The sequence below is a fragment of the Brevibacillus sp. SKDU10 genome (assembly GCF_001645205.1).
GTDB lineage: Bacteria > Bacillota > Bacilli > Brevibacillales > Brevibacillaceae > Brevibacillus_B > Brevibacillus_B halotolerans.
The window spans coordinates 1-81,965 of the sequence record NZ_LSSO01000147.1; the positions used below are offsets into that span (position 1 = coordinate 1).

Genomic DNA, 81,965 nt, shown 5'->3' on the forward strand with positions numbered 1-81,965 from the left:
TTTAAGGGGTGCACTTCAAAAAGCGGGGTGGCTTTATATTTTTGACAATAAGAGAGGAATTTAATTGATAGCTTTCAAATCATTATGAAGAATAACTTTCTTTATAGTAATTTACATTAATATACAAATAAGCTACTCTAAGTGTGCGAAGAGACTACTGCAACTTATGATGGTTTGTGATGTATATTCTAAGCGCTAGAAAGCACTACTAATAATGGCTGGTGACGTTTAGAAAAACTTCTATGTAAGCTAAATAACTTTTTTGAAAAGGGAGGTATTTTGAACGAATGAAAATAAAGCATTATTGGATGCTCCTATCTGTAGTGTTAATGTTAAATTTGATGCTTACAGCTTGCTCAAATGAAGGGTATTTACATGTTACATATAAACAAGATGATATTTTGGTTATTCAGGGTGAAAAATTTTCCAAAAGTGAACATACTTTACTACATAATAGCCCTGTTGAATCCGCTTCTTTTAGTGCTGCAACGGGGTTTGTTCCAGATGAAAGATGGAAAAGTCAAATAAAGGTACAAGATGAAAAATATACGTTTCTTGATATACATTCATCTAATGTAATAACAGGTACATTTATTCTTGATCAATTAGAAAGATATAACGGTGGAAATCTTGGCTTAGTGCGATTTTTTGTCTCAAATGGAATGGATACTCAAATAACGAAAGAGATAATTGCTAAACAAGAATTATTTTTACCTGAAAATTATGACACACAAAATATTTCTTTACTCCCTACGTTATCCTGGATGGGGGATAAGTTCGCTGAACCGAAATACATGAATAGGAATAATAAGCTATACACTACAAAGAAAGTGAAAGGGTTACAAGTAAAGCCATTACCATATGATACAAAGCTCGATATTATTTGGGCAGATGAATTTGGGAATACTAGCCTACTTGCAAAAGATGTTCCTGTAACTAAAAATCAAGCTACCTCCATTAATATAGAAGATCAGATATTATCTGACATCTATAAAAACGAACAACGTCAATTTTTATTTGTTTTTGCTAACAGGAATGAAGAAATCTTGGCTGATGCGCTTGCCCTTGATCAATTAAAAAAACCTTATATGACTACCTTTCAAGGGATCATTGAGATATATCCAATTATAGAGAAAAATTAGCCTACTAGGTGGAAAGACCATAATTTCCCTTCTGAGATGAAAAGGAAATTTTGAAACATCCTTTGAAACATCCAATGAAGCTTAATGGAAGTTGTTAGAGGAAATGGAGCCTGAGTACAGTTAAAAGAATCATAAAGCAATGTCCCAACAGCGCAATAAGGCTATGCTGGGACATGCTTGCAGCTCGGTTTTCTCTACCTTTCATAAGGAAAGATTTTATGGCTTGTTAACAAAAATAGGAGTAAGAAATAAAAAAATGCCGGTAATCCATTCTAGGATACCGGCTGGCTGGTTTTATGGACGCCGATTCAGGCTAAGCTCAAATCATCTCATTCATTTCCAAACTCGGTCATACCAGCCAAAGCACCCATGTCCTTACTTATCAGTAACCGCATATTTTTTGCCGTCAATTGTAATGGTATAATTTGTAGGACCGCTGATAGGCACGTAATAGACGATGCTCACATCTATGCTTTGTCCAGGCGCTACTGATTTCCAAGTAGGAATGGTGACTGCCACACGGTGAAAATCACCCTTTAATCCACCGACGTTTGGCCCTGTATGACCAGCAGAGACTAGTTTTACACTATCCCCGCCATAGCTGCTAAATTGGGCTGAAGTAGAAGTAGGAACATCGAACTCAATGACGGAGCCGCCTGTAATAGTTAGATTACTGTTATTGGTTATTTTTAGCGTAGGATTGATTGGATAATTTTGATCTCCTAGTTGAAATCCAGTGACTTCTATTTTTAGGGCTAGTTTATCGGCTGGTAGCGGGGTTTTACTATTTGAAGCCTCATATGGGGGTGCGGCTAAAAATTTATTATGCATCAATTTGGTTAAAGTAGAACCCATGTAGTATTCTCCTTTACCGTCATTGCGATCCTTGTACCAGTCGTAGTCACCTGCCAGTTCCCAGATCATAATGCCGCCAATTCCATTTTTTATAACATAATCTGCTTTGACGCCGATAGATTGTTCATCCTCAGTAGATAGAAAAACTTTCTTCTCAGCATTCCAAAGCCATGGGGCAACAAGAGTAGAATCATAGTTACGCTTATAGGTACCAGTCAACACTGGATTTACAATCCCATGATCCTTCAAATAGGAGCCAGCAATGCCTTTTTCGAGATTCTTGGCATGCCACATTGGATTTGAGCCTGCCCCTTCCTCTTTTCCATTCTCATCTTTATCATGCCAGATGTTATCAATTCCTGTGGCGCCATCCCCGCAAGCGGTTAGTCCAGTTGGGCAATTTTTACCTACAGCTTTTCCCCATAGCCCATCTGTTCCTCCCACAACATTTTGAAAGCCACGAGTATAATAGGGAACACCGATGTTGATTCGTCCTGCCTGCATCATCCCACGCATGTAATGGTAAGCCCAATCTGTATTGAGGTAGCCAATGCCGCCATATTGAGGTGTGTTATAAATGTTATACTTAATTAACTCTCCATCCTTGCCATCATCAAATAATGCAGCATTAGGACCAACGAATTCATTCCAAGCCCCGTGAAGATCATAGGACATCACATTCACATAGTCGAGATACTTCAAAGCTTGGAAAGACTCCATTCCACGCAACAAATAAGCAGAAGAAGGTGAGGCTACAGTTAGCATGTAATATTTACCGTCCTCAGCAGATGCCTGATCCAGCTTGACTCGCAAGGTTTTTAACAAGGCGTTATAGCCTGCCATTAGTCCTTTTAAGCGAGGTGTGGAGAATTGCCAATCTAATGGATTACCGGCTTGGTTCATTGTAGTTGGGTATTCGTAGTCGATGTCTATTCCTTCAAAATTATATTTGCGTAAAAAATCAATAGCAGAGGTAGCGAATGTGTCAATTGCCGCTTGATTGACGGAGCCATCTGCATTAGTCGTCATCGTGTAAAAGCCTCCAGAAGCAATTCGCTTTCCATTCTCATCAATATATCCTCCTGATTCAGCCCATCCGCCAACGGAAATAAGGGTTTTTACACCAGGATTTTTTTTCTTCCACTGTGTCAGCAAATTGAAGTGTCCTTTATATGGCAGGGATGGGTCCATAGCGGCATCGGGATACTCTGGCCAAGTTAAGCCTAGCGCTGGATTGGTTGGATCAGTGGGAGAACCAACAGATACGCGGTTATTACTGTCAACATGTGCAAAGGCGTAGTTGATATGTGTTAGGTTTTTCCACGGAATATCGGTGACTAAATATTTGGATTGTCCATTTTTCCCCGTTCTCCAGCTTGTAAAGTAGCCAATTATGCGTCGTTTAGAATCATTGGCTAGCTTTTCTCGTCCATCCTGGTCATATGCTTGGCAATAAGGTACGTTTTTTACGCCAGAATCATATAGACCTGCTGGACGGCAAGGGGTGGCTGGCTCAGGTGGTAAAGTGTCTGTATCTGTAGTGACTTTTAACGGTTGACTAGCCTCAGACTCCAAGCCTTGATTGTCTTTTGCTTTTACTGTAAATGTGTAAGTGGTATTGGGTGTCAGATTGGTGATCGTAGCATTGGTTTGTGTAACCGCTTGCAAATTATCGTTATAATAAACCGTATAGCCTATCACTTGCTTATCATCGGTAGAAGCAGCCCATGTGAGAGAGACACTTGTAGAGGTTTTTGCTGTTACAGCTAGATTGGTAGGTACGGTAGGAGGAGTATTAGAAGGATCAGGTGGATTAGTGGGATTAGTAGAGCAGACGCCAAGATCCTGCCACACATCACTGGCACCTGGCTCTTCACCCTGTGTCCACCATTTTGCTTTCCATTCATGACCTTTGTAGGAAGCTTGTTGTCCACTGGTGTAAATTGTTTTACTATCCCAGACAGCAGAGCAGATCGGCGAAGCAGAGACGCTGGCAGGTAGAATAGTGGGGAAAATACTTGCAAAAAGAACGAAGGCTAACAACAAGAAACTGAATTTTCTGACTGGATGAGCAGTAGGAATGCGTTGATACATCTTTCTCATCTCCTTACTTTCATTTTTTACTTAGGTCAGTTCATATCATTGTTGTTATATTAGATTGGTTCGTTTAAATATACAATAGTCTGAAATAAATGAAAAGTATAATTTCGTGAAATGAAACAGTTTGCAAAAAGAAGGGAGGAAAGACCTGGGTATAGTTTCGTGCAATGATTTGTACAATCTCAGTCTAATTCTTGCACAAATGTATAACGAACATTTGGACTAAAACTTTCAACAGCTAGGCGATATAATAAAGCCATAAAGTGATTGATATAATTATAAAATATGTATAGAAAGCGCTAACATTAATTTTGTTAGTTAGGTGCAAAAATAGTTCCAATAAGGATGAAGCACTGGAACATGGGGAAGGAGGTTAAAGGATCACCATGCTACGTGAACTATTAACCAGAGACCGCATTCAGGTTATTGAGGAGGTTCCTACTTGGGAGGAAGCAATACGCCTAGCTGCTCAGCCGTTACTAGATGATGGGAGCATTCGAGACTCCTATATTCAGGCTATGATCCATAATGTGAAGGAGCTGGGGCCATATATAGTGATTGCGCCAGACATTGCTATTCCTCATTCACGTCCTGAGAACGGCGTCAACAGAGTAGGCATGAGCTTTCTGAAATGTCATAAACCGGTCTCCTTTTCAGAAAAAGCAGAGCATCGGGTAAGATTGCTCTTTGTGCTAGCAGCTACGGATAATGACTCCCATTTAGGTGCACTATCTCAATTGACAGAAGTATTATCTGATCCGAATTCTTTACAAATCCTGTTAACAACAGATTCTATTGAAGAGATTCTTCAGCTTATTCAGGTTAAAAACAATCAGTAAATATAACAATGACATTTGAGGAGGAATGATGTATGAAAAAGATTTTGGTTGTATGTGGAAACGGTCTAGGAAGTAGCTTCATTGTGGAAATGAACGTGAAAAAAATCTTAGGAGAGCTAGGCGTTGAAGCGGAGGTATCCCATACCGACTTGGCTTCTAGTAAAACAGAGAGAGCTGATCTATATCTAGGCTCTAAAGATATCGTGGGTAATCTTGAAGATGGTTCACGTGTTGTCGAAGGGCTAACAAACATTCTGGATCAGAACGAAATTCGTGAAGTCCTGAAAAAACACTTCTAAAGCTAGAAGTGTTTGGATTCCTCTTTATGGCACCATGAAAAAGAAAAGTGGAGGGATTGTCCATGCTAGACTTTCTGATGAATGATATTTTAGGAACACCTGCAATCTTGGTCGGACTCTTCGCTTTATTCGGCTTGTTGCTCCAAAAGAAAAATATGGCTGATATCATTGCAGGCACTTTGAAAACCACTATGGGTTTTATTATTCTAGGTGGTGGAGCTAGTATTTTAATTGGCTCTTTGGATGCTTTTAGCAAAATATTCACAGAAGCCTTTCATATTAACGGAGTTATTCCCAATAACGAGGCGATTGTAGCCATTGCCCAACAAACATTTGGGAAAGAAACAGCGATGATCATGTTCTTTGGTATGGTAGCAAATATTTTGTTTGCCCGCTTCACTCCGTTTAAATATATTTTCTTAACGGGGCATCATACGCTGTTCATGGCTTGTCTGTTATCCGCAGTATTATCCACAGGTGGTTTTACAGGTGTACCGTTAGTTATTATTGGATCCGTTTTATTGGGAGCTTTAATGGTTTTATCTCCAGCGATGACACAACCATATACGCGTAAAGTAACTGGTTCGGACGATTTCGCCATGGGTCATTTCGGATCATTTGGATATCTAACAGCGGGCTTTATTGGGGCAAAGCTTGGCAATAAAGCAAAATCCACCGAGGATATTAAAGTTCCAAAGTCTCTTGGCTTCCTGCGTGATACTTCGATTTCTATCTCTTTGACGATGGCGCTCTTGTATTTGATTATTGCACCATTTGCTGGGCAAAGCTTTATCGAGACCCAGCTATCTAATGGTCAAAACTTCATTGTATATTCCTTTATTCAAGCGATCACTTTTGCAGCCGGTGTGTATATCGTGCTTGCTGGTGTACGTATGCTGATTGCAGAAATTATTCCTGCTTTTAAAGGAATTGCAGATAAAATTGTACCAAATGCAAAACCAGCTCTCGATTGCCCAACTATTTTCCCATTTGCACCAAACGCTGTGATTATTGGTTTCTTAGCTAGTTTTGTGGCAGGCTTAATCGCCATGTTTATCCTGCCGGTAATTGGGCTCAAGGTTATTGTACCTGGTGTTGTTGGTCACTTCTTCACAGGTGCTGCAGCCGGTGTTTATGGAAATGCTACAGGTGGACGACGAGGTGCAATCATCGGTGCTTTTGTAAATGGACTATTGATTTCTCTCTTGCCAGCCCTATTGTTACCTGTACTAGGTGGGCTAGGTTTTGAGGGTTCTACGTTCGGCGACGCTGACTTTGGAATTGTAGGGATTGTTCTTGGAAAAATGATTACCTTGTTTCAATAGATAAAATAGTAAACAAATTAGGGCAGGCTAGTTTCGCTTTAGGTGAAACTAGCCTTTTTCATAAGGGAAAGCTCAAAATCCTACATACAACATGTATATTTGAGCAAAGGAAGGTATTTTTTGGATGTATTTTGCAAAGTATGAGTAAAATACGGGCATAAAATAAAGAGTGCAAGGAAGAGAAATCGCTTTATTCACGGATGACTAAAGCGATTTTTTTGATCAAAAAAACCGAGTTTCTTCCTATTATAATAGATAACTGTGCAAAGGCTATAAAATGGCCCTGCAAATTGTGCAAAACCATTGTTCTTTTTGCAAATGAAAAATAGAAGTCATCATGAGTTTGTGCAAGAAAAAAGTAGCTGTCAAGAAATGGACGAGATTTGTAAGAGCTTACCGTTGATTTGTAGAAGAATTATGTATATAATCAAAAACAATCACAAACAATTAAAAACGATCGAATATTAATCACAAACGATCATTTGTGTGATTTTTATTAAAGGAGCGACAATAGAATGTTAACTCCAGAACGTCATCAGCTCATTTTGGCTTTACTCAAAGAAAAAGAAGTGGTTACTGTTCATGAACTGGTAAATACCACGAATGCATCTGAATCCACAATTCGTCGGGATTTAAGCGAATTAGAGGAAAAGCGTTATTTAAAGCGCGTTCATGGTGGAGCATCCATCTTACATCGCAAACTTGAAGAACCGACTGTGCTAGAAAAGGTAAAGAAAAGTGAACAAGAAAAAGTAGCGATTGCCGCTTATGCTGCTTCTCTCATCAAGGATAAGGATTCCATTTATTTAGATGCAGGCACGACAACAGAACAGATGATTCACCACATCACAGCTAAACAAATCGTAATTGTTACGAACGGTCTTAATATTGCCCTGACTGCCCGCCAATACGATTGCAAGGTTATTCTAATCGGCGGAGAGCTAAAAGCAGGTACGATGGCCGTGATTGGTAGAGGGGCTGCCACTGGAATGGGGCAATATCGCTTTGATAAATGCTTCCTTGGTATGAATGCCTTTGATCTGACACATGGCTTTACTACTCCTGATCCAGAGGAGGCCTATATTAAGCAATTGGCGCTTTCTTATTCAGATGAGAAGTATGTGCTATGTGATTCACAAAAGTATGGAGAGGTGACGTTTGCTAAAGTAGCGGATATCAGTGAAGCGATGATCATTACAGATGATCGCATAAATCCGACAGAAGCAGAGAAAGTAAGAAAACTAACAAGATGCAAAGTGGTGAAATTATGATTTATACGGTAAGTCTTAATCCTTCGATAGACTATCACATCTGGTTGCCAAGCTTGCAAGTAGGAAGAATTACCGGAGCAACAAAAGAAATCAAGATGGCTGGAGGCAAAGGAATTAATGTCTCCAAGGTATTAAAGAATTTAGGAAAAGAATCGGTGGCCCTCGGATTTATTGGTGGATTTACAGGTGAATTTATTGCTCAGGAGATGGAAGCGCTTGATATATCCACTTCGTTTATCAAAGTAGAGGGAGATTCACGAATTAACGTCAAGATGAAAGCGGAGACAGAAACAGATATCAGTGGTGTTTCCCCAGAGATTCCAGAAGCAGCGTTTGCGCAATTGATGGACCAAATCCAGAGTTTGCACAAAGATGATTATTTAGTGCTAGCAGGTAGCGTGCCTAAAAGCCTAAAAAGTGACACCTACGAAATAATGATGGGCGTTCTTGCAAAGAAAGGTTTGCAAATTGCACTAGATGCTAGCGGAGATGCTTTAAAAAGCGGTATAACCAAAAAACCATTTTTTATTAAACCCAACCATCATGAGCTAGGCGAATTGTTTGGAGTAACCATCGCCACACCAACGGAAGCCTATCAGCATGCTAAACGCATAATCGATCAGGGAGTCGAGAATGTCATTGTTTCATTGGCTGGCAAAGGAGCAGTCTTTGTAAACCAAGAAGGCGCTTACGTTGCCGAATTTCCTGAGAGTAAGCCAGTCAATTCGATTGGAGCAGGGGATTCGGTGGTTGCAGGCTTTTTATACGCTAAAAGCGAGCAGATGCAAGAGGCAGAAGCTTTTCAATTTGCGATTGCTTGTGGTACTGCAACAGCTTTGTCCGAAGGTTTTTGTACACCAACGACTATCGCGAAATACTTGCCAACCATCCAAGTGGCAAAAATATAGAACCAGGGGGACAAGAAATGCGTATCTTAGACATGCTGCGAGCAGATACTATTGTTATGCAACTATCTGCAACCTCCAAGGCAGAGGTCATTCAAGAATTGATTGACCAATTGGATCAAGCAGATTGCCTGAACGATAAAGATGGAATGAGAGAAGCAATCTTAGCACGTGAGGCCCATGCTTCAACAGGAATTGGTGAAGGAATTGCCATTCCACATGCCAAAACTGAGGCGGTAAAAAAACCAAGTATTGCGTTTGGCTACTCCCGTGAAGGAATAGATTACGATGCATTGGACGGACAAAAATCGCACTTATTTTTTATGATTGCAGCTACTGCCGATGCTAACCAGGCGCACTTAGAAACCTTGGCACATCTGTCTGAAATGCTCATGGACGAGTCCTTCCGAAATGAATTGACTCAGGCTACGAGCAAGGAAGATTTATTAAAAATGATTGCGAGAAAAGAAAAGGAAAGTCATAATGTAGAGGAGCCCTCTGTTTTACCAGGTGAAACAGGACGAGTAAAAGTTGTCGCTGTGACAGCTTGTCCAACAGGAATCGCTCATACTTATATGGCAGCCGATGCCTTGAAAAAGAAGGCAGAAGAAATGGGCATAGCCATCCGGGTAGAGACAAACGGTTCCGGTGGTGCAAAGAATAAATTGACATCTGAAGAGATTGAACAGGCAGATGCGGTAATCGTTGCTGCTGACAAACAGGTCGAAATGGACAGGTTTAAGGGCAAGGTAGTGATTGAGGTGCCGGTAGCTGATGGAATTCGTAAGGCAGAGGACTTGATTACACGAGCAGTAAATCAAGATGGCCCCGTCTACCAAGGTAGCACGTCAACGTCTTCCGCAGATTCCTCTGAAGATAAGTCAGGCAGATCAGGTTTTTACAAGCATTTAATGAGCGGTGTATCCAACATGCTGCCATTGGTGGTTGGTGGAGGTATCATCATCGCTATTAGCTTTATGTTTGGGATAAATGCAGCCAATCCGGATGATCCCACTTTTAACCCGATTGCCAAGCTGTTGAGTGACATCGGTGGTGGTTCCGCTTTCAAACTGATGATCCCTGTATTAGCGGGTTATATTGCCATGAGTATTGCTGATCGGCCAGGTTTAGCTCCTGGTTTAGTTGGTGGATGGCTAGCCGCGGAAACAGGCTCCGGATTTTTAGGTGGATTAATTGCTGGTTTCCTTGCCGGCTATTTGGTGGTAGGATTGAAAAAAGCGTTCTCTGGTTTACCACAGTCTCTTGAAGGTATTAAACCAACTCTGTTGTACCCGTTGTTTGGTATCTTGCTTACAGGTCTAGTGATGCTTGGTGTTATTTCACAACCGGTTGCAGCGCTTAATAACTGGTTAACTGATTGGTTAAGTAATATGGGACAAGGGAATGCTGTCATTCTTGGTATTGTAGTTGGTGCTATGATGGCTGTTGATATGGGCGGTCCTGTGAATAAAGCGGCATTTACATTCGGTATTGCTATGATTGCAGCAGGAAACTATGGCCCGCACGCAGCAATTATGGCGGCCGGCATGACACCCCCGCTAGGAATTGCATTGGCAACGACTTTGTTCAAAAAGAAATTTACTGCACAGGAAAGAGAAGCAGGTAAAACCGCATATATTTTAGGAGCTTCCTTCATCACGGAGGGTGCAATTCCGTTTGCAGCAGCAGACCCAACACGCATAATTCCAGCAACAGTTCTGGGCTCCGCTGTAGCAGGTGGCTTGTCGATGTTCTTTGGATGTACACTACCAGCTCCTCATGGGGGAATGTTTGTTCTTCCAGTTGTAGGTAATGTTGGAATGTATATTGTGTCAATTTTGGTAGGGACATTGATTACTGCCTTGATGATCAATATACTAAAAAAAGAAGTTCATGAATAACTAAATTAACGAGAAAAAGGAGAAATATTCCATGTTAACAAAAACTTGCGTAATTCAAAACCCTGCTGGCTTGCATGCTCGTCCGGCAACAATGTTCGTACAAAAAGCAACTTCTTTCTCTTGCGATGTAAATTTAATTAAAGGCACTAAAAAAATTAACGGCAAAAGCATCATGGGTGTTATGACACTTGCAGCGAAAAAAGGCGACGAAATCGTACTTGAAGTAAGTGGCGAAAACGAAGCTCAAGCTCTAGAAGAATTGGGCGCGATCCTAGAAAGTGCAAAAGAATAGTTAGGAGATGATCCGTCTTGCTTTGTAAAGGTATTGCAGCAGCCCAAGGGATCGCTCTTGGTCGAGCTTTGGTAAAGGTAGAAGAAACCCTCTCTTATACACGTAAAACACTTGCAGCGGATCAAGTGCCTGCTGAAGTGGCGCGTTTGAAAGAGGCTTTGAATAAAACCAACTCCCAATTAGAAGCGATTAAACAAAAAGCGCTTCGAGACATTGGGGAAGCAGAAGCAAAAATCTTCGAGGCTCACCAACTGTTCCTGGAAGATCCAGAATTCGTTGGAGCAATGGAAGGTAACATCGAGAATGATAAAGTGAACGCTGAAGCAGCTTTAGAAGATGTTCGCGACATGTTTGTTGGCATGTTTGAGAGTATGGACAACGAGTATATGCGCGAGCGAGCAGCAGACCTACGTGATGTAAGTCAACGAATTCTAAAGAACTTGCTAGGTGTGGAAGACACTTTGGTTGGTGACTCCAAAGAACCAGTAATTCTGGTTGTTCATGACCTGACACCATCCGATACCGCACAACTTGATAAGAGTAAAGTGAAAGCGTTTGTAACCAATATTGGTGGTCGGACTTCTCACTCTGCGATTATGGCACGCACGATGGAAATCCCTGCGATTACCGGTCTTAACGATATCACTGAGAAAGTTCAAACCGGCGATATGTTGATTGTTGACGGTGAGACAGGTGATGTGTACGTAAACCCTGAACAAGAGCTCATTGCTGCGTACCAGAAAAAATTAGAAGAGTACGAAGCACAAAAAGCCGCTTGGGCACAATTAATTAATGAGCCATCTGTATCTAAAGACGGTCATCATGTTGAATTAGTTGCGAACATCGGAAATCCTCATGACGCTGAAGTAGCTGATAAAGCGGGCGCTGAAGGTATTGGTTTGTTCCGTACAGAATTCTTGTACATGGGCCGTGATAACTTCCCGACTGAGGAAGAACAATTTGAATCATATAAAGCCGTAGCACTTACGATGGACAACAACCGTCCTGTAGTTATTCGTACGTTGGATATCGGTGGAGATAAAGAGCTTCCATACTTGCAATTGCCACATGAAATGAATCCGTTCCTAGGCTACCGTGCGATCCGCATTTGCTTAGATCAAGTGGACTTGTTTAAAACGCAATTGCGTGCCCTTTTACGAGCAAGCGCATTTGGTAACATCAAAATTATGTATCCAATGATCGCTACGTTAAAAGAGCTGCGTCAAGCAAACGCAATCTTAGAAGAAGTGAAAGCAGAGCTTCGCGATAAAGGTATTGCCTTTAACGAGGAGATAGAAGTGGGAATGATGATTGAAATTCCTGCAGCGGCTGTCATTGCTGATCAATTGGCAAAAGAAGCTGACTTCTTCAGTATTGGTACAAATGATTTAATTCAATACACCATGGCATGCGACCGTATGAACCAACAAATTTCTTATCTGTATGATCCGTATAACCCTGCGGTATTACGTTTGATTAAAAACGTGATTGATGCGGCTCATAAAGAAGGCAAGTGGGCTGGTATGTGCGGAGAGATGGCAGGGGAAGAATATGCATTGCCAATCCTTCTTGGCTTTGGACTTGATGAATTTAGCATGAGCGCACCTACTGTATTGCGTGCACGTCATATGCTAAAACAACTAAGCTATGCAGAACTTCAAGCAGTAGCTGAGCATGTACTTAGCCTAGAAAGCGGCGAAGAAATTCGTAACTATATCAAGGTTAATGTATTGGACAAGTTATAAGGTAAGCATGAAGCAGGCTGTTGAGATAACTCTCAATGGCCTGGTTTTTTTTATATCAAATAGGATATTTTAACTTTTGTAGAGATTTTACAGGAAAAATGCAAAATCTCCCTTTTTTCTCTTGTGTTGATAATGATAATCGTTTACATTTATAGGTGAGCACTATCAATTTTTATTAAAAAATCTAAATATCTACTTTTTTGGTAAAAAAAGCGTAGCAAGCAAAAGGAGTTGCAATATGAAGCATGTTAAAGATATTGCCGAACACGCAGCTATGCAAAGCTTTCTGAACTGCTATCTCCGGGAAACAGGAAACGGTAGATGGGTGACGACAAATGGAGAAAAATATCTTCATGTGCCGTTGGTGTCTCAGAAAATGGATTTATACGTCAAGGCCAGCTATCAATCTCCGACAGGAAGGCATCAATTTGACTATCCAGCCTTTTATCAAAGTAGAGAAGAGGCTCCAGTAGTTGAAGCTGATTATGTCACGATGACCGTATTATTGGTTAAGGAATTGTCGTTACAGCATGGAACGAAGGCAGTACCAGACGAACTGGTATTGCGAGTGATTCAGAGCTGCCAAAATATGGAGAGATACTTAGCGGCTCGCTATGACGACAGAGAAGAGCTATATGGCTTTGAAATGGATTTCATTACGGCTGAGCAAGCTTTACTCTTTGGACACCTTTTCCATCCTACACCAAAGAGTCGGCAAGGCATTCCTGATACAAAGCAGGCTGTTTTTTCGCCAGAACAAAAAGGAGCTTTTCCTCTACATTATTTTGCAGCCCATCACTCTTTAGTCTTAGAAGGATCAGGACTTAAGCAGTCTGCTACTGAGATTATCAAATCAGAGCTGGGGCAGGAAGTGCTAGAGCAAGATGGGATTAGGCAATATGCAAAAAATGAAGATTACTCACTTATCCCTCTGCATCCTCTACAGGCGGAATGGATGCTGGATCAGCACTCCGTTCAAAAGTACATCAAGTGTGGGCTGTTGCATAATCTAGGCCCTCTAGGTGAATGTTATCAAGCTACTTCTTCATTGCGAACGGTTTACCATCCGGATAAGAGCTTTATGATAAAGCTTTCTATCCCTGTTAAGGTGACTAATTCCTTACGTGTTAACAAACGATCAGAGCTAGAAAGCGGTGTAGAAGCAAAAAAGGTACTGGATATGTTTGAAGAGGATATGAGCAAACAATTTCCGGGGTTTGCTTTTATACACGATCCAGCTTATATCACACTCAAGCTAGATGAGCAGGATGAATCAGGGTTTGAGGTTATCCTGCGTCATAATTCCTTCCAGGGTAGTGCGGCTGAAAATGCTACTGTGCTCGCTGCTCTCATTCAAGACCCATTACCGGGACAAAAGAGTAGGCTAGCTGTTATTATTTTACAGCTTGCAAAACAGGAGGGACGGACGACTTCAGAGGTAAGTCTTGAGTGGTTCCGACGTTATCTCGAGATTTCACTCAAGCCAATGGTATGGCTTTATCTGAAGTGGGGAATTGGCTTAGAAGCTCATCAGCAGAATAGTATCGTCAAGCTTCAAGACGGGTATCCTAGTCAATTTTACTATAGGGATAATCAAGGATATTATTACTGTCAGTCAATGAAGGAATTGTTATCACGAAATTTTCCCAATCTTGGTGAAACGAGCAAGAATGTAACCGAAGACAGCTTAGTGGACGAGCGTTTGCGTTATTATTTGATTTTTAATCATATGTTTGGGCTTATTAACGGCTTTGGGTCTGCGGGATTAATAGATGAACAGCAGTTATTAGACGAGATGCGTAGTGTGTTACAAGAATTTTTGCCATTAAATCGAGAACCATCTCAATTTTTACATAGTCTGCTGACATCTGAAAAGCTTGCTTGCAAGGCGAATTTACTTACTCGTTTTCATGATGTAGATGAACTAGAAAGTGAAGAGAGCAATTCTGCTATTTTTGTTAAGATCGATAATCCGCTTGCAAAAGCAAGAGAGTCTCAGATAGAGCTTGAAGCTGTAAACCAACTGGCACTACGTTAACAAAATGAAAAATGACTTGTTGATAATGGAGGCTTTGGTCATGCAAGTAACTGACTGCGATGTGAACATTGGACAAGCCATTCGCTCCGAACAACACATGAAGGTGCGAAGAAGAGTGTTTCGTCAATGCATCGAATCTATGATCTATGAAGGAATTTTAACTCCTGAAACACAGCTAGAAGAGACATTTACACCTATCACTATCTCAGGATGGGATGAACACGACCAACCAGTAGCTTACCGATGCTGGGCGCGACGGACTTTTACATTTGGAATGATTCGGCTTTTACCATCTAAACCGCTGATGCGCGTTGTGGGTAAGACAGAGCAGGAGGCAGAGTCGATTACGCGTTTTTTAATGGATATATTCCGTAAAAGAGACGTGAATGAGCAAAAGCTAGCCTCGTTTGCTCAGGAGTTGGAGCAAACCCTGCTGAAAGATACATTAGCTCAGTACAGTCGATCAGAACGAAAAGTGTGGTTAAGAGGAAAAAGCTACGATGAACTGGAAGGGGACTTGATGGACGGTCACCCCTATCATCCTAGCTACAAATCCCGGCTAGGATTCGATTACCTTGACCATTATGCATATGGACCAGAGTTTAAACAAGAAGTGCAGCTATTATGGATAGGCATACATAAACAGTATGCCCATGTAAAAATAGATGAGGATATGGAGACTCAGCAGTTTTTTTTAGATGAATTAGGAGCAGAGAAGAGAGAAGCTTTTCGTTCGGTTTTCATTCAACAAGGATGCGACCCTGAGGAGTATGATATGGTACCAGTGCATCCATGGCAGTGGCGCAAACATATCGTTCCTGCTTTCCAGGCTGATTTGCATGCCAAAAGAATTGTGGAGCTGGGGTTCTCCAACGATCGCTATCGGCCTCAGCAATCAATTCGAACTTTTACCAACAGCAGCAATCCAATTAAACCTTATGTGAAGCTGGCGATAAATGTAGTCAACACGTCCGCAGCTCGTCACTTAACCCCTCATTCACTTGCTAGTGCACCGCTCATTTCTCGTTGGTTAAAGGGAATGCGAGATTCCGATCCATATTTAAAAGAAGAGATGAAGCTAGTTATGCTTGGGGAATTTGCGACTGTTTGCTATGATCCACCCCCTCCAGCCGATTTGGTTGAAATGGTGACATTTGGTGTGATCGGTTGCATGTGGAGAGAAAGTTTACATCAATACTTGGAACCTGATGAAGAAGCTATTCCCTTTAATGCTTTATCTGCCAAAGAGTTAGATGGAGTCCCGTTTATTGATCCGTGGATTCGAGAGCATGGTATAGAGAATTGGCTGAGACAATTGGTTGAAAAAAGTGTGCTTCCAGTCGTTCATTTGCTAATCAAGCATGGGATTGCACTGGAATCTCACGCTCAGAACATGATACTGATCCATCGAAACGGGGTTCCAGTTCGAGTTGCATTAAAGGATTTTCATGAGGACTTGATTTACTGCAAGCCATATCTAAACGACCCGGAAGCATGTCCGGATTTTGCCATGGTGCATGAATTTTATGAAACGGTTGAACCTAATGTCATGTTTCACATGGACGATCCTTCGCTTGTACGAGATTTGACGTTAGAAACGCTATTCTTAATTAATTTAGGTCAATTGGCGCTTTTGTTGGCTGAACATTATGATTTTGCAGAAAGTAGATTCTGGATGCTTCTAGCTCAAATGATTGAGCAGTACCAAAATCGTTTTCCTGAGCTCAAGGAACGATTTGAGCTTTTTGAATTATTTGTTCCAAGCATCCTGGCTGAGCAATTAACCAAGCGACGTCTGTATCCTGATAATGTGACGCATGTACATCAGGTGCCAAATGCCCTGTATCAAGCTAGAGAAAGCTTGCGATCTACTCCTGTAGGAGGTGATAAGCCATGTTAATCATCAATGACAATGAAATCGGTTTAAATCAATTTGATTCTCGATTGCTAAGCTATTCAGGAATGCCTCATTTTCTAAAACCAGAGGGAAAACGATACGCTTTATGCTTGTCCGATGCTTTAGACATTATTAGTCTTGTCCTTTATTTACGTGACCATGGTGGTTCTGTCCTGCTCATTCATGGAGAAACGCCAGAGAAGACAGCTTATCAAATGGCAGTGGATGGCCAATGCTACGGGCTTGTCTACCATGTTCCCGAAAATTTCGTGTTGGTTCCGCAAGAAGGGGCGATAGAGCAGGAACCTTCTGTTTATCAATACAGCTCAGGAACGACTGGTCAACCAAAGCTGGTAAGGCGTAGCTGGCAGGAAATCAAAGTAGAAATGTCGGCATATAATCAGGTGTTTCGTGCATACGAGGAATTAGTCCCGATTGTAATGGCCCCAGTTACCCATTCCTATGGCTTAATTTGCGGAGTATTGGCTGCTATGGAACGCGGAAGTAAGCCGTTGGTGGTTACTCATAAGAATCCCAAATTTGCTTGGGAGGTTATTAAAAGGACGCCAAAGCACATCGTTTACGGAGTGCCGTTGTTATTCCACGTCTTATCTAGCTTTACCAATACCAATGAAGCAGTTCGTTTTCATCGGATCATGGTCTCTGGAGCCCCAATGCCGGAGCAATTGTTTGCAAGGCTACAAGGCATGACTGATACGATGATGCAACAGTATGGCTGCTCAGAGACAGGGTGTATAAGTATCAGTGAACAGATGACCTCTCATGTTGATCTGGGGAAGCCCCTTTCACATGTGACGCTTACAGCAGGAATGGAATTGGAGAATCCGGCGGAGATTACGGCTACGATCCATCATAAGACGATTTATACACAGGATTTGGGGTATTGGCAAGCAGGGCATATTCAATTTGTTGCCCGAATGGATGACGTAATTAATGTATCAGGATTAAAGGTGTTTCCTATGGAAGTAGAGGAAACGATTTTGAAGCTCGACGGGGTTAAAGAGGCTGTTGTCTATAGAGGTCAGCATCCTGTAATGGGTGAGGTAGTCAAGGCGATGATTGTGGCTGATGAGAGTATCACTCCTTCTAGCATTCGAGAATGGTGCTTACCGAGGTTGCCAGCTTACAAGGTTCCTTTTGAAATTAGATGTGTACAAAGGATTCCGAAAACATCGAATGGTAAAGTAAGTCGTCGCTTGTTAGAAATGGAGGAAGCTGTTCATGAAGCGTGAGGAAAGAATGGAACAACTGAAGGAAATCGTTATGAAGAAGCTAAAATTGAAGCATGTCGTCAGCCTAGATGAATCCATGCGATTACAGGAGGATTTATTCATCGATTCAATCATGCTTCTTCAACTGATTGTTTATATTGAGGAAGAGATGCAGTTGATGGTTCCAGCAAAAGAATTGGATCCGCGTACTTTTCTTACTGTAGGATCGTTGCTTGATTTTATTGAGCAGCTACAGCCAGTTCATTCTAATGCGTTATCGTCTACTGCTACGAAATAGATTTTTAACGATTTTGTACCAATACGTACAGCTCAGGGGGATTTCATGGTTAAGGTTCATTGCTTAATTAGTTGCTTTTGTGAAGTGATCAAACGATATACCCATGTGGATTACCGCCCTTATTATTTTGGGGTGTGGGATGCTGATTTTGTTAAAAAGGAAGACGGGGTTCTAACCTACTACACAGACAATCATGAACCAATTATAAATGGATTTGAACACCTTTTTAGTGCTAACGTACAGGAATGGTACGATTCTGATAAAGATAAAGAAAGTAATTTGCAAACCTTTTTAGAGCTTCTTGATTCGCGTAACGAGCATCAGTTTGTGCTTGTACAGATAGATATGTCGCTTATTCCTGATCGCGATAATAAATTTGCCTTAAAACCGTTTCCTCATTTTCTGATGATTTCTAAGACAGAGAATGAAGATGAATGGTTTATGTTTGACCCAGATTTTCGCTGGGAGGGAAATGTAAAAAAGGCAACAGTAATAGAAGCATTCCTGCAAAATCCATTCGGAGGCGGCTATTTATTTGATGCTAGGGATATCACAGCACCCTCATATGAAAAAACGGAGCAATACTTTCATGCCACTTTTCAACGAAATCATAATGAATTTACAAGTAGTCTCAAAGAACTGATCACGGATATGGCAGAGGAGAGAAATGGATATGCCCTCGATATGCTATTGCCGGCTGTGAAACAGGTGAAAGTGATTGCGATCCGAAAATATAGTTACGAGTATGCATTTATGTTTTTTAAAGATTATCTCCAATATTCCCGTGATGAATTTTTACGATTAGCATACCAGATTGAAGATGTTGTCCAAGCATTCACTACGGCGCAATATCTAGCGGTAAAAATGTCTATGACGAAAAATCTAGCACTTCTACCTCCGATCATTGAGGCCCTAGAGGAAGCCGATGCGATTGAACTGCAAATTAAAGAAGAGTTAGAGAGACAGTTTGTACAATGGACATTGATGGATAGGGCAGCAGTGACTCTTAATGAAGAGGAATGGAGGTAGGGTTGATGAAATTTTCACTATGTACAATTTCTTTTCGCCATCAGCTAATCTCTTTTGCCGATATGGTTGATTTTGCCAGGCGACATGATTTTGATGGTATTGAATTATGGGGGATTCATGCTCAGCATCTGTATGATGGAGATCGAGAAAAAGCCGAGGATCAGCTTCGTATTTTAACAAATCATGACATGCAGGTATCGATGCTCAGCGACTATTTAGATATATCTTCTCATCAACCATTCTCCAAAACGCTGGATAAAGGGAAACGGTTAATCTCCCTAGCAAAGTGGTTAGGGGTCAATCGCATTCGGACGTTTGCTGGGCAAAAGGCAAGCGCTGAGGTATCGGCGAGCGAACGGACATTATATGTAAAGTATTTAAGCGAGCTATGCGAGCTGTGTGGTGAAAATGGGATGGAACTGCTCTTAGAGACGCATCCCAACACCTTGACGGATGACCTCGCTTCTACGCTGACTCTCTTAGAGGAAATTAACCATCCAGCGGTTGCTATCAACCTTGACTTTTTGCATATCTGGGAATCTGGTGCCGATCCGATAGACAGCTTTGAAAAGCTACAGCCTTGGGTGCGCCATTATCATCTGAAAAATATCGTTTCAACTGAGTATCTGGGAGTCTTTCAGCCAAATAATGTTTACTCGCCTAGTGGGAGTAGGGAAGGGATTGTTCCATTAGCATACGGAGCAGTAGACTATAGTTCTATTCTTGAGGTGATTGCGAAGACAGAATATTTTGCTTCAATCGAATGGTTTGGTCCTAACCCATCTAAGGTTTTACGTGAAGAGATGAGATGGTTGCGCCAGCAGGTACCGGCTCAGTCATTAAGCCTTTTATAGAAAGTCATATACATTCAAAATAGTTAGTCGCATCATACAAAAGGATAGCCATCCCGGCTATCTTTTTGTATGGATAAAACTTGAAAAAGCATAATCTGTTTCAGTAAACGCATAACATGGTTAAGAACCTTTGAGGTTAAATACTGTTGTATCGCTATCTCTAATGAAATGTGATGAAACAACAAAGTAAAAGGAGGATACCATGTTTAACAGCGTTTTTAAATGGATTTCTGCTGGATCTGCCTTCGTGCTAATTTTATCCACCCTACATACAGACGTATGGGCATCATCTAAGGCACAGATGATGGTACCGGTCGCCGAAGTCAAAGATATTCGTCACACGAGCACAGAACAAGAACCAGATCCATTTAACGAACCAAACACAAAGTCAAAAAAGGCAAGGCAACAAAAACAAGATGTCTCATCCCAGAAGAAACCCGCTGAATCGGAGGTAAAATCCAAGGAACCACTTAAGGAACAATCTAAGAAACAATCTTTGCCCTTACCAACACCCCCATCACTCCCCGCAAAGAGTAATGCTTCCACAACTGATGCAATCACCTTGAAAGAAGCAAAGAAGCTCTTATCACAGTTCTCCCTGACACCTGAAAGGCTTGCCATTCACGTAAATCACTGTGTCGATGTGACTTTGGTAGCTCCTGCTACAGAGCTAGACTTTAAAGTAAAAAGCGATAATCCAGACGTAGCCATTATCATGGAAAAAGCTGATAACCGACTGCGAATCCAGGGGAACTCTCCTGGTAAGGCCCGTTTTTATGTTTTCATAGATAAAGCCTCTCCTGCCTATATTGGCGAGGTGCAAGTATATGCGAACACCGATGTTAATCAAGACGGGCTGCTAACCTCTGAGGATGTAGCGTTTGTCCAAAAACACATGGGTAAAGATAAGAATGATCCTACTTGGGAAAAAATCAAAAACGCTGATGTCAATGGAGATGGAAGGATTGATAGTCGCGATAAAAAATTGGTGCAACAGCAGCTTGATCAGTATAAACATGTACCCTCGTATGAACACGTCATGTTGATTGGTATCAGCGGTCTTGGTAACGCTAACAAGAAGATTGCTACTCCAAACATAGATAGCTTGACTAAAAACGGGTCATATACGTATACCGCCAAGCCTGTAGCTGAACAAAAAAGCGCAGAGAACTGGGCAAGCATTTTACTTGGCGTCCCACCGAAAGAACATGGTATTACTAGTAGCAATGTAGATACGAATTTACGTACAGCATATAGTCCATATGCTTCTGTGATTCGGTGGTTACACGAGGAAAGACCGGGAGCTCATATCGGGGTTTTTACAGCTAACGCAGATATACGCCGAGGGATTTTGGAAGAAGAGTTAGCAAAGGTCAGCCAAATTACCATGAACACTGGTAGTCAAGATCTAGCTGATGCAGAAGTAGCCAAGCAAGCGGCATCGTACATTTTACATCAAGGCGATAAAAATAGATTAACGTTTATACAATTACAAGGTCCAAAGCTAGCGGCAAATCAAAATGGCTATTATTCGGCACAGTATGTAGACGCTGTTCGAAGGGTTGATCAGGACTTAGGACTTATATTAAAAGCGCTAGAGATACAGAAGCAAAAAAATAAATCCTTAATTCTATTGGTAACGGATGAAGGCGCTGATGTTGATTCCCCCACTTCGACGAGCAGTTTTAACAGCCTCACATGGGTAGCATCCGGTCCGAGCATAAAGCAGGGCAACAATCAAAATCCAATTTCAAACATGGATACGGCGGCAGTTATTGTAGAAGCGCTAAAGCTAAATAAGCCAACTGTTTTCGCGGCAAAAGTACCGCGAGATGTATTTAGCAAAGAGGTGAAGATTAAGAGTATTCGAATCAATAAATCAAGAATTAGATTGGATAAAGGTGATACCGTTACGGTTCAAGCCGTTATTTCTCCAAAGGATGCGTCTAATCAAAACATCGAATGGAAAAGCAAAAACAAACGGATTGCGACTGTAAAAGACCGAGGGAAGGGTAAAGCCGAAATAAAAGGAAAGCGAGAAGGGACTACCTATATCTACGTTGTTACTGATGACAAAGATAAAGAGGATAGAGTTAAAGTAATCGTCGAGGATGATTCTGATTCCAGAGCGAATTCTCGTAAAGACAAAGAGAATCAAAAAGAGTGGCAACGTGAAATGATAAGAGCTGTTGAAAAGGAGGGCGGCAGGGTAATCTCAAGAGTCATTCATTTTGATAAAAAAGATAGCTATGCTTTTACCATAGATGGGAGAATAGATACAAGCACGAAGGTCTTGCTCCACTATGATGAAAAAAAGAATCGTTTAACTTATGTACCGGCTGATTTTGAATATGTACGTGGTGATACTAGAGTCAAAATACGGGATAAGCGTTTGAGTGGAACCTTTGCACTCGCAACCTTTACAAAGACATTTCGAGATATGTACGGACACTGGGCACGTTATGATGTGGAATGGCTAGCCAACAGATTAATAATCTATGGACAGTCTACTAATCAATTTGTACCAGAACAACCAATTACCCGTGCTGAATTTGTGGCGATGGTAATAAGAGCGCTTGGAGAACCAGAAGGAAGCGGGTCGCGCTTTAACGATGTTTCTTCTTTCGCATGGTATGCTGGTGCTGTAGAGACAGCAAGGAGCCGAGGTTATGTTATTGGCTACCAAAATCGCTTGTTTGAACCAAATAAAACGATTACTCGTCAGGAAATGGCAGTTATTATGAAACGCATTATCGAAAAACGGGGACTTCGTGTTAAGATTACTACCGGTCAACAAGCTGCATTTAATGCTGCATTTCATGATCTAGGCCGGCTTTCATGGGGAAAACGAGATATAGCAGAGGCTTATTATGCTGGACTTATTCAGGGTGTCAGCTCCGGATATTTACAACCACAGGCAAATGCAACGAGAGCCCATTGTGCGGTAATGATCAAACGAATGATGGGAAAGCTTAACCTATTGTAGAGTAAAAAGGATAGAGGCAAGCATACGAATCGGAAATGAATCAAATAGCCCGGTTCGTATGCTTTTTTTATCGTGTCTGCCGATTTTTTCATGTTAGTTAGCATGGCATGGACAATAATGCTCTTACTCTATAAGGTTTCGAGGAATGTGGGTAAATATTTTTCAAAGGTTTCTCGATTGATACGTAAAAATTTAGACTGACCTTCATTTCGCATATGGATGAGTCCAGCTTCTCGTAAGGTTCGGAAATGATAAGAGGCATTAGATTTTGACATGTGACAAAGTTCACCTACCTCCCCGCACTTTGCCTCTTGTTCTTTTTGGAAAAGAACCCGAATGATCTGCAGGCGTGTTTCATCCGCCAATGCTTTTAAAATTTTTATTCGCTGTTTATCTTTAATTAAATTATTATACATGGAAAAATAATACAAAAAATAGGTATTATCTGCAAGTTTTTTATTTATCAAAAAACAATCATGCTGACCAAGTAATCCCATAAATAATTAGGCAAGCCCATCCTGCTAGAAAAGCCAGCCCGCCGAGCGGGGTGATAGCACCTAGCTTACGAACGCCTGATAAACTCAATGCGTATAAGCTTCCTGAAAACAGAACGATTCCCACAAGAAACAACCATCCAGCAGCAGTAAGCAATGTACTTGTCCCTAAGACTTTAAGCAAAACGGCTGTCATCACTAAAGCGAAAGAATGATACATTTGATATTGTGCACCGGTTTGAAAATTGGCTAGCATGTTATCGCTTAGCTTTCCTTTTAAGCCATGAGCAGCAAATGCTCCTAGCGCCACAGATAGAAAACCACCTATGCCGCCTAGTATCATAAAGGTTTGAGCCATATTTCGTCTTCCTTTCTCTAATACCGTTGATTTACAAATATTGTACATCAATAGCAAGGAAAACCACACCAATGCAAGCACATCGCAAGAAATATCTTATTTATCAAGATGAATGTTTTGTTAAAAATGAAAGTATTTCTATTCGTTATGGTTATGGAGTGATACAATAGGGCTTATTATGAAGCAAGTCCGATATGTAAGGAAGGGAGAGAGGTAAGATGAAGCGTTTTTGGAAAATGAAAGAGCCAGTTAATACATGGACGCATTTTATTACGTTCCTGGCTGGCATTGTTGGTCTTGTGTTTTTGATCGTTTTGTCCCGTCACAATGTTTCCAAGCTGATCACATTAACCATTTTTGGTGTTAGCATCATCTTGTTATACGGTGCAAGCTCCTTATATCATTGGGTGAGAACAACGCCAGCAAAAGAAATGATGCTCAAGAAATTTGATCACATCGCTATTTATTTCCTCATCGCAGGCTCGTATACGCCCGTGTTTTACTATGGTTTATCGGGTGGCTGGAAATGGAGTATGCTAGCTGCTGTGTGGGTGTTAGCGTTAATCGGAATGTTCCTGAAAATTTTTTATATTCATGCACCTCGCTATGTGTCAACGGCTTTTTATGTGACGCTAGGCTGGATTGCGGTCGTTCCGTTCGTTCAATTAATCCATCATTTACCGATTGGAGCAATCGCTCTCATTATTATTGGTGGCGTCATGTATACGATAGGAGCCATCATTTATGCAACCAAGATATTTGATTTTTTCCCGAATCGGTTTGGGTTTCATGAGATATTTCATTTATTCGTGATGGCAGGAACCACGCTCCATTTTATCATGGTGGTAAAGTACATTGTGCCCATCTAATCAAGCGTTTCTAAGGGGTTCCATTGGTTGTAATTAGTTGCTTTTCATCAAAAGACATGATATTGTTATTACGTTGCGATGAAACGCCTATATCCGTGGGAAATTCGCGAGTAACCAATGGCGATGGACTTGATGCTCCATCCTTATGAATGCCATTTTTTTATAAAACACGAGAATGTGCAGGCATTAAGTGTGAATTCTGCTTAATGCTTTTTTTTGTGAAAAACGAGTGCTTACAGACGATCATTCCACTGATAGGTTTATCAGAAGCAAATAAAATATTAGAGGCTTATATACACGATAAAGTGGCAAACTATAAATGTTACGTTTTCCGGCACTTATTGTGTATAAAGCATGAAGGATTTCATCCGTAAATAAAGGAGATTGAAACAATTTGGCTACATTTAATGAACTAGGATTGAGTCCATCCGTACTTCGATCCATCAGTAACATGGGTTTTGAAGAAGCGACTCCAATCCAAGCTTTAACGATTCCAGTTGCATTAACAGGAAGAGACCTGATTGGTCAGGCTCAAACAGGAACAGGGAAAACCGTAGCATTCGGTATCCCAATGATTGAAAAGATTGATACCTCATCTAACCACATTCAAGGGATTGTATTGGCTCCAACTCGTGAGCTTGCAGTACAGGTATCTGAGGAATTGATCAAACTAGGTCAATACACAGGTATTAAAACCTTGCCAATCTATGGTGGACAGGATATCATGCGTCAAATACGCGCATTGAAAAAGAATCCTCACGTTATCGTAGCAACTCCTGGACGTCTAATTGACCACATCAACCGTCGCACAATCCGACTACAAAACATTCAAACCTTGGTATTGGATGAAGCTGATGAAATGCTAAACATGGGTTTCATTGAAGAAATCGAAAGCATTCTAGAGCAAATTCCAGACGAGCGTCAAACTTTGTTGTTCTCAGCAACAATGCCGCGCCAAATCGAATCTTTGGCACAGCGCTACCTTAAAAACCCAGAAAAAATTACCGTGAAAGCAAAAGAAGTAACGGTTCCAAACATTGAGCAAGTATACATGGAAGTTCAGGAAAAATTGAAGTTTGATGTAATGACTCGCTTATTAGATATTCAGTCCCCAGAATTAGCTATCGTGTTTGGTCGTACGAAGCGTCGCGTTGATGAATTAAGCGAGGCCTTGAACAAGCGCGGTTATTCTGCAGAAGGTATCCATGGTGACTTGACACAAGCGAAGCGCGACAGCGTTCTTCGTCAATTTAAAGAAGGCACTATCGACATTCTAGTAGCAACAGATGTAGCTGCTCGCGGTTTGGATATTAGCGGTGTTACACACGTGTATAACTTTGATATTCCACAAGACCCTGAGAGCTATGTTCACCGTATTGGCCGTACAGGTCGTGCAGGTAAGACAGGGGTTGCGACTACATTTGTAACATCTCGCGAGATAGATCACTTGCGCATGATTGAACACGTTACAAAACGTAAAATGAGTCGTCGTCCTGTACCAACATTAACAGAAGCTATTGAAGGTGCACAGCGCATTGCAGTTGAAAAACTGTTGACTGTAATCGGGGAAGAAAACTACCGTGATTACCATGGCTTGGCAGAAACCCTGCTTCAGGAAACTGACTCTGTTACATTGGTGGCAGCCGCTTTAAAAATGCTGACAAAAGAGCCAGATGTAACTCCAGTTCGTTTAACAGAAGAAGCACCTCTTCGTTCTAAAAAACGCCGTCCATTTGGCGATGATAAGCGCGGTGGTGGTCCGCGCCGTGGTTATGGCGATCGTCGCAGCGGCGGTAGCAACTATCGTGGAGGCCGTTCAGAAGGTGGTCGTCGTAGCGGTGATGACCGTCGTCGCAGCAGCGGCAGAGCATCTAGCAGACCATCGTCTGAAGGTAGAAAGCCTCGCGTATAGTTGTTGGTTCAACTGTAAACAGCTAATCTATATCTACAAGACGTGTATGATAGTCCCAAATCCGACAGGAGAAAGGGCTATCTACACGTCTTTTTTGTATGCCATTAAAGATAGATTTTTCAGAATATGCTTTTAACTTATCAAAAGACAGAGGAAAAGAAAAGGAAGTTTAACAAGTAAGCTATTTTTCAATAACAATCATGCTATAAGCTGGGATTTCTGGATTTAGGTTGGCAGAAAATGAAACATTTACTGATTGAAAGGTTACATAATACAGGTGGATAATAAGCAAAGAATATTGGTATTTGCTTATGATTTTATGGATTTATGCAGAGCATCAAGCATTATAAAGGAGGAACCAATAAGCAATGAGTGTTTCCTATACAAAAAGGACCCGGCTATTGATGGTGATGATAGGTTCGTTGCTGTTTTTAAGCTATCCGCTAATGGCTCAAGCGACTGAGGAGAAGACTGTACATTCTCAGGCAAGTGAAGAAGAAAACAAGCATGACCTAACTCCCAAAAAAGCTGGCGAGTTGGCCTTGGAACAAAATATTGATCTGAAGAAATTCCGCTTGGAACTTGATACGGCTGATATTAATGCTAATCAAGCCATTTATAATTCCGTAAAGATGAAGGAATCAAATATTTCATCGCTTGGCGAGGCTCAGCAGAAATATGTGCAAACAGCCAAAGCGGAAGCAGCACGAAATATCCACAAATATATGCTACAGGCCATGGAAGATAAGACCAAGCTAGGTGCAGAGAAAGCCTTTTATGAGCTATGGCATGCCAAGCAAGATTTGCAGTTACAGGAGCAAAGCTTAACTCGTGCCCAAAAGCAGGTAGATACGGCAAACGCCTTATTTACAGCAGGAATAAAAGCCAAAAACGATGTTTTGCAGGCTGAAACAGGATTAGCCCAAGCAAAAGCTAATCATGAAGCAGCTCGCAATCAAGTCCGCCTATCTACCCTTTCATTAAATCAATTTTTAGCAGAAGACTTGATGAAAGAATGGGAGCTCTCTATACCTGAAGGAGATATCCGTGACAAAGAAATTATTCCATTGGAAGAAGCCAAGCGTTTGGCTGTTGTTCAACGTGCAGAAATTCTCAAAAGTGACGAAGAGGTAAAAGCGGCGAAAAAGAGTGTAGATACGATAGAAAAATATTCAATCTTGTCCTCCTTCCAAGGACAGCTTGCCAAAAATGAATTGGAAACAGCAGAAATGAACAAGGAGCAAATCAAAAACGATATTTTGTTAGAGGTGACTCGAAACTATGAAGCTCTAACCTCCGCTAAACAAGGTCTAGAGGCACTTGATAAAGCAAGAGAAGCTTCCAAAGAGAATTATCGTTTAACACAATTACGCTATGAAAATGGTCTTGCAACAACCTTGGATGTTATGACTGCTGAGGAGGAGCTAGCAAAGAGGGCAAACGAATATGAAACAGCTCTGCACAATTATCAGTTAGCTTATCTCAACTACAAAAACTCGATGGGTAGACCTGTTTCTTAATAAAGAAACGTATAAATTTTAAGTTTTTTTTAAGAACTTGTACCCTTTCTTGTTAAGATCCGTCTTATAAAATAAGACAAAGGATCAGACAAGAAAGGAAGAGCATAAATGAAAGCGAATAAAAGCGCTGTAGAAACGACCACTTGTCTAGCTATGCAACGTTACGTTAGAGATAAAGTTCGGTTCTTTACTACATTTGTTAAATCTCCTCGCGAGGTAGGGAGTGTGACCCCAAGCTCCGCACGTTTATCTAGCAGAATGCTGGAAGGAATCGACTGGGCGGAAGTTACGTCAGTGGTTGAACTAGGCGCAGGTACTGGTGTGTTTACACAAAAACTGAAGCAAAAAATTTCACCCAATACAAACGTGTTTGTATATGAACAAGATGTAAAACTTCGAGCTGATTTACAAGAAAGATTTCCTTCATTTCACCATCATTGCGATGCTCAGTGTTTGTCAAAAGAGTTGAAGCAAGCAGGTGTAGAACAGGTAGATGTCATCATTAGCGGATTGCCGTTTATGAACTTTCCCCAGGAATTACGGGAACGGATTGTTGCGGAGGTTATGCAATCGTTAAAACCAGGCGGTGCTTTCATCGCATTCCAGTATTCCTTACAAATGAGAAAACAACTGAAAGAGACCTTTCGTGAGGTATCTATCTCTTTTGAGCCCTTGAACATCCCTCCTGCATTTGTCTATCGGTGTCGTAAATAACAGACAATCTGATGAGAAATAAGTAGAATGAACATGCGGTGCTATTTGTTCACGGGAGGAGCTCGATGATGAAAGAAACAATATTAATCATTGATGATGAAAAAGAAATACGTGATTTGATTGATATATATCTAAGTAACGAGGGCTTTCAGGTTTTGAAAGCGGCTGATGGAGTAGAAGGATTAAAAATCTTAGAGGAAAATCAGGTACACGTCATTATTTTAGACATTATGATGCCCAGATTGGATGGGTTGGCTGCCTGCATGAGGATCAGAGAAAAGCAAAATGTCCCGATCATCATGCTGTCCGCCAAAGCGGAGGATATGGATAAGATTATTGGGTTAGCTACTGGGGCAGACGATTATATGACAAAGCCGTTTAACCCGATGGAACTTTTGGCACGGGTAAAGTCGCAGTTAAGACGTTACATGCGGTTAAGCGGTTTTTCAGAAGTGAAGACTGATGAACTGGTAGTCGATGACTTAACGATCAATGTCTCCACGCATGAGGTGAAGGTAGATGGGCGAGAAGTCAAACTAACTCCACGGGAATTTGCCATTTTAGAACTATTGGCTCGCCATAAAGGAATTGTATTTAGCGCTGAAAAAATCTACGAACGAATCTGGAACGAGCCTTTTTATCAATCTGATAATACGGTTATGGTACATATACGTAAAATCAGGGAGAAAATTGAGCAAAACCCACGAAAACCTCGCTATATCAAAACCGTTTGGGGAGTAGGTTATAAAGTTGAGATGGAATCCATTTAAGCTAATACCATATACGTTTTATGCGTGTTATAAGCTTGCGAAAAAAATGATTGCTCAGGGAAAATCAAGTTTACGTATTCAATTGATTGCGGCTTTTGGACTATGTGTACTGGCTGGATTTTTTGTGGCGAATGTCCTTAATCCCTATATGCTAACGCAACAGGCATATATTGATTATACACAAGGTATGGAAAATATTGATAATCATGCACGTAATTTGATAAGCACCCTTCGAACAGAAAATGAAAATAAACAACAAAATCCTTCCTATCAATTTGATTTGCAGGAAATAATTGATGACCGTTCGGATAGCGGTAAGTATCGTATTTTATTGGCTGATGAACAAGGAAAGGTTTTATATAAGAGTAAACAAACCTCTGAGGCTACAATCGATATTCATTCTGTTATCCAAAATGCAATGGATGTGCGTATCTATCGCCAGGATTATCAGAATGAGGCGAAAGAATTTGTGTCCTTTTATCCTGTGGATGTGGGGGAGAAAAAGCTATATCTAATAGTACGAGGTATGCCAGAACCATCTATCATCTATCGAACAGGCTATAGTCAGTTACCTGGACTGATTGGTTTTGGTGTATTTATTTTTTCCTTTTACTATCTTACAAAACGAAAAATGTATCAGATTCAAAGCATTTCTCAAGGCATTCAAGAAATGGCACTGGGGAATCTGGATATCCGTGTACCGGTTAACAGTAACGATGAATTAGGACAGTTGGCCCAGAATATTAATGTTATGGCCATGCAATTGCATCATACTAGAGAGGAAGAACGCAAGGCGGAGCGAACCAAGCATGAGCTAATCACCAATGTTTCACATGATTTACGCACTCCGCTTACTTCTATTATGGGCTATTTACGGTTGATTCAGGATAAGCGTTATCATAGTGAGGGGCAATTGGAGGAGTATGCCGGAATTGCTGTAAATAAGTCGGAACAGTTAAAACGCTTAATTGAAGACTTATTTGATTATACGAAGCTCTCTAATAACGGTGTAGGAATGCAAATGCAGCGAGTTGACATATTAGAAATGTTAGAGCAGTTAATGGAGGAGCTTGTACCGCAAGCAGAGGAAGAAGGCTTGTCCTTTCGAAAAAACTATGCTGTAGATCATCTATTCGTACATGTAGATGCAGATAAAATAGTGCGTGTGTTTGATAATTTATTAATAAATGCCATTAAATATAGTGATAAACCAGGGGAAATTTTAATAAATGCAGAGGAACTTGGAAGTTCTATTCGTATCTCGATTGGGAATAAAAGTCCCAAACTGACTCCTCAGGAATTAGAGCGTTTATTTGAACGTTTCTATAAGGTTGATGAATCTCGAAGCATGGCAAAGGAAGGTTCTGGATTGGGCTTAGCCATTGCTAAAAGCATCGTTGAATTGCATTGCGGAAAAATTTGGGCTGAATCGCATGACAACATGATCCTTTTTTACGTGGAATTGCCGCAGGAAAAATCCCCATAATACTGGAAAAACGCATGTCATTCTCTTTAAAAAGAGAAGCATGCGTTTTTTGTTGTTCGTGATTTATTTCCTATGATAAGTTTTTCTAATGATAAGCATTGTATATCTGTATTTCACTTGTCAATCAAAAGAACTTATAGTGAAAGCATGGTAAGGGAAGTTCCTTGATAGACAGAATGGAGAGATACAATGGAAGGTAAAACAAAAACCAAAGAGCTTGTCAAACAAGAGAAGCAGATCGTTGGTTTTATCATGGGAGTAGCAATTACTTTAATAATTGCTTTAGCAGCTAGGTATTTGGCTCAATTTCCTTTCTTAAGCATAATGGGACAATTGGTAATTGCTATCCTGATCGGTATTATCTGGCGTGCTGTGGCTGGTATTCCGCAGCAAACGATTGCAGGTACAAATTTTTCCAGCAAAAAATTGCTTCGATTCGGCATTATTTTACTTGGGATGCGATTAAATTTGATGGATATTTTATATGCAGGTCCTAAAGTGTTTGCTATGGCGGCATTAGCCATTATTTTTGGATTGAGTGTTGTTTATCTATTTACACGTTGGTTCCAGGTAGAGAAAAAATTAGGCATTCTAACGGCATGTGGAACGGCTATCTGTGGTGCGGCAGCGGTTGTGGCAATTGCACCACAAATCAAAGCTAACGATGAAGAAACAGCAATCGGAGCGGCTACTGTAGCTATTTTGGGCACTATTTTCACACTTTTATATACGCTTCTCTATCCTTTTCTTGGTTTTACACCTAATGGTTATGGTGTTTTTTCGGGTGCGACCCTACATGAGATAGCGCACGTAATTGCCGCAGCGGCACCTGGTGGAAATAATGCTGTAGATATTGCTGTCATCGTCAAATTAACTCGGGTTGCTCTTCTTGTCCCGATCGCCATCGGTATAGGAATATGGAGCAGTCGTTTGGAACAAAAGATGACTGGGGAAATCAATAAACGGTTTTCCTGGAGGTCACTGCCTATTCCATGGTTTATCTTTGGATTTTTGGCGATGAGTGCTGTTAACTCACTAGGTATTATTCCTCAGGAAATAGCTACACAAATCGTTAGCATCGCTTATCTATTAATCGCGATGGCTATGGCCGGTTTAGGGTTAAACGTAAATCTAGTTGCCTTTAAGCGGATGGGATTAAAATCGTTTTCAGCCGGCTTAGCTGGATCGGTGTTGCTTTCCCTATTTGGCTTAGCAATGACCTATGCTTTTCATTTAGCTTAATGAAATACTGCCTCCATTCCTTTTGGGAGTGGAGTTTTTTTATCTCGAAAGACGTACATTCATATGTTACAAGCTTGTGAACAAGATTAGTTTGCTGTATGCTTCAAATAGCGGAAGCTTGAAAAGGGGAGTACAAGGTATGCATTACTATGGAAATGAAACGATTATGTCGATAACGCAAGCCATTCATTTAAAGCCAAATGAAATCAGGGTTCTTGAGTGGGTTCGTACCTATGAATATGTTGAAAATACGTATGGTGTAGACGAGAATGTGCCAATATTTTTAGAGATTCAGCTTATACCGGAAGGGGTCCGTGTTCAAAAGAATCAAATTACGGATTTTCCTAATTTTACTTGTTTGCAAAAGGAAGTATTTAGCGATATTGAATCAGCTCTTGGTGTATTTAAAGAATGGGCTGACGAGATCATTGATCGCTTGAAAAAACAAGGAACGGCCATCGAGTAAGGGGATGAGTGTATGCGTGATACAAATAGCCGATACGGAAATCTACCTCCGCGGCCCCCTGCTTTGTTATTTCAGATTGTTCAAAAATTTTATCGCGGGGCTGTTAGTCATTATCCGGTCATTGAGCTAGCCAAAGAACAGCTACGTCAAGCTGTATTTGAATGGGAGGCTTGTATAGAAACAAAAAACAATGACGAATTAGAAGCAGAGGAGTTGGTTCGAAAAGCGCTTACTACTTTGTTTCTAGAGTTTCACTTTTATGTGACGTGCTGGTTGCAAATTGATTTGGCGCTTCATCGCTTATGTACCCAACCGAATGGCTCTGTGTTCTGTCGATTGAAGCAACGCTTTTCAGATGATATAGAACGGCATCTTGCTGTACGGAATTGTGTAGATGACACTGAAGCGTGTGTTTTTGCCCAAATGGAACACACCGAGGGAGATTTGAGTCAGCTTGCAAACGATAGTTACTGGTTTGATGGACGATTGTTTACTGTTGATACGACTAGTCTGCATACACTTAATGAGCTTTATCGTGCCATTATGGAGAAAAGAGGGAGCGTATGAAAATAAGTGGGAAAGTCGGCTGTGTCCTGATAGGTTTTTTGGTTGTTTATCTGTGGATCATTCATTTACCCTATCCTCCGTTGCCTATTGCCTCAATGCCGGTCGAACAAGCGATGGCTATGGTAAAGGAACATCCTGAACAGCTAGTTAATATCGGTAAAGAAGAGGGTTACGTGTATTATATGATGAAAGGAACACAAAAGGAGGCGGCAGAAAGGGTAAAACAGCAAATGGCTCAAAAGGGATACCAATTCGTTGAGAAGCAAGGAGCAGGGTATTTCTTTGAACGTAATGGCCAAAAGCTGGTGATTACGAGTAACATGTGGACTGGCAATTATGTAATCTTGAAGACGGCGAACCCTCTCTAAAAGGAGAGGGAAGCATTGCCCCATCTCTATAGCATTGGAGAAGCTGTAAGCGGACAGCATTGCTCGTCTTCAGAGTTCTTGTCTTTGGATTTCACTTGCAATAAGCTCTCCACAATGTATAAGTGTAGAGCATTATATGATTTGTTGCGGAAATGCCGGAAAATCAAAAAGACTAATAACGTGACAAAACCAACAATAAGCACAGAGAGCAAAGGGATGCTATTTGCAATGTAATGTGTAAGTTTGCTGGAAAAAATGATGAAAACGATGGGAACGGTAGAAAAACAAAACGGTATATAGCCAAGCTGAGCTTCTGTTTTTTTAATTGCAGCACAGAGAATGCGCAGTTCATGAACGGTGAGTGTCTCATAAAAGTGCCAGATTTCTTCAATTTCTAACAGATCCTCACTGCGTTGAACAGCAATCTGTTGTGAATCATAGCGCCTAAGAGATTTATACAGCTTGCGAAAGTCGCCATACGGCTTCATATTCAGCCTCCTCTTACGAATAAAAAAGACCGCCTGTGAAGAGCGGTCTTTTTGTTTACGGCTAAGCAATAGGGGAAAAATTATATGCCGCTATAAGAGTGTAATGTACCGTATCCACCAGCGTTTTGAGCTTTTACTTCTTGAGGATTGGTGCCTGCAAAGCCACTTTGATAAATGCTTGAAGCAGGAGAACTAAAGTTTTGATAGCTTTGTTGAGCTTGTTGAGAAAAAGCTGGTGTTGCAAATCCTGCATTTAACGATCTAACCTCTTGCACATTAGTTCCAGCAAAACCAGGCTGGAATACACTGTTAGCCCCAGCATAGCTCACTGGACTGCTGTATGAAGGAGCTTGGAATTGATATGATTGGGTTTGCGGCGTGAAGGATTGGTACGGCTGTTGAGCTACAGCAGGCAAAGAATAGCCGGCATTAAGCGCGTGTACCTCATGTGCATTTGTACCTGCAAAGCCAGGAGTATACACACTGTTAACGTTGCTGTTCATACCTTGAGATAAAGCAGTTCCTGCTTGGCCTGCGTTTAATTGGCGTACCTCTTGGACATTTGTACCAGCAAAACCAGGTTGGAACACGGTGTTTGCATTAGTAAATCCGCCTTGTGCCGCAAAATTTTGGTTTTGTCCGTAAGCTAGGTTTGTTAGGCTTGCAACACCTGGAGTAGGCTGACCTGCGTTTTGAGCTCGTACTTCTTGAACATTTGTACCAGCAAAGCCAGGCTGGAATACGCTATTTGCACCAGTAAATCCGCCTTGTGCTGCATAATTTTGATTACCATAAGAAGGGACTTGTCCGTAAGCTTGATGTGCCAAAGCCGGAGCAGGCTGACCTGCATTCAGAGCTCGAACCTCCTGAACATCTGTACCAGCAAAACCACGGGTGAAAACACTGTTAGCAGCTCCAAAACCACTTTGTGTCCCAAAAGATGGGCTTGGTACTTGGCTAAAGGCTTGGTTTGTTGGATAAAAGCTATTGTTCAAGGCTTTTACCTCCTGCACATTTGTACCAGCGAAATTCGGATTGAAGATCGCGTTTGCAGGTCCAGAGATTTGGTTGTAAGCAGAAGTATTATAATTTTGATTGTAGGTCATGTTGACCACCTCCTACCCTCAGTTTTTACCAACAAAGGAAACTCAATGCATGCAAAGGAAAAAAATTTCGTTTTTCCTTATAAAAAAAACAGGGAACTGCATCAGTAGGATTGATGAGACTCCCTGTTTGTAAGCTATATATGTTAGTTGTAAATAAATTCAATTTTATTTAGCAATGTGCCTTTTCAGCTAGTTTCTCTTTTACGTTTCATTCGTTCTAGGAATGATCATGCGCTCTTCTTCCCTTTGAACATGCTCCTCTTCCTGATTAGAACGCTCTTCCGAAAATAATTGCTTAATCCTCTCCTGCTCTGCTTTCGGCCCAAGCACGTACAAGATATCACCTGCTTGTAAAATGGTATCTCCCTTTGGTATCAGCAATTTTTTACCTCTGATAATCGCGTTTACTAGTGCCTGATCAGACAATTGAAGATCGAGCAGATTGATACCTACGACATTGCTGTTTTCCCGAATGTGAACTTCAATCATTTCAGCATTGGTTTTTGCAAGCGAAACCAGTTCCAGACTATAGGGAGCTACTGTCTTTTCCCCTTTAGAAAAGCCAAACCAGTTGGCAAGAGGCGAAATAGTCGCTCCTTGAATAAGAGCAGAGGTTAAGACAACGAAAAAGACCACATTAAAGATTAGCTGAGCATTCTCTAGTCCAGCAATCAAGGGATAAGTAGCTAATACGATTGGGACAGCGCCGCGTAAGCCTGACCAAGCGATAAAGGCTCGTTCTTTAGTTGAGAAGCTCATACCAAGTGTACTTACATAAACTCCGATTGGTCGTGCTACAAACATTAGTAGAAAGGAAAGTGCAATACCTTGCCAAATCACTTCCAACAAATCTGATGGAAAAACCAGCAAACCTAGCAGGATAAACATTAGGATTTGCATCATCCAGGCAAAGGCTTCGTTAAAGCGGAGAATGGAGTGCCGATAGGGAATGTCAACATTTCCTACAAAGACAGCCATCACATAGACGGCGAGTAAGCCACTTCCGCCCAATATGGATGTGGCACCGTAGGCTAGAACTGCCAGTGCGATAGACAATACCGGATAGAGTCCGGATGAGTCCAAATTAATGCTTTTAATAAGCATAGTGGAGATTTTGCCTAATAAATAACCCATTACTAGACCTAACCCCATCTCCCATAAGAATTCTAAAAACATTGCCAATACATTCACTTCTGGATGCTGCATGAATTCTATCAGGGCAATGGTCAAAAACATCGCCATCGGATCGTTTGTGCCTGATTCTGCTTCCAGTACGGAAGTCAGCCGCTTTTTTATATTTTTATTGCCTAATACGGCAAAAACAGCAGCGGCATCTGTAGAACCAACAATTGCACCAAATAATAAGCCTTCATTCCAAGACAAGCCTAAAATAAATTTGGCACATGCACCAATAAGAAAAGTGGTGAGAACAACACCTATGGTTGCTAAGGAGAGAGAGGGTTTGGCCACAGCGCGAATGTCAGTCCATTTCGTCTGCATGCCACCATCGAACAAAATAATGATAAGGGCGAGAATACCGAAGAGTTGTGTTAACGAGGCATTATCATAATAAATGAATTTGCTCAGGATCATTCCAACCCCAACGAAAAAAACAAGGGAAGGAAGACCGATGCGTGAAGAAAATTTGGCTGTAACAACGCCAGTAACCAAGAGAACAGCGAGGAGCAAAATGATATTATCCGTTGTGAAAATCAACCATACACCAACTCCTTTCGATAAAATAAAAAGTAAGAAATCATCTCTGTGATATTTGTTACCCGATAGCTCTTTCTTTTAAATGTACACGAAACTGAGGGAGATGCAATATTTTAGGTGCATTTTTATGCTTTTTTTGTAATAAATCTCACAAAAAAGTACGTTTATACGTTTAAATTTGTTGTTTTGTTCTATGTAAACGCAACATATGGACCTATTTTTAATGAAAAGCGTAAATGTTTATAAAAGAATCATTTCACTATTACAATGGTAGTGGAGCGAGCATAGAAAAATACCCTTCCTAATTAGGAAGGGCTGAATAAAAGTAAGGCTCTTTTCACTTGCACATGTGCTGTGAATAAAAAATAATGTTGCGCAGTGAAGCACGGCGGATATCTGGTTCATCGAATTTTTCCGGTTTAGAATTTGCTTCAAAAAACCAGATATCACCATCAGTCGTTATTCCTAAATCCATAGACATCTCAGCAAGATCTCTCATATTCTGCTGAAGGGCTTTAGCTATTACAAGCACAGTTTTCCTGATGTTCTGCAGAATGAAAATGGACCACTCTTCTCCAAAAATTTGGGGAAGGACTTTATCAGGTGAAAGAACAGAACCCCCGCGTGGGACATGAGTGGTAATGCTTCGGGCCCCTGCTTGTCGAATTCCTATCCCTGTTATATCCCAATGTCCCTTACCATTTTTTTGTGTAAGGACACGCACATCAAATGGGCGATCATTATAGGTAGCAAGCATAATCCCCTGCTGAACGATGTAGGGTTTCCGCTGAAGAATCGGCCAAAGATATGTCCAGAGTTCATCTAGCGTGTAAAATGATCTAGATAAGGATTTTTGTTGATGAACACGGCGTAAGAGCCAGATCGTATCATGTTTTTCAAGACGCATGATTCCTCGCCCAGCTTTTCCACGTATAGGCTTTAGATAAAGAACATCATGTTTTCTAGCAAAGGACTTCAGTCGCTCAAAAGAATCTAATTTGTAAGTATCGGGCAAGAAAGGAGCGACTTCCTTTTTGGCTTGTAGGGTGGTAAATAAGCTTTCCTTATCGAAGAATTGACGGTTGAACAATGTCACGTTCTTCAGTTTTGAGATGCGCTTGAGAGTTTCTTGCATATGCTCTTTTTCCTCTACTGTACGTGTTGGAATCCGATTATATATAACATGAGGAAAGGGAGTTTCAAAGCTTTGCCAGAATCCATTACGTTTATCGTATAGATAACCTCGTATTTTATAAGTTTCCCAGTCTATACCATCTGGTGTAAATACGAATACGAGTGCTCCTAGCTTTTGTCCTGTTTTGCTTATCTCCTGAAAGTTTTCCCTATTTCCTTTAAATGACTCGCCTTTGCCAGAAGTAAGAATGCCAATTAGAGGAGCAATTTGTAGCATATTGTTATACATGCTCCATCTGATGCGGGTACGATAGCGACCTGTTACAGTAGGAGCCAATCCTAGGTTTAATGTTTGCTCAACATGGAGGGGACCCAATGGCACGGTGATATGATTTGTGGAAGTAAGCGGGATGGGAAAGTGGATACCCTCTACATACCATTGTCCTGAGGGGAGTATGGTCAGCCAACCGGATTCCCAGTGGGACATTAGAAACTCCTCCTTCCTTCAGCCCGTGTTAAAAATTAGCTAAATAGCGACCGTAATCAACGAGTAAACTACGCGACATTTCATCAGCTTGTTTTAGGCGTGAATGTTTAAAAATGGAGCGTCCTGGTTTGGAGTTAGCCTCGAACATCCAAATATTCCCTTTTTTGTCGATGCCTATATCTAGACCGAGTTCACCTAGATTCGTGCCGTAAGCAAACTCAATTGCATTTGCTAAACGAATAGAAGCTTCACGAACACGCTTTTCTAAAGTGTGATGCTGTTCTGGGAATAGGGTTTCCAACAGCTCTTTACCTGGGATAACCATTCCTCCAGTTCGAACATGGGTAGTAACACTTCCAGCACCGGCTACTTTGGCAGCTAGACAGGATACGACCCAGCTATTTTCCACGTTTTTGTGCAAGTGAACACGGAAATCGAGTGGACGACCTGAATAAGTGCATAAATCAATGCCCTGCTGAATCAGGTAATTACTTGCGCGGCGCGTTTGAAACACATGCTGGTATAACTTGGATAATTTCTGAAAGCGTCGGGTGACATTACCTGCTCCGCTATGGTAAGAGAGCTGATAGCCTTTTGGAAGCTGCTTTATTTTTAGAATCCCATAGCCGAGACTGCCATCTTTTGGTTTTAAATAAACCATAGAATATCTGTCAAGCATGCTTTTTAGCATGGAGAGTGTAGGAGCTACCTGGGTTTCTGGAATGAATTCATTTATTTCCGGCATGGGATACAAGCGTTGATGAACACCCCATTTATCAAAAAATCCAATATTAAACATGGGCACATACTGTTCATTGGCTACACGAAATTTAAAGTCCTTAACAGAATCTTGGCGCTCCGCTGCACGAGAGGGAACGCGATCATACAACACGTCTGGCATGGCAGTCCAAAATCTTTTCCATACGTACTGCCCCTTATTGGTAGAGCGCAAGAACCAGCCGTATACTCGATTAGATGACCAATCTACATCATTGGGTGTAAAGATAAAGTAATAAACCCCTTTTCCTTTCTGAGCTGACAATAATTTTTGAAAAAAGCTTGATCTAGGGCCAATCGGGGCTCTACCTCCATCGCGTATTCCTGTGGTGACTATACCAATGGAGGGACCAACCCGAATTGTTCCATCTTCGTGTTTTAAATGGATCATACCGGGATGAGGGATGGCTAAGGCTTCTTTTAGTGGTGATGTTACTTTTACTTGATTACCGGTTTTTTGTTTTTTTTCTTCAATAATGATTCCATGTACCGTTATTTGCCCGTGCGAGATAGCAACTCGTTGTCGATTCTTAAATCCCCAGTCCCGGCATAGATGGGAAGGGAGCACGATGCCTTTGATACGGGAGTAGGTAAGAAATCGTAACCGTACTGAGATGGTTTCCATGTACTCCTAACCTCCTATACGCTTATTCAAGAGATATTCAGCGTATTTTACTGGCTGTGCGACCGAATGTAGTCTGGCATTCCCATCTTCAATTTGGCGGAATACCGTCCGGCCTGGTCGTGAATTTACTTCAATAATCCATACATGCCCTTGCGTATCGACCCCTACATCTATTCCCAGCTCTACCAAACGACCATGATGTTTTTCTAAAAAAGGGGGAAGGAGTTGAGCAAGCATACCCACTTCTTCTATGATTTGATGACATAAGTCATGTGGATAATGTTTCATTAGGAAATCTTCTAATGGTACGGCGATTCCCCCTCCGTGCAGATTAGAGGTAATGCTTTCTTTCTTCCCTACTCGTACGGCCTTGCCGGTTGTTGTCCATTTGCCCCTCCCGTTTTTCTGGACTAAAATACGTATGTCAAAGGGGAATCCATCTGAGGTGTGCAGCTTCAAATAAGGTTGCAAGATGTACTTACGCCCCTTTGTTATCTTTTTAATACAGGAGAGAAGATTTTTTTTAGTTGTTAAGGTACGTGTAAAGGGTTTATTATCCCTCGTTCTACCTATAAGTTCATACCCTTTTTTTACAGAGCAGATACGAATTACTCCGCTTCCATGGGTTCCGGCCATGGGTTTTATAATGACAGCCCCTTGTTCAGCCAGATTTGTTTCAAGAAGAGTAGGGCTAAAGAGCTTTGTCTGCGGTAACCATTTTTGTAAATTCTTTGATTTCATAAGGATGTTATGCACTTGCCATTTTCCCGATAATCCGCGACCTAAGAAGGTAATTTTAGGATCATTTTGCAGTCGTTCAATAATCGATCTATATTTAGTGATATGGGGTCCCATAAAATACCTATCATAGATTAATTGTGGAAAGGGAATTTCTATGCGCTGCCAAGTATGTTCAATAAGTTCAAAGCCTACTATGGTACGTGAGGTAAAATCAACCTGACGAGGAGAAAAGACGACTATGCGTATACCTAGCTTGCTTCCAATGCGTGTTAAAGTGGTATAATAAGACTTTTCCCGGAAGGTTGGCTGGTTTGGCGATCCTTTGAAAATGGCCATAATTCCTAATGTTTTTTCTTGTCTTCTCATTTTGATCACCTACGCTGTCTTATCTATTCTTCTTTTTCTGAGGTGTTGTTTGATAGATTGGTTGGGTAAAGCCATTTAAAAAAGCGGTGTAGCTTACTAAATGTCGAACGGAAGGTCTTGCTTCTCGGGGAGCAGTTTCATTTTCGCGTAAGCGTAAGCTGGTAATGCTTTTGGAGGGTTTGCTGTTAACCTCTAACAGCCAGACTCTTCCGTTAGTATCAATACCTAGATCAATACCAAACTCTGCGAATTCTCCTTGTAAAGCGTATTCTAACCGTTCAGCGATGAGCAGAGCGACCCTCTTGAGCTTGCGAATAGATGGCTTTTTATTACGTTTCCATGGACCGCATGTTCGTAGGGCCTGTTTAGCAGACATAATACTACCACCACGTGCTACATTTGATACAATAGAATTTTGACCTGTTCGAGCAACGATGGAGGTGGTTGCCCAAATGCCACGATTGTTCTTTTGTACCAAAACACGAAAATCGGTTGGATTGGAGTCGATGCCAATAAGGTGCAAGCCTTGTTGTAGAACATAAGATTTTCCTTTAGAACGCTTTCGTAGGAATTTTTGCAAAGAGTACAGACTTTTTTGCTTTAAGGAGATGACCTTGTCTTTTGATACAAATCGAACACCATATTCACCATTTGCTTTTATCAGGCGAAAAATACCCCTTCCCAAACTGCCATTAGCGGGTTTGGCGTACACGATACGGTGGGTTTGTAGCATGGTTGATAGCTCACCGTTTGGGCCAAATAACATGGTTTTGGGCAAATAAGTGGAGACGGCTACATCATTGCGAAGAGCTTTATGAACCTGCCATTTGTTTAAGAAACGCTCATTAAAAAAGGGGATCTTCAAAAATTTACAGCGTTCCACAAAATCCACTACCTTTTCACTCTGCTCTCGTTGTCGAGAAGATAGCCGATTATAGATTGAATGGGGGAGTGGGAGCGTGGTTTTTTTCCAGGTGTTTTTCTGCCTAACGAATGCGGAAACCGTTTTATTCTCCCAATCAACGTCATCTATGGAAAAGATACAAGCGAAGCCACCTTTCTGTTTGAACGTATCAACCACTTCATTAATAAACGAAGAGAGGGAACCAAAAGGCTCTTGTTTATGATCCTGTTGATAGCTGGTGAGCAAAATCCCCACATAGGGGCCGAAATAAAGCGTTTGCTGCTGTGGATCATAACGCATGAGAAATTTGGTCCCGGTAGGAATATGGAGAGCACGAACAAGGGAAGGACACATAGTGACATAGGAATCCTGATCTACTCCTGAAACCTTTGCTCGTGCTCTTGATACACCAAAGCAAACGGTGATAAAGATATCTGAGGGAATGTCTAAACTCTTCATGAGATGAAGGGGAAGCTGTAGATCAGACCGCTCTTCTATGGGTATAGATGCCTGAATGATAGTGCGAACATATGACATGATGATCCCCTTTCCATAGGCGTTAGGTTAGTCTATCTTATGAGTTCTAAAAATAATTGGTTCCAGATAGGAGTAGAAACATGAATGCTTGGATAACATTACTTCTCAATGTAGGGATTGGCTCAGCTATTGGTGGCATTACGAATGATCTGGCTATCCGGATGCTGTTTCGCCCCCATCGTGAGATAAAAATAGGCGGATTTCGAGTTCCTTTTACCCCAGGTCTTATCCCAAGACGACATAAGCAAATCTCAATTGAAATGGGGAAATTAGTGGAGAATCACCTGCTGACAAAGGAAGGGGTTAGACAGGGATTACGAGCAGCAGGAGTAGAACAAAAGCTTATACACATAGCAAAGGGACTCCTGCAAAAATGGATAGCTAGCGATGTAACCTTTCGTGAGCTAATCGAAAAAGCTATGCCAAATGCATTAGTAGATGGAGATAGGCTAGCTCCGCAAATAAGAAAAAACGTATATTCGGTCTACGATGAGCGTGTGACAAATTGGCTAAAAGGCATAGAGGATAAGACGGCAGAGTCAATGCTTTCACCAGAAATCCTGAATAAAGTGGAGCTACTTGTAGATCAATTTGGGGACATGCTCATTAGCCGATTAAAGGACTATCTGCATGCGCCAGAAGGTCAAGCTCAGGTTCAAGCCTTGATTCGTCAACTTGTAGGGGGAAGCGGAGGCATGTTGGGCGGTTTAGTGGGGATGTTCTTAGGGGACGAGAAGTTGGTTGCCAAGATTATGCCCCACTTGGAATCAATCCTAAGCAATCCACAGCTTATCGATAAATTAAAATCGACACTTCATCTAGAAATGAATAAGCAACTGGAGCGCCCGATAAGTGATTTTCTTGGGATGATAAGCCAAGAAGAATTGAGCAAGTGGAAAGAGAAGCTGTTCGCTAAAGGTGAAGAAGTGGGAATTGGGTTATTGGACAAGCGTGTGGGAGAAGTCCTTCTTACATTCGAGGAACAAATAGCTACATACTGGTTACCAAGAGTTGCCCAGTGGTTTACAGGGAGATTAGAGGAAAACGTAGATAGACTGTTCGATTCTCTTCAGATCAAGGAAATTGTTACGAAACAAGTAGAGGGATTTCCATTAGAGCGACTAGAGGAAATGATCATCGGCATTTCGGGAAGGGAATTCCGCATGATTACAGTACTAGGTTTTGTACTGGGAGCAATTATCGGACTTGTGCAAGGCTTACTTAACTTTTTAACATAAAACAAATAAAAATAAAAAATTGTAAGAAGGGGACAAGTAATGAAGAGGAGAGCCATACCAATGAAAGCAAGAAAACATTGGTTGGGCCTCTCCATCTGGCCCCTTCTTCCTCTATTATTGTGATGGAGATACCTGCTTATGTTAAAACAAAAGCGATTTGCCACATGAATGACAAACCGCTCTTACTCTGATAGTATATTCCATTATTTACACTTTTGATTGTTCTTGTGTCTTGGGTACAGATACTTCATTTGGAACTCCAATTCCCGTAAAGCCCAGAATGACAGTAATAATTGGACACAGTAGACAGAAGAAGGCATAAGGCAGATATTCCAGAGTTCCGACTCCTAGCACTCCCGTTAAGAATACTCCACATACGCTCCAAGGAACCAGTGGATTAACAACTGTCCCCGCATCCTCTAGCACACGCGACAAATTTTTACGGGCTAGCCCTAGCTTTTCAAAGCTTGGAAGAAAGGCTCTCCCTGGCAAAATAATGGACAGATATTGCTCCCCAACCAGCACATTAATACTAAGGCTTGACATAGCAGTAGAAAAAATCAGTCGTCCGCGAGTTTTTACAAACCGCTGAATACAGGAAACCAGATTAGAAATCACACCGATTTCATATAAGATTCCGCCTAAACCTAATGCTAATAAGATCAGTGCGACGGACGATAGCATACTTTGAAGACCCCCGCGTGATAGAAGAGAATCCACTTCAGCTTGCCCAGTTGTTGAAACAAAGCCATTTTGCATGATGGTTAATAAAGAAACCAATGATTGATTCGGTTGAGTAATTAAAATCAATAGTAAGGAGGATACAATTCCTGCAAATAGAGCAGGAATAGCTGGAATCCGTTTGTAAGCCATAAAAAATAAAAGCAATGGTGGCAGGAATGTACTCCAGTGAATAAATGAGCTCATTTCCAAGCCCTTACGGATGGTTTCAAAATTTAGTGGAACCTGACTTGTAACAGAACTCCCCAAGTAAAAGTAGAGCACTAAAGAAATGATAAACGCAGGAATAGTGGTCCACATCAAATGACGAATATGTTCGAATAAATCTACTTTTGCGACCCCGGGAGCCAGATTGGTTGTATCTGATAATGGCGACATTTTATCTCCGAAGAATGCTCCAGAAATAATAGCCCCTGAAATCAGCGCCAAATCAATTCCAAGCATTTTACCCATACCAAGAAAGGCAACACCGATAGTAGCTACTGTCGTAAAGGCACTTCCAATACTAGTTCCAACGAGCGCGCACATAACAAAAACGGTAACCAGAAAGTAGTCAGCGGAAATAAGAGAGAATCCGTACAAAATCATGGTTGGAATCGTTCCGCAGGCAATCCAAACCGCAATTAATACTCCGATCAGCAAAAAAATTACTATAGAAGGAATGCCAGAAATAATTCCTTCTCGAATTCCTTTATCCATTACCTTCCACGGTATTCTTTTACAAAACCCAAAGGCGACGGAGATCATGATGCACAATAAGATAGCGATTTGCGGAGGGGCCTGCAGATTGAGCACTAGATAACCAATCACCACCAATAAAATGAGAATAAGAGCGAGTGAATCTGGAATTTTTGTCCAATTAGATGATGGTTGATGCTGCATCTGAGTGACCTCCTTTTTCTGTTATTGGTAAAATTTGTTTAGTATTACTTTAACGCTTATACGCTTTCAAGCACTAAAGTTAATTATTTATAATATCAGTGTACATGAAAAACGGAAAGTTTACAATGAGGCTAAAAAAATTTTTGTTTTCTGTACGTAAAAAGGAGTGTAACCTTTTTTTCATTTCTTACGATTAGTGGGGCGAAACAGCTAAAAGTAATTAGGAGCAATGAATTGTGAAAATGAAAATCGCCCTCTTAACCACAGCCAATAGGAACAGGCTCTGGGCCAATTGCAGCCAAACTGTTAATCTGTTTTTAAACTACCTATATGGATTTGATGAATTACAATTTTGTTACCAGAAACAAAAAACATCGGTTAAAAAGAAGATTCCTTAACGCTTCCTTTATGGTTGAATGAAGCGTTTTTTTGAGTCGTTCTCTTGTTTATAATGAAAGTAATGGAGAAAATCGAGAGTTTGATAGTTGTTTCATCCTTTGGTTTTAGTCATAATACTACAATGTATAGTGCAGAAGAAAGGTGATGAATATGTGGAAAGAATTTCGTGAATTCGCGATGAAGGGCAACGTCGTAGATTTGGCGATCGGTGTTGTGATAGGAGGAGCTTTTGGTAAAATTGTTACTTCTCTAGTTAATGATTTAATTATGCCATTGGTTGGTTTACTCTTAGGACGTATCGACTTTTCTAATTTGTTTATAAACTTGTCTGGAACTCATTATAATACAATAGCAGAGGCAAAAAAAGCAGGTGCAGCTACACTAAACTACGGTCTGTTCCTGAATTCTGTTTTGGATTTTCTCATTGTAGCCTTTAGTATTTTTATTGTGATTAGACAGTTAAATAAGCTACGTAAGAAAAAGGAAGAAATCAAGCAAGAAGAAGCAGTTACGACCAAGGAGTGCCCATATTGCATTTCTAGCATTCCTTTACAGGCAAAGCGTTGCCCAGCATGTACCTCTCAATTAGTGGATGGACATCCTTCAGCCTAATAGCTAGAGGAGAAGATAAGTAACCAAAGATTGTCAGTTTAAAAGCAAATCTGTTACACTACTTACAATACATCCTAATATAAAAGTGAGGGAATACTGTGAATTACGATAAAGCACATGAATTGGCACGTGCCATTAAAGATAGCGACGAGTACAAAGCATTTCTAGCTGCTCAACAAAACGTGAGTGCAGATCCAGAGGCTAGTCGCATGCTAGCTGATTTTCGTCAAAAACAATTTGAATTGCAGATGAAGCAAATGAGCGGACAAGAAGTAGGTCAAGCAGATATGGAGCAAATCCAAAAATTGTATGAAACAGTTCAGCTTCATCAAGAAATCCGTAAGGTGCTAGAAGCAGAGCGCGTTCTTGGACAGATTATGGAGGATGTTAATCGCATCATAGCTGAGCCTCTACAGGTTCTGTACGGTATTGAACAGTAATTTTTGTTTGTAAACAAAGAACGAATGAAATGAAATGCATTTGTAATTCGTTTGTAACATTCCTGTAATATTAAGGGGATAAGATAAAAACATGATGAAAACCCCCTTAAATTATATACGTGATTTGGTGTAACGGGCGCCGTTACACCCTTTTTTTTTGTCTAGGCATGGGGTAAAATTGTTGCAAGGAGCCTTTTTAAGTTAATGAAGTACATACATGATTCGTATGATAACTATATAATATCCTTCATTTGTAAAAACGGTAAACAAAGGGCAGGTGGCTAACTTGGCAACAAAGCACGAACAAATCATACAACATATTGATCGCCTTCCCATCGGAACTAAGATTTCTGTCCGACAGATCGCCAAGGATCTTGAAGTAAGCGAAGGAACGGCTTACCGCGCGATCAAAGAGGCCGAGGTACAAGGATATGTTAGTACCATTGAACGGGTAGGAACTGTCCGGATTGAGAAAAAGCATAAGGAAAACTTTGATCGTTTAACTTTTGCCGAGGTAGTAAATATTGTGGATGGCAGTGTGTTGGGTGGTAAAGAGGGTTTACATAAGACTTTACATAAATTTTTGATAGGTGCCATGAAGCTAGAAAACATGGTCAAATATATCCAACCGGGTAGCTTATTAATTGTTGGAAACCGAGAGCAGGCCCATCGTCTTTCTTTACAAAATGGTGCGGCTGTATTAATTACCGGCGGATTTGATACAAGTGAGGAAGTTAAAGCGCTAGCAGACGAGCTAGAATTACCGATTATTTCTACTACGTACGATACATTCAGTGTGGCTTCTTTATTAAATCGTGCTATTTATGACCGTCTTATCAAAAAAGAGATTGTCATGGTAGAGGATATTGTAAAACCCTTAGATGAGGTTCCCGTTTTATTGCCTACAGATCAAGTGAAAAAATGGCATTTGTACACAGAAAAATATAAAGAGACACGTTTTGCTGTAGTCGATGAGTTTCGCCGGTTAGTTGGTATCCTGACATCTAAGGATATTATAGGTAATGAAGATGATGTTACTGTGGATAAAGTGATGACACGCAGCCCCATTACGACGTCACCAAGGGTCTCTGTCGCTTCCGCCGCTCATTTGATGGCATGGGAAGGAATCGAATTGTTACCGGTTGTGGATAATTTCAAAAAGCTCCTGGGAGTCATTACACGTCAGGAAGTTCTGAAAGCGTTGCAATACATGCAGAAACAACCGCAATTAAGCGAAACCTTTCCAAATATGATCATGAGTCAGTTCCGAGAAGAAAAGGATCGGGATGAAGTCTCCTACATTGGTGATGTAACTCCTCAGATGACCAATCATTTGGGAACAATTGCAAGTGGCGTATTGACGACCGTCATGACAGAAGTAGCCTGTAATGAATTGCGCCGACATCGACGTGGTGATATGGTGCCGGAGAACATTACCGTCTATTTCTTAAAGCCAGTTCAGATTGAAAGTCAATTAAAGATAAAACCGCGTTTGCTAGATGTGAGCCGCCGCTTTGGCAAGGTGGAGGTAGAAGTGTTCCACCGCGATCAAATGGTAGGAAAAGCAATGGTTACAGCGCAGGTTTTGGAAAGATAATGCAGATGATAAAACCGGAGCGAGGAATGGATTTCCTGCTCCGGTTTTTGCGCTGTGGAAACGTGAAATTTTTTGAATTGAGAGTAGTAAGAACGATCGGACTTTACAAATCATATGAGCATTTACCAACAACTTCTTACATACGAAAACCCATATAGGTTACACCAGCGATGAATAGCATAAAGATCACGACAAGCAATTGACAAAAACCTGTGCCGGAAAAGAAAAAACTGCCTAGTTTCCATTTCCGTTGATGCGTAATATAGTTGGGCGGAGCGGAAGGCTCCGGCTTTGGTAGCTGGTCCATATAAGCTGAGACATCTAGTTTTAAAACGCTAGCGTAACTTTTCACAAATCCTTGGACATACACTTGATGAGGAATTTTAGAAAATTCTTCTTGTTCGATTGCCTCCAAATAAGACAACGGGATATTTGTTTTCTGATGAATATCTGTTAGGCTAATCCCTTTTGAAATCCGTGCTTCTTTCATTACGAACCCAATTCTCTCCATACAAATTGCTCCTAAACAAAATTCTCGCAGGCTTGCTTACACACTCATGAACAGACCTGAATTTATTCCTCATTATATGACGAGTAAATCAAACCTCCTGTTACATCTGTCCAAAAAATTTTCAAACATTCTTCATTATATTGTGTTATGAGAAAAAGAGATAGCTGGCCTTTATATTTATGATAAGTATATTATTTGTAAAGATCAATATATGATAACCCATTTATTTTCGTTATCACAATAGTAAAAAAACCGCCATCCTTCTTCCGTTTGGAAAGGATGGCAGTTTTTTGTTACTTTATAGATCATTTTATTTTAGTGTTTCCGCTACTCGTAACCATTCTTGTTTGTTGCGGATATAGTGTTTTGTACCAAGCACGAGATTAATAATGCCTACCAACAGCATTACAAAAGCAACCCCAATCCGAATTCCATCTAAGTCCTGAAAGGAAAATTGATTGAGACCAAATAAGATGAGCAGGCAGCCTAAGGAGATATTCATTTTTCCAAGTGTCATACGGGATTGCAATGGATGAAGACCACGACGACGAGCGTTAATGCTATAGTAGACTCCCATGATGAGGGAGGCAATCATACCGGTAAAATAAATAGCAAACCACATCATGCAACACCTACCCTTCCTTTTTAAATGAACATATCATGACATCTGTATTATAGCATACATATTGACGGAAAAATTCGCATGTTCTTACAAGTTCTATCTTTCTGTTACACGAATAAAGGTTCGCCTCAATTGCTCCTTCGGGTATAATAGGGATATACGAAGATCAGTAGGGAAGGAGCAAGATGATGACAGCATCCTTCGTTCATTTACATGTGCATAGCGAATTTAGTTTATTAGATGGCGCCGCACGGATTGATCAATTGGTGCAAAAGGCTGCTGAGCTTAAGATGCCGGCCTTAGCAATTACGGACCATGCGAATCTATACGGAGTCATTCCTTTTTATAAAGCATGTCTTGAGAAAGGAATTAAACCTATTATTGGCATGGAAATTTACCTAATTGATGGAGATTTGCGTGATCGGGTGACACGACATGCCAAGGCCCCTTATCATTTGACATTACTTGCAGAGAATGAGCAAGGCTATAAAAATTTAATTCAGTTATCTACAATTGCTCATACAGAGGGCTATCAAGTGCTGCCGCGAATCAATCGAGAAAGGCTGAAGAGATATGCAAACGGCCTGATTGCGCTAAGTGGTTGTACAGAAGGAGAGATTAGCCAGCTTTTATTAGAAGGCGATATAGAGGCAGCAAGACAAGCTGCTAGCTGGTATGCTGATGTTTTTGGCCCACAGCGCTTTTATCTGGAGCTTCAGGATCATGGGACAGAGAAAGAGCGTCGCCTAAATCAACGTATATTGAGATTGCATGAGGCGACACAAATTCCGCTGGTAGTCACAAATAACGTGCATTATGTGGAAAAGCAGGCAGCAGAGCTGCATGACGTTCTGCTCGCTATCGGCCAAGGTGTAACCATTACAGATGCTAACCGATCTCGCTACGAGACGGAGGAATATTATCTTAAATCGGCAGAAGAGATGGCTAGTCTGTTTGTCTACGCGAAAGAGGGACTGCAAAACACCCTTCGTATAGCGGAACGCTGTCAGGTGGAAATTCAGTTAGACCAGCACATTTTGCCGCGGTTTCCGTTACCAGAGGGAGTAGAGGCGGAGCAATATTTGCGACAAATATGTGAAGAAGGCTGTGTCAAGCGTTACGGTGCTCTGCATGCCGAGGTGCGGGAACGCTTAGATTATGAACTATCTGTCATAACAGGGACAGGCTTTACCGATTACTTTTTAATCGTTTGGGATTTTATGAAATATGCTCATGAGCAAAAAATAGCTACCGGTCCGGGTCGAGGATCAGCGGCAGGCAGCTTGGTCGCCTACGCGCTCTCCATTACCAATGTAGATCCGCTTGCTCATGATCTGTTGTTTGAGCGTTTTCTCAATCCAGAGCGCATAACTATGCCTGATATTGATATTGACTTTGCAGTGGAGCGTCGTGACGAGGTTATTCATTATGTAGCAGACAGATACGGTCATGATCGGGTGGCGCAGATTATTACCTTTGGTACACTTGCTGCACGGGCGGCTGTTCGTGATGTTGGCCGGGCTCTAGGCTTATCACTTGCTTTGGTAGATCGCGTAGCGAAAATGATTCCACAATCTCCATCTATGACCTTTGATAAGGCCTTCAAGCTTAATCCTGACTTAGAGCGTTTGACTGAGGAGAATCGAGACGTAGCCAAGCTGATCCGGCTAGGCAGGGGATTGGAAGGATTGCCGCGCCATGCTTCTACGCATGCGGCCGGGGTAGTTATTTCACGTGAACCCTTAACAGAATACGTACCCCTGCAAGAGGGGAGTGAGGGGCTATTACTTACTCAGTTCCCAATGGATATTCTAGAACAGGTCGGTTTGCTGAAGATGGATTTTTTAGGTCTACGCAATCTGACGATTATTCAGGAAACGTTAAAGGAAATGAACCGTCAGGGCATCCCTTTGTCATTAGACTCATTGCCAATGGAGGATGCAAAAAGCTTTGCAATGCTGACACGCGGTGAAACAACAGGTGTGTTTCAGCTAGAGTCAGCGGGAATCCGCAATGTGCTTCGAGATTTAAAGCCGACCTGTCTTGGTGATATCGTGGCTGTTCTTGCTTTATATCGTCCAGGGCCTATGGAGATTATCCCCGATTATATCAAAGCCAAGCATGGGAAAACTCCCGTGCACTACGCTCATCCCGATTTAGAAGCAATTTTGCAAGAGACGCACGGCTTTATTATTTATCAGGAGCAAATCATGCAAATTTCTTCTAAAATGGCAGGCTTTACTCTAGGTGAGGCTGATATTTTACGGCGGGCCGTAGGGAAAAAGAAACGTGAGCTATTGATGGAACAACGTGAGAAATTTGTGGCAGGCAGCATTGCCCAAGGATATGAGGAGCAGCTTGCCAATGAGGTTTATGATTTGATTGTTAAATTTGCCGATTACGGTTTTAATAAAGCCCATTCAGTAGCGTATGCGATTATTGCCTATCAAATGGCGTATTTAAAAGCGAATCATTCACTAGCTTTTATGGCCTCATTACTATCCATGTCGATTGGCAGCCAAGGGAAGATTGCGGAATATGTAGAAGAAGCAAAGCGCTTGCGACTAACAGTGCTTCCTCCTTGCGTAAATGCCAGTGAAGCATTATTTAGCGTTGAGCCAGATAAGCAGGCGATTCGCTTCGGACTGGCTGCTGTCAAGAATGTAGGATATGGTGCAATCGAGTCAATTGTCAAAGAACGGATAAAAGCTCCGTTTTCAGATCTGATTGATTTTTGTTCAAGAGTAGACAGTCGATTGGTTAACCGCCGTGTGATTGAGTCTTTGATTATTTGTGGCGCACTGGATTCATTGCCAGGTCATAGAGCTCAGCTTTTATTGATGCTTGATGAAGCCATGGAGAAGGGTGGTACACGTCGAAAAGACAAAGAAGCTGCTCAGTTAAATTTGTTTGCATTTACAAGTGAAGCCGGCTCTGATAATAAAGGGAATCAACCAGAACCAGAAAAGATAGAATATCCAGAGGTTCCTCCCTTCTCGCATATACAGAGCTTAAAAGAGGAAAAAGAGCTATTAGGTGTCTATCTGTCCGGTCATCCACTCGATCCCTATTCTTATTTAACACAGCATAAAGAAGTAACCATGATCCCTGGTATGGATGACTTACCGCATCAGCATGTAGTAAAAATTGTAGGGATGATAACAGAGGCTAAGCGAATTCAAACAAAAAAAGGCGACCCGATGGCATTTCTACAGGTAGAAGATAAAACGGCTCAAGTAGAGGTAGTTGTTTTTCCGAAAATATTTCAAACGGCCCAAACCTTTTTATATAAAGAGGCGATCATTGTGATTGAAGGACGTATAGATCGTCAGGGAGATACGCCTAAATTGATCGCTAACAGGATCTGGGACGGAAAAGCATTGCCTAAGCCACAGATGGAAAGCGTATTATTTATTAAAATCTCTCCAGAGCATGAAAGAGGCGATACCCTGGTTCGGTTAAAAGAATTGTTTACCAAGCACAGTGGAATGACCCCAGTTCTGCTTTATTACGAGCAGAAAAAACAAATTTTACGCCTGCCAAACGAATATCGAGTGGAAGCAAATATCGAAATACTTGAGAAAATGAAAGAAATAGTGGGAGATGAGTGTGTAATTCAGAAAGAATTACCCATAAACGGGGGAGGATGAACGAAGTCCTCCCTTTTTTGCGCTTTATAGCAGGTTTACAGTTGGAAATGATTTGATATAATGAACAGTAACGGCGTTTGAGTGGTCTGACCACTTCGACATACAACAATATGGGTAATTTACTCAGGCGAGAATGGAGTGATTTAGGTGTCGAATTTAAGAGAAGAAGCTCTTGAACTTCACAGAGTACATCAAGGAAAGCTAGAAGCAGTTACGAAGGTGCCAGTGCGCGATGCACATGATTTAAGCCTAGCATACTCGCCTGGTGTAGCCGAACCTTGCAAAGAGATTTTTAATGATCCTAGCAAAGTGTACGAATATACCATGAAAGGTAATTTGGTAGCTGTAGTTAGTGACGGAACGGCCGTGCTGGGACTTGGTAATATCGGTCCAGAAGCTGCAATGCCTGTTATGGAAGGAAAAGCGGTATTATTTAAATCGTTTGCTGGAGTAGATGCATTCCCGATCTGCTTAAATACAACGGACAAAGAGAAGATTATTGAAACAGTAAAGCTTCTAGAGCCAACTTTTGGAGGCGTAAACCTAGAAGATATCGCAGCACCTGCATGCTTTGAAATCGAGGAACGTCTGAAAAAAGAAACCAACATTCCAATTTTCCACGATGACCAGCACGGAACAGCCATTGTAACTGCTGCGGGTCTCATCAATGCTTTAAAATTAGTGAATAAAAAAATAGAAGATATCCGTGTAGTTGCCAACGGTGCTGGAGCCGCTGGTATTGCAATTATTAAACTTTTACTTAGCATGGGTGTAAAAGAAGTAATTATGTGCGATACAAAAGGAATTGTGTATGAAGGTCGCCAATTTGGTATGAATCCAGTGAAAGAAGAAATTGCCTTACTAACAAACCGTGACAAAATCGAAGGCGAGCTAGCAGATGCAATGGTTGGGGCTGACGTATTCATTGGTGTTTCCGCAGCAGGAGCTGTTACCCCTGAGATGGTTAAATCTATGAATCGTGATGCGATTATTTTTGCAATGGCTAATCCTACACCTGAGATTATGCCGGATGAGGCTAAAAAGGCAGGAGCGGCAGTAGTAGGAACAGGACGCTCCGATTTCCCGAATCAGGTTAATAATGTACTAGCATTCCCAGGCATTTTCCGCGGTGCGCTGGATACAAGAGCGACTCAAATCAATGAAGAAATGAAATTAGCGGCGGTACATGCTATCGCTGATCTAATCGAGGGAGATCAGCTACACGCTGATTTTGTTATCCCAGCTCCGTTTGATCCTCGTGTTGCTGCGAATGTAGCAGCCGCGGTTGCTAAAGCTGCGATGGATAGCGGTGTAGCTCGGATTAATGTTGATTTAGAAGAAATAAAAGCTAAAACCGTAAAACTTTCTGCTTTCTCAGATCAATAATAGGAAGTAGCCGTATAAGAGAAGGCGATAGCAATCGCCTTCTCCTGATTTTTAGCCGAAGGAGTGGAGTACGATGACAGACTCCTCCACCAATCGGAAAGTGTATGAAGGAATTCTCATGCAATTGAACGAAATCATTGCAGAAGAGAATTTACGTCCTGGGGATAAGCTCCCCTCAGAGCGAGAGCTTTCCGAGCGATTAAGTGTTGGGCGTTCCTCTGTACGTGAGGCGCTACGAGCTTTAGAGCTGTTGGGTCTAATAGAGACAAGACGTGGGGAAGGCACTTTTTTAAAGCATTATCGGCATAACCGGTTGATTGATTTATTAGGCTCTTACATTCTACGTGATGCAAAAACCAAAAAAGATCTCGTAGAAATGCGTAAGATTCTAGAACTGGATGCTGTACGTCTTGCGTGCACCCGAGCAGGGACTAGGCACTTTGAGGAAATGGAGCGCATTTTGGATTCTGCTTGGGATAAGTTGGAGCGAGGAGAGATTCCTTGGGAAGAAGATTACTTATTTCATCGGGTCATATGCAGATCGAGCCGCAATTCTGTCTTACACCGGATATGGGCTCCGCTCGTGGAATATAGTGGCGGGATTCGCAAAGACTCATTAGCACGTGAAGGAAGAGCGCGTATTGCTCATCAGGAACATGTGCAAGTTATGGAGGCAATTCGCGAAGGTAACGCAGTAAAGGCGATGGAATATATGAAGGTACATCTTGACAACAGCATGTTATAAATTGCAGGTGCTGTAGGGGCTGTGATATGATGAGGCACAGATTGTCAGATTTACAGCAGTAAGGAGGATTATCATGTGGACCGTCATCTACATCGCTCCTAGCGCCAAGATTGCCGAACGTATTCAACACCGTTTAACAAGTGAAGGATTTCTGGTGAAGGTTCGTGAGGCTAAAGTATCCAAGCAATATGAGATACTGGTGCCAGAAGGCGAACTGTCCGAAGTGCAAGAGGTTCTCGGCACGGTTCTTCACTGAAACAAATGTGAGGTGATAGTGTGCTCAAAGATCTTTTTGGGAAAAAGCGCAAATTTGCGACTGTACCAAGCGTGTCAATGACGCAAGAAGTTCCGACTGTTGAACCTAAAGAGGTTCCAGAAGGTCTTATGAATAAATGTTCTCATTGTGGAACCATTCATTATTCCAAGGATTTGGAGAAGAATTTAAGAGTCTGCAAAGGCTGTCAGCATCATTTTCCTTTATCTTCTCCAGAGCGCGTACAATCGCTACTGGATAATGGTAGCTTTACGGAAGAATTTGATGCTAATTTAATTTCAGATAACCCTCTTAATTTTCCGGGTTATGAAGATAAATTAGAACAAGATCGTACCAAAACAAATTTGAACGAAGCGGTTATTACGGGCGAGGGTCTGCTTCAGGGGATGCCTGTTGTGTTAGGTGTCATGGATTCACGTTTTCGGATGGGAAGCATGGGCGCAGTTGTTGGTGAAAAAATTACACGGGCAATTGAACGCGCTATTGAGCGCAAGCTGCCGTTTATCCTGTTCTCTGCTTCTGGTGGAGCACGTATGCAGGAAGGAATGATCAGCTTGATGCAGATGGCAAAAACCAGCGCTGCATTGGCTCAAATGGCAAATGAACGCTTGTTGTTTATCTCCGTATTAACTCATCCGACTACCGGTGGTGTATCTGCCAGCTTTGCCTCGCTTGGCGATATTAATATTGCCGAACCAGGTGCTCAGATTGGGTTTGCTGGTCGTCGTATCATTGAACAAACGATTCGTCAGGAGCTTCCAAAGGATTTCCAAACTGCGGAGTTTCTATTAAAGCATGGGCAGCTTGATATGGTAGTGCATCGCAAAGATATGCGAGATACTTTAGGTACATTGGTCGCTTTGCACACACATAGGGAGGGAGAATAATGGCAACAGATCTCTCATTTGAAAAACCATTAGTAGAGCTGCACGATAAAATTAAAGAACTACGTAAGTTTACAGAAGAAAAAGGAATTGATTTTACAGATGAAGTAAAGCGCCTAGAGGAAAAAGCGAAGGATTTGGCCGAGCAAATTTATGGGAATTTAACCCCGTGGCAACGCGTGCAGATTTCTCGTCATCCAGAGCGTCCCACTACGTTTGATTATATCAAGCATATCTTTACTGATTTTATGGAATTACATGGGGATCGTTCCTACGGAGATGATTTGGCGATTGTTGGTGGTATTGCACGCCTAGAAGGCCGACCTGTCACTGTTATCGGTCATCAAAAGGGGAAAGATACCAAAGAAAATATTAGCCGTAATTTTGGTATGGCTCATCCAGAGGGTTATCGTAAAGCGTTGCGATTAATGAAGCAGGCTGAGAAATTTGGTCGACCGATCATTACGTTTATTAATACGCAAGGGGCTTATCCAGGTAAAGCAGCAGAGGAGCGCGGACAGAGCGAAGCGATTGCTCGAAATTTGCTTGAGATGGCTAATTTCACGGTGCCCATTATTTGCGTGGTCATCGGAGAAGGTGGTAGTGGAGGAGCTTTAGGCATTAGTGTCGGTAACCATATCTATATGCTTGAGAACTCCGTTTATTCGGTTATCTCTCCAGAGGGAGCTGCGGCTCTTTTATGGAAAGATTCTAGTCTCGCTATGCGGGCAGCCGAAACCATGAAAATTTCTGCCCCAGATTTATTAGAATTAGGTATCATCGATCAAATCATTCCAGAACCATTTGGTGGGGCACATCGTGATTTAATCCAACAAGCAGGTTTTATTAAACAGTCGTTGCTTAATGGTTTAGCTGAGCTGGAAAAACTGTCCCCTAAAGAATTAGTACAGCATCGTTATAACAAATTTAAACAAATTGGCACATTTACTTCCCTTTCATAAAAAAGGGGAGTTTTTTGCTTTTTTAGACGCTAAAAATCTGTTAGAATCAGTATTCGGAAGACGATCTTGGCAAAAAAAGAAAAACTAACAAAAAGTATGACACAAATTCCAAAATGGAGTGGCTAAAACCGGAAGTTTGTTGTATAACAGCCTATCAATATACGCCATTTATACATACTGCGTGACTAATTTACCGAATTGGTATAACACCATCTTGTTTTCCTAATTATTGGGTGAATATTTGTGGTTTCGATTGTATGAATTTGGTGTTTGTTGACTGTTGGCAAGCATTTTGTTAACAAAATTTTCCCCAGGTTTCTCATTTTCGTTACCAATAGAAAATGATGCAGAGAGCCATCCTAAGGAAAGGAGAAAATGAAGAGGTGAGTACGATGAAAAAAATTGCTGTTTTAACTAGTGGTGGCGATGCTCCAGGTATGAACGCGGCTGTCCGTGCTGCGGTACGTCGAGCTATTTACAAGGGCGTTCAGATTTTTGGAGTTTACAATGGATATAATGGTCTTATTAGCGGTAACATCAAGGAATTAACCCTTGGTTCTGTAGGTGACATTATTCATCGTGGTGGTACAATGCTTTTCACAGCTCGTAGCGACGAGTTCAGAACGGAAGAAGGACGAGCAAAAGCGGTTGAGCAATTAAAGAAACACGGAATTGAAGGTCTAATTGTTGTCGGCGGTGACGGTTCGTTCCGCGGTGCGCAAAAACTAACGCAGCTTGGCTTCCCAACAATTGGTGTTCCGGGTACTATTGATAATGACATCCCATGCACTGACTTTACAATTGGCTTTGACACAGCATTAAACACTGTAGTAGAATGCATTGACAAAATCCGCGATACAGCTACTTCACATGAGCGTACGTACATTGTTGAGGTTATGGGGCGCGATGCAGGCGACTTGGCTCTGTGGGCTGGTTTAGCTGCTGGAGCAGAATCCATCATCATCCCTGAGGCAGATACGGATATGAAGGATATTCTGGAGCGACTACGTTCAGGACATCGCCGCGGTAAAAAGCATTCCATCATTATTGTGGCAGAAGGGGTAGGCCAAGCTTCTCAGTTCGCAGATGTCATCAAGGCAGAAACAGGCTGGGAGACTCGTGTCACTGTTCTAGGACATATTCAACGGGGTGGTTCTCCAACTGCTTTCGACCGTATGTTAGCAAGTCGTTTAGGTGCAGCTGCTGTAGATTTGCTGCTTGATGGCAAAGCGGATCGCATGGTTGGAATTAAGAACAATAACATCGTAGACGTTGACATTGATGAAGCGCTTGATCAAAAACATCAACTAGACTTGTCAATTTACCAATTAGCGCGTTCTCTATCCATTTAATTGGTAACTTTTCAAGAAGCATAACAATTTCAGTGGCGTTCTCATGCATCTAGTTAGGTAATGAACGCCCTGTTCTTTTGCAAAACAAGAATTACTAAGCAATTTTTGGAGGGATTATTTTGTTACGCAAGGCAAAAATCGTATGTACTATTGGACCGGCATCCGAATCGGTGGAAACACTAAAAAAACTAATTAACGCGGGTATGAATGTAGCCCGTTTAAACTTTTCTCACGGTGATTTTGAAGAGCATGGCGCTCGTATCAGAAATATTCGTCAGGCAGCAAAAGAAACAGGTAAATTGGTAGCTATCCTACTAGATACGAAAGGACCTGAAATCCGTACAGGAAGCATGTCTGTAGACGCTGTAGAGCTAGTAGAGGGCAACACCTTCACTTTAACAACTCAAGAGATGGCTGGAACAGCTGAGCGTGTATCAATCACATATCCTGACCTGCCTAACGATGTAAAAGTAGGTAGCCAAATTCTAATCGATGATGGTCTAATCGGCTTGGAAGTTACAAAAATTGAAGGTACGGAAATCGTTTGTGTTATCAAAAACGGCGGTACTCTAAAAAGCAAAAAAGGTGTAAACGTTCCTGGAGTTTCTATCAACCTGCCAGGCATCACTGAGAAGGATGCTGCAGATATCAAGTTTGGTATCGAGCAAGGCGTTGACTTTATCGCTGCTTCCTTTGTGCGCAAGGGCTCAGACGTATTGGAAATCCGTGAAATCCTAGATAAGCATGGAGCAAAAATTGACATCATCTCCAAGATTGAAAACCAAGAGGGTGTTGACAACATCGATGAAATTTTGGCAGTATCCGATGGTTTAATGGTAGCTCGTGGAGACCTTGGTGTAGAAATTCCTGTTGAGGAAGTTCCTGTTTGCCAAAAAATGATGATCCAAAAATGTAACCTGCTAGGTAAACCAGTTATTACAGCAACACAAATGCTGGATTCCATGCAACGCAACCCACGTCCAACTCGTGCAGAAGCAAGTGACGTAGCGAACGCGATTTATGACGGCACAGACGCTATCATGCTTTCTGGTGAAACAGCAGCAGGTAAATATCCAGTAGAATCGGTTCAAACCATGAACAGCATCGCTCTACGTGCAGAGCAAAGCTTGAACTATCGTGAAGTAATGAAGGCTCATGCAACTTGCAACCGTGTAACAGTAACAGACGCAATTTCTCAAGCAGTAGTAAAATCCGCTCTTGATCTAAATGCAGCAGCAGTTATCTCCTCTACAGAAAGTGGACATACAGCTCGTCTTGTTTCTAAATACCGTCCAAAAGCACCAATTATCGCAGTAACTCCACATCAAGGTGTTGCTCGTCGTCTTTCCCTAATGTATGGAGTGTACCCAGTTGTAACGAAGCAAGCAGAAACAACAGATGAAATGTTTGACATCGCTGTACGTGAAGCTTTGACAACAGGTATGGTTAAATACGGTGATTTGGTTGTAATTACAGCGGGTGTTCCGGTTCGTGAAACAGGTACAACCAACCTATTGAAAATCCATGTAATTGGCGATGTGCTTGCTAAAGGACAAGGTATTGGGCAAGCAGTAGTGACTGGTAATGTTGTCGTTGCTCGCACAGCAGAAGAGGCAATGAACAAAGTACAAGAAGGCTCCATCTTGGTATGTCTAGGCACTGATTCTGATATGATTCCTGCATTTGAACGTGCGGCAGCAGTTATCACTGAAGAAGGCGGACTTACTTCTCATGCAGCTATTGTCGGCTTGAACCTAAATACACCTGTTGTAATCGGTGTAAACAATGCTACAGCTATCTTTAAGGATGGCATGGAAGTAACTGTTGATTCAGAACGCGGTAAAATCTTTACTGGTATGGCTCCTGTACTGTAAGGGGCGTTCGTTTCTAGAAAGAAAAGGACTATCGAGATTATTCGATGGTCCTTTTTGTGCTACTATATGAGAGAAGGCTTTACGAAGTTAGGAGGCTATAATGAAATGAATCCAGCTTTTTATCATACCTATCAGCTTCGGGTTCGCTACAGCGAAACAGATCAAATGCAAATCGTATATCATGCAAACTATCTAACATGGTTTGAACTTGGACGAACTGAATATATTAGAGAAGTAGCTGGAATATCATATAAAGGGGTAGAGGAGAAAGGCGTACTATTGCCAGTAACCAACGCAACCTTATCTTTTCATTCACCAGCACGCTATGATGATAAGATTGAAATCCGCACGTTTATTGAGCATGTAACGCCCATCCGTATGAACTTTGGTTATGAGATTTATCGGGTCAATGACAATAAATTATTAGTGTCAGGGAAGACAGAGCATGTTTTTACGAATCCACAAATAAAACCAATCCGTCTTCCTAAAGTGTTTCCAGAGCTGTATTCCTGTTTACAAGCTGAGTATGAAAAATATCTCGGGTAAAGAATTGGTTTGATTAATCGGCAGAGGAAGTGATATGCCCATGTGGTTACGAATTTTGTTTGTGCTTTTTTTAATCATACCGATTTTGGAAATTTGGGGAGTTATTGCAGTAGGAAAAGTGATTGGAGGACCTTGGACGATCCTGTTGGTCATTTTAACATCAGTGGTAGGGGCATATCTTGCTAAAAATCAGGGAACTCAGACCTTAAAATTATTACAGCTACAGCTATCTCGAGGGCAAATGCCGACTGACGCACTGTTGGATGGCTTGTTTATTCTATTTGGCGGTTTTTTACTTGTGTTTCCTGGATTTTTCACTGATATCATTGGTATTATCTTTTTAATACCATATACGAGAATGATATTGCGCTATTTCTTAAAAGCATGGATTATGTCGATGATTGCTTCTGGGAAAATGATCAAGTTTATTCATTTTAGAAGATAATAAAAGAGGGGCTTGCGACCTGATGGGAGCGGGCCTCTTTTTTGTTGAACAGGAGATGGTGTGTGGGGTAACCAAGAGTATCTGAAAAGCCAGGAGGCTACTTATTGTGCCGTTGAACATATGAAAAAGGCGCCAAGTCCAAATGCTGTGGCGCCTTTAACTCAGGGAAGCTGTAATACAATCGTATTACGAATTACGCTAGTTACAATTTCCCTTTTATGATATACATCCATAAATCTTCAAAGATTTTCGCCTTGACTAAAGCGTTGATAATCACTAAACTAACCGGTCCAATAATCAAGCCTAGCACACCGAACAATTCTAAGCCCGCAAATAGGGCTACCAATGTGAGCAAGGGGTCTAGTCCCACATTTTCAGCAACAATCTTTGGCTCGATAATCTGACGGAAGATCACAACGATGCCATACAAGACAGAAAGACCTACTACAAGCCCGTATTGCCCTTTAAAGAACAAGAAAATGATCCATGGTACAAAGACTGTACCTGTGCCCAAATATGGTAGCAAATCGACCAGACCGGTTAATAACCCTATCGTAATCGCATACTCCACACGTAAAAGCAAAAGACCAATAATGACAATGGCTGCGGTAATTGAAATAAGAGTAAGCTGCGCTTTTAAAAACCCTACCAATGCGGAACGCAAGTCTAAGACGATTTGATCCATTCGATGATTAACACCAGTGGGTAAAATCTTGTGCATGCGTGATTTCCACAGGTAAAAATCCTTACTCAAGAAAAATGCACCTAACAAGGAGATGACAAATACCGTACCTAAGCTTGGCAGTGACAAAAGGAAGGCATTGATGCCAGATAAAGCTCCCACGATAATAGTTTGAAAGCTATTGCTAATCGTGTGCAGTGCTTCTTTTACGTTAGAATCAATAGTAGTCTGAGAGTTTATATCCAGTTGTGTATAGAAAAACTGGAACCGATGATATAAATTAGCGATAAAATCATGGGCTAAAAAATTTTGGATATATCCAGTAAACTCTACGGAAAGTCTAGGGAGTAACTTGACCAAATTTCCGATTTCATTTACGGTCGTATTGATCACCAATGTAATGACCCCAGTGACAATAAGCAGCAAAAGCAGCAAAACTACTGTTACGGACAGCCAGCGGGGAAAGCGAAGCCGTTCCGTTAAATTAGTGACTGGGCGGTTTACAATTATCGCAATGATTAAAGAGATAATAAATGGGTAAATAAGAGGAGTGATCTTGATGACTGCAAAATACAAGGCCACGATGCAAAGAATCACCCATAAAAAACGAATGCCTTGAAAAAGGCGCGTTAGCCAAGTTTCCGGGGTCAGTGTAGTTCCCTCCTGATCTATCAATTCATTAAACTTTCACTTTTTCTGTCACGTATTATTATGCAGGAAGAGGTACATTTTACGCAAGTTTTAAGACATTTTGAGCCTAAAGTATAACTGTTTGAATTTTTATCATTCACAAAATCGTCAATATCTTTTATAATTGGTGTCGAAATCATGTTTTGTTGTTTTACTCTTTCTTTTCTAGTTTACCCGTTATATATCTTATGTCTTACTTTCCTGCCTTTTACTTTATGCAAAAAGAAAATTCTTTTTTTTCGATTTTTTCGCAAAAGAATAGGGGGAGAAGATTTATCAAGAAAAATAGCATTTAAACCTATACAGAAAAGGAGAGACGCATATGACAGCTACTAAAGGTTTAGAAGGTGTTGTTGCTGCTCAATCGGCAGTCTGTTCAATCATTGATGGCGTGTTGTGCTATAGAGGTATTAATGTTGATGAATTAGCTGAAAACGCTACCTTTGAAGAAGTGGTATATCTACTTTGGCATGGAGCCCTACCGAAGCGCGATCAGCTGGAAGCCTTCCAGAAGGAATTAGGAGCAAACGCCCAAATCCCTCAAGAGCTTATTGAAAGCATTCGTAATTTTCCCGAAGGCGTTCACTCTATGGCGGCATTGCGCACAGCTGTCTCTTCGCTAGCGCTCTACGACAAAGAGGCACAGGAAATGTCAAAGGAAGCAAATTATCGCAAGTCAATCCGACTAACCGCTCAGACGCCCACTATCGTTGCGGCATATGACCGTCTTCGTAAGGGATTGGAACCAATTGCACCTAGAGAGGAGTATTCCGTTGCTAAAAATTTCCTGTACATGCTAAGCGGAGAAGAACCATCTGATACGGCAGTAAAAGCATTTGATACGGCATTAATTTTACATGCCGACCATGAATTTAATGCTTCTACATTTTCAGCACGCGTGACAGTTGCTACCCTAACAGACATTTATTCTGGTGTGGTATCAGCGATTGGAACCTTGAAAGGCCCATTACATGGAGGAGCTAATGAAGCTGTTGCCACTATGCTAGAAAAAATCGGATCTGTAAACAGAGTCGTTCCTTTTATTCGTCAGGCTTTGGATAATAAGGAAAAAATCATGGGCTTTGGTCATCGTGTTTATAAAGATGGCGATCCGCGTGCAAAGTGGTTGCGTCGTATGTCTAAAGAATTGACTGAACAACAAGGCAAAACAGAATTGTACGAAATGTCAGTGAAGATTGAAGAGATGGTTACAGGTGAAAAAGGATTAAAGCCTAACGTAGACTTCTATTCTGCTTCGGTTTACGTATCACTTGGTTTAGCTATTGACTTATTTACTCCTATTTTTGCGATCAGCCGTATGTCTGGCTGGACGGCTCACATCATGGAGCAATATGAAAATAATCGCTTAATTCGCCCGCGTGCAGACTATATTGGGCCAGTAAATCAACACTTTATACCGATTGATCAAAGATAGTTCACTTGCAATGAAAATTCTGGAACTGCCAATCGTGTGAGATTTGGTGGTTCTAGGCATGTCCTTTGGCAGGATTTTCATGTATTATAAAAAGAGATCAGATTATAAAAACATGGAGGGGTTCCTTTGTTTAAAAATCTTTCTGCACCAACACATGGAGAAAAAATCACCGTAGATAATGGCAAAATGGTTGTACCTAACAATCCAATCATTCCTTTTATTGAAGGGGACGGAACTGGACCTGATATTTGGAATGCATCTGTTCGCGTTTTAGATGCAGTGGTAGAAAAAGCATATAAAGGCGAGAAAAAAATCGCGTGGTTTGAAGTATTTGCTGGTGAAAAAGCATTTAATCAATATGGTGAGTGGCTGCCTGAAGATACATTAACAGCAATTCGTGAATATCTGATCGCAATTAAAGGACCTTTAACAACTCCAGTTGGAGGTGGAATTCGATCTATCAACGTGGCATTGCGTCAAGAGCTTGATCTGTATGCTTGCGTACGCCCTGTTCAATACTTCGATGGAGTACCATCTCCTGTTAAACACCCAGAGCTTACTGACATGGTGATCTTCCGTGAAAATACTGAAGACATCTATGCTGGTGTCGAATGGGCTGAGGGGTCCGATGAAGTTAAAAAAGTTATTCAATTCTTACAAAGCGAAATGGGCGTAAAGAAAATTCGCTTCCCAGAATCTTCTGGTATTGGCATTAAGCCTGTTTCCAAAGACGGTACAGAACGTTTAGTTCGCGCTGCAATTGAGTATGCTTTAGAAAACAACCGTAAATCTGTAACCCTTGTTCACAAAGGCAATATTATGAAATTTACCGAAGGCGCATTCAAAAACTGGGGTTATGAAGTTGCTGAAGCGGAATATGGTGATAAAGTATTTACATGGGCACAGTACGACCGTTTAAAAGCGGAAGGAAAAGATGCCGATCAAGCTCAAAAAGAAGCAGAAGCAGCAGGCAAGCTAATCGTAAAAGATGTGATTGCAGACGCTTTCTTGCAACAAATCTTGACTCGTCCAGCAGAATATGATGTAGTAGCTACATTGAACCTAAATGGTGACTACATTTCCGACGCACTGGCTGCACAAGTTGGAGGCATTGGTATCGCCCCTGGTGCCAACATCAACTATTTGACAGGTCATGCTATTTTTGAAGCAACCCATGGTACAGCTCCAAAATATGCTGGTCTTGATAAAGTAAATCCATCTTCTGTAATCCTGTCTGGTGAAATGATGCTTCGTCATTTAGGTTGGAATGAAGCAGCTGATCTGTTGATAGCAGCAATGGAAAAAACAATTTCATCTAAAGAAGTTACGTATGATTTTGCCCGTCTGATGGATGGTGCAAAAGAACTGAAAACATCTGAATTTGCAGATGCCTTAATCAAAAATCTTTAGGAATCGAAAACTTGAGGAGGTCTATTACATGTCTTTTCAACGCAAAAAAATCGCAGTCATCGGTAGTGGTTTCACAGGTGCAACAACAGCTTTTATCCTAGCTCAAAAGGAATTGGGTGATGTTGTTCTTGTTGATATCCCTCAATTAGAGAATCCTACAAAAGGAAAAGCATTAGACATGATGGAATCTTCCCCTGTACTAGGCTTTGATTCAAAAATCACAGGTACTGCTAACTATGCGGATATCCAAGGTGCTGATATGGTTATCATTACTGCTGGTATCGCTCGTAAACCTGGTATGTCCCGTGATGACTTGGTAAATACGAATGCTGGTATCATGAAATCAGTAGCAGAAAACGTAAAAATCTATGCTCCAAACTCAACTGTTATCATATTGTCTAACCCAGTTGATGCAATGACTTACACATTCTACAAAGCATCTGGTTTCCCTAAAGAGCGTGTTATTGGTCAATCAGGTGTCCTAGATACAGCTCGTTTCCGTACATTCGTTGCTGAAGAATTGAACGTATCTGTAGAAGACGTAACAGGCTTCGTACTAGGTGGACACGGTGATGACATGGTTCCACTTGTTCGTTATTCCTATGCTGGTGGTATCCCACTAGAAACATTAATTCCAAAAGATCGTCTTGATGCAATCGTGGAACGCACCCGTAAAGGTGGCGGTGAAATTGTTAGCTTGTTAGGCAATGGTTCCGCTTACTATGCACCGGCTGCTTCTATTGTTCAAATGGCAGAAGCAATCCTAAAAGACAAAAAACGCATTCTTCCATCTATTGCTTTATTGCAAGGCGAATATGGTTACCAAGATCTATACCTAGGTGTACCAACCCTGCTTGGTAAAGATGGTATCGAAAAAATCTATGAACTAGAATTGACAGAAGACGAAAAAGCAGCTTTGGAAAAATCCGCTGACGCTGTTCGCAATGTCATGAAAGTTCTTCAATAGAAAAAAGTATGACTAAAAAGGAGAGCCATCGTTGCTCTCCTTTTTGTTTGTAACCGCTATCTATCCCACCACTGCGCCATCCATAAATCCTTACAGGAAGAAAACCAAATCTTTACAAGAAAATTACTTGCACCGCTAAATGTCATCTGTCAGACTGAGATTACAAGCCTAGAATACAAAGCATAAAGGCAATACTACAGAAGAGATAAGTTGAGAATTACATATAGGGGGAAGCATAAGTGACGAAGATTTTGGTAGTAGAAGATGAGGTATCTATTTCTAAATTGATTCAATTTAATTTGGAAAAGGCGGGCTATGAGGTAATTACCGCTTTTGACGGCAAACAGGCGTTAACAATGGCGCGTGAAGAGAAGCCAGATTTTATCATCTTAGACCTAATGCTTCCATATATGGATGGTCTAGATGTCTGCAAAACACTTCGTCAGGAACGAATCAATACTCCTATCCTTATCTTGACGGCAAAAGAGGATGAGCTGGACAAAATTTTAGGGCTCGAATTGGGAGCAGATGATTATATTACAAAGCCCTTTAGCCCTAGAGAAGTTGTCGCACGAGTCAAAGCTATTTTGCGCCGTTTTAATGCTAAGCCAGAACCAGATCAGGAAAAAGAAGAAGAGCGTCAGTACTCATTTGGAGAAATCGTGATCTATCCAGAAAAATATGAGGTCTTCCTCCGTGATGAGAAGGTGGAGCTGACTCCGAAAGAATTTGAGTTGCTTCAATACCTTGCAAGTAATGTTGGACGTGTTTTAACACGTGACCAATTGCTTAATGCAGTATGGAATTATGATTTTGTAGGTGATTCTCGAATTGTAGATGTACATGTCAGCCATTTGCGAGAAAAGTTGGAGCAGGATACCAAAAACCCACGCTATATTAAAACGGTGCGTGGTCTCGGCTATAAATTAGAAGGCTAGGTCAGGGAGGGTACAGTGAATCGATTTCGCCTGAAGCTTACCTTTACAATACTAAGCTTAATTTCGCTTGTTCTTATTGTAATCGGGATATTTATTGGGAAAGTTATGGAGCGATCCTATCTACAGATGCAATATGATCTTTTAAGAAAAGAAGCCTTATTTATCTCTGAAACGATCATTGATCCAAAAATATTAACTCAGCAGGAGCGTTTAGAAGCCCAAATTCAGCACTTTACTGAATCTATGGAGGTGCGTATTACTGTTGTTGATCCTTTGGGAGTAGTAATGGCTGATACCTCAGGTGTAGACCAAAAGCTGAAAAATCATGCTCATCGGCCAGAGATCGAAGCGGCCCTCAGGGGTCAGGTAGGAATCGCTCATCGGGAAAGTGATACTCTACATCAGCAGATGATCTATGTGGCTGTGCCATTGAAGGATAATAGGACAGGACAAGTCGTTGGGGCGGTTCGTTCCGCTATGTCCATGCAGACCATTACTCAATCTGTTCATCAGATGTGGTTTAGTTTGGTCATGGGACTTGTAATTACTTTGATTATCGGTAGCATTGTCAGTTCACGCATCTCCCATGGCATTACAAAGCCAATTGAAGAGATTATTCGGGTAGCAAGAAATATTACGCAGCGTCAGTACGAGAGTCGCGTCAAAATTAAGCCTCGCGATGAACTAGGTCAATTAGCAACAGCGATTAATTTTATGGCGTCTAGTTTGGAACAACAGATGTATCAAATATCGGAGAATCAGCAACGCTTAACAGGAGTGCTGGCGACGATGCCTAGTGGCGTGATTTTAATCGCCGAGAATGGGCGAATTGAGCTTATAAATAATGCGGTTGAAAAAATGTTGAACATATCCAGTTCTGAATTAGTAGGGAAATTACATTTTGAAGCAGGTCATAATTACGGCTTTAGTAAGCATATTGATGATGTCATGCGCACGGGGGAACGCAAACGGGATGAAATTCATATTTTTTATCCAACAGAGCGGATGATCTATGCGGACTTTTCTCCTTATGTGAACTACCGTGGTGAAATTAAAGGTGTTCTGGCAGTGCTAAATGACATTACAGATATCCGCCGATTAGAAAAGATGCGCAGTGATTTCGTCGCGAATGTTTCCCATGAACTACGCACACCTATTACCTCTATTAAAGGCTTCACGGAAACCTTATTAGACGGAGCACTTAAGGATGAAGAGATTAGCAGGCACTTTTTGCAAATTATTTATGACGAGAGTGAACGTCTTTTTCGATTAATTAGTGACATTTTAGATTTATCTAAAATTGAGCAAAAACGAATAACACTGACTTACACTGAGGTAGAGATGCACCGGCTCATAGAAGAAACAGCAGTCTTGCTTCGAGAACAACTGCAGCGAAAAGAGCTTAAGCTCATTTTGCCTGCCGATCAAGGAATTATGCTGCGCGCTGATAAGGATTGCTTGCAGCAGATTTTGCTTAACCTGCTGGCAAATGCGATAGCTTATACACCAGAGGGCGGGAACATCACGATTGAACTGAGAAGGGATGAGGATTATCTTTACCTGGATGTTGCAGATACGGGCATAGGGATTCCAGAGGATGATCTTGGACGGATTTTTGAGCGGTTCTATCGTGTTGATAAAGCTCGATCACGTGATTCTGGTGGGACTGGTTTAGGCTTAGCTATTGTGAAGCACATATGTGAGTCTTTACATGGATCAATTACTGTAAGAAGTACGGAGGGTGTTGGCTCTGTGTTTTCGGTTATCTTACCCTTGGACAATCCAATCTCATAATTAATGGAATGAAATAGAGTGCCAAACCGCCATTAGAGCTGTAGCACTCTATTTTTACTGTAAAGATTTCCTGTACGAAAAAAGATTTCCTAAGCATTAGTCATCGAGTGAAATAATCACCTCTTGTTCATACTACAAAAGGGAGGTGAAGGATTCTGTGATTAGTCTGATGGCAGGCTTGATGCTGGTTTTACAATTACAAGGAAATATACCAGTTGTTCAAAAGATGAAACAGGATGTCGTCTCAATAGACCGAAAAGCATTTACTCTTCCATTTACACATATTCCTATTCTGGATGTTTCTAAACTGGAAGCGTACATGTCAAGGCTTGAGAAGCAGGTATATCGTTCTCCAATAAATGCCAAATGGGATGAACGTGAGAAAATCATCCCAGAAAAACATGGCCAGCGTTTAAATCGTCAAGCCTTTATGGAATTATTTATTTCTTATTTTTATACCAATCAACAAACTCAATTACAAATTCCTACTCTTACGGTTTTACCTAAAGTAGATGCTTCATTATTGAAAGAAGTTTCACAAAAACAGATTGGTGCTTATGTTACTTACTATAATCCTCGCAATAAGAATCGAGCTAGTAATATTGCCCTCTCTAGCAAATCCATCGACAATGTGGTGTTGTTTCCTGGAGAAACGTTTTCTTTTAATCAAACAGTAGGAGAAAGAACCACAAACAAGGGATATTTACCTGCTCCAGTAATTGTTCGGGGAGAATTATCGGAAGGGATTGGCGGGGGAATTTGTCAGGTTTCTTCTACTTTATATAATGCTGTGGACAAGTCGGGTTTAAAAATTTTACAGCGTTATGCCCATAGCCGTAATGTTGCTTATGTACCTCCGGGCAGAGACGCGACGGTTAGCTGGTATGGTCCCGATTTTCGTTTTCAAAATCGCTACGCATACCCAATCCTGATTCGAGCAAGAGCTAGTAATGGCATGGTGGTTGTTCGGATATTTTCTTTCTCAGATTTAGATTATGATCCGCGTGAGGTACCTACCGTTCGTAAGCGATTGCCGGAAGAAACTGACCAGCCATTGGACAATGAAAGTAGTAAATCACAGCCAAAACTGCCATTACACTAAGGAAATGTGCACTCCCTTATAAGGTATAAATTATAACCAAAGTATAATATATATATGAAAAAAGTTGCAATCAACTATAAATATTTCTATCATTATTACTAGGTTTCTACTAGAGACGATACACAAGAATGAGGGAGTGCGATGAGAACATATGGCTAAGCAACACAAAAAAACGACCCTATCTTCGTTTTTACTAAAGTTTATTTTTATTACCATTGGAGCCATTATGATGGCTGTATCACTGGAGCTGTTCCTTGTTCCTAATAAAGTGATTGACGGAGGAATTGCTGGTATCTCCATTATGATGTCCTCCATTACCAATTTACCATTGGGATTATTTCTCTTCTTCTTCAACTTACCGTTTTTGATTATTGGCTTTAAGCAAATCGGTAAAACCTTTGCTATTTCTACTCTGTACGGAATCGCAATCATGTCGTTAACGACTTCCATGCTCCATCATGTACCCGCATTTACGAATGAAAAAATGCTCGCCGTTTTGTTTGGTGGTGTCATTCTTGGGGTGGGTGTAGGTCTAGTTATCCGTTTTGGGGGTACATTAGATGGAACAGAAATCGTTGCGATCCTGCTATCTAGAAAAACTAGAGTTCCTGTTGGGCAGCTTATCATGTTTATCAATTTCTTTATTTTTATCATGGCTGGCTTTGTCTTTGAATGGGATTCTGCTATGTATTCGATTTTTACCTATTATATAGCCTTTAAATTGATTGATATTGTCGTAGAGGGCTTAAATGAATCTAAATCAGTAACGATTATTTCGAAAGAATTCGAAGAAATTTCTGAGGCAATTAATGCGCGTTTGGGACGCAGTACAACTTATGTCTACGCACGAGGTGGATACAGCAAGGAAGAAACACAAATGATCTATTGTGTTGTTACGCGCTTGGAAGTGGCTAAGCTGCGTGCTATTATACACGAGATTGACGACAATGCGTTCATCGCCATTGAGCATGTTTCAGATGTTTCTGGTGGTAATTTTGCCAAAAAAGATATTCATTAGACGAAAAAACAAAAATCCCTTGTCAAAAGCAAGGGATTTTTATTATTCCTACCATAAGAAATGAATCACTCGAGCGACCATATAACCAAGCACGATCGTCCAAATTACTTTTCCCCATCTGGGAAGGTTAGCTATATATTCACCCATTCCTTTAAAAAAACTACGTTGTTTCATTTTGATTCAGTTCCTCCTTTGGCCTGTTAAAGCGGATAAAAAGGAAAATTCCGAACAGAATGATGAAGCCGCCAATCCATTGTGGCAACGTAACGATATCACCAAAAATCAAATAAGCAAGAATGCAGGTGCCAATCGGTTCAAAAAGAATCCCTACGGAAACGGTAGTAGTATTTAGCCATTTAATGACCCAATTCAAAATAGAATGGCCAAGTAAAGTAGGGAAGAAAGCTAAACAGATAAACCATCCCCAGTCCGCGAGCGGATATCCTGTCAGTGCATGACCATAAAATAAACTATGTCCAAGTAGAAAGACAGAACTGATAAGATAGACAACGAAGCTATATGCTGTCGATGATATACCACGACGAAGATACTGTCCAATTAACCAGTATAACGTCACAACAAAGGCTGCAAGCAAGGCTAGTAAATCTCCGTATAGAGCCATTCCTCCTACACGAAAATCTCCCCAACCAATAACAAAGCTACCCATGATCGCAAAAATACCACCAGCCATGGCTAATTTACTCAGGCGTTCCTTAAAGAGAAAATAGCCACCGACAAAGGCAAATAGAGGCTGAAGCGTTACAAGCACCGTAGAGCTGGCAATGGAAGTATAATGAAGCGATTCAAACCAGAGCAGGAAATGAGCGGCTAGAAAGCCTCCAGATAGAATACTTAATAGCCATTGCTTTCTGCTAAATTGAACGATTTCACGCCAAGTACCTTTATTTATAAACAGAAAGGGTATGGTCAGTATAACGGAAAACAACAGGCGATAGGTGGCTATGACTGGTGCTGGCGCCGATGATAGCTTAACAAAGATAGCAGAAGTTGAAATGGCTAAAACAGCTAAAAATAAGGCAAAATAAGGCGGTATGATGGGTCTCTCCATGATTGTAATATCCTCTCAGTCACAACAGTTATCGTTATTGAAAAAATGAAAAAACCAGCTAGACTCACTGGCAGACCATATGTAGTCTGCCCTTATTTTACAAGAGGAGGGTCCAACTCACAACCGTGATGAAACGCTGATGTGAAACGGACTCTTCGTGGTTAAGCGATTGCCCAGTTTCCTTTTTTCTTTTAGGTCTACCTGTGGTAAGATGAAAGGTAATGAATTAACAGAAAGGGGTCGGACGCACATGAGCCATTTTGTGCTGATTGATGGGAATAGTATCGCTAACCGTGCCTTTTATGCGTTGCCGCTACTGTCCACCTCACAGGGACTTCACACGAATGCAGTACTTGGTTTTACGACCATGCTGCTAAAAGTAATCGATGAAATGAAACCGACTCATATTCTAGTTGCTTTTGATGCAGGTAAGGTGGTATTTCGCCACTCTGAATATACAGAGTACAAGGGAGGACGCGCTAAGACGCCCTCTGAGTTATCCGAGCAATTTCCATTAATTCGCGAGCTATTAGACGCGTTTTCGATAAAAAGATTTGAATTAGAAGGCTATGAAGCTGACGATATCATCGGAACGTTAACATTACGAGCTGAAGAGGAACAGATCAAAACGACCGTAATCACCGGGGATAAAGATATGCTGCAACTAGTGTCCCCGTATGTATCTACAGCAATTACGCGAAAAGGGATCAGTGAAATCGAGCTGTATTCGACAGAGGAAATCTTTGAAAAATATGGCTTAAAGCCTGAACAGATCATTGACCTGAAAGGGTTAATGGGGGATAGCTCCGACAATATTCCAGGTGTTCCAGGGGTAGGGGAGAAAACGGCACTTAAATTATTGCACCAATTCGGTTCTGTTGAAGAGGTGCTAGCTAATATCGAGCAGGTGTCTGGCAAAAAGCTACAGGAAAATCTACGCAACAATGTAGAGCAAGCAAAAATGAGTAAATCGCTTGCAACCATTATGCGTGATATACCAGTTGACATGAGTATTGCTGATTCTCAATTTACAGGATACGAGTCTGATAAGCTAATTGAGTTCTTTAAAAAAATGGAATTTAAATCATTACTATCTAAGGTAAAGGGTGGTAATAGCATTGCAGATAGCTATGGCCAGGGCAGTGTAGAAGCGTCTGAAGGCTCTTCAGGGAACACTTCGTTACTAGACAAGCCTTTTACTTATACCGTTGTCGAAGAAGGAAAATTGGCCGATTATGAGCCTCTATTGACCTCTCCCATGAGCTTGGTGGTAGAGATGGATGGAGAGAACTATCATTATGCGCCAATTCTTGGATTTGGTTTAGCTACAGAAGAACAAGCTTTATTCATTCCTTATGAAACGGCTAAAAGCTGGACAGCCTTTACGGATTGGCTACAGGATGCCTCTAAACAAAAATGGGTCTTCGATGGCAAACGTGAAACAGTTGGTCTTTGCTGGCATGAAATGGACATAAAGGGAATTGATTTTGACTTATTCCTTGCATCCTATTTGATTAATGCTAGTGAGAGCAACCCTACTCTATCTGATGCTACTGCCAAATTCTCGTCTGTCAAGGTGGCGTCTGATGAGGATATCTATGGCAAAGGGGCAAAGCGAAGCCTACCGTCGATGGAGCTCATTAGTGAACATGTAGCGCGTAAGGCGCAGGCTTTGTGGCAGAGTGTTCTTCAAGCCAAAGAAGAGCTTACGGCTAACCAATTAACAGAGCTTTACACAAAGATTGAACAGCCACTTAGTCTGGTGCTTGCCGATATGGAAGAGATAGGTGTTCTGATCAATCAGGAGCAGCTTCATCAGATGGGCGAGGAGCTGGACAAGCAATTAGAGGCGTTGACTGAGAAAATTTATGAGCAGGCAGGTACTACGTTTAACATAAATTCTCCGAAGCAATTAGGGGAGATTCTGTTTGAACGCATGGGAATTCCGCCTGAGAAGAAAACGAAGACAGGCTATTCTACCAGCGCAGATGTGCTAGAGAAGCTGGCGCAAAAGTATCCGATCGTGATAGATATTCTTACGTACCGTCAATTAGGTAAGCTACGTTCTACTTATATTGAAGGTCTTTTAAAAGAGATTCATGGCAAAACAGGCAGGGTGCATACGCGCTTCAACCAAGCCACAACTGCTACCGGACGGCTTAGCAGCACGGAGCCTAATCTGCAAAACATCCCGATCCGTTTGGAAGAGGGGCGTAAAATCAGAAAAGCATTTGTGCCGACAAATGACAACTGCTATATCCTCGCTGCTGATTATTCGCAGATCGAGCTGAGAATTTTAGCGCATATTTCGAAGGATCCCAACCTAATTGACGCCTTCGTAAATAATATGGACATTCATACACGCACAGCGATGGACGTATTCGGAGTAAGCGAAGACGAGGTAACTTCCAATATGCGCCGCCAAGCGAAGGCTGTTAATTTTGGAATTGTCTACGGAATCAGCGATTTTGGTTTATCTCAGAATTTAAATATACCGCGTAAGGAAGCGGCTGAATTTATAGCCCGCTATTTTGATGTATTTTCAGGTGTTCAGAATTACATGGAAGAGATTAAGCATCAGGCAAAGAAGGATGGCTATGTGACGACACTACTGCACCGCCGTCGTTATCTACCAGATATTGCAAGTAAAAACTTTAATCTACGTTCTTTTGCAGAGCGCACTGCTATGAACACTCCTATTCAAGGAACGGCTGCCGATATTATTAAATTAGCGATGATCCAGATGCAAGAGGCCCTCGTTGAGAATCAGCTAAAAAGTCGCATGCTTCTTCAGGTACACGATGAATTGGTGTTTGAGGTTCCAGAGGATGAATTAGAAACGATGCAAAAGTTGGTAGCTAACGTGATGGAGAACGCACTAAAACTGGACGTTCCACTTAGAGTAGATGTAAATTATGGGAAAACCTGGTATGACGCCAAGTAGGAGGGACATCTAATGCCAGAACTACCAGAGGTAGAAACCGTTGTTCGCACGCTGAGAACACTAGTGCTGAACAAGAAGATTGAACGGGTAAGCGTATTTTTGCCGCGGATTATTCGCCGTCCTGCCGATGTGGAACAATTTAAATCCATTTTAGTTGGACAAACCATTCATGCTGTTGAACGGCGAGCAAAATTTATTAAATTTATCCTCGATCAGGATGTATTAATTTCACATTTGCGTATGGAAGGAAGATATGGAGTTTATCAATCCTCTGAAGAGATAGAAAAGCATACGCATGTGATTTTTCATTTCACGGATGGAACGGAGCTTCGCTATCGGGATGTGCGTCAATTTGGAACGATGGACGTTATTCCATTAGGTAAGGAACAAGAGGTAGAGCCACTTAAAAAGCTGGGGCCAGAGCCTTTAGACGAAGCTTTTACACCTGCCTTGCTCTCCAGCATGTTAAAGCGTAAAACCACTAAAATCAAACCATTGCTATTAAATCAGGAATTTATGGTGGGCTTGGGGAATATCTATGTGGACGAGGCTCTCTTCCGAGCAAATATACATCCAGAACGGGTAGCTAATACATTGACGAATCAGCAAATAGAGATTTTGCATACAAGTATTGTACAGACCCTACAAGAAGCGATTGATGCTGGAGGAAGCTCTATTAAATCCTATGTAAATGGACAAGGTGAAATGGGGATGTTCCAACAAGTATTAAAGGTGTACGGGAGAAAAGGAGAACTGTGTCCAAGTTGCTCCACAGAGATTGTGAAAATGGTTGTAGGAGGACGCGGAACGCACTTTTGCCCATCCTGTCAAAAATAGACCGCTAATCGGGAAGGAGGAGATAGCGTGATTTTGGGTCTAACAGGAGGAATTGCGAGCGGGAAAAGTACTGTTGCAGCCATGCTGCGTGAACGGGGAGTCACCGTTATCGACGCGGATCTTATTGCCCGAGAAGTGGTAGAGGTGGGCAAGCCAGCCTACAAAGGGATTGTCAAATACTTTGGTACGAGTGTTTTGGATGAGACAGGTGTCTTAAATCGTGCAGTGCTAGGGGAAATTATCTTTAGTGATAGAGAAAAACGAATGGTTTTAAATGAAATCGTTCATCCAGAAGTACGCAAGGAAATGCGTCTGCAAGCTACTCTGGCACAGGAACGCGGGGAGCGGCTTGTCTTTATGGACATACCATTATTGTATGAAAGCAAGCTTACCTATATGGTAGACAGAGTTGTGGTTGTTTACGTACCAGAATCCGTACAGTTTATACGGTTAATGGAGCGGGATGAATTTGATGAGGAGCAGGCGAAAAAGCGTTTGCGAGCCCAAATGAATATTGAAGAAAAGCGTAAATTAGCTAATTATGTAATCGATAACCAAGGTAGCCGCTCAGACACTCAGAAGCAGGTGGATGATTTGGTAACTAGCTTGCTTGCGGAGATAATCCCATGAAAACGCTACGCTCAGCTATTCTCTTGTTTTCCGTTTTGATGATCATCTATCTGCTGCTAAACTCCTCCTTTGTTTGGAAACTAATGTACCCGATCAAATATGAGGAACAAATTCGGTTAGTGAGTAAGAAATACGAAGTAAATCCATACCTTGTGCTTGCTGTCATTCGGTCCGAATCTAAATTTAAGCCGGATTTGGTTTCGAAAAAAGGAGCAGTCGGTTTAATGCAATTAATGCCAAACACAGCAGAATGGATACAGTCTCAGGGGAAGCTAGAGATGCTGTATCCTGCTGATTTGGAACATCCTGCAACTAACATTAATTTAGGTACCTGGTATCTAGCTTATTTGTTACAAATGTTTAAAGGGAATGAAGTACTTGCATTGGCTGCTTATAATGCAGGACAAGGTAATGTGAAAAATTGGTTGCATAATAAGCAATGGGAAGGGACTCGTGAAACGATCTCCGATATCCCGTTTGGGGAGACCCGTCATTATGTCCAACGTGTTTTATATTATGAAGATCGTTATAAAGAGGTATACGAGAATAGCTTTCCTAATCTTGCTCCCTGATGGTAATCTGTCAGGGAGCTGTTTTGTGATTGGATTGAACAGCAGGAGAAGGGTGTTATACATGGACTTCTATAGATGGATTCAACAAGAAATTCCGCTTTTGATGATCAATACCTTAAGCGGATAAAGGCTTTTTTACTCGTATGGATGAGTATTACAGTAAACACGCAGTCTTTCACGAACTGCTATATGCCATAGAGATGCAAGCTGAGGATAAGATAAAGCAAGAGCTCATGACACTAGAAAAGCTTTTTAGGAATCAGTAAGGCTATAAAATTGTTCTAGCAGACGTTTCATACCAATTCGGATTTGCTGTTCATTCATATAGGAGTAGCTCAATCGTAACCACCGTTGCATAGCTTGTTCTGGATCACAGATTGAGCCAGGGACAAAGGAAACGGATTTGTCGATGCTTTTTGCGAGAAGAGTATTTGTATGGACGTGTTCAGGAAGCTCAAGCCATAAATTAAGACCTCCTGTTGGTGTAGTCCATCTCCAGCCGCTTCCCTTTAATTCACTTTCCATGATTTCTTTTCTGATTTCCAAGGCAATACGTAGTTTTGCGAGATGCTTTTGAAAACGTGGAGATAGGAAGTAATGTGAAAAAATTTTCTGATTTAGTAAGGGTGTCCCATTATCAATAAATGATTTCGCAATTAACAGATTACTCATGAGGGACTGTCGACTGGCTAAAGCAGCAATACGTAGACCTGGTGCTACATATTTACTGAAACTACGAATATACAAAACTACCCCCTCAGTGTCGTAGGTAAACAGGGGTTGCGGGGGCTCTTGATCAAAATAGATATCGTGAAACGCATCATCCTCGACAAGCATGCAGTGATACTGTTCGGCAAGCTCTACAAGGCGCTTGCGTTGTCTTGCAGGAACAGTATAGCCTGTAGGATTATGAAAGGTTGGATTTACATAAAAGAGTCGAGGCTTCGCTTGCCTCATTACTTTCTCTACTTGCTCTAAATCAAAGCCATTGGGATGGATATCCACCGAGATAATCTGAGCTCCCTGCTGACGAAAAAAATCAATGGCCGCGCTATAAGTAGGGCATTCCATCATAACGACGTCTCTTGGTTTAAGAAATACTTTAGCCACTAGAGCCAAGGCCTGCTGTGCGCCAGAGGTAATCATGAGTTCATCGGAGGATAGGTGGAAGCGATGCTGTAGAGAAAAGTACGCAGCAAGTGTTGCACGTAATTCCTCATCTCCTTGAACAGGTGCATAGGTTCCTAATACCTTTGGATACAAATCAAACACTTTTTTTACATGCATAGAAAAATAGTAGTTAGGCAGCAGGTTAGGATCAATCAATGCTTGAGAAAATTGATAAGTAACGGGAATACTATGAACCTCGGCCAAATGATTCTTTTGAATGGAGATAGAAAAATGAGTTCGAGTATGATGTTCTAAGGACTGCTTCTGTATAGACTGCGGTGGTAGAGCGGATGCTGGATGAACATAATACCCCGATTTATCTTTTACATAGATAAGCTGATCCTTTTTTAACAATTGGTATGCCTTAAAAACAGTAAGACGATGCACCTGTAACTCGTTCGCAAGCTGTCGAATAGAGGGAAGTCTGTCATGTTCGGCCCATTCCCTGCGTTTGATACGGTCGACAACATAATCATATACCTGTTCAAAGAGCCGACCTGAACGATCCGTTTTTTCAAAGCTTTCTTCTAATGAGAAATGAGATTGATCTTTACTGCTTTCTGTATCTCTCTCCATAACATTTCCCCCTACTTGCAGTTTCCTTCCTGCCTGTATTTCGAAGCATCTGTTCTATTTTTTAAAATCTGTTCTGTTCTTCTCCCTTTATGATGAGGAAAAGGAGGCAGAGAGGCAATGATTATTTTCAATTATGTGAGTATGTGTATCATTTATGGGACGACATTTCTGGCTATAAAGGTTGGAATGGACGCAGGTGCGCCTCCCTTTTTTTCAGCAGGAATTCGCTTTTTTCTAGCTGGTCTCATTTTGCTGACCTGGCTAACTTGTAGAGGTAAGGTGAGCTGGTCATTATTGCTGCGTAAGGAGATGATGCTGACTGGTCTTGGATTAACCTTTGGCACATTTTCAACGCTATATTGGGCGGAGCAATTTGTTACATCCGGTATTGCGGCGATTTTATCTGCAACCGGCCCCATTATGATTTTATTGATCCAAACCTATTTGTTACACACCAAGGCTTCTAGAAAAGCTCTATGGGGCTGCTTTATTGGTTTGGTAGGTGTCATTTTTCTGGTATCACCGAATATTTCCTTTGAAATAAACCTATTATGGATCAGCAGTTGTTTGCTCATCATGTTAGGTCAATTATTTTATGCTTCAGGTGCGATATATTCTAAAATTGTTATTCAACGTTTTACGGATACTTCTCCTATAGCCTTGAATGCGGCACAAATGATGCACGGAGGAGCTATGCTATTCGTTTTATCGCTTATAACTGAATGGAGTACAATCAACTTTCGTACGATTCTGACGACAGAGGGGATCGGTTCCATACTGTATTTGACTGTAGCTGGTTCGATGATGGGCAGTACTTTTTTTTACTGGCTGGTTGCTAAAACGAATCCTGTTTTTCCGGCAACATGGTTGTATATATCGCCTTTGCTGGCATTGGGCTTAGGGACTTATTTATACGGAGAAGAAGTTACTTATGTAACGCTTCTGGGGGTGATCACCATTATAGTGGGAATTATTTTGGTGAACGTAGATACATTACGACAATTGATTCGTAATCCAAAAGAAAAGCTATTGACGTAAAAAAGCATCCTGATAGGAAAAAAAGGGCAAACCGCTAAACATGAGTCAGCGTGTTTGCCCTTCTCTTATTCCTCAAACAGTAGATTAATAGGCTCACCAGGCAATTCAGGCGAGGTCTCTAGGTGCGTTACAGGTGTTTTTACATCTACTTCCTCAAAACGAAGACTATCCACCCAAATCTGACCACCGCCCTGTAGGAATGCGCCAAATGCAATCGCTTCACTATGAGCAGGGACATCCAATACGATTCGATACATATTCCATTCCGTTGTCCCTTGAATAGGACGATTACTCATATTATCAAACTGTAATATCTCTTCCTCACTTCCATCCACTCTCATCCAAAAGCCTGCCGAGCCTGTCACAGACTTTGTTTGAATAAATCCTGTTAATTGCATGCGCTTACCTAGGTATTTGTGTGCCTGAAACATTTGCATCATCGTGCCAAATCCTTCTGGATGAGGTTGTTTCGAACGAAGATAGCCTGAACATGTACCGTGGTGAATGCTATTATAATCCACCCCCATCTCATAGGCTCCAGGATTGGTACCTTGTAGCATCCAACCTGTGGGTTTTAGATCGGTAGAGATTGAATTCATAGAAAGCTCCTCCTGTTTGAATAAAAGTGTTTGCATATAGCGGCGATAGATGGCAGGTGGCATAAGGTATTCCTTTTTGAAGGCGCGAGTAAACGATTCCTGTGATTCAAAGCCTAGTGTAACTGCAATATCTAAAATGCCTAGAGTAGAGGAACAAAGCAGAGAGACTGCTTTTGCCAAACGGCGTTTTTTTATGTACTCGTAGGGGGGAAATCCTACGTGTTTAAGAAATAAAGCATGAAAATGAGCGACTGAATAGCCAGCTTGTCGAGCCAAATCGGAAACAGTGATTTCATCAAATAATTGTTCCTCGATACAGTGAAGAGATTGAATGATTGCCAGTTCTTGTTCATTCATCTGGAAAGCTTCTCCCCTCCAAGTTTTCGGTTTGATATGTAAAGCTTACCAAAACATAGCAGCGGTCTTTTGATCAAATCTCTGGATATTGCTTTGCTTGATCACGCGCATCATTTTTTTTGGAATATCTAATTATTACTGCTTGGGCAGATCATGTAGCAAACTGCCCAAATTTGCTGTTTTTAAGTAAAACACATTGTCAAATATGACATACTTAATATATTATTAATAGTGATTAGAGTAACTTATTTCAGGGAGGGTCAACATAAAATGACAATTAAAATCGGGATAAATGGGTTTGGACGTATTGGGCGCATGGTTT

70 protein-coding genes are annotated in these 81,965 nt (G+C 41.3%); 52 read left to right on the forward strand and 18 right to left on the reverse strand.

What is annotated here, in order from left to right:
• Positions 1 to 287 precede the first annotated feature (287 nt).
• Entirely contained in the window at positions 288 to 1,142 is an 855-nt protein-coding gene (locus tag AYJ08_RS10345) for a hypothetical protein (RefSeq protein WP_064017657.1), read from the forward strand.
• 375 nt (positions 1,143 to 1,517) lie between these two features.
• On the opposite strand, the gene AYJ08_RS10350 is transcribed toward AYJ08_RS10345, so the two are convergent.
• Positions 1,518 to 4,091, reverse strand: a complete 2,574-nt coding sequence (locus AYJ08_RS10350; protein ID WP_064017658.1) for a glycosyl hydrolase family 18 protein — start codon at positions 4,089 to 4,091, stop codon at positions 1,518 to 1,520.
• A 392-nt stretch (positions 4,092 to 4,483) separates the two neighbouring features.
• On the opposite strand from AYJ08_RS10350, the gene AYJ08_RS10355 reads away from it, so the two are divergent.
• The 15 genes from AYJ08_RS10355 (at position 4,484) to AYJ08_RS10425 (ending at position 23,008) form a co-directional block, all read left to right on the forward strand.
• Positions 4,484 to 4,936 carry a PTS sugar transporter subunit IIA gene (locus AYJ08_RS10355; protein WP_064017659.1) on the forward strand — a complete coding sequence of 151 codons (453 nt, stop codon included), beginning with the start codon at positions 4,484 to 4,486 and terminating at the stop codon, positions 4,934 to 4,936.
• Positions 4,937 to 4,968: 32 nt separating this feature from the next.
• On the forward strand, positions 4,969 to 5,235 hold the full coding sequence (locus AYJ08_RS10360; protein ID WP_003339177.1) for a PTS sugar transporter subunit IIB: 267 nt from the start codon (positions 4,969 to 4,971) through the stop codon (positions 5,233 to 5,235).
• Between the two features lie 62 nt (positions 5,236 to 5,297).
• On the forward strand, positions 5,298 to 6,560 hold the full coding sequence (locus AYJ08_RS10365; RefSeq protein WP_064017660.1) for a PTS ascorbate transporter subunit IIC: 1,263 nt from the start codon (positions 5,298 to 5,300) through the stop codon (positions 6,558 to 6,560).
• Between the two features lie 515 nt (positions 6,561 to 7,075).
• On the forward strand, positions 7,076 to 7,831 hold the full coding sequence (locus AYJ08_RS10370; RefSeq protein WP_031411182.1) for a DeoR/GlpR family DNA-binding transcription regulator: 756 nt from the start codon (positions 7,076 to 7,078) through the stop codon (positions 7,829 to 7,831).
• Positions 7,828 to 8,739 (forward strand): 1-phosphofructokinase, encoded by a 912-nt coding sequence (gene pfkB, locus AYJ08_RS10375; RefSeq protein WP_064017661.1) that lies wholly within the window; start codon positions 7,828 to 7,830, stop codon positions 8,737 to 8,739. The genes AYJ08_RS10370 and pfkB overlap by 4 nt, the downstream gene beginning before the upstream one ends.
• Positions 8,740 to 8,756: 17 nt before the next feature.
• Positions 8,757 to 10,637 carry a PTS fructose transporter subunit IIABC gene (locus AYJ08_RS10380; protein ID WP_064017662.1) on the forward strand — a complete coding sequence of 627 codons (1,881 nt, stop codon included), beginning with the start codon at positions 8,757 to 8,759 and terminating at the stop codon, positions 10,635 to 10,637.
• Between the two features lie 31 nt (positions 10,638 to 10,668).
• A complete protein-coding gene (locus AYJ08_RS10385; protein WP_018671489.1) occupies positions 10,669 to 10,929 on the forward strand; it encodes an HPr family phosphocarrier protein in 261 nt (86 codons plus the stop codon).
• A 17-nt stretch (positions 10,930 to 10,946) separates the two neighbouring features.
• Positions 10,947 to 12,674, forward strand: a complete 1,728-nt coding sequence (gene ptsP, locus AYJ08_RS10390) for a phosphoenolpyruvate--protein phosphotransferase (RefSeq protein WP_064017663.1) — start codon at positions 10,947 to 10,949, stop codon at positions 12,672 to 12,674.
• A 238-nt stretch (positions 12,675 to 12,912) separates the two neighbouring features.
• Positions 12,913 to 14,712 carry an IucA/IucC family protein gene (locus AYJ08_RS10395; protein WP_064017664.1) on the forward strand — a complete coding sequence of 600 codons (1,800 nt, stop codon included), beginning with the start codon at positions 12,913 to 12,915 and terminating at the stop codon, positions 14,710 to 14,712.
• Between the two features lie 40 nt (positions 14,713 to 14,752).
• Entirely contained in the window at positions 14,753 to 16,612 is a 1,860-nt protein-coding gene (locus tag AYJ08_RS10400; protein WP_064017665.1) for an IucA/IucC family protein, read from the forward strand.
• Positions 16,606 to 17,862 (forward strand): AMP-binding protein, encoded by a 1,257-nt coding sequence (locus AYJ08_RS10405; protein ID WP_064017666.1) that lies wholly within the window; start codon positions 16,606 to 16,608, stop codon positions 17,860 to 17,862. Before AYJ08_RS10400 ends, AYJ08_RS10405 begins: the two co-directional genes overlap by 7 nt.
• Positions 17,852 to 18,139: a petrobactin biosynthesis protein AsbD gene (gene asbD, locus AYJ08_RS10410; protein WP_064017667.1), complete on the forward strand. Its 288-nt coding sequence runs from the start codon at positions 17,852 to 17,854 to the stop codon at positions 18,137 to 18,139. The genes AYJ08_RS10405 and asbD overlap by 11 nt, the downstream gene beginning before the upstream one ends.
• Before the next feature lie 45 nt (positions 18,140 to 18,184).
• Entirely contained in the window at positions 18,185 to 19,168 is a 984-nt protein-coding gene (locus AYJ08_RS10415) for a DUF6005 family protein (protein WP_064017668.1), read from the forward strand.
• A 5-nt stretch (positions 19,169 to 19,173) separates the two neighbouring features.
• Positions 19,174 to 20,022 carry a sugar phosphate isomerase/epimerase family protein gene (locus tag AYJ08_RS10420; protein WP_064017669.1) on the forward strand — a complete coding sequence of 283 codons (849 nt, stop codon included), beginning with the start codon at positions 19,174 to 19,176 and terminating at the stop codon, positions 20,020 to 20,022.
• 202 nt (positions 20,023 to 20,224) lie between these two features.
• Positions 20,225 to 23,008 carry an S-layer homology domain-containing protein gene (locus AYJ08_RS10425; RefSeq protein ID WP_064017670.1) on the forward strand — a complete coding sequence of 928 codons (2,784 nt, stop codon included), beginning with the start codon at positions 20,225 to 20,227 and terminating at the stop codon, positions 23,006 to 23,008.
• A 128-nt stretch (positions 23,009 to 23,136) separates the two neighbouring features.
• Here AYJ08_RS10425 and AYJ08_RS10430 read toward each other — a convergent pair whose 3' ends face one another.
• Both AYJ08_RS10430 and AYJ08_RS10435 read right to left on the reverse strand, forming a co-directional pair.
• Entirely contained in the window at positions 23,137 to 23,424 is a 288-nt protein-coding gene (locus AYJ08_RS10430; RefSeq protein ID WP_031411165.1) for an ArsR/SmtB family transcription factor, read from the reverse strand.
• A 58-nt stretch (positions 23,425 to 23,482) separates the two neighbouring features.
• Positions 23,483 to 23,860, reverse strand: a complete 378-nt coding sequence (locus AYJ08_RS10435; RefSeq protein ID WP_064017671.1) for a DUF423 domain-containing protein — start codon at positions 23,858 to 23,860, stop codon at positions 23,483 to 23,485.
• A 218-nt stretch (positions 23,861 to 24,078) separates the two neighbouring features.
• Between AYJ08_RS10435 and trhA the strand changes: the two genes are divergently transcribed.
• The 10 genes from trhA to AYJ08_RS10485 all read left to right on the forward strand — a co-directional run bounded on the left by trhA (position 24,079) and on the right by AYJ08_RS10485 (position 33,774).
• Positions 24,079 to 24,729, forward strand: coding sequence for a PAQR family membrane homeostasis protein TrhA (gene trhA / locus AYJ08_RS10440; protein ID WP_064017672.1), 651 nt, complete (start codon positions 24,079 to 24,081; stop codon positions 24,727 to 24,729).
• A 394-nt stretch (positions 24,730 to 25,123) separates the two neighbouring features.
• Entirely contained in the window at positions 25,124 to 26,641 is a 1,518-nt protein-coding gene (gene cshA, locus AYJ08_RS10445; protein ID WP_064017673.1) for a degradosome RNA helicase CshA, read from the forward strand.
• Positions 26,642 to 27,009: 368 nt separating this feature from the next.
• Positions 27,010 to 28,161, forward strand: a complete 1,152-nt coding sequence (locus AYJ08_RS10450; protein WP_064017674.1) for a TolC family protein — start codon at positions 27,010 to 27,012, stop codon at positions 28,159 to 28,161.
• Between the two features lie 108 nt (positions 28,162 to 28,269).
• A complete protein-coding gene (locus tag AYJ08_RS10455; RefSeq protein WP_064017675.1) occupies positions 28,270 to 28,875 on the forward strand; it encodes a class I SAM-dependent methyltransferase in 606 nt (201 codons plus the stop codon).
• Between the two features lie 65 nt (positions 28,876 to 28,940).
• Complete coding sequence (locus tag AYJ08_RS10460) at positions 28,941 to 29,645, forward strand: response regulator transcription factor (RefSeq protein ID WP_003335274.1); 705 nt, start codon at positions 28,941 to 28,943, stop codon at positions 29,643 to 29,645.
• A complete protein-coding gene (locus tag AYJ08_RS10465; protein ID WP_082890921.1) occupies positions 29,626 to 31,131 on the forward strand; it encodes a sensor histidine kinase in 1,506 nt (501 codons plus the stop codon). The genes AYJ08_RS10460 and AYJ08_RS10465 overlap by 20 nt, the downstream gene beginning before the upstream one ends.
• A 189-nt stretch (positions 31,132 to 31,320) precedes the next feature.
• Complete coding sequence (locus AYJ08_RS10470) at positions 31,321 to 32,373, forward strand: YeiH family protein (RefSeq protein ID WP_064017677.1); 1,053 nt, start codon at positions 31,321 to 31,323, stop codon at positions 32,371 to 32,373.
• A gap of 139 nt (positions 32,374 to 32,512) precedes the next feature.
• Positions 32,513 to 32,839, forward strand: a complete 327-nt coding sequence (locus AYJ08_RS10475) for a hypothetical protein (protein ID WP_064017678.1) — start codon at positions 32,513 to 32,515, stop codon at positions 32,837 to 32,839.
• Between the two features lie 12 nt (positions 32,840 to 32,851).
• Entirely contained in the window at positions 32,852 to 33,406 is a 555-nt protein-coding gene (locus tag AYJ08_RS10480) for a hypothetical protein (protein ID WP_064017679.1), read from the forward strand.
• The gene (locus AYJ08_RS10485; protein WP_064017680.1) at positions 33,403 to 33,774 is read left to right on the forward strand and encodes a hypothetical protein; all 372 of its coding nucleotides are present in this window, start codon (positions 33,403 to 33,405) and stop codon (positions 33,772 to 33,774) included. Before AYJ08_RS10480 ends, AYJ08_RS10485 begins: the two co-directional genes overlap by 4 nt.
• Before the next feature lie 26 nt (positions 33,775 to 33,800).
• Here the strand turns inward: AYJ08_RS10485 and AYJ08_RS10490 are convergent, their stop codons facing one another.
• The 7 genes from AYJ08_RS10490 to AYJ08_RS10520 form a co-directional block, all read right to left on the reverse strand.
• Positions 33,801 to 34,262 (reverse strand): hypothetical protein, encoded by a 462-nt coding sequence (locus AYJ08_RS10490; protein WP_064017681.1) that lies wholly within the window; start codon positions 34,260 to 34,262, stop codon positions 33,801 to 33,803.
• An 80-nt stretch (positions 34,263 to 34,342) separates the two neighbouring features.
• Positions 34,343 to 35,368: a hypothetical protein gene (locus AYJ08_RS10495; RefSeq protein WP_064017682.1), complete on the reverse strand. Its 1,026-nt coding sequence runs from the start codon at positions 35,366 to 35,368 to the stop codon at positions 34,343 to 34,345.
• A gap of 201 nt (positions 35,369 to 35,569) precedes the next feature.
• Complete coding sequence (locus AYJ08_RS10500) at positions 35,570 to 37,084, reverse strand: potassium/proton antiporter (RefSeq protein ID WP_064017683.1); 1,515 nt, start codon at positions 37,082 to 37,084, stop codon at positions 35,570 to 35,572.
• A gap of 337 nt (positions 37,085 to 37,421) precedes the next feature.
• The gene (locus tag AYJ08_RS10505) at positions 37,422 to 38,705 is read right to left on the reverse strand and encodes a YheC/YheD family endospore coat-associated protein (RefSeq protein WP_064017684.1); all 1,284 of its coding nucleotides are present in this window, start codon (positions 38,703 to 38,705) and stop codon (positions 37,422 to 37,424) included.
• A gap of 28 nt (positions 38,706 to 38,733) precedes the next feature.
• On the reverse strand, positions 38,734 to 40,107 hold the full coding sequence (locus AYJ08_RS10510) for a YheC/YheD family endospore coat-associated protein (RefSeq protein WP_064017685.1): 1,374 nt from the start codon (positions 40,105 to 40,107) through the stop codon (positions 38,734 to 38,736).
• A 6-nt stretch (positions 40,108 to 40,113) separates the two neighbouring features.
• Positions 40,114 to 41,214, reverse strand: a complete 1,101-nt coding sequence (locus tag AYJ08_RS10515; RefSeq protein WP_064017686.1) for a YheC/YheD family endospore coat-associated protein — start codon at positions 41,212 to 41,214, stop codon at positions 40,114 to 40,116.
• A gap of 19 nt (positions 41,215 to 41,233) precedes the next feature.
• The gene (locus AYJ08_RS10520) at positions 41,234 to 42,655 is read right to left on the reverse strand and encodes a YheC/YheD family endospore coat-associated protein (RefSeq protein ID WP_064017687.1); all 1,422 of its coding nucleotides are present in this window, start codon (positions 42,653 to 42,655) and stop codon (positions 41,234 to 41,236) included.
• Between the two features lie 80 nt (positions 42,656 to 42,735).
• Here AYJ08_RS10520 and AYJ08_RS10525 point away from each other — a divergent pair, with 80 nt between their 5' ends.
• Positions 42,736 to 43,893: a DUF445 domain-containing protein gene (locus tag AYJ08_RS10525; protein ID WP_064017688.1), complete on the forward strand. Its 1,158-nt coding sequence runs from the start codon at positions 42,736 to 42,738 to the stop codon at positions 43,891 to 43,893.
• Between the two features lie 207 nt (positions 43,894 to 44,100).
• Here AYJ08_RS10525 and nhaC read toward each other — a convergent pair whose 3' ends face one another.
• On the reverse strand, positions 44,101 to 45,516 hold the full coding sequence (nhaC, locus tag AYJ08_RS10530) for a Na+/H+ antiporter NhaC (RefSeq protein WP_064017689.1): 1,416 nt from the start codon (positions 45,514 to 45,516) through the stop codon (positions 44,101 to 44,103).
• A gap of 549 nt (positions 45,517 to 46,065) precedes the next feature.
• On the opposite strand from nhaC, the gene mscL reads away from it, so the two are divergent.
• From mscL to AYJ08_RS10545, 3 genes are all read left to right on the forward strand, one after another.
• Positions 46,066 to 46,527: a large conductance mechanosensitive channel protein MscL gene (gene mscL, locus AYJ08_RS10535; RefSeq protein ID WP_064017690.1), complete on the forward strand. Its 462-nt coding sequence runs from the start codon at positions 46,066 to 46,068 to the stop codon at positions 46,525 to 46,527.
• A gap of 98 nt (positions 46,528 to 46,625) precedes the next feature.
• Positions 46,626 to 46,967 carry a YlbF/YmcA family competence regulator gene (locus AYJ08_RS10540; RefSeq protein ID WP_064017691.1) on the forward strand — a complete coding sequence of 114 codons (342 nt, stop codon included), beginning with the start codon at positions 46,626 to 46,628 and terminating at the stop codon, positions 46,965 to 46,967.
• A 286-nt stretch (positions 46,968 to 47,253) separates the two neighbouring features.
• A complete protein-coding gene (locus tag AYJ08_RS10545; protein ID WP_064017692.1) occupies positions 47,254 to 48,564 on the forward strand; it encodes a DRTGG domain-containing protein in 1,311 nt (436 codons plus the stop codon).
• A gap of 136 nt (positions 48,565 to 48,700) precedes the next feature.
• Here the strand turns inward: AYJ08_RS10545 and AYJ08_RS10550 are convergent, their stop codons facing one another.
• Positions 48,701 to 49,075, reverse strand: coding sequence for a helix-turn-helix domain-containing protein (locus tag AYJ08_RS10550; protein ID WP_003339140.1), 375 nt, complete (start codon positions 49,073 to 49,075; stop codon positions 48,701 to 48,703).
• 310 nt (positions 49,076 to 49,385) lie between these two features.
• Positions 49,386 to 49,697, reverse strand: a complete 312-nt coding sequence (locus AYJ08_RS10555) for a YtpI family protein (protein WP_035317946.1) — start codon at positions 49,695 to 49,697, stop codon at positions 49,386 to 49,388.
• A gap of 185 nt (positions 49,698 to 49,882) precedes the next feature.
• Here AYJ08_RS10555 and AYJ08_RS10560 point away from each other — a divergent pair, with 185 nt between their 5' ends.
• The 10 genes from AYJ08_RS10560 to AYJ08_RS10605 all read left to right on the forward strand — a co-directional run bounded on the left by AYJ08_RS10560 (position 49,883) and on the right by AYJ08_RS10605 (position 61,815).
• Positions 49,883 to 53,347 carry a DNA polymerase III subunit alpha gene (locus AYJ08_RS10560; protein WP_064017693.1) on the forward strand — a complete coding sequence of 1,155 codons (3,465 nt, stop codon included), beginning with the start codon at positions 49,883 to 49,885 and terminating at the stop codon, positions 53,345 to 53,347.
• 147 nt (positions 53,348 to 53,494) lie between these two features.
• A complete protein-coding gene (ystJ, locus tag AYJ08_RS10565; protein ID WP_064017694.1) occupies positions 53,495 to 54,733 on the forward strand; it encodes an NADP-dependent malic enzyme in 1,239 nt (412 codons plus the stop codon).
• A 73-nt stretch (positions 54,734 to 54,806) separates the two neighbouring features.
• Entirely contained in the window at positions 54,807 to 55,478 is a 672-nt protein-coding gene (locus tag AYJ08_RS10570; protein WP_031411129.1) for a FadR/GntR family transcriptional regulator, read from the forward strand.
• A 73-nt stretch (positions 55,479 to 55,551) separates the two neighbouring features.
• On the forward strand, positions 55,552 to 55,734 hold the full coding sequence (locus tag AYJ08_RS10575) for a hypothetical protein (RefSeq protein WP_003335246.1): 183 nt from the start codon (positions 55,552 to 55,554) through the stop codon (positions 55,732 to 55,734).
• Positions 55,735 to 55,754: 20 nt separating this feature from the next.
• Positions 55,755 to 56,639: an acetyl-CoA carboxylase, carboxyltransferase subunit beta gene (gene accD / locus AYJ08_RS10580; RefSeq protein WP_031411128.1), complete on the forward strand. Its 885-nt coding sequence runs from the start codon at positions 55,755 to 55,757 to the stop codon at positions 56,637 to 56,639.
• On the forward strand, positions 56,639 to 57,598 hold the full coding sequence (gene accA, locus AYJ08_RS10585; protein ID WP_003339135.1) for an acetyl-CoA carboxylase carboxyl transferase subunit alpha: 960 nt from the start codon (positions 56,639 to 56,641) through the stop codon (positions 57,596 to 57,598). The genes accD and accA overlap by 1 nt, the downstream gene beginning before the upstream one ends.
• Positions 57,599 to 57,990: 392 nt before the next feature.
• A complete protein-coding gene (pfkA, locus tag AYJ08_RS10590; RefSeq protein ID WP_064017695.1) occupies positions 57,991 to 58,950 on the forward strand; it encodes a 6-phosphofructokinase in 960 nt (319 codons plus the stop codon).
• A gap of 119 nt (positions 58,951 to 59,069) precedes the next feature.
• Complete coding sequence (gene pyk / locus AYJ08_RS10595; protein WP_031411126.1) at positions 59,070 to 60,824, forward strand: pyruvate kinase; 1,755 nt, start codon at positions 59,070 to 59,072, stop codon at positions 60,822 to 60,824.
• A gap of 105 nt (positions 60,825 to 60,929) precedes the next feature.
• Positions 60,930 to 61,370 (forward strand): acyl-CoA thioesterase, encoded by a 441-nt coding sequence (locus tag AYJ08_RS10600; protein WP_064017696.1) that lies wholly within the window; start codon positions 60,930 to 60,932, stop codon positions 61,368 to 61,370.
• A 40-nt stretch (positions 61,371 to 61,410) separates the two neighbouring features.
• Positions 61,411 to 61,815: an FxsA family protein gene (locus AYJ08_RS10605; RefSeq protein WP_022583804.1), complete on the forward strand. Its 405-nt coding sequence runs from the start codon at positions 61,411 to 61,413 to the stop codon at positions 61,813 to 61,815.
• Between the two features lie 202 nt (positions 61,816 to 62,017).
• Here the strand turns inward: AYJ08_RS10605 and ytvI are convergent, their stop codons facing one another.
• On the reverse strand, positions 62,018 to 63,172 hold the full coding sequence (gene ytvI / locus AYJ08_RS10610) for a sporulation integral membrane protein YtvI (protein WP_064017697.1): 1,155 nt from the start codon (positions 63,170 to 63,172) through the stop codon (positions 62,018 to 62,020).
• A 337-nt stretch (positions 63,173 to 63,509) separates the two neighbouring features.
• Between ytvI and citZ the strand changes: the two genes are divergently transcribed.
• From citZ to AYJ08_RS10645, 7 genes are all read left to right on the forward strand, one after another.
• On the forward strand, positions 63,510 to 64,622 hold the full coding sequence (gene citZ / locus AYJ08_RS10615; protein ID WP_064017698.1) for a citrate synthase: 1,113 nt from the start codon (positions 63,510 to 63,512) through the stop codon (positions 64,620 to 64,622).
• A 126-nt stretch (positions 64,623 to 64,748) separates the two neighbouring features.
• On the forward strand, positions 64,749 to 66,032 hold the full coding sequence (icd, locus tag AYJ08_RS10620) for an NADP-dependent isocitrate dehydrogenase (protein ID WP_031411122.1): 1,284 nt from the start codon (positions 64,749 to 64,751) through the stop codon (positions 66,030 to 66,032).
• A 28-nt stretch (positions 66,033 to 66,060) separates the two neighbouring features.
• Positions 66,061 to 66,999 (forward strand): malate dehydrogenase, encoded by a 939-nt coding sequence (gene mdh / locus AYJ08_RS10625; RefSeq protein WP_031411121.1) that lies wholly within the window; start codon positions 66,061 to 66,063, stop codon positions 66,997 to 66,999.
• Positions 67,000 to 67,238: 239 nt separating this feature from the next.
• A complete protein-coding gene (locus AYJ08_RS10630; RefSeq protein ID WP_003339131.1) occupies positions 67,239 to 67,937 on the forward strand; it encodes a response regulator transcription factor in 699 nt (232 codons plus the stop codon).
• 15 nt (positions 67,938 to 67,952) lie between these two features.
• Complete coding sequence (gene pnpS, locus AYJ08_RS10635; RefSeq protein ID WP_064017699.1) at positions 67,953 to 69,731, forward strand: two-component system histidine kinase PnpS; 1,779 nt, start codon at positions 67,953 to 67,955, stop codon at positions 69,729 to 69,731.
• Between the two features lie 157 nt (positions 69,732 to 69,888).
• Entirely contained in the window at positions 69,889 to 70,833 is a 945-nt protein-coding gene (locus AYJ08_RS10640; protein ID WP_082890923.1) for a VanW family protein, read from the forward strand.
• A gap of 151 nt (positions 70,834 to 70,984) precedes the next feature.
• A complete protein-coding gene (locus tag AYJ08_RS10645) occupies positions 70,985 to 71,851 on the forward strand; it encodes a YitT family protein (RefSeq protein WP_031411118.1) in 867 nt (288 codons plus the stop codon).
• Between the two features lie 48 nt (positions 71,852 to 71,899).
• Here the strand turns inward: AYJ08_RS10645 and AYJ08_RS24750 are convergent, their stop codons facing one another.
• Both AYJ08_RS24750 and AYJ08_RS10650 read right to left on the reverse strand, forming a co-directional pair.
• Positions 71,900 to 72,025, reverse strand: coding sequence for a hypothetical protein (locus tag AYJ08_RS24750; protein ID WP_255365460.1), 126 nt, complete (start codon positions 72,023 to 72,025; stop codon positions 71,900 to 71,902).
• On the reverse strand, positions 72,012 to 72,920 hold the full coding sequence (locus AYJ08_RS10650) for a DMT family transporter (RefSeq protein WP_064017700.1): 909 nt from the start codon (positions 72,918 to 72,920) through the stop codon (positions 72,012 to 72,014). The genes AYJ08_RS24750 and AYJ08_RS10650 overlap by 14 nt, the downstream gene beginning before the upstream one ends.
• 250 nt (positions 72,921 to 73,170) lie before the next feature.
• Between AYJ08_RS10650 and polA the strand changes: the two genes are divergently transcribed.
• From polA to AYJ08_RS10670, 4 genes are read left to right on the forward strand one after another with little or no spacing between them, the layout of a single operon-like run.
• Positions 73,171 to 75,864, forward strand: coding sequence for a DNA polymerase I (gene polA / locus AYJ08_RS10655; RefSeq protein ID WP_064017701.1), 2,694 nt, complete (start codon positions 73,171 to 73,173; stop codon positions 75,862 to 75,864).
• A 12-nt stretch (positions 75,865 to 75,876) separates the two neighbouring features.
• The gene (gene mutM, locus AYJ08_RS10660) at positions 75,877 to 76,701 is read left to right on the forward strand and encodes a DNA-formamidopyrimidine glycosylase (RefSeq protein ID WP_064017702.1); all 825 of its coding nucleotides are present in this window, start codon (positions 75,877 to 75,879) and stop codon (positions 76,699 to 76,701) included.
• A gap of 27 nt (positions 76,702 to 76,728) precedes the next feature.
• On the forward strand, positions 76,729 to 77,331 hold the full coding sequence (gene coaE, locus AYJ08_RS10665) for a dephospho-CoA kinase (RefSeq protein ID WP_064017703.1): 603 nt from the start codon (positions 76,729 to 76,731) through the stop codon (positions 77,329 to 77,331).
• Positions 77,328 to 77,903, forward strand: a complete 576-nt coding sequence (locus AYJ08_RS10670; protein ID WP_064017704.1) for a lytic transglycosylase domain-containing protein — start codon at positions 77,328 to 77,330, stop codon at positions 77,901 to 77,903. Before coaE ends, AYJ08_RS10670 begins: the two co-directional genes overlap by 4 nt.
• A 252-nt stretch (positions 77,904 to 78,155) precedes the next feature.
• Here the strand turns inward: AYJ08_RS10670 and AYJ08_RS10675 are convergent, their stop codons facing one another.
• Positions 78,156 to 79,649, reverse strand: a complete 1,494-nt coding sequence (locus AYJ08_RS10675; RefSeq protein ID WP_064017705.1) for an aminotransferase-like domain-containing protein — start codon at positions 79,647 to 79,649, stop codon at positions 78,156 to 78,158.
• Between the two features lie 117 nt (positions 79,650 to 79,766).
• On the opposite strand from AYJ08_RS10675, the gene AYJ08_RS10680 reads away from it, so the two are divergent.
• On the forward strand, positions 79,767 to 80,687 hold the full coding sequence (locus AYJ08_RS10680) for a DMT family transporter (protein ID WP_064017706.1): 921 nt from the start codon (positions 79,767 to 79,769) through the stop codon (positions 80,685 to 80,687).
• 65 nt (positions 80,688 to 80,752) lie between these two features.
• Here the strand turns inward: AYJ08_RS10680 and AYJ08_RS10685 are convergent, their stop codons facing one another.
• The gene (locus AYJ08_RS10685) at positions 80,753 to 81,643 is read right to left on the reverse strand and encodes a helix-turn-helix domain-containing protein (RefSeq protein ID WP_064017707.1); all 891 of its coding nucleotides are present in this window, start codon (positions 81,641 to 81,643) and stop codon (positions 80,753 to 80,755) included.
• Positions 81,644 to 81,965: the final 322 nt, after the last annotated feature.

Bases quoted from the DNA above. Each gene is read 5' to 3' on its own strand.
- AYJ08_RS10345 (WP_064017657.1), top strand. From the start codon at position 288: ATGAAAATAAAGCATTATTGGATGCTCCTATCTGTAGTGTTAATGTTA.
- AYJ08_RS10350 (WP_064017658.1), bottom strand. From the start codon at position 4,091: ATGTATCAACGCATTCCTACTGCTCATCCAGTCAGAAAATTCAGTTTC.
- AYJ08_RS10355 (WP_064017659.1), top strand. From the start codon at position 4,484: ATGCTACGTGAACTATTAACCAGAGACCGCATTCAGGTTATTGAGGAG.
- AYJ08_RS10360 (WP_003339177.1), top strand. From the start codon at position 4,969: ATGAAAAAGATTTTGGTTGTATGTGGAAACGGTCTAGGAAGTAGCTTC.
- AYJ08_RS10365 (WP_064017660.1), top strand. From the start codon at position 5,298: ATGCTAGACTTTCTGATGAATGATATTTTAGGAACACCTGCAATCTTG.
- AYJ08_RS10370 (WP_031411182.1), top strand. From the start codon at position 7,076: ATGTTAACTCCAGAACGTCATCAGCTCATTTTGGCTTTACTCAAAGAA.
- pfkB (WP_064017661.1), top strand. From the start codon at position 7,828: ATGATTTATACGGTAAGTCTTAATCCTTCGATAGACTATCACATCTGG.
- AYJ08_RS10380 (WP_064017662.1), top strand. From the start codon at position 8,757: ATGCGTATCTTAGACATGCTGCGAGCAGATACTATTGTTATGCAACTA.
- AYJ08_RS10385 (WP_018671489.1), top strand. From the start codon at position 10,669: ATGTTAACAAAAACTTGCGTAATTCAAAACCCTGCTGGCTTGCATGCT.
- AYJ08_RS10395 (WP_064017664.1), top strand. From the start codon at position 12,913: ATGAAGCATGTTAAAGATATTGCCGAACACGCAGCTATGCAAAGCTTT.
- AYJ08_RS10400 (WP_064017665.1), top strand. From the start codon at position 14,753: ATGCAAGTAACTGACTGCGATGTGAACATTGGACAAGCCATTCGCTCC.
- AYJ08_RS10405 (WP_064017666.1), top strand. From the start codon at position 16,606: ATGTTAATCATCAATGACAATGAAATCGGTTTAAATCAATTTGATTCT.
- asbD (WP_064017667.1), top strand. From the start codon at position 17,852: ATGAAGCGTGAGGAAAGAATGGAACAACTGAAGGAAATCGTTATGAAG.
- AYJ08_RS10415 (WP_064017668.1), top strand. From the start codon at position 18,185: ATGGTTAAGGTTCATTGCTTAATTAGTTGCTTTTGTGAAGTGATCAAA.
- AYJ08_RS10420 (WP_064017669.1), top strand. From the start codon at position 19,174: ATGAAATTTTCACTATGTACAATTTCTTTTCGCCATCAGCTAATCTCT.
- AYJ08_RS10425 (WP_064017670.1), top strand. From the start codon at position 20,225: ATGTTTAACAGCGTTTTTAAATGGATTTCTGCTGGATCTGCCTTCGTG.
- AYJ08_RS10430 (WP_031411165.1), bottom strand. From the start codon at position 23,424: ATGTATAATAATTTAATTAAAGATAAACAGCGAATAAAAATTTTAAAA.
- AYJ08_RS10435 (WP_064017671.1), bottom strand. From the start codon at position 23,860: ATGGCTCAAACCTTTATGATACTAGGCGGCATAGGTGGTTTTCTATCT.
- trhA (WP_064017672.1), top strand. From the start codon at position 24,079: ATGAAGCGTTTTTGGAAAATGAAAGAGCCAGTTAATACATGGACGCAT.
- AYJ08_RS10450 (WP_064017674.1), top strand. From the start codon at position 27,010: ATGAGTGTTTCCTATACAAAAAGGACCCGGCTATTGATGGTGATGATA.
- AYJ08_RS10455 (WP_064017675.1), top strand. From the start codon at position 28,270: ATGAAAGCGAATAAAAGCGCTGTAGAAACGACCACTTGTCTAGCTATG.
- AYJ08_RS10460 (WP_003335274.1), top strand. From the start codon at position 28,941: ATGATGAAAGAAACAATATTAATCATTGATGATGAAAAAGAAATACGT.
- AYJ08_RS10470 (WP_064017677.1), top strand. From the start codon at position 31,321: ATGGAAGGTAAAACAAAAACCAAAGAGCTTGTCAAACAAGAGAAGCAG.
- AYJ08_RS10475 (WP_064017678.1), top strand. From the start codon at position 32,513: ATGCATTACTATGGAAATGAAACGATTATGTCGATAACGCAAGCCATT.
- AYJ08_RS10480 (WP_064017679.1), top strand. From the start codon at position 32,852: ATGCGTGATACAAATAGCCGATACGGAAATCTACCTCCGCGGCCCCCT.
- AYJ08_RS10485 (WP_064017680.1), top strand. From the start codon at position 33,403: ATGAAAATAAGTGGGAAAGTCGGCTGTGTCCTGATAGGTTTTTTGGTT.
- AYJ08_RS10490 (WP_064017681.1), bottom strand. From the start codon at position 34,262: ATGAAGCCGTATGGCGACTTTCGCAAGCTGTATAAATCTCTTAGGCGC.
- AYJ08_RS10495 (WP_064017682.1), bottom strand. From the start codon at position 35,368: ATGACCTACAATCAAAATTATAATACTTCTGCTTACAACCAAATCTCT.
- AYJ08_RS10505 (WP_064017684.1), bottom strand. From the start codon at position 38,705: ATGTCCCACTGGGAATCCGGTTGGCTGACCATACTCCCCTCAGGACAA.
- AYJ08_RS10510 (WP_064017685.1), bottom strand. From the start codon at position 40,107: ATGGAAACCATCTCAGTACGGTTACGATTTCTTACCTACTCCCGTATC.
- AYJ08_RS10515 (WP_064017686.1), bottom strand. From the start codon at position 41,214: ATGAGAAGACAAGAAAAAACATTAGGAATTATGGCCATTTTCAAAGGA.
- AYJ08_RS10520 (WP_064017687.1), bottom strand. From the start codon at position 42,655: ATGTCATATGTTCGCACTATCATTCAGGCATCTATACCCATAGAAGAG.
- AYJ08_RS10525 (WP_064017688.1), top strand. From the start codon at position 42,736: ATGAATGCTTGGATAACATTACTTCTCAATGTAGGGATTGGCTCAGCT.
- nhaC (WP_064017689.1), bottom strand. From the start codon at position 45,516: ATGCAGCATCAACCATCATCTAATTGGACAAAAATTCCAGATTCACTC.
- mscL (WP_064017690.1), top strand. From the start codon at position 46,066: ATGTGGAAAGAATTTCGTGAATTCGCGATGAAGGGCAACGTCGTAGAT.
- AYJ08_RS10550 (WP_003339140.1), bottom strand. From the start codon at position 49,075: ATGGAGAGAATTGGGTTCGTAATGAAAGAAGCACGGATTTCAAAAGGG.
- AYJ08_RS10555 (WP_035317946.1), bottom strand. From the start codon at position 49,697: ATGTGGTTTGCTATTTATTTTACCGGTATGATTGCCTCCCTCATCATG.
- AYJ08_RS10560 (WP_064017693.1), top strand. From the start codon at position 49,883: ATGATGACAGCATCCTTCGTTCATTTACATGTGCATAGCGAATTTAGT.
- AYJ08_RS10570 (WP_031411129.1), top strand. From the start codon at position 54,807: ATGACAGACTCCTCCACCAATCGGAAAGTGTATGAAGGAATTCTCATG.
- AYJ08_RS10575 (WP_003335246.1), top strand. From the start codon at position 55,552: ATGTGGACCGTCATCTACATCGCTCCTAGCGCCAAGATTGCCGAACGT.
- accA (WP_003339135.1), top strand. From the start codon at position 56,639: ATGGCAACAGATCTCTCATTTGAAAAACCATTAGTAGAGCTGCACGAT.
- pfkA (WP_064017695.1), top strand. From the start codon at position 57,991: ATGAAAAAAATTGCTGTTTTAACTAGTGGTGGCGATGCTCCAGGTATG.
- AYJ08_RS10600 (WP_064017696.1), top strand. From the start codon at position 60,930: ATGAATCCAGCTTTTTATCATACCTATCAGCTTCGGGTTCGCTACAGC.
- AYJ08_RS10605 (WP_022583804.1), top strand. From the start codon at position 61,411: ATGTGGTTACGAATTTTGTTTGTGCTTTTTTTAATCATACCGATTTTG.
- citZ (WP_064017698.1), top strand. From the start codon at position 63,510: ATGACAGCTACTAAAGGTTTAGAAGGTGTTGTTGCTGCTCAATCGGCA.
- mdh (WP_031411121.1), top strand. From the start codon at position 66,061: ATGTCTTTTCAACGCAAAAAAATCGCAGTCATCGGTAGTGGTTTCACA.
- AYJ08_RS10645 (WP_031411118.1), top strand. From the start codon at position 70,985: ATGGCTAAGCAACACAAAAAAACGACCCTATCTTCGTTTTTACTAAAG.
- AYJ08_RS24750 (WP_255365460.1), bottom strand. From the start codon at position 72,025: ATGAAACAACGTAGTTTTTTTAAAGGAATGGGTGAATATATAGCTAAC.
- AYJ08_RS10650 (WP_064017700.1), bottom strand. From the start codon at position 72,920: ATGGAGAGACCCATCATACCGCCTTATTTTGCCTTATTTTTAGCTGTT.
- polA (WP_064017701.1), top strand. From the start codon at position 73,171: ATGAGCCATTTTGTGCTGATTGATGGGAATAGTATCGCTAACCGTGCC.
- mutM (WP_064017702.1), top strand. From the start codon at position 75,877: ATGCCAGAACTACCAGAGGTAGAAACCGTTGTTCGCACGCTGAGAACA.
- AYJ08_RS10670 (WP_064017704.1), top strand. From the start codon at position 77,328: ATGAAAACGCTACGCTCAGCTATTCTCTTGTTTTCCGTTTTGATGATC.
- AYJ08_RS10675 (WP_064017705.1), bottom strand. From the start codon at position 79,649: ATGGAGAGAGATACAGAAAGCAGTAAAGATCAATCTCATTTCTCATTA.
- AYJ08_RS10680 (WP_064017706.1), top strand. From the start codon at position 79,767: ATGATTATTTTCAATTATGTGAGTATGTGTATCATTTATGGGACGACA.
- AYJ08_RS10685 (WP_064017707.1), bottom strand. From the start codon at position 81,643: ATGAATGAACAAGAACTGGCAATCATTCAATCTCTTCACTGTATCGAG.